Origin of the sequence: Agathobaculum butyriciproducens, from assembly GCA_003096535.1 — a bacterium.
GTDB classification, from domain to species: Bacteria; Bacillota; Clostridia; order Oscillospirales; family Butyricicoccaceae; genus Agathobaculum; species Agathobaculum butyriciproducens.
Genome location: QEKJ01000001.1, coordinates 288,357 through 403,699, shown reverse-complemented (window position 1 = coordinate 403,699; position 115,343 = coordinate 288,357). Strand labels below are relative to the sequence as shown.

At 56.3% G+C, this 115,343-nt stretch carries 94 protein-coding genes, 7 tRNA genes and 3 riboswitches (2 of these 104 cut by a window edge); of the genes, 55 read left to right on the top strand and 46 right to left on the bottom strand.

Annotated elements, in window-relative coordinates; translation table 11 throughout:
- The 9 genes from C7386_RS01850 to C7386_RS01810 form a co-directional block, all read right to left on the bottom strand.
- On the bottom strand, nt 1-788 hold the 5' portion of the coding sequence (locus C7386_RS01850) for a hypothetical protein (protein WP_116704726.1). It extends 259 nt beyond the left edge of the window; 788 of the gene's 1,047 nt are visible here — the first part of the coding sequence; its start codon is at nt 786-788; its stop codon lies off the left edge, out of view.
- A gap of 16 nt (nt 789-804) precedes the next feature.
- A complete protein-coding gene (locus tag C7386_RS01845; RefSeq protein WP_116704725.1) occupies nt 805-2,625 on the bottom strand; it encodes a hypothetical protein in 1,821 nt (606 codons plus the stop codon).
- Complete coding sequence (locus tag C7386_RS01840) at nt 2,625-2,993, bottom strand: hypothetical protein (RefSeq protein ID WP_110435363.1); 369 nt, start codon at nt 2,991-2,993, stop codon at nt 2,625-2,627. Before C7386_RS01840 ends, C7386_RS01845 begins: the two co-directional genes overlap by 1 nt.
- Nucleotides 2,994-3,105: 112 nt before the next feature.
- A complete protein-coding gene (locus C7386_RS01835; RefSeq protein WP_110435362.1) occupies nt 3,106-4,137 on the bottom strand; it encodes an FN3 associated domain-containing protein in 1,032 nt (343 codons plus the stop codon).
- 119 nt (nt 4,138-4,256) lie between these two features.
- Entirely contained in the window at nt 4,257-4,748 is a 492-nt protein-coding gene (locus C7386_RS01830) for a hypothetical protein (RefSeq protein ID WP_110435361.1), read from the bottom strand.
- Nucleotides 4,717-6,282, bottom strand: coding sequence for a portal protein (locus tag C7386_RS01825; RefSeq protein ID WP_110435360.1), 1,566 nt, complete (start codon nt 6,280-6,282; stop codon nt 4,717-4,719). The genes C7386_RS01830 and C7386_RS01825 overlap by 32 nt, the downstream gene beginning before the upstream one ends.
- A complete protein-coding gene (locus C7386_RS01820; RefSeq protein ID WP_110435359.1) occupies nt 6,272-6,463 on the bottom strand; it encodes a hypothetical protein in 192 nt (63 codons plus the stop codon). The genes C7386_RS01825 and C7386_RS01820 overlap by 11 nt, the downstream gene beginning before the upstream one ends.
- Nucleotides 6,464-6,478: 15 nt before the next feature.
- The gene (locus C7386_RS01815) at nt 6,479-7,753 is read right to left on the bottom strand and encodes a phage terminase large subunit (protein ID WP_116704724.1); all 1,275 of its coding nucleotides are present in this window, start codon (nt 7,751-7,753) and stop codon (nt 6,479-6,481) included.
- Nucleotides 7,754-7,773: 20 nt separating this feature from the next.
- Nucleotides 7,774-7,986 carry a hypothetical protein gene (locus tag C7386_RS01810; RefSeq protein WP_110435357.1) on the bottom strand — a complete coding sequence of 71 codons (213 nt, stop codon included), beginning with the start codon at nt 7,984-7,986 and terminating at the stop codon, nt 7,774-7,776.
- Nucleotides 7,987-8,150: 164 nt separating this feature from the next.
- Here C7386_RS01810 and C7386_RS01805 point away from each other — a divergent pair, with 164 nt between their 5' ends.
- The 5 genes from C7386_RS01805 to ppdK all read left to right on the top strand — a co-directional run bounded on the left by C7386_RS01805 (nt 8,151) and on the right by ppdK (nt 17,267).
- Nucleotides 8,151-8,972 carry a Cof-type HAD-IIB family hydrolase gene (locus C7386_RS01805; RefSeq protein ID WP_110435356.1) on the top strand — a complete coding sequence of 274 codons (822 nt, stop codon included), beginning with the start codon at nt 8,151-8,153 and terminating at the stop codon, nt 8,970-8,972.
- 150 nt (nt 8,973-9,122) lie between these two features.
- Nucleotides 9,123-11,687, top strand: coding sequence for a DNA translocase FtsK (locus C7386_RS01800; RefSeq protein ID WP_110435355.1), 2,565 nt, complete (start codon nt 9,123-9,125; stop codon nt 11,685-11,687).
- Nucleotides 11,688-11,825: 138 nt separating this feature from the next.
- Entirely contained in the window at nt 11,826-12,320 is a 495-nt protein-coding gene (locus tag C7386_RS01795) for a flavin reductase family protein (RefSeq protein ID WP_110435354.1), read from the top strand.
- 376 nt (nt 12,321-12,696) lie between these two features.
- Nucleotides 12,697-14,331 carry a trypsin-like peptidase domain-containing protein gene (locus C7386_RS01790; RefSeq protein WP_165815427.1) on the top strand — a complete coding sequence of 545 codons (1,635 nt, stop codon included), beginning with the start codon at nt 12,697-12,699 and terminating at the stop codon, nt 14,329-14,331.
- 302 nt (nt 14,332-14,633) lie between these two features.
- A complete protein-coding gene (gene ppdK / locus C7386_RS01785) occupies nt 14,634-17,267 on the top strand; it encodes a pyruvate, phosphate dikinase (protein WP_116704722.1) in 2,634 nt (877 codons plus the stop codon).
- A gap of 285 nt (nt 17,268-17,552) precedes the next feature.
- On the opposite strand, the gene C7386_RS01780 is transcribed toward ppdK, so the two are convergent.
- From C7386_RS01780 to sigK, 4 genes are all read right to left on the bottom strand, one after another.
- Nucleotides 17,553-19,307, bottom strand: a complete 1,755-nt coding sequence (locus C7386_RS01780; RefSeq protein ID WP_116704721.1) for a 1-deoxy-D-xylulose-5-phosphate synthase — start codon at nt 19,305-19,307, stop codon at nt 17,553-17,555.
- A gap of 285 nt (nt 19,308-19,592) precedes the next feature.
- Nucleotides 19,593-20,057: a zinc ribbon domain-containing protein gene (locus C7386_RS13595; protein ID WP_202188915.1), complete on the bottom strand. Its 465-nt coding sequence runs from the start codon at nt 20,055-20,057 to the stop codon at nt 19,593-19,595.
- A gap of 125 nt (nt 20,058-20,182) precedes the next feature.
- A tRNA-Gln gene (locus C7386_RS01770) sits at nt 20,183-20,256 on the bottom strand.
- Between the two features lie 133 nt (nt 20,257-20,389).
- Nucleotides 20,390-21,097, bottom strand: a complete 708-nt coding sequence (sigK, locus tag C7386_RS01765) for an RNA polymerase sporulation sigma factor SigK (RefSeq protein WP_110435350.1) — start codon at nt 21,095-21,097, stop codon at nt 20,390-20,392.
- 220 nt (nt 21,098-21,317) lie between these two features.
- Between sigK and yajC the strand changes: the two genes are divergently transcribed.
- The 11 genes from yajC (at nt 21,318) to C7386_RS01710 (ending at nt 30,549) form a co-directional block, all read left to right on the top strand.
- Nucleotides 21,318-21,671 (top strand): preprotein translocase subunit YajC, encoded by a 354-nt coding sequence (gene yajC, locus C7386_RS01760; protein WP_318261164.1) that lies wholly within the window; start codon nt 21,318-21,320, stop codon nt 21,669-21,671.
- Nucleotides 21,672-21,731: 60 nt separating this feature from the next.
- Nucleotides 21,732-22,148 carry a TIGR04086 family membrane protein gene (locus C7386_RS01755; RefSeq protein ID WP_110435349.1) on the top strand — a complete coding sequence of 139 codons (417 nt, stop codon included), beginning with the start codon at nt 21,732-21,734 and terminating at the stop codon, nt 22,146-22,148.
- 12 nt (nt 22,149-22,160) lie between these two features.
- Nucleotides 22,161-22,304 (top strand): six-cysteine ranthipeptide SCIFF, encoded by a 144-nt coding sequence (gene scfA, locus C7386_RS01750; RefSeq protein ID WP_110435348.1) that lies wholly within the window; start codon nt 22,161-22,163, stop codon nt 22,302-22,304.
- A 70-nt stretch (nt 22,305-22,374) separates the two neighbouring features.
- The gene (gene scfB, locus C7386_RS01745) at nt 22,375-23,754 is read left to right on the top strand and encodes a thioether cross-link-forming SCIFF peptide maturase (protein ID WP_110435347.1); all 1,380 of its coding nucleotides are present in this window, start codon (nt 22,375-22,377) and stop codon (nt 23,752-23,754) included.
- Nucleotides 23,755-23,852: 98 nt separating this feature from the next.
- Nucleotides 23,853-24,347, top strand: coding sequence for an NAD(P)-binding domain-containing protein (locus C7386_RS01740; protein WP_110435346.1), 495 nt, complete (start codon nt 23,853-23,855; stop codon nt 24,345-24,347).
- A gap of 71 nt (nt 24,348-24,418) precedes the next feature.
- The gene (locus tag C7386_RS01735) at nt 24,419-24,952 is read left to right on the top strand and encodes a hypothetical protein (protein ID WP_110435345.1); all 534 of its coding nucleotides are present in this window, start codon (nt 24,419-24,421) and stop codon (nt 24,950-24,952) included.
- A 453-nt stretch (nt 24,953-25,405) separates the two neighbouring features.
- Nucleotides 25,406-25,870, top strand: coding sequence for a MarR family winged helix-turn-helix transcriptional regulator (locus tag C7386_RS01730; protein WP_110435344.1), 465 nt, complete (start codon nt 25,406-25,408; stop codon nt 25,868-25,870).
- The gene (locus C7386_RS01725) at nt 25,863-26,813 is read left to right on the top strand and encodes an AEC family transporter (RefSeq protein WP_110435343.1); all 951 of its coding nucleotides are present in this window, start codon (nt 25,863-25,865) and stop codon (nt 26,811-26,813) included. The genes C7386_RS01730 and C7386_RS01725 overlap by 8 nt, the downstream gene beginning before the upstream one ends.
- Before the next feature lie 735 nt (nt 26,814-27,548).
- On the top strand, nt 27,549-28,955 hold the full coding sequence (pdxR, locus tag C7386_RS01720) for a MocR-like pyridoxine biosynthesis transcription factor PdxR (RefSeq protein ID WP_116704720.1): 1,407 nt from the start codon (nt 27,549-27,551) through the stop codon (nt 28,953-28,955).
- An 87-nt stretch (nt 28,956-29,042) separates the two neighbouring features.
- On the top strand, nt 29,043-29,543 hold the full coding sequence (locus C7386_RS01715) for an RNA polymerase sigma factor (protein WP_116704719.1): 501 nt from the start codon (nt 29,043-29,045) through the stop codon (nt 29,541-29,543).
- On the top strand, nt 29,509-30,549 hold the full coding sequence (locus tag C7386_RS01710; protein ID WP_116704718.1) for a hypothetical protein: 1,041 nt from the start codon (nt 29,509-29,511) through the stop codon (nt 30,547-30,549). Before C7386_RS01715 ends, C7386_RS01710 begins: the two co-directional genes overlap by 35 nt.
- A gap of 34 nt (nt 30,550-30,583) precedes the next feature.
- Here the strand turns inward: C7386_RS01710 and dinB are convergent, their stop codons facing one another.
- A complete protein-coding gene (gene dinB / locus C7386_RS01705) occupies nt 30,584-31,798 on the bottom strand; it encodes a DNA polymerase IV (protein ID WP_116704717.1) in 1,215 nt (404 codons plus the stop codon).
- A 98-nt stretch (nt 31,799-31,896) separates the two neighbouring features.
- A riboswitch (TPP riboswitch) is annotated at nt 31,897-31,999 on the top strand.
- Nucleotides 32,000-32,072: 73 nt separating this feature from the next.
- On the opposite strand from dinB, the gene thiS reads away from it, so the two are divergent.
- Both thiS and thiF read left to right on the top strand, forming a co-directional pair.
- The gene (gene thiS / locus C7386_RS01700; protein ID WP_192924392.1) at nt 32,073-32,267 is read left to right on the top strand and encodes a sulfur carrier protein ThiS; all 195 of its coding nucleotides are present in this window, start codon (nt 32,073-32,075) and stop codon (nt 32,265-32,267) included.
- 205 nt (nt 32,268-32,472) lie between these two features.
- Complete coding sequence (gene thiF, locus C7386_RS01695; protein WP_116704715.1) at nt 32,473-33,108, top strand: sulfur carrier protein ThiS adenylyltransferase ThiF; 636 nt, start codon at nt 32,473-32,475, stop codon at nt 33,106-33,108.
- A gap of 48 nt (nt 33,109-33,156) precedes the next feature.
- Here the strand turns inward: thiF and mscL are convergent, their stop codons facing one another.
- Nucleotides 33,157-33,570 carry a large conductance mechanosensitive channel protein MscL gene (mscL, locus tag C7386_RS01690; RefSeq protein ID WP_116704714.1) on the bottom strand — a complete coding sequence of 138 codons (414 nt, stop codon included), beginning with the start codon at nt 33,568-33,570 and terminating at the stop codon, nt 33,157-33,159.
- 78 nt (nt 33,571-33,648) lie between these two features.
- Here mscL and C7386_RS01685 point away from each other — a divergent pair, with 78 nt between their 5' ends.
- The 3 genes from C7386_RS01685 (at nt 33,649) to thiC (ending at nt 37,488) form a co-directional block, all read left to right on the top strand.
- Nucleotides 33,649-34,413, top strand: coding sequence for a thiazole synthase (locus C7386_RS01685; RefSeq protein WP_116704713.1), 765 nt, complete (start codon nt 33,649-33,651; stop codon nt 34,411-34,413).
- Between the two features lie 49 nt (nt 34,414-34,462).
- Nucleotides 34,463-35,653, top strand: a complete 1,191-nt coding sequence (thiH, locus tag C7386_RS01680) for a 2-iminoacetate synthase ThiH (RefSeq protein WP_437124088.1) — start codon at nt 34,463-34,465, stop codon at nt 35,651-35,653.
- Nucleotides 35,654-36,165: 512 nt separating this feature from the next.
- On the top strand, nt 36,166-37,488 hold the full coding sequence (thiC, locus tag C7386_RS01675) for a phosphomethylpyrimidine synthase ThiC (RefSeq protein WP_116704712.1): 1,323 nt from the start codon (nt 36,166-36,168) through the stop codon (nt 37,486-37,488).
- Nucleotides 37,489-37,729: 241 nt separating this feature from the next.
- Here the strand turns inward: thiC and C7386_RS01670 are convergent, their stop codons facing one another.
- Complete coding sequence (locus tag C7386_RS01670; RefSeq protein WP_110435333.1) at nt 37,730-38,047, bottom strand: RNA polymerase sigma factor; 318 nt, start codon at nt 38,045-38,047, stop codon at nt 37,730-37,732.
- Complete coding sequence (locus tag C7386_RS01665) at nt 38,025-38,267, bottom strand: hypothetical protein (protein WP_116704711.1); 243 nt, start codon at nt 38,265-38,267, stop codon at nt 38,025-38,027. Before C7386_RS01665 ends, C7386_RS01670 begins: the two co-directional genes overlap by 23 nt.
- A 156-nt stretch (nt 38,268-38,423) precedes the next feature.
- On the opposite strand from C7386_RS01665, the gene spoIID reads away from it, so the two are divergent.
- Nucleotides 38,424-39,383 carry a stage II sporulation protein D gene (spoIID, locus tag C7386_RS01660; protein WP_116704710.1) on the top strand — a complete coding sequence of 320 codons (960 nt, stop codon included), beginning with the start codon at nt 38,424-38,426 and terminating at the stop codon, nt 39,381-39,383.
- Nucleotides 39,384-39,611: 228 nt separating this feature from the next.
- On the opposite strand, the gene C7386_RS01655 is transcribed toward spoIID, so the two are convergent.
- The 10 genes from C7386_RS01655 to C7386_RS01610 form a co-directional block, all read right to left on the bottom strand.
- On the bottom strand, nt 39,612-42,059 hold the full coding sequence (locus C7386_RS01655; protein WP_110435330.1) for a glycogen/starch/alpha-glucan phosphorylase: 2,448 nt from the start codon (nt 42,057-42,059) through the stop codon (nt 39,612-39,614).
- Nucleotides 42,060-42,353: 294 nt separating this feature from the next.
- The gene (gene glgA / locus C7386_RS01650; RefSeq protein ID WP_110435329.1) at nt 42,354-43,790 is read right to left on the bottom strand and encodes a glycogen synthase GlgA; all 1,437 of its coding nucleotides are present in this window, start codon (nt 43,788-43,790) and stop codon (nt 42,354-42,356) included.
- 192 nt (nt 43,791-43,982) lie between these two features.
- Complete coding sequence (glgD, locus tag C7386_RS01645) at nt 43,983-45,110, bottom strand: glucose-1-phosphate adenylyltransferase subunit GlgD (protein WP_116704709.1); 1,128 nt, start codon at nt 45,108-45,110, stop codon at nt 43,983-43,985.
- A gap of 15 nt (nt 45,111-45,125) precedes the next feature.
- Entirely contained in the window at nt 45,126-46,334 is a 1,209-nt protein-coding gene (locus C7386_RS01640; RefSeq protein WP_110435327.1) for a glucose-1-phosphate adenylyltransferase, read from the bottom strand.
- Nucleotides 46,335-46,427: 93 nt separating this feature from the next.
- Nucleotides 46,428-48,671: a 1,4-alpha-glucan branching protein GlgB gene (glgB, locus tag C7386_RS01635; protein WP_110435326.1), complete on the bottom strand. Its 2,244-nt coding sequence runs from the start codon at nt 48,669-48,671 to the stop codon at nt 46,428-46,430.
- Nucleotides 48,672-48,914: 243 nt separating this feature from the next.
- Nucleotides 48,915-50,144 (bottom strand): competence/damage-inducible protein A, encoded by a 1,230-nt coding sequence (locus C7386_RS01630; protein ID WP_110435325.1) that lies wholly within the window; start codon nt 50,142-50,144, stop codon nt 48,915-48,917.
- A gap of 63 nt (nt 50,145-50,207) precedes the next feature.
- Nucleotides 50,208-51,377 (bottom strand): tRNA uracil 4-sulfurtransferase ThiI, encoded by a 1,170-nt coding sequence (gene thiI, locus C7386_RS01625; protein ID WP_110435324.1) that lies wholly within the window; start codon nt 51,375-51,377, stop codon nt 50,208-50,210.
- Nucleotides 51,378-51,400: 23 nt separating this feature from the next.
- On the bottom strand, nt 51,401-51,787 hold the full coding sequence (locus tag C7386_RS01620; protein WP_110435323.1) for a hypothetical protein: 387 nt from the start codon (nt 51,785-51,787) through the stop codon (nt 51,401-51,403).
- A 5-nt stretch (nt 51,788-51,792) separates the two neighbouring features.
- On the bottom strand, nt 51,793-52,479 hold the full coding sequence (locus C7386_RS01615) for a hypothetical protein (RefSeq protein ID WP_110435322.1): 687 nt from the start codon (nt 52,477-52,479) through the stop codon (nt 51,793-51,795).
- A gap of 30 nt (nt 52,480-52,509) precedes the next feature.
- Nucleotides 52,510-53,637 carry a cysteine desulfurase family protein gene (locus C7386_RS01610; RefSeq protein WP_110435321.1) on the bottom strand — a complete coding sequence of 376 codons (1,128 nt, stop codon included), beginning with the start codon at nt 53,635-53,637 and terminating at the stop codon, nt 52,510-52,512.
- Between the two features lie 222 nt (nt 53,638-53,859).
- On the opposite strand from C7386_RS01610, the gene C7386_RS01605 reads away from it, so the two are divergent.
- Nucleotides 53,860-55,143 (top strand): adenylosuccinate synthase, encoded by a 1,284-nt coding sequence (locus tag C7386_RS01605; RefSeq protein ID WP_110435320.1) that lies wholly within the window; start codon nt 53,860-53,862, stop codon nt 55,141-55,143.
- Between the two features lie 421 nt (nt 55,144-55,564).
- Here C7386_RS01605 and C7386_RS01600 read toward each other — a convergent pair whose 3' ends face one another.
- Nucleotides 55,565-56,644: a 6-phosphofructokinase gene (locus C7386_RS01600; RefSeq protein WP_116704708.1), complete on the bottom strand. Its 1,080-nt coding sequence runs from the start codon at nt 56,642-56,644 to the stop codon at nt 55,565-55,567.
- Nucleotides 56,645-56,836: 192 nt separating this feature from the next.
- Nucleotides 56,837-56,951, top strand: a riboswitch (ZMP/ZTP riboswitch).
- A 76-nt stretch (nt 56,952-57,027) separates the two neighbouring features.
- Here C7386_RS01600 and pflB point away from each other — a divergent pair.
- The 9 genes from pflB (at nt 57,028) to C7386_RS01555 (ending at nt 66,737) form a co-directional block, all read left to right on the top strand.
- Nucleotides 57,028-59,256, top strand: a complete 2,229-nt coding sequence (pflB, locus tag C7386_RS01595) for a formate C-acetyltransferase (protein WP_116704774.1) — start codon at nt 57,028-57,030, stop codon at nt 59,254-59,256.
- 469 nt (nt 59,257-59,725) lie between these two features.
- Complete coding sequence (gene pflA / locus C7386_RS01590) at nt 59,726-60,424, top strand: pyruvate formate-lyase-activating protein (RefSeq protein WP_116704707.1); 699 nt, start codon at nt 59,726-59,728, stop codon at nt 60,422-60,424.
- A 1,089-nt stretch (nt 60,425-61,513) separates the two neighbouring features.
- The gene (locus C7386_RS01585; protein ID WP_110435317.1) at nt 61,514-62,332 is read left to right on the top strand and encodes a P-loop NTPase; all 819 of its coding nucleotides are present in this window, start codon (nt 61,514-61,516) and stop codon (nt 62,330-62,332) included.
- Complete coding sequence (locus C7386_RS01580; RefSeq protein ID WP_110435316.1) at nt 62,329-62,769, top strand: NifB/NifX family molybdenum-iron cluster-binding protein; 441 nt, start codon at nt 62,329-62,331, stop codon at nt 62,767-62,769. The genes C7386_RS01585 and C7386_RS01580 overlap by 4 nt, the downstream gene beginning before the upstream one ends.
- A 183-nt stretch (nt 62,770-62,952) precedes the next feature.
- A complete protein-coding gene (locus C7386_RS01575) occupies nt 62,953-64,257 on the top strand; it encodes a bifunctional folylpolyglutamate synthase/dihydrofolate synthase (protein WP_165815426.1) in 1,305 nt (434 codons plus the stop codon).
- A gap of 157 nt (nt 64,258-64,414) precedes the next feature.
- Nucleotides 64,415-64,735, top strand: a complete 321-nt coding sequence (locus C7386_RS01570) for an anti-sigma factor antagonist (protein WP_110435314.1) — start codon at nt 64,415-64,417, stop codon at nt 64,733-64,735.
- Entirely contained in the window at nt 64,735-65,172 is a 438-nt protein-coding gene (gene spoIIAB, locus C7386_RS01565; protein ID WP_110435313.1) for an anti-sigma F factor, read from the top strand. Before C7386_RS01570 ends, spoIIAB begins: the two co-directional genes overlap by 1 nt.
- On the top strand, nt 65,169-65,876 hold the full coding sequence (locus tag C7386_RS01560; RefSeq protein ID WP_318261163.1) for a sigma-70 family RNA polymerase sigma factor: 708 nt from the start codon (nt 65,169-65,171) through the stop codon (nt 65,874-65,876). Before spoIIAB ends, C7386_RS01560 begins: the two co-directional genes overlap by 4 nt.
- Nucleotides 65,877-66,152: 276 nt before the next feature.
- A complete protein-coding gene (locus C7386_RS01555) occupies nt 66,153-66,737 on the top strand; it encodes a PBECR4 domain-containing protein (protein WP_133241560.1) in 585 nt (194 codons plus the stop codon).
- 42 nt (nt 66,738-66,779) lie between these two features.
- Here C7386_RS01555 and C7386_RS01550 read toward each other — a convergent pair whose 3' ends face one another.
- Nucleotides 66,780-69,194, bottom strand: coding sequence for an ATP-dependent helicase (locus C7386_RS01550; protein ID WP_110435311.1), 2,415 nt, complete (start codon nt 69,192-69,194; stop codon nt 66,780-66,782).
- 138 nt (nt 69,195-69,332) lie between these two features.
- Here C7386_RS01550 and C7386_RS01545 point away from each other — a divergent pair, with 138 nt between their 5' ends.
- From C7386_RS01545 to panD, 17 genes are all read left to right on the top strand, one after another.
- Nucleotides 69,333-69,707 (top strand): DUF4186 domain-containing protein, encoded by a 375-nt coding sequence (locus C7386_RS01545; RefSeq protein ID WP_110435310.1) that lies wholly within the window; start codon nt 69,333-69,335, stop codon nt 69,705-69,707.
- 850 nt (nt 69,708-70,557) lie between these two features.
- Complete coding sequence (locus tag C7386_RS01540; RefSeq protein ID WP_110435309.1) at nt 70,558-71,082, top strand: adenine phosphoribosyltransferase; 525 nt, start codon at nt 70,558-70,560, stop codon at nt 71,080-71,082.
- 118 nt (nt 71,083-71,200) lie between these two features.
- On the top strand, nt 71,201-72,562 hold the full coding sequence (locus tag C7386_RS01535) for an NCS2 family permease (RefSeq protein WP_110435308.1): 1,362 nt from the start codon (nt 71,201-71,203) through the stop codon (nt 72,560-72,562).
- A 227-nt stretch (nt 72,563-72,789) separates the two neighbouring features.
- Nucleotides 72,790-82,098 carry a type II secretion system protein gene (locus tag C7386_RS01530; RefSeq protein WP_116704705.1) on the top strand — a complete coding sequence of 3,103 codons (9,309 nt, stop codon included), beginning with the start codon at nt 72,790-72,792 and terminating at the stop codon, nt 82,096-82,098.
- 21 nt (nt 82,099-82,119) lie between these two features.
- Nucleotides 82,120-82,974 carry a hypothetical protein gene (locus tag C7386_RS01525; protein WP_110435304.1) on the top strand — a complete coding sequence of 285 codons (855 nt, stop codon included), beginning with the start codon at nt 82,120-82,122 and terminating at the stop codon, nt 82,972-82,974.
- Nucleotides 82,967-83,329, top strand: coding sequence for a type IV pilus modification PilV family protein (locus C7386_RS01520; RefSeq protein WP_110435303.1), 363 nt, complete (start codon nt 82,967-82,969; stop codon nt 83,327-83,329). Before C7386_RS01525 ends, C7386_RS01520 begins: the two co-directional genes overlap by 8 nt.
- 4 nt (nt 83,330-83,333) lie before the next feature.
- The gene (locus tag C7386_RS13590; RefSeq protein ID WP_207655831.1) at nt 83,334-84,029 is read left to right on the top strand and encodes a type II secretion system protein; all 696 of its coding nucleotides are present in this window, start codon (nt 83,334-83,336) and stop codon (nt 84,027-84,029) included.
- A gap of 86 nt (nt 84,030-84,115) precedes the next feature.
- Nucleotides 84,116-84,571 (top strand): prepilin-type N-terminal cleavage/methylation domain-containing protein, encoded by a 456-nt coding sequence (locus C7386_RS01510; protein ID WP_110435302.1) that lies wholly within the window; start codon nt 84,116-84,118, stop codon nt 84,569-84,571.
- Nucleotides 84,572-84,836: 265 nt separating this feature from the next.
- The gene (locus C7386_RS01505; RefSeq protein WP_110435301.1) at nt 84,837-85,604 is read left to right on the top strand and encodes a prepilin peptidase; all 768 of its coding nucleotides are present in this window, start codon (nt 84,837-84,839) and stop codon (nt 85,602-85,604) included.
- 21 nt (nt 85,605-85,625) lie between these two features.
- Nucleotides 85,626-86,882 carry a type II secretion system F family protein gene (locus tag C7386_RS01500; protein ID WP_110435300.1) on the top strand — a complete coding sequence of 419 codons (1,257 nt, stop codon included), beginning with the start codon at nt 85,626-85,628 and terminating at the stop codon, nt 86,880-86,882.
- Between the two features lie 41 nt (nt 86,883-86,923).
- On the top strand, nt 86,924-88,363 hold the full coding sequence (pilM, locus tag C7386_RS01495) for a type IV pilus biogenesis protein PilM (RefSeq protein ID WP_116704704.1): 1,440 nt from the start codon (nt 86,924-86,926) through the stop codon (nt 88,361-88,363).
- The gene (locus C7386_RS01490) at nt 88,360-89,064 is read left to right on the top strand and encodes a type II secretion system protein M (RefSeq protein ID WP_116704703.1); all 705 of its coding nucleotides are present in this window, start codon (nt 88,360-88,362) and stop codon (nt 89,062-89,064) included. The genes pilM and C7386_RS01490 overlap by 4 nt, the downstream gene beginning before the upstream one ends.
- Nucleotides 89,061-90,743, top strand: a complete 1,683-nt coding sequence (locus tag C7386_RS01485; protein ID WP_116704702.1) for a GspE/PulE family protein — start codon at nt 89,061-89,063, stop codon at nt 90,741-90,743. Before C7386_RS01490 ends, C7386_RS01485 begins: the two co-directional genes overlap by 4 nt.
- Nucleotides 90,744-91,016: 273 nt before the next feature.
- Complete coding sequence (locus C7386_RS01480) at nt 91,017-91,883, top strand: Rossmann-like and DUF2520 domain-containing protein (RefSeq protein WP_165815425.1); 867 nt, start codon at nt 91,017-91,019, stop codon at nt 91,881-91,883.
- Complete coding sequence (panB, locus tag C7386_RS01475; RefSeq protein ID WP_110435295.1) at nt 91,880-92,725, top strand: 3-methyl-2-oxobutanoate hydroxymethyltransferase; 846 nt, start codon at nt 91,880-91,882, stop codon at nt 92,723-92,725. The genes C7386_RS01480 and panB overlap by 4 nt, the downstream gene beginning before the upstream one ends.
- A 20-nt stretch (nt 92,726-92,745) precedes the next feature.
- Complete coding sequence (panC, locus tag C7386_RS01470; protein ID WP_110435294.1) at nt 92,746-93,594, top strand: pantoate--beta-alanine ligase; 849 nt, start codon at nt 92,746-92,748, stop codon at nt 93,592-93,594.
- A gap of 3 nt (nt 93,595-93,597) precedes the next feature.
- Nucleotides 93,598-93,993 carry an aspartate 1-decarboxylase gene (panD, locus tag C7386_RS01465; protein ID WP_110435293.1) on the top strand — a complete coding sequence of 132 codons (396 nt, stop codon included), beginning with the start codon at nt 93,598-93,600 and terminating at the stop codon, nt 93,991-93,993.
- A 453-nt stretch (nt 93,994-94,446) separates the two neighbouring features.
- On the opposite strand, the gene C7386_RS01460 is transcribed toward panD, so the two are convergent.
- Nucleotides 94,447-94,953: a DUF2798 domain-containing protein gene (locus C7386_RS01460; protein WP_116704700.1), complete on the bottom strand. Its 507-nt coding sequence runs from the start codon at nt 94,951-94,953 to the stop codon at nt 94,447-94,449.
- A 266-nt stretch (nt 94,954-95,219) separates the two neighbouring features.
- On the opposite strand from C7386_RS01460, the gene C7386_RS01455 reads away from it, so the two are divergent.
- The 3 genes from C7386_RS01455 to C7386_RS01445 all read left to right on the top strand — a co-directional run bounded on the left by C7386_RS01455 (nt 95,220) and on the right by C7386_RS01445 (nt 101,189).
- Nucleotides 95,220-97,763, top strand: coding sequence for a heavy metal translocating P-type ATPase (locus C7386_RS01455; protein WP_116704699.1), 2,544 nt, complete (start codon nt 95,220-95,222; stop codon nt 97,761-97,763).
- A complete protein-coding gene (locus C7386_RS01450; protein ID WP_116704698.1) occupies nt 97,760-98,026 on the top strand; it encodes a metal-sensing transcriptional repressor in 267 nt (88 codons plus the stop codon). The genes C7386_RS01455 and C7386_RS01450 overlap by 4 nt, the downstream gene beginning before the upstream one ends.
- A gap of 271 nt (nt 98,027-98,297) precedes the next feature.
- Nucleotides 98,298-98,387, top strand: a riboswitch (cyclic di-GMP riboswitch).
- Nucleotides 98,388-98,441: 54 nt separating this feature from the next.
- The gene (locus C7386_RS01445) at nt 98,442-101,189 is read left to right on the top strand and encodes an S-layer homology domain-containing protein (RefSeq protein WP_165815424.1); all 2,748 of its coding nucleotides are present in this window, start codon (nt 98,442-98,444) and stop codon (nt 101,187-101,189) included.
- Between the two features lie 547 nt (nt 101,190-101,736).
- Here C7386_RS01445 and C7386_RS01435 read toward each other — a convergent pair.
- The 6 genes from C7386_RS01435 to C7386_RS01410 all read right to left on the bottom strand — a co-directional run bounded on the left by C7386_RS01435 (nt 101,737) and on the right by C7386_RS01410 (nt 102,487).
- Nucleotides 101,737-101,812 (bottom strand) — tRNA-Val (locus tag C7386_RS01435).
- A gap of 4 nt (nt 101,813-101,816) precedes the next feature.
- Nucleotides 101,817-101,892 (bottom strand) — tRNA-Lys (locus C7386_RS01430).
- Between the two features lie 163 nt (nt 101,893-102,055).
- Nucleotides 102,056-102,130: transfer RNA gene (locus C7386_RS01425), tRNA-Gln, on the bottom strand.
- A 71-nt stretch (nt 102,131-102,201) separates the two neighbouring features.
- Nucleotides 102,202-102,278 (bottom strand) — tRNA-His (locus tag C7386_RS01420).
- Nucleotides 102,279-102,304: 26 nt separating this feature from the next.
- Nucleotides 102,305-102,381: transfer RNA gene (locus C7386_RS01415), tRNA-Arg, on the bottom strand.
- Nucleotides 102,382-102,413: 32 nt separating this feature from the next.
- Nucleotides 102,414-102,487, bottom strand: a tRNA-Gly gene (locus tag C7386_RS01410).
- Nucleotides 102,488-102,643: 156 nt separating this feature from the next.
- Between C7386_RS01410 and C7386_RS01405 the strand changes: the two genes are divergently transcribed.
- On the top strand, nt 102,644-103,342 hold the full coding sequence (locus C7386_RS01405; RefSeq protein ID WP_110435289.1) for a response regulator transcription factor: 699 nt from the start codon (nt 102,644-102,646) through the stop codon (nt 103,340-103,342).
- Nucleotides 103,326-104,978 (top strand): sensor histidine kinase, encoded by a 1,653-nt coding sequence (locus C7386_RS01400; protein ID WP_116704697.1) that lies wholly within the window; start codon nt 103,326-103,328, stop codon nt 104,976-104,978. The genes C7386_RS01405 and C7386_RS01400 overlap by 17 nt, the downstream gene beginning before the upstream one ends.
- 33 nt (nt 104,979-105,011) lie before the next feature.
- On the opposite strand, the gene C7386_RS01395 is transcribed toward C7386_RS01400, so the two are convergent.
- The 10 genes from C7386_RS01395 to C7386_RS01350 all read right to left on the bottom strand — a co-directional run bounded on the left by C7386_RS01395 (nt 105,012) and on the right by C7386_RS01350 (nt 114,836).
- On the bottom strand, nt 105,012-105,266 hold the full coding sequence (locus tag C7386_RS01395; RefSeq protein ID WP_181967608.1) for a DUF4177 domain-containing protein: 255 nt from the start codon (nt 105,264-105,266) through the stop codon (nt 105,012-105,014).
- Between the two features lie 211 nt (nt 105,267-105,477).
- Entirely contained in the window at nt 105,478-107,760 is a 2,283-nt protein-coding gene (locus tag C7386_RS01390) for an ATP-dependent Clp protease ATP-binding subunit (RefSeq protein ID WP_116704696.1), read from the bottom strand.
- Between the two features lie 64 nt (nt 107,761-107,824).
- Entirely contained in the window at nt 107,825-108,451 is a 627-nt protein-coding gene (locus C7386_RS01385) for a CvpA family protein (protein ID WP_165815423.1), read from the bottom strand.
- Entirely contained in the window at nt 108,438-109,691 is a 1,254-nt protein-coding gene (locus C7386_RS01380) for a DUF5711 family protein (RefSeq protein ID WP_110435284.1), read from the bottom strand. The genes C7386_RS01385 and C7386_RS01380 overlap by 14 nt, the downstream gene beginning before the upstream one ends.
- A 260-nt stretch (nt 109,692-109,951) precedes the next feature.
- Nucleotides 109,952-110,728, bottom strand: coding sequence for a tRNA pseudouridine(38-40) synthase TruA (gene truA / locus C7386_RS01375; protein WP_243252330.1), 777 nt, complete (start codon nt 110,726-110,728; stop codon nt 109,952-109,954).
- A 144-nt stretch (nt 110,729-110,872) separates the two neighbouring features.
- The gene (locus tag C7386_RS01370; RefSeq protein WP_110435283.1) at nt 110,873-111,676 is read right to left on the bottom strand and encodes an energy-coupling factor transporter transmembrane component T family protein; all 804 of its coding nucleotides are present in this window, start codon (nt 111,674-111,676) and stop codon (nt 110,873-110,875) included.
- Entirely contained in the window at nt 111,670-112,545 is an 876-nt protein-coding gene (locus tag C7386_RS01365; protein ID WP_110435282.1) for an energy-coupling factor transporter ATPase, read from the bottom strand. Before C7386_RS01365 ends, C7386_RS01370 begins: the two co-directional genes overlap by 7 nt.
- 131 nt (nt 112,546-112,676) lie before the next feature.
- Nucleotides 112,677-113,528 carry an energy-coupling factor transporter ATPase gene (locus tag C7386_RS01360; RefSeq protein WP_110435281.1) on the bottom strand — a complete coding sequence of 284 codons (852 nt, stop codon included), beginning with the start codon at nt 113,526-113,528 and terminating at the stop codon, nt 112,677-112,679.
- A gap of 30 nt (nt 113,529-113,558) precedes the next feature.
- Nucleotides 113,559-114,425, bottom strand: a complete 867-nt coding sequence (locus C7386_RS01355; protein ID WP_110435280.1) for a class I SAM-dependent methyltransferase — start codon at nt 114,423-114,425, stop codon at nt 113,559-113,561.
- A gap of 186 nt (nt 114,426-114,611) precedes the next feature.
- Nucleotides 114,612-114,836, bottom strand: coding sequence for a hypothetical protein (locus C7386_RS01350; protein WP_110435279.1), 225 nt, complete (start codon nt 114,834-114,836; stop codon nt 114,612-114,614).
- A 183-nt stretch (nt 114,837-115,019) separates the two neighbouring features.
- Here C7386_RS01350 and rlmD point away from each other — a divergent pair, with 183 nt between their 5' ends.
- A protein-coding gene (gene rlmD, locus C7386_RS01345; protein ID WP_116704695.1) for a 23S rRNA (uracil(1939)-C(5))-methyltransferase RlmD crosses the window boundary here: on the top strand, nt 115,020-115,343 show its start. Its footprint extends 1,311 nt past the window's final position; 324 of the gene's 1,635 nt are visible here — the first part of the coding sequence; the start codon lies at nt 115,020-115,022; its stop codon lies off the right edge, out of view.

The window sequence follows — 115,343 nt, the reverse complement described above, 5'->3', positions numbered from 1 at the left end:
GACAAGCCGTAATCGCGGTCGGCGTTAAACTGGCTCAGTGCCGCCTGCGCCTGCTGGAGCGCCGCATTTTCCGATGCGGTATAGTAGCTGCTCTCGGCGGCTGCGGTCTGTTCATCGGCGGCATTCTGCGCTGCCGCACGCGCGGACAGACGCGCCTGCCCAAGCGAATTCAGGTCGCTGCGGTACCGATTGTCCACCGCAATGCGGCTGGTCTCCGCCATGCCGCTGGTGGCTGCCTGCCCGCGTGCGCCCATGTTAAGTCCGAGCGCCGCCAGCTTTTCCTCGTTGTTCACCGCGGACTGTCGGGCATTGATGTCGGTCTGACGCATACCGGCGGCGTAGTCGTTCTCAATGGATGCGAGGTTGCTCTCCAGCTGCCTTGCAATGCGGCTGCGGGCGGTCTCAAATCGCTTGAAACGGGCATTTTCCGCCGCATCATACAGGCTGCTGACGCGGTTTGCACCGGTTGTTGTGCTTGAAACCGAGTACGGACGGTAGGTGCCGTTCCACGTCGAAACCGCGTCGTTGGATGCAACCTTGCCGCCGAGACCGAGCGAGTCAATCTTGTTCTGGCGTTCGCTCAGCAGCTGCTGGCGTTTCGCTGAATCAGTCGTGCCGGCGATCGCCGCCGAGTAGTCAAAATTGTCGCGGTAGCCATTGGAATTGAGCGTGCCGGAGGACTTGCTCGACGTCGATTTGCTTGCCGCCGTCTTAGACGAAGCGGACTTGGACGCGGCTGACTTTACGGTTGATGTTCGGCGCGCGGAAGTTGATTTGATGATTGCCAAAGGGGAATCCTCCTTTCTAAATTACGGTCTGACCCTGTGTCCAGCGGATGGTGAGCGAGAGCAGACCAAACGGCTCATCCGGCCGGTCGTTGCCGATGCGCACGGCAAACAGAGGACTGCGGTGCTGTTTCCATCGGGTACGGTACGTCACTGCACCCGGAATGCACCGGAAGGAGAACCGCGAAAAGTCCAGTGTGCGGAAGGAAAACAGGTCCATATTGCGGGAAAGCGCAAGTTGGGCACCGTTTTCGTTCTCGTACTGCACGGTCGCGCCCGAGCGGGAATGCGGCATGAGCGTCGGAATCACGTCCCGCACGGTCTTGAAGCGGCTCCAGTCGGAGAGCGGCAGGGTAGGTGTGCGCCAGTACGCGGCAATCGCCGCCGTGTCATCAAGATAGGCGTGCTCCTCCTCGCTTTTGGCAAAGCGGCACAGCCGGCCGTCTGCCGTGCCGAACCACAGCTGACCGTTCAGCACCGCCAGACATTGTGCAGGCACATTGACCCAGAAAAACCACGCCGGATCGCCGTTTTCCTCAGTCAGAGAGCCGTCCGCGACATAAATGTGTCCGTTTACTGCCAGATAATATTTGCCCTCAAATACCACCGCACAGGCGTTTTGGAGGTCGGTCTCCTGCGATAATTTCGGCACAATGGCATCGGATACCGAGCGGATCGTCCGCTGCTCGGCAACGGCGGTGCCGTACACGCCCTGCACACCTCTTGCCGAGAGATACAGCGGCAGGTCGTTCAGCACGGCGAAGCAGCGGCTCGAAATCGCGCCTTCACCTTGCGCACCTTGCTTGAGCGGATACAGCGCAGAACCGTCATCCGCCATCATGTAGGTGCGCAGATAACTGGTCGCCTCCTGTGCGCCGCCGGACTTGACCACGACCTGACTTTCGTACTGCTTGAGATAGCCGACGATCGCAGACGCGTCCGTACCCATGCGGGTGTAGCCGGTGTCCGGAAAGTAGGTCGGGTCGTACAGGCCGCTCTGCCAGTCACAGTCCGGCTCATCCGGGTTGCCGGAAAGGAACACGCGCGTGTCGTTTTTGCCGCCGTACAGCCCGGCAAAGCGGCATTTATTGATCTTGTCCGCGTGTCCGCTGACGGTTTTGGCAAACGCGATGGACACATTTGCCAGACCGTTTCCGTTTGCCGGAGCAGCGGCCAGTGTTACCAGACCGGTCGAGCGGTTGACCGCCGAAACGGTAACCGCCGAGCCGTTCACCTCAGCCGTGACAGCGGTCTCGTCGAGGTCGGTCGCGTCCACCTTGAACTGGGTCGCCGTGCCGTCACCGATAAAGGTGTTGATGCGCTTAGGCGTCAAGAGATTTACCGCCTCGTAGCTGGTGCCGCCGCCGGTCGGCGCCGCAGAGATGGTCGTGGTCGGCACATAGGCTGTGCCGGATACGGAAACGGCTTCCCAGGCCGTGTTTTTGCTGCTTTTGCGCACCGCACGATAGGTTTTGCCGTCCATCAGGTAGAGTACACCCTTCATCGTAAACGACTGGGAAAACGCCTCGTTCATGTCTGCGCACAGCTCGGTCTGCGTGCCGTCCGGCGTCCGAAAATACAGCTTCGCACCCGCATGAACGGCACAGCCCACACCATCCGGCATGGCGAATAACCCATAAATCGGTGCGTCAAACTGCGATTGTGTGCGCCATCCGGTGCGCTTTACCAGAAAATCGTTCTGGTCGCAGATCATGTTCTGCATATCCGGCGAGCGGGAGAGAGACACCTTGGTCGGATGCGTGCGGCAGTCGATGCCGCCGAACCGGCTGACCACGGTCTGCTGCTCGGCCTCCGGATAGGGAAATTCATAGCTTCGCATTAAATCATCTCCTGCACGGCGGTAAACTGCGCGGGACAGTGACTCAGCAGGCGTTCGCTGTATTCGGTTGCCGCCCAGTTGAACTTGGCCTTGTCGTCATCCGCGACAAGCAGCGCCGCCAGTCCGTACGGAAAACATTCGCGCGCCAGCCAGTCACCGGCGGGCAGTTCCTCGGTCAGCGCCGTCATGCGCGGCGGCACAAGCAGCACGTCTTTGCCGTCAGACGCACGTTCCGCGTTCATCTCGCGCAGGCTGTTCGCTAACAGCTGGTTGAGCGCACCGAGCGCAAACTGCTCGTAATACACACCGCTGTCCGGCGTTTCGGATAAAATATTCAGCGCTGCACGAAAGCATTCGGTTCCGGTCATAGGGTTACCTCCTTTGTGATGGGTTCATTGGATACAGTGAGAAGTTAGGAGAAGGAGTGAGGAGTAAACGAAGAAAAACTCCTATCTCCTCACTCCTAACGCTTATCTGAATTTAGCCTTCCGCTACCTCGGACGGATACGCGCCGGACTGCACGCAGTATGCGCGGATCTTGCAGCCGGTCTCCGGCGTCAGCACAGTGCCGGCAACGTAATCCTTCGCGGAATCCGAGTAGCGCGGATCCGAGCCGTCCAGGGTGTAGCGCACCTTGCCGAACGCGGTAATCTTGCCCTGGCTGATGGTCGGTGCGCTCGAGCGGCAGTCCTCATCGACCAGTGCATACACGCCGCCGCACTTTGCGCCGAGCACATATGCGTCGTAGTAGTGACGGCCCTCGATCAGTGCACCGGACACGCCGACCGGGTCCTCATGCACCTTGGCATCCGCAATCTTGTACGGCATGAGCACGGCATCCTTGTGTGCAACGAGGAAGTACACGTCCTCCGGCAGATAGCTCTTGGGAACACGGACGACATTCATGCCGAATACCTCGCCGCACACGCCCTTGGCGATGGACTGACGCGCCAGCACGTCCACACCGGCAAACTCGTCCGAGGTGCACACCAGCTTGTACATTTCGCTGGTCAGGTACAGATAGCGGTTGTCGTCCGGCACAAGCGCATCGTCAAGTGCCTGCGATGCATCCGCAATCTTGCTGATGATATTCGCCTTGGTCGGCTTTGCACTTTCCACAATGCTGCCCGCCATGGTGACGAAGCGCTTGAATGCATACTTGTCTGCCGCCGGTGTGGACTTTTCGTTCAGCTGCAGGCGCAGCATGTCGGCGGCATTCTTGACCAGATTCTGATCGAGGTTGTTGCCCTTGTCAATGGTCAGGGTAAACGCCTTGTCCTGCGTCATGGTCAGTTCCTGTACCACATCCTGCATCTCGGTCACATCGCCGTAGCGCTTCAGACCGCCGTCACGGTCGTAATCGACCTCTTCGACGGTGATCGGGGTGTAAACCTTGAGCGTTTTCACGCCGGTCAGGTCATACGTCTCGGCAGTCTTGCCCTTGATGAAGGACGCACGGGTGAATACCTCCACAATCTGGTCGGAATACTTGCTTGCGAGATTGATAGCCATAAAAATTTACCTCCTATATAAATGTTCAATCGTGCAGTAATGGAAAATTGATAATTGATAATGGAGAATGAACGCGGTAATTTTCCATTTTCCATTCTCCATTTTCAATTCAGCAAAAGTTACTTGCCGAGCAAAGCGAGCGTAACCGGGTCTACCCCCGCGGGTTCCCCGTCCGACTGCGCCGGACCGACCGCCGCACGGCGGTTCTTCTGGTTCATCTCGAGCGCTGCCAGTTCGTCTCTCAGTTCGGCAATCTCCCACTTGCGGTACGCGGACACGAGCGAGCCTTCCTGCTGCGCCCACTCCCATACCTGCTGCGGAATGTCCTCGGGACGGACATCGGGATATTCCTCGACGAATGCGGCGTAGATCTGGCCGTTTGGCATGGCGTTTGCCGCGCGGTTGCGGCGGATGTAGGCGTTGCGCTTGGAAAGTCCCTGTGCGGCTGCGTCGATCAGCTCCTCGAGCGTCAGTTCGACGATATCGCCGTCTACCTCGACCGGATAGGTCTGCGCATTTTCCTGCGGCTGGATTTCCGCCGCCTGCTCCTGTGCGAACGGATTGACCGTCATTTCCTGCTCAGGATTGGGATTCACTGTGGTTTTCTGCATTACTGTTTGCCTCCTTTTGCTGCTGTCGCTGTACGCGAAGTGCGTGCAGCAGGTCGTGTTTGCCGCGTACCTGATAATCCGGTACGTTTTCCAGATATACGAGCGGGTCGGAAATAACGCCGCTCTCCAGCAGATGATCGTTTGTCATCGTCTGCATGGTTTCGGACCAGTAGCTTGCCGCGCCGACATCCACCTGTAGGCGCATGTCCTGCCCGGCGAGTGCGGAGAAGTCGAACGTGCATGTTTCGGGTTCACCGCCGTCCTCGTTCGGCAGAACGAGCGTGCGCACGCCGTAGTGCGCGCCCATCAGGTCGAGAAACACGCGCGCCCAGTCTTCGGTAAAGCGGTAGAACTCCATTTTGGTCAGCTCGAGCGGCGCTGCCGTTGCGTTCTGCACCGCGATAATCGCCGAGGTGTTGTCCGGATTGACCGTGCCGAGTGCGGCCTCGCTTGCGCCCATGAGCTCCGCGGTATCGGTCATCATTTGCTTGAGCAGCTGCAGCACCTGTGCCGAGATATCCGGTGCGCGGAATGCGGCAGCGATCGCTTCATTCGGGTTGCCGCGCATGCCGATCGCCTTGCCGACGTCGTTCGACCAGCCGTTCGGGAACCGCGTCATGTCGTACACGATCTTAGGGAACGCCACCTGCTTGATGCACTGGACGTACATCGAGTACAGCTTGTTGATGGCGATCTGGTTCGGAATCGCCTCGGTCAGCGGACTTTCGCCGTGGCACGAGCCGCGCACGCGGTTCCAGCAAAGGTGCGTCACCGGATACAGCCGATAGGGAAGCACCTTTTCGCGCATTACGACCGCGTTTCGCGTGGTCTTGCAGAAGGCAATGCCGTTCTCGGTCCTGCGCATGTGCAGGAGTACAGTCACGCGGTCGCTGTCGTTCGAGGTGCGGTAACGATGATATTCGCCGCTGTCATCCGGCCGAATGGCTTCCGCGTCGCTCGCAGAGATGCCGTTGGCGCGCGCTTCCTGCCGCACCTCCTCTGCGTCGCGCCGCATGGCAATGATAATGTACGGCTGGCGCTGTACCTCATCGCAGGCGGCGTTGCCGAAGCAGATGTTCGTGGAATCAATCAGTTCCACCGCAATATCGCCCTTAACCGCCTGACCGGTCTCAAGCGCCGGATCAAAGTGCATGTAGAAGCACGCATCGCCGTCCACACAGGCGTTTTTCAGCAGCGGGCGGCCGAGTGCCTTGACACCCGAACGCTCGATCGCGGATGCAAACGCACGCTCGAGCACATGCGCGGTCTGCCGACCGTCCTTGTCCATGTCGAACGGCTGGGCGCGTACCGCCACATCGTCGGAGACCAGCATGGACACAAACAGGTTGACACAGCGGCGCAGCACGTTAAAGATCAGCGGGTCGAGGGACTGCACGCGCAGTCCCTCCCACTGCCTGCCGAGGTAAAACGCCTCGTTGCGCCGAACACGGTCGTATAAACCGATTGAGCGCTTGTAGTCGCGGTCGCGCTCATATTTCTTCCAGATAGCCGTCGGTGACGGATCAAATTTCATCGTTGTCCTCCTCTCGTCCGTAGTTCATCAGCGCCGCCAGATCGCGGCTGAGCGTATCCTCCGGCGTAGATTCTGCCGTGTGCTCCTTCGGCAAACGCCGCGGCAGAACCACACCGCCGGAGATGACTGCACCGGTCAAAACCAGCACCGCCGCAGACAGCGCGTAACATAAAATTTCCATAATGCCTCCTTTCAGTCAAAACCTGAGAAATTCTCCTACTTCGCAGTCATACGCCGATTGCGGCACAGCCTTCACCGGCTCATAAACGGTCGCGGCGTACCCGCGGAGCGCATCCGGCGCATGGGTCAGCTCGTGCGGCGTGTTCGCTGTGTCGGACGGATTGCGCTTGTCGTGCTGCAGCGCAGGCAGCGTGCGGATCAGATTGTGGCAGGTGTCGAAAATCGTCAGCCTGGGACGAACGGCGCCGTCCGTATCCTTGCGCGGCTGCAGCAGCTCATGCAGCGCCAGCCATCCGGCGACGCGTTCATTGCTGCTTTTGATAAAATCCAGTCCGCTGTCCGCGAACAGTTCTACCGCGCTTCTGCCGGTTTCCTGCCGTCGGTTCCACAGATCGGGCGGCGCGAGACGGCAGTCGATGTGTTCTCCCGCCGTCTCACAGGCAAGCATCTGCGCCGCTGCATCCGAAATGATGAGTCCCGGACGGTAGAGTTCGCGGTAGACCACGCTGTGTCCGTCCGGATTTTGCGCGATCCAAAGCGCTGCCAGCATATCCAGACCGTAGTCGATGGTCAGGCAGCGCCGCCAGTCGTGCGGGATGGCATACGGCTTTACAACATGCAGGTCGCGTGAGAATTCGCTGAAATACTGTCCCTCGTTCAGCTCCCACACGCCGTCGAGCAGTGCTTTCCGGTCGGTGGGAGAGAGCAGCTTCAACCGCTTCTCGTAGCCTGCATCTGCCTTGCGGAGAAACGGGTTGTCGCCCAGTCTTGCGGGCAGGAACAGCCGCGTGCCGCCGTCGAACTCGCGCACGGTGTCCGGCGGCATGGAGTCGATAAACCGGCTCTTCACCCACTGGTGACCGACACCGCCGGGATTGGTCGTTGCCTTGACCTGCTTGGGGAATCCGTTCGTGCCGCGGATACGCGACAGCAGATAGGTGAACTGGCTTTCGGTGAAATGTGTCAGCTCATCGAACCGGATGACATCGTATTCCGCGCTCTGGTACCTGGTCACGTCGCTTTCCGCATCGCAGTACCCGAATTCCAGCGCCGAACCGTTTGCAAAATCCCACCGGTGCTCACTCACCTTGTACTTTGCAATGCACTGCGGATACAGCCGCAAAGCCGCCGGTACAAGCGAGCGCTCCAGCTCCGGCATGGTCCGTCGCAGCATGAGCTGCCGCGAACCCGGATAGCACACCGCAAACCGCAAAGCATCGAGCAGCTGGCCGTGGCTTTTGCCGCCGCCTGCCGCGCCGCCGAACAGGGTTTCGAGCGTATCCGACTGCATGAACGCTGCCTGCCGCCGTGTTACGGGGAATTCGTATCGTCTACGATCCGAAACACGATCTCCACCGGCTGGACTTCGGTCTGCTCGCCGCCCAGCATTACGCCTTTGCCGACCGTCCGGTCGAGAATTTCCTTGATCGCGCTGAGCCGGCTGTTCGCGGGCGCTTCCGCATCGTCTGCGATGTCGTACAGCATGCGGATCAGCCGATCCGGCCTTTCGTTTTCGCTGCACATGGCCTCACCTCCTTTCGATGAGCCATAGAATAGGAGCAAAATCCGAATTTGTCAAGAACAAATGTTCGATTTTTTTATTTGCTTGCAATTTTTGCCCAGCTGCGGTATGCTGAATAAGATGGAAAATATGCGGCGCAGCAGCGCCAGTATCAGGAGGAAAGAAGATGAAAAAAATCGACCTTATCGCGCTCGATTTAGACGGAACCGCGCTCAATCCGCAGAATCAGGTCTCTCCGGCGACCGCCGATGCCGTGCGCCGTGCCCGCGAGAGCGGCATTCATGTTGTGGTCTCCACCGGACGCATCTGCGGCGAGGCACGCGACTTCGCGCTCATGCTCGGTACGGATGACCAGATGGTCACCTCGGGCGGCGCTACGCTGTCGAGCGTGTCGCAGGAGCGCTGCACCATGCGTATGTCCATGCCGTGGGAAGCTGCCGTGCGTGCGTCTGCTGTGGTGGAGCGCATCGGCATGATCACGATGGTGTATGTAGGGGAGACGTTACTCATTACTCCGTATGATGATATCGAATTTGGCAAGTATAAGTCGAATGAAGGCTATTTAAGCGCGAAAAAAGTTGTGCCGTCTGTTGCGGAATATATTGCCACAAACCACATTTCGGTCGATAAAATGTTCATCCGCAGCCAGGACCCGGTCATGCTCGTGCGCGCCCGTGCGCAGCTGGAACAGATTCCGGGTATCCGCGTGATGAGCAGCGCGACCGATAACCTCGAGGTCATCACGCCGGCCGCGGACAAGGGCGTTGCTCTCGGCATGCTGTGCCGCGAGCTGGGCACCGACCTCGACCACGCCGCGGCCATCGGCGACAGCGAAAACGACCTTGAAATGCTGAACGCCGTAGCCCTCCCGATTGCGATGGGAAACGCAAGCGCAGCCGTCAAAAATCTGTGCCTGCGCGAGACGCTCACCAACGCCCAGGACGGAGTAGCAGCCGCCATCGACCGCATCATCGCAGAGAACGGCTAAACGAGCAGACCGGCCGCTGTTTTCCGGAAAAACAGTGGTAAAAACCGGATTTCTATGCTATAATATGCTTGCAGAGTATCCGCAGAAAGCGGAAAAACGGCGCAGAACGCCGTCAGATTGAATCACAAAGAAAGTTGAAGGATAGAAGTTTTGGCTGCAAGGAAAACCACAACTAAAAAATCGACGAAAAGCGCGCCCAAGGGCAAGCGTGCGGCACAGCCGCAGCCGGAGGAACTCGGTCCGATCCTGTCCCGTCCGGTCTGGGGCGCAATCTGGGGCATTGTCGGTCTGCTGTGCCTGCTGTCGATCCTGCCGATCGACGGCGTGCTGCTCAAGTGGCTGCACCGCGGCATCGGTGCGCTCATTGGCAAGGGCGCGTATGTCATGCCGTTTGCGCTGATCGGCATCGCCGTGCTGCTGTTTGCGCGTCCCAAGGGTCCCGTGCGCCTGCGCGGAACGTGTATCGCGCTCATGCCATTGCTGATCGGCAGTATCATTCACGCCTTTTCGTGTGCAAATGAGTACGACCTGTCCATGAGCACGCTCAGCGGTCTGCTCTCTACCGGCATGGAAGGCTCGTCCGGCGGTCTGCTGGGCGGCGGTCTGTACATCCTGCTCGAGTGGGCGCTCTCGTCCATCGGCGCACTGCTCATCCTGCTGGTGCTGTTCATCGTGTCGCTGTTGGTGGCTTGCCGGATTACGCCGCAGGCGCTGTACGACATGGTTCGTCCGCCCGAGTACGAATACGAGGACGAGGAGGAGCGCGAGCGCTACGAAGCACCTCTCCAGCTGCCGAACATCCACGAAGCGGCAGCTGCGCATGCACAGCGCCGAGAGGAACGCCGCGCACACCGTAAATCTGACTTTGACATCCCGATTGACACTGACCCGCCCGGAGAGGATAAGCCGGGCGAGGAACTGATCGACCCGCGAAAGCGCAAGGGCAAGGCCATCGCACCGGACGAATATCTGCGCTCACTGCGTGATAACGTGAAGAAAAAAGCCGGAAGCATTATGAATCTGGTCGAAAACAAGCAGCCGGAGGAAGAATCGGCGCATGTTTCCGAGCCGGAGCCCGAGCATGAGGCGGCTCCTGCACCGGCATCCAAGTCGAAAAAGACCGAGAACATCTCGGAGACCGAGCAGGAAGCCATGAATATCGCCATCGACGAGAGCCAGAAAGCGCCCATGCCGGTCTACGACTACCCGCCGATCGACCTGCTGACACAGGGCAAGCACGCCTCTGTCGCGGGCGCAGAAGCCGAGCTGCGCGAAAGCTCGGCGTGCCTGCTCGATACGCTCGACTCGTTCAACATCGAGGCGCAGATCATCGGCATCGTGCGCGGCCCGTCCGTCACCCGGTTCGAGCTGACCATCCCGCGCGGCATCAAAATCTCGCGCATCACCGCCCTGTCGGACGACATTGCGCTGTCGCTCGGCGCGGCGAACGTGCGTATCGCGCCTATCCCGGATAAGGTCGCGGTCGGCATCGAGGTGCCGAACAAGACGGTCAATACCGTCTTTATCCGCGAGTGTATCGGTTCTCCGGCGTTCGCGAATGCGAAAAGCCGCCTGTCCTTTGCCGTTGGCAAGGACATTACCGGCAAGCCGGTCATCGGCGACATTGCCAAGATGCCACACATGCTGATTGCCGGCACCACCGGCTCCGGTAAGTCGGTGTGCATCAACTCCATGCTGATTTCGCTGCTGTACAAGTCTACGCCGGAGGAGGTCCGCCTCATCATGGTGGACCCGAAGATGGTTGAACTGGGCAACTACAACGGCATTCCGCACCTGCTGATTCCGGTCGTTACCGACCCGAAAAAGGCCGCTGGTGCGCTCAATTGGGCGGTCGGTGAGATGGAACGCCGCTACAAGCTGTTCGCGGACCATCAGGTGCGCAATCTGGTCGGCTATAACGACCTCATGCGTTCCGAAAAGGCCAAAGCAGAGCAGACCGAGGACGGCCATCCCGAGCAGTATCAGGTGCTGCCGCAGATCGTCATTGTCATCGACGAGTTGGCCGACCTGATGATGGTCGCTGCCAAGGAAGTCGAGAACTCCATCTGCCGTATCGCGCAGAAGGCGCGAGCCGCAGGCATGCACCTTGTTGTAGCAACACAGCGTCCGTCGGCTGACGTTATCACCGGTATCATGAAGGCAAATATCCCGTCGCGTATCGCGTTTGCGGTAGCCAGCCAGATCGAATCCCGTATCATTCTGGATACGACCGGCGCGGAAAAGCTGATCGGCAAGGGCGATATGCTGTATGCGCCGCTCGGTGAGGGCAAGCCGACCCGTGTACAGGGCTGCTTTATCTCCAACGAGGAGATTGAAGCTGTTATTGCCCGCATCAAGGAGACCAGCACCGCCGAGTACAGCGAGGAAATCCTCGAGCACATCGAGCAGCAGGCCGAACAGGTAGGCAATAACAAGGGCGGCAGCAGCGGCACGAACGACCCGGGCGACGATGAGGATGAACTCATCGAGGAAGCCATCGAGGTCATCATGGACTGCCGTCAGGCGTCCACATCCATGCTGCAGCGTCGTCTGAAGCTGGGCTATTCGCGTGCCGCGCGTATCATCGACCAGATTGAGGATCGCGGTATCATCGGCCCGTCCGAAGGCTCGAAGCCGCGCCAGATCCTCATCTCGCGTGAGGACTGGCAGGAGATGAAGCTGCGCCGCACAATGCCGTTGGATAAGCAGCAGTAATGGATAATGGAGAATTGAGAATGTCGCTATTCTTGCGCGATACCAGCGCAGCGCGGACGGGACTCGCACAAGGATAGCGCTAATTTTCCATTCTCCATTCTCAATTTGCTAAACAATTCTCTCAGGAGGTAACATATCATGAAGAAGATCAACATTGCCGAAAAGTCTTTCAATCCGTTCGATCTGATCGGTCAGAAGTGGATGCTGATTTCCGCAGGCACTGAGGACAAGTGGAACACCATGACCGCAAGCTGGGGTGCTGTAGGCGTTATGTGGGGCAAGCCGAGTGCGACCTGCTATATCCGCAAGAGCCGCTTCACCAAGGAGTTTGTAGACGCAGGCGAGTATTTCACCCTGACTGTGCTCAAGGACGGCAACCGTGATGCGCTGAACAAGATGGGCTCCAAGTCTGGCCGTGACATGGATAAGATGCACGAGAGCGGCCTTACCCCGGTATTCGTAGAGGGTCAGCCGACCTTCGAGGAGGCCGAGCTGGTACTTATCTGCCGCAAGCGCGGTGTGACCGACATCGCACCGGACGATATGGCGCAGGAAGTGCAGGACAAGTGGTACGGCGATCACGACTACCACACTATGTATATCGGCGAGATCGTAGCCGCTTACGAGAACTGAGTTTTGCAAACCGTTCTGTAAACCGATTTTTACAAATATTTCACCAATTCCTCACAGAATCGGTGTATATTTAAGTAAATGTGAACCGGTTTGCTGGAGATGCTATTTAACTGGTATTTCTAAGTGTTTCGCGCGGAAGCGCGCATGAAATAGCATTTGCTGCGCAAATGCCAAAAAAGCGGGAGCATGTATCACGCTTTTTTGACTTCTAGAGGGAGAAAGTTTCTGAATAGGAACTTTCGGACGACTTTGGAACGGCCCACGGTCCGTTCCTCTTGTCGGCGAAACTGTAGTTTCGCGACAGCTCAGCAGGGTCGCTCTGCGGCCCTGTATCCCAATCCACAAACCTACGCCTCAAAAGGGAGGAATGCAATTCGTGAAAAAACGATTGCTCAGTCTGATCACAGCGGCTGCGCTGATGGTCGGCATGCTGCCTGCGGCTTTTGCGGGCTATGAAAACTTTACTTCGAAAACAACGTATCCTGCCGGACAGTTCACCGACGTGCCCTCAACCGAGTGGTACGCGCAGAATGTTCAGGCGGCGTATGAATACAAGCTGGTGGACGGCGTAAACGCCACCCAGTTCAAGCCGAACAGCAACCTGACGATCGCACAGGCGATCAAGCTGGCGGCGTGTCTGCACAGCACCTATGTCAGCGGCAGTGCGGATTTTGACAAAGTTCGTCCGTGGTATCAGCCGTATGTGACGTATGCGCTGGAAAATGGTATTATTAACACGACTTATGCGGATTACGATCAGCCGGCGACCCGAGCACAGTTTGCGTCCATCTTTGCAAACGCGCTGCCGGAGGACGCCCTGACCGCGATCAACGACATTGCGGACGGTGCGATTGCGGATGTGGACATGTCGGCAGGCTATGCCGCTGATGTGTACCGTCTGTACCGGGCAGGCGTACTTACGGGCAGCAACAACGCGCATGATTTCAAGCCGAACACCAACATTCGCCGCAGCGAGGTTGCGGCCATCGTCACCCGTATGGCAAAGCCGGATCTGCGGCAGAGCTTCACTGTGGAAGCACATGTCGGCATGACGGCGGACGAGGTGTTCAGTGCCTGTGTACCGGCGATTTTCAAGCTGTACGCCTACGATTACAAGAATAATATCCTCGGCATCGGCAGCGGCGTTGTGCTCAGCGCACGCGGCGATGCTGTAACCTGCGGACACCTTGTCAACGGCGTTTACCGCCTTGTGGCTGAGATGTACGACGGCACCAAGCGGGAAGTCACGATCTACAGCTTTGACGCGGACGCGGACATCGCGCATATCCGTGTAGTCGGCAGCACGCTGCCGTACCTCGGTGTTACCACCGAGGTCGAGAAAGGCGACACGGTCTACGCGCTCGGCTACCCGGGCGGCGGCGCCGCAACGGTTACGACCGGCAAGGTGACCGACCCGGAAAACGACGATTACCTTGCACCGATGATCGAAAGCACGGCGCAGGTCATCAGCGGCAACTCCGGCGGTGCGCTCATCAACGATGAGGGCAAGGTTGTCGGCATTACGGTCAGCAGCCATTCCGGCGGCGTACCGTCTTACTCGGTGCCGATCCGCTACCTGAACAGCCTGATCGGAGACGGTACGGCGTACTCTCCCGGCGAGTATAATCGCAACCACAAGCCGGATGCGTCACGCTGCTACAGCAAGCACTATCCGGTGCCGGATTTCGGTACGGTGACCGGTGTCACGCTGCTCGGCACCATCCGGGAGGGCACCACGACCACCTACTACTACGACAGGGAAGAGGTAGAAGCCGGCGACAAGATTCTGCTCCACTACTATGCCGCACTGGGCGAAAACACCTTCTACCAGTTTACCGGCGGCTCGTTCACCTCGTCCTCGACGTATCCGTATTCGGTCAAGCTCTACGAGACCAGCTACGACGGCATCCCTGCGATCAGCGTCGTGGTTTCCAGCAATTCATTCGCTTCTATCGGCGGTCTGCCTCAGACCGTCGATTTTCTTTTGCAGGAATTTGTGCATTACGCCTAATAGAATGAAAGCTGACAGGCATGAAACGTATTTACGCCCAAAACACCATAAAAATCGAGAAAAATAGGAAAAGATAAAATAAAAATCGGATAAAATTTCTGATAAATTAAAAAGATAGATTTTACGCAAACGTTTGAGTTTTGGTTAAAAATACATAATTGGTCAAAGTGCACAATATATTCGTGGGAAATCGGTATAATACTACAATGGAATATTTCACCGCTAACGTGCTATAATGTGCTTGCGTGATAAAGAGAATGAGTATTAGAGAGAGCATCAATCGAAACGGAGGAAATACCCAAATGAAAAAGTATGTTTACATGTTCCCGGAGGGCAACGGAAAAATGCGTGAGCTGCTTGGCGGCAAGGGTGCCAATCTGGCTGAAATGACCGGACTGGGCATGCCTGTGCCGCAGGGTTTCACCATCACCACCGAGGCCTGCACCCGTTATTATGAGGACGGCAAGACTATTTATCCGGATATTCAGGATCAGATTCTGGAGTACCTCGATCAGCTTGAAAAGGTTACCGGCAAGACTCTCGGCGATCCCGAGAAGCCGCTGCTCGTATCCGTTCGTTCGGGTGCGCGCGCATCCATGCCCGGCATGATGGATACCATCCTTAACCTCGGCATGAACGACGAGATCTGCGAAGCAGTTGCCAAGCTGACCAATAACCCGCGTTTCGCACGCGATTCCTACCGCCGTTTCATTCAGATGTTCTCTGACGTTGTTATGGAGCTGCCTAAGTCCACCTTCGAGCAGTTTATCGACCAGGTAAAGGACAAAAAGGGCGTTAAGATGGATAATGAACTGGACGCGGACGATATGTCCGAGCTGATCGTTCTGTTCAAGGATCACTACAAGAAGTCCCTCGGCGAAGATTTCCCGCAGGACCCGAAGAAGCAGCTGATGGAGGCTGTCCGCGCGGTATTCCGCTCGTGGGATAATCCGCGTGCGAACACCTACCGCCGCATGAACGACATCCCGCACAGCTGGGGCACTGCCGTAAACGTACAGTCCATGGTATTCGGCAATATGGGCGAGACCTCGGGCACCGGCGTAGCCTTCACCCGCAACCCGGCCACCGGCGAAAAGAAGCTGTACGGCGAGTTCCTGATGAATGCACAGGGCGAGGACGTTGTAGCCGGCATCCGCACCCCGCAGCCGATCTCCGCGCTGGCAGATACCATGCCGGAGGTTTATCAGCAGTTTGTTGACATTTCCAGCCGCCTTGAGAAGCATTACGGCGATATGCAGGATATGGAGTTCACCATCGAAAACGGCAAGCTCTACATGCTGCAGACCCGTAACGGCAAGCGCACCGCACAGGCAGCGCTCAAGGTAGCGGTTGATCTGGTAGACGAAGGCGTCTGCACCAAGGAGCAGGCGGTTATGAAGGTCGAGGCAAAGCAGCTTGACGCACTTCTGCACCCGACGTTCGATCCGGCAGCTCTCAAGGCAGCTACGCCGATCACCACCGGCCTGCCGGCATCTCCCGGTGCAGCCTGCGGCGCAGTTTACTTCACCGCAGATGATGCAGCTAAGGCCCACAAGACCGGAATCAAGGCTGTCCTCGTCCGTCAGGAGACCTCTCCGGAGGATATCGACGGCATGGCCGTATCCGAAGGCATCATGACCGCCCGCGGCGGCATGACCTCGCACGCAGCCGTAGTAGCCCGCGGCATGGGCACCTGCTGTGTAGCAGGCGTAAACGGCATCAAGGTTTCCGAAGAGGATAAGACCCTGACCTTTGCCGACGGCACGGTAGTACACGAGGGCGATGTTATTTCGCTCGACGGCTCCACCGGCAACGTATACCTCGGCGAGATCGCAACGCAGGAGGCTGAGCTGACCGGCGACTTCGGCCGCTTCATGGGCTGGGCTGACGAGATTCGCACCCTGCACGTTCGCACCAACGGCGATACCCCGCGTGATGCAACGCAGGCCCGCAAGTTCGGCGCAGAAGGCATCGGCCTCTGCCGTACCGAGCATATGTTCTTCGAGCCGGCCCGCATCAAGGCGGTTCGTGAGATGATTATTTCCGATACGCTCGAGCAGCGCAAGGCGGCTCTGGCCAAGATCCTGCCGATGCAGCGCGGCGACTTTGAGGCAATTTACCGCGCGATGGGCGGCCTGCCGGTTACCATCCGTCTGCTTGACCCGCCGCTCCATGAGTTCCTCCCGCACGAGGATGACGAGATCAAGGAGCTGGCCGATGAGATGGGCGTATCCTTCGACAAGCTCAAGGGCAAGGTAGAAAGCCTGCACGAGTTCAACCCGATGCTGGGTACCCGCGGCTGCCGTCTGGACGTTCTTTATCCGGAGATCGCCGAGATGCAGACCGAGGCTATCGTATCCGCAGCTATCAATGTCTGGAAGGAAGACGGCCTGCATATCACGCCGGAGATCATGGTTCCGCTGGTATCCGAGGTCAACGAGCTGCGCTTTGTAAAGAAGGTTATCAAGGCTAAGGCTGACGAGCTGATCGAGCAGTCCGGCCTGAAGATGAAGTATATGGTCGGCACGATGATCGAGACGCCGCGTGCCGCAGTCACCGCAGGCGATGTGGCCAAGGAAGCAGAGTTCTTCTCCTTCGGCACCAACGACCTCACCCAGATGACCTACGGCTTCTCCCGTGATGACGTGGGCCGCATTCTGGAGACCTACTTCGACAAGAAGATCCTCGAGTCCGATCCGTTCGCTCGCCTGGACCAGAACGGCGTAGGCCGCCTGATCCGCTTCGCTGTTGCAGAAGGCAAGCGCACCCGCCCGGACATCAAGCTCGGCATCTGCGGCGAGCACGGCGGCGACCTGTCCTCCGTCGAGTTCTGCCACAATGTTGGCCTGAATTACGTTTCCTGCTCGCCGTTCCGCGTGCCGATCGCACGTCTGGCAGCGGCACAGGCTCGTGTAAAGGAACTTGGACTGGCATAAACCTCCCCAAACTTGACATACAGCGCGAAAGGCTTCGGAGCATTGCTCCGAAGCCTTTCGTGTTTGGGCTGTCGCGGAACTACGGTTCCGCCGACAAGCAGGAACGGACCGTGGGCCGTTCCAAAGTCGTCCGAAAGTTCCTATTCAGAAACTTTCTCCCTCCAGATGTAAAAAACCGAACGCTATCCTTGCGCGGCTTTTTTTGGCCGCGCTGCGTGGCGCATGTCCCCGGTTTCCTTGCATTTGCAAGGCAAATGCTATTTTATGCGCGCATACGCGCGATTTTTAGAGAACCTTCTCCACATCCTCTGCAATCTGCTCTGCGGTGAGGTGATTGTCCTTCAATACCTCGTCTACGTCATAGCGGTCGAGGAACTCCTTCTTGAGACCAAAGTTCAGCACCTTAACGTCGGAGTCACCGTAGAAACGCGCGATCTTCTCTCCGAAGCCGCCGTCGAGTACGCCGTCCTCGAGGGTGATGACCACATCGTGCTCCGCCTTGAGGCTCTCGAGCAGGTCAGTATCCACGCCGGTGATATAGTACGGGTTGATAAGAGTCGGCTGTACGCCGGTCTTTTCCTTGATGAGCGCCGCCGCCTGCTCGCCGAGCGGGTAGAACGAACCCAGACCGATCACGGCAACCCGGGCACCCTTCTCCTTAACCTCGTAGGTGTTCAGCCTGCCGAAGTCTTTGGTAACAGCCTTTCCGTCCGAAACCAGTGCGCCGCCCGGCATGCGGATAACGACCGGATGCTCGTTCTGCTCAATGCTCCAGTCGAGTATTGCCAGATATTCTTCCTTGGTAGTCGGCGCCAGATAAACCAGATTGGGGATGTTCGCCAGCATCGGAATGTCGTACAGACCGAGATGCGTTACATCGTTCATGCCGTAAACCGAGCCCCACGCAACGATAATGGTAGCTGCGTTGCTGTTGATGCACAGGTCCTGCGAAATCTGGTCATAAGCGCGCTGAATGAACGTGCTGTACACGCCGTAGACCGGCTTGCCGCCGTTTGCTGCGATACCGGACGCCAGTGCAACCGCGTTCTCCTCGGCAATGCCTACGTCGATGAACTGGCTGCCGGCCTTCTTACGCATCTCCTCGGTGAAGCCAAGTACGGTCGGCGTACCCGAGGTGATCATGCACACAGACGGGTCAGCCTGCATCTTCTTCATCATAAAGTCGAGCGTAATGCTCTCATAGCACTCGCCGCTCATGTCCATCAGCGGCTCGCCGGTCTCCGGATGGAACGGCGCACAGTAGTGCCATGCCTCCTTGTGCTGCTCGGCAGGCGCGTAGCCCTTGCCCTTCTGGGTGACGATGTGCACAACAACCGGCTGCGTGCTGTCCTTTACGGTCTTAAATGCCTCGATCAGCGAAGCAATATCGTTGCCGTCGGCTACAAAGCGGTAATCCAGACCCATCGCACGGAACAGGTTGCACTCGGCCTTGCCGCCCGTCTCGCGCAGCAGGCGCAGGTTCTGATACAGACCGCCATGATTCTCCGCGATGGACATATCGTTGTCGTTGACAAGGATGATCAGGTTTCCGTCCAGCTCTGCCGCATAGTTGAGTGCTTCGAGCGCTTCGCCGCCGCTGAGCGAACCGTCGCCGATGATAGCAACCACGTTGCCGTCCTCACCCTTGAGGTCGCGGCCCTTGGCCAGACCGCAGGCCAGACTGACCGAGGTGGAGGTGTGACCGATGGTGAAATGGTCGTGCTCGCTCTCGTGCGGGTTACTGTAGCCGGAAACGTCGTCGTAGTGCTCCTCGTAGAGAAAAGCGTCTTTGCGACCGGTCAGCATCTTGTGCGGATAGGACTGGTGGGAAACATCGAATACAAACTTATCCTTCGGGGACTCGAATACATAGTGCAGTGCGATGGTTGCCTCTATCATGCCAAAATTCGGACCGAAATGGCCGCCGTGACGGCTCAGCTTGGTCAGCAGTGCATCACGTATTTCGGACGCAAGCACGGTCATCTGCTTAATGTTCAGCTTCTTCACGTCAGCGGGACCGTTGATGTTCTCGATATACATAGTTTTCCTCCTGAATATTTTTTCTAAACTCACTCTATCACTTGGAGTGTGCTCCAAGTCAAGCGGTTTTACGAAAAATTATGCAAAAATAAAAGCACCTGATACCAGGTGCCTTAAGGCAACACCGCACAATTAAAGCGGCGGTGCTTTGCGGAAATTTTGTGTCCTGACTTTGTTGCAGTTTCACGGTAATACATCAAGTATTACCGCAAAACTGTGCCTCGTCAGTACGCAAAATTTACTCGCAAATCACTCTTGTTCAATTATGCGGTATTGCCTTAATGCTCAAATAGATGCGGAAAACGTTTCTCCATTCACCGTCCAGTGCGCTTTTCCGTCCTGCACATACAGCTCGGTGCCGCCGCGTTTGCAGCCGGCGTTCAGAAAAACAGCTGTGCCGTCCGGATTCAGGCGATAGAGATTGTAGCCGAAGTCCTCGGCAGCGCGGTAACGCGCGGTGTGCCCGAACACAAAGCCAACCAACGTGCCGTCGTCCAGAGAAACATAGTTGGTAAAATCAAAGCCCGCATACGGTGTCGCGCCAAGCTCGGACTGCTTCATCAGACCGCGCTCGCGCTGATAGGCAGGGGACTCGAGATAAGCCATGCTGTTCGGATACAGCATCGCGTACGAGGGATATTTTTTGCCGGAGGGGACAGCACCTGCGCCGACCTCACCGACCTTTGTACCGCAGTTCATGCAGAATTTTGCGCCGTCCGGCAGCTGCGTGCCGCAGTTCATGCAAAACATGGTAATCGCTCCTTTACATATACTTTAGTATATCGGGAGAGAGACCGTCTGTCAAATAGCCGTCACAGGAAAACCACGAAAAGGCAAAAGAAAAACCGTCTTTTCAAAGAAAAGACGGTTTTTGGTGGCAGCCGAAGAAGGATTCGAACCCTCACAAACAGAGTCAGAGTCTGTCGTGCTACCTTTACACAATTCGGCTATTTGTTAAGTTTTGCTGTCGTTTTGATGACTCATCGCTGACGACTTGTTTAGTATATATCAGAATCCGGGATTCGTCAACCCTTTTTTCAAAAAAAATAAAAATTTTTTTCGGAAGGGGACAACCGTCGCTTTTACGGCGGCCGTCCCTCGCGTTCGAGAGCCTCCCGCAGCTTTTCGAGCGCACGCTTTTCAATGCGCGAAACATAGCTGCGCGAAATACCCAGCCGCGCGGCAATCTCACGCTGCGGCAGGGGAGATGCCAGACCGATGCCGTACCGCAGGCGGATGATCTCGCGTTCACGCGGAGAGAGACAGCCTGCCAGCGCGCGGTGCATGGCATGGTACCGGTCCTGCTCCTCAACGGCGGAAAGACCGCTGTCTTCGCAGCAGATAATATCCTGCAGGGCAAGCGCATTGCCGTCACCGTCCGACTCGAGCGTGTCCGAGAGCGAAAGCTCGCCTGCACTCTTGCGCTTCTGCCGAAAATACATCAGCAGCTCGTTCTGGATGCATTTGGAGGCGTATGTCGCCAGCCGGATATTCTTATCCGCCTTAAAGGTGTTCACGGCTTTAATTAGCCCGATCGTGCCGATGGACAGCAGATCGTCCTGCTCCGTACTTACGGCGTAATACTTTTTTACAATATGTGCTACCAGTCTGAGATTGTGCTCGATCAGCTTTTCCCGTGCCTCGGCGTCCCCGTCCTGCTGCATGCGGCGCAGCAGAACCGCCTCCTCATCGGGCGTGAGCGGCTTGGGAAACGACCCGTCCGCGCCCTGTACACGCAGCACAAAGAAGAAAAATGCGCCGCCGAGCGCAAATAAAGCAGGGAAAAGCATGGTCAGCACCTCGTTTCGATAAGATACTGCTATCTTATGCTGCGAATAGCTTAGGTAGCACAAATAAAGAGGCAGTACCGCATAATATAGCAAGAGCGATTTACGTAAAGTGCCGCAGCTGAATTATGTGGTATTGCCTCCAAAAAAGGCTTGTAATTTGACAGAATATCCAGTATAATATAGTGAGTATTTACAGCAAATTGCATAGGGAGGTGTAACCATGGTTATGGCATTGAATAAAATGCCGGCTCTGTCGGATTACGGCACGATCATCGCAAACTTTCTGCCGTTTGTAGTTCTGATCGTTGTATTCTACTTTTTCCTGATCCGTCCGCAGCGCAAGCGCGACAAACAGGAGCGTGATATGCGTAACTCCATCGAGATCGGTGATGAGATTTCCACCATCGGTGGTTTTATCGGCCGCGTAGTCAGCATCAAGGACGACGTTCTGGTCATCGAGTCTTCGAGCGACCGCACGAAGCTCAAGATTTACCGCTGGGCAATCCGCGGTAAGGAGGCTCCGGCGACCGAGACGGTCGAGGCGCCCAAGGAAGCAAAGAAGGACGCAAAGTAATAACCCCATTTCTTGCCGAATAGCATGACATATAAATAAAATTCGGCGGGAGGCTATGAAATGATGAGAAAAACCAATGAGGGTCAGTCGCCGGTCGGTATCCTTTTACCATCGGTGCTTGCCGGATTGCTCGGTACTCTGCTGCTGATGCTGCTCGGTGCGGTGCTCGTTCACCGCGGCACATTGGCAGAAGGGGCAATAGCGCCTTGTGCACTGGTGTTCCTTGCACTCGGCAGTGCGCTTGCCGCACTGGTCGCTGCAAAGCGCGCAGGCGAAAACCAGTTTTACTGGTCGCTCGGCGCAGGTTTTGCGGTTTTTCTGATCCTGCTGATCGTTGCGGTGCTGCCGCTCGGTCAATCCATTCATTTTGTACGCACGGTGATCAGCCTGCTCTGCTCGTTGATCGCCTCGGCACTGGGCGGTTACGCCGGTGCCAATATGCGGAAAAAGAAGCGTTACAGCCACATCAAAAAATAGGAGGGAAATCAAATGAAGCATATTTCTACCCTGACTTCTGCAACCCTGAAGCAGACTGCAGCACACGGCGGCTGCGGCGAGTGCCAGACTTCCTGCCAGTCCGCATGCAAGACCTCTTGCACCGTGGCAAACCAGAAGTGCGAGCACGCAAAGTAATCACGCTTAAAAGGAATATGCAAGGCGCGCCTGCGGGTGCGCCTTGTTCCTGTATATCGGAGGAAAATAAATGATTCATCGTTATCAGAAAAAAGGGCTGAATTTCGTGCTCGATGTCAACTCGGGCGCGGTACATCTGCTCGATGATATCAGCTATGCAGTGTCCGGACTGCTGGATGAAAACATGGGTGATACCTGTCCGCAGGGCATCATTGACGCCCTGCCGGACTACACCGCGGACGAGATCCGCGAGGCATATGACGAGCTGTACGAGCTGAAAAAGGCCGGTCAGCTGTTCGCGCAGGATGACTACATCGACGTAAGCCGCTACATTCCGGTGAATGCACCGGTCAAGGCTCTGTGCCTGCATGTAGCGCACGACTGCAACCTGCGCTGCAAGTACTGCTTCGCATCCACCGGCGACTTTGGCCAGGGCCGCAAGATCATGCCGCCCGAGATCGCCAAGAAGGCCATCGACTTTGTTATCGCGCGTTCCGGCGTGCGTCACAACATCGAGGTCGATTTCTTCGGCGGCGAGCCGCTCATGGCGTGGGATACCGTTACCCAGACGGTCGATTATGCCCGCAGCCTGGAGGAGAAGTATAACAAGAAGTTCCGCTTCACCATCACTACTAACGGTCTGCTGCTCGATGAGGACAAGCGCAAGTACATCAACGAGAACATGGACAACTGCGTGCTGTCGCTCGACGGCCGCCGTGAGGTCAACGACGAGTTCCGCAAGACGGTAGCCGGTACGGGCAGCTATGACACCATCGTGCCCAAGTTCAAGGCGCTGGTGGACGAGCGCGACCCGAACCTCGATTACTACGCACGCGGTACGTTCACCTCGCACAACCTCGACTTTGCCGAGGACGTTCTGAGCATCGCGGATGCAGGCTTTGACCGCCTTTCCGTCGAGCCGGTAACGGCTGACCCGGGCTGCGGATACGACTTGACCGAGGACGATCTGCCCAAAATCGAGGCTGAGTACGACCGTCTGACCGATATCATGCTCGAGCGTAAGAAGGAAGGCAAGCCGTTTACCTTCTTCCACTTCATGGTCGATCTGGATCAGGGTCCGTGCGTTGTCAAGCGTCTGCGCGGCTGCGGCGCGGGCTACGAGTATGTGGCCGTAACGCCGGACGGCGACATCTATCCCTGCCACCAGTTTGTCGGCAAGGATGAGTTCAAGCAGGGCAGCGTGCTCGACCAGTCCTTCAACATGGACATCGCGCAGAAGTTTGCCGGCATGAACATCTATTCGCGTCCGAAGTGCCAGAAGTGCTGGGCGAAGTTCTACTGCTCGGGTGGCTGCTCGGCAGCAAACTACAACATGAACCACGACATGAACGACTCCTACGACCTCGGCTGCGAGATGGAGCGTAAGCGTCTGGAATGTGCAATTTATCTAAAGGCAATGGATAAAATTTGTGCAAATCAGTCGAAGTGATGAATTGTAAAAAGAATACGTAAAATTCGTTGCGAAACGGACTGTTTGTGCGTATAATTGCTCTTGTATTTGTACTGCCCTGTGAAGGAGATGATATTATGCCGCAGAATGTACTGGTTTCCGTGCTTGGTGAAGGTGAATATCTTCAGAAGCTGATCCGCGCCATCCTGGAGAAGGAGGTCGTACCGCAGCGCAATCTGTTCCTGTCCGCGAAGAATGCGGCGGCCTGCAAGGCTGCAGAGGGCTACGACGAGGTTCGTATCTGCGAGGACGAACTTGCTGCCATGATCAAGAGCGAGATTGTGCTGCTCACCGCTTCCAAGCGTGAAATGCCGACCGAGCTTGCCAAGATTTCCAGCAGTTCGCAAAAGCGCGTGGTAGTTTCCGTGTGCGACAGCGAAAAGGTGGATCTTGCGTACCTGACTGACCGCATCGCCGCTGCAACCGAGCTGATCGCAGCCGTGCTGCACCGTGACGAGGAAGGCAAGCTGTATGCAACCTACGAGATCAACAAAAAGGCACGCCCGTTCCTGCGCCAGCCCTGCAAGGACATGGTGGACGCGATGTGCGAGATGATCAACGAGGAAGGCTAAGTCCGTCTGTTGTTCTAAAAAGATAAAACCGGGAATATGCTGTTCTATGACTTTTCCAAGGGGGAAGACGTATGAACAAACAGCATATTCTCGGTTTTTTTGACGATTTGGTGCGGACACCGGTGTTCCTGTTCCTGTGTGCGATGTTCCTGTGCGGTGCAGCGGCGGGCGGTCTGACCGGTCTGCGGGCCGGCGAAGGGGACGGCGCGGCAGTGCTTTCCGGTCTGCTGGCTGAATTGCCCGCGCATGTGGTGCAGAGCACGCTGGGCGCGCTCATCTGGGTGCTGCTGCCGCTCGTGTGCGCCTTTCTGCGCCCGAGAGAGCTGCTGCTGAGTGCGGTTGCCGCAGCACGCGGCTTCGTGCTTGCCATGACCGTCGCGGTCAGCGTGGGAGAAGGAAACGCCCTCATCATCGGAGCAGCCGGCGTACCCGCCGTGCTGAGCGTCTCCGCGCTGCTTGCCGCATGCTCTATGGTCTGGCAGGGCGGTGAAGCCACCGGACGGTATTCGCTTCGAACGTGCAGGATGCCGTATTTCCTGTGTATTACGCTCGCCGTGCTGAGCGCCCTCCTGAGGGCCGCGATAGCGGCACTGTGCGATGTGTAAGTTTATACAAAATGCACAAATGCACAGCGGAGGCGATGCGGAATTGAGAATTGAAAATGGAGAATGGAAAATGACGCTATCCTTGCGCGAGTTCCATCCGCGCTGCGCATGAGACGGTTACATTTGCCATTTATTCATTATCAATGGTGCCAATCGGATAGACGGCGGGGTGAGGGCACCCCGCCCTACGGTATAGGTTAAATCTGTTTCGTAGGGCGGGCTGCCCTCAGCCCGCCGTTTTCCAAACCATTTGCACATACCTTACTGTAGGGTGGCTGATAGTTCACAATTACGTCAATTTTCCATTCTCCATTATCCATTCTCAATTATTTAACCCGAAAAATCCCATATCCATTGACGCAATCTTACGATTGCGCCTTTTTTGTTGCAAGCTCGACAATTTTATGCTAATATTTAGTTAGATTAACGAACTAACGGAGGGACAGCGCGAACATGGAAGACGCAGAGCAGCTCAATTCCTTTCTGGTCGATGTGTTCGGCCGGATCAACAAAATCGAAGAACGCGCCATGGCGGGCGGACTGGGCAGCGCGGTTTCCATCACCGAAATCCATATCATCGAGAAGATCGGTGACAGGGAACCTGTGCGTATGAGCGAGGTTGCCAGGTCAATCGGCGTAACACTGGCTACGCTGACGGTTGCGTGCGACAAGCTGGTCGCCAAGGGACTGGTGCGCCGTGTGCGCAGCCAGGAGGACCGCCGCGTTGTTAATATCATGCTCACCGACAAGGGCAGGGCCGCCTACGAGTACCACAAGGACTTTCACGAGCGTATGATCGCGTCTTTGGTGGACACGCTCTCGCCCGAGCAGACTGCGCTTCTGGCGCAGAGCTTAGAGAAACTGCAGGACTTCTTCCGCCACGAGGAAGCAGCCGTGGAGGGAGAAACCAATGGATAACCTGATATTCTGTCTGAATGCCACCGTGCCGATTTTTGCGATCATCGTGCTTGGCCGCTGGTTGCGCAGCAAAAACTTTTTCACCAAGCAGACGCTGACCGACATTGACCGTCTGTCGTTCAAGGTGCTGCTGCCGATCCTGCTGTTCCGCGATATCGCACAGGGGCGCATCACCGAGCAGTTCGACCCCGTGTTTTTCTTTTTCTGTGCGGGTGCGACAACGGTGTATTTTTTTGCCGTCTGGATCGGCGCGTCCCTCTTTCTTAAAGATAAGAGTATGGTGGGCGCGTTTACACAGGGCGCTTTCCGCGGCTCGCAGGCGATACTGGGTGTGGCCTTTGTGCAGAATCTGTACGGCAATGCCGGTCTTGTGCCGCTGATGATCGTGGCAAGCGTGCCGCTTTACAACATCTTTTCGGTGCTGGTGCTGACTGTCACCGCGCCGGACGCACAGCAGGCGGACCACCGCGGCTTGGTCGGCAAAACGCTGCGCGGCATCATCACCAACCCGATCATACTGGGTATTTTCGCGGGTCTGCCGTTCTCGCTCCTGGCAATCGACTTTCCGCCGATGCTGGACAAGGGTCTGTCCATGCTGGGCAACTGCGCAACGCCTATGGCGCTGCTGAGCATCGGCGCGGGCTTTGAGGGTGCAAAGGCCATCAAAAAGCTCGGCCCGACCTGTGCAGCCGTGTTTATCAAGCTGGTGCTGCTGAGTGCTATCTTTCTGCCGATGGGCGTGGCGCTCGGCTTCCGCGAGCAGACACTGGTGGCTATCGTCATCCTGTGCGGTGCGCCGAGCACAGCCTCCGGTTATGTTATGGCGAAAAATATGGGCGGCGATCATGTTTTGTCATCGTCGATCATTGTGCTCAGCACGGCGCTGAGTGCGGTTACGCTGACATTGACGCTGTTCATTCTGCGTTCGATGGCGCTTATTTAACGTAAGTTTTTCGCCTTCGAGGCGAGGGGAACGCCTACCCGGCGGGGGCACAAGAGGGATGGACACCAAGGTTTCCACCCCTCTTGTGAATCTCCCCGTTTCCGCTTAGCACGGCGGCTATCAGAGAACTGAGACTATGGGGGAACGGCCGTACTGTTCATCTTCCGTAGGGGCGGCCAATGGCCGCCCATTTCTCAACCGCAGATGCTCAAGCTGTTTTCTGACTGCTACACAGATCGGCGACTCTACGCTGGGTGCGGCACAAGGTGAATTGCCCGAAGGGCAAGAGAGAGTCCCCTGGGGGATAACAGTGCCGCACGAATCGTTAGTCTGGAGATTGTAGACAGCACCTGCGAATATAGACACTTGGTAACATTTATCTTCGTAGGTGCCGTCTGTGATAACACGCTAACGAATTGCGCGACACGGGTATGTCGCGCCTGTTGGAAGTAGCCGGTCTGTGTAGCAGTAGACTATCCGGGAACTGCAAATATTTTACGAAACAAACGCAAGAGTAACCCGACTGTCGTACCCCTATTTTCGCAGCGGTCGCCGGTCTCTGGTCTGCGCTAGACTATGACAGGAAACGGGTGATTCACAAGAGGGTAGAAACCTTGGTGTCTACCCTCTTGTGCGCCCGCGCGGCGTCAGCGCAGATTTCGTTCGCTTCGCAAGCGATAACTCATAAAATCAGCACAGATTTTGCAAAAGACGCAAGGAAAGGAGCCTCCGGCCATGCTGACTTACCATCTCAAACCGCACGACCAACAGCCGCTCTACGAGCAGCTCTACCACGCTGTCCGCGCGGACATCATGTCCGGCGCCTTGCCCGGCGGCACGCGCCTGCCGAGCAAACGCCAGCTGGCGGCCAATCTGCGCGTCAGCCAGATCACCGTGGAAACCGCTTACGGTCAGCTTGCCGCCGAAGGCTACATCGCCTCTGCGCCAAGGCGCGGCTACTTTGTGCAGGAGCAGCTTGCCGTGCCGGTCTCCGAGCCGCAGGAGCCATTTGCACCGCCTTTGCCGCCAATTTCCGCCTCCGAGGAGACCTATCCTTACGATTTTCGCACGGATTTTGTCGATAACGGCTGCTTTCCGTTCTCCACATGGGCGCGGCTGTCGCGCAGTGTGCTGAGCGAATACTCGAGTGCGCTGCTCCGTGCGACCGACCCATGCGGCGCGGCGGAACTTCGAGAGGAGATCGTGCGCTACCTGCACGACTTCCGCGGCATCAATGTCTCGCCGGACAACATCCTCATCGGCGCAGGTTCGGAGTATCTGATGCACCTTGTCATTCAGCTGCTCGGCCGCGACCGCGTGTACGCGCTCGAGAACCCCGGCTACCGCAAGCTGTATCAGATTTTCGCAGTGAACGGTGTGACCGTGCGTCCGACACCGCTGGACAAGCACGGTCTGCGTGCTGACGCGCTGGCCGCGAGTGACGCATCGGTGGTATACCTTACGCCGTCGCACCATTTCCCGCTGGGCACGGTTATGACGGCTGCCCGCCGACTGGAAATCCTTCGCTGGGCGTCGGAAGCGCCCGACCGCTACATCATCGAGGATGATTACGACAGCGAATTCCGCTACGCCTCCCGCCCGATTCCGGCGTTAGGCGAGCTGGATCGGACAGGCCGTGTCGTGTACGTCAACACCTTTGCGAAAAGCCTTGCCCCCGGATTGCGCATCGGCTATCTGGTGCTGCCGAATGCGTTGATGGCGCGCTATCGTGAACGGTTTTCGCGGTACTCATCTACCGTGCCGAGCTTTGACCAGTACACGCTGGCGGCCTTCATGCACACCGGCGGCTTCGAGCGGCACATCAGTCGCAGCCGCAAGGTCTATCAGGCACGCCGCGACGCGCTCATGGCCGCACTTGACCGCGAGTTGGCCGACCTGCCGCATGAGGTCTCGCGCTCGGAAGCCGGTCTGCACCTGCTGCTGCACATGCGCAACGGCATGCTCGAGCACGAACTTATTGAGCGCGCAAAGGCGTCCGGTGTGCGCGTTTACCCGCTTTCGGCGTACTATACGCCGCCGGTCAAGCCGCCGCGAGCAACGCTTGTGCTCGGCTATGCCGGTCTGACCGAACAGCAGATCGGCGAGGCGGCAAAGCTGCTCAAGCAAGCCTGGACAAAATAAATGCAACCCGAAGTGCAATAAATTTCTGCGCAAATTTGTAGCACTTCGGGTTTTTATTTCGTATTATCGGTGAAAGGAGGATGGAGCATGACCACAAAAACACCCGAACAACTCGTCAGCGTCTACGGCGACATGGTATACCGATTGGCGTATGCGCAGACGCGCAGCCGTCACGATGCGGACGATATTTTTCAGGAGGTCTTTCTCCAGACCGTGCGTAAACGACCGGTTTTCGACAGTGTGGAGCACGAAAAGGCATGGCTGCTGCGGGTGACGCTCAACTGCCTGAAAAGCCACTGGCGCATGGCATGGCGGCGGCACGACACACCGCTCGATGACCGCATTCCGTTTCCCGAGCCGGAGGACAGCGCACTGGATGAAGCCCTGCGACGGCTGACACCTAAGTACCGCGCGGCAGTGCATTTATTCTACTACGAGGGTTACACCGCAGAGGAGATTGCGCGCATGAGCGGGGAAAAACCGTCCGCGATACGTACACGGCTGACACGCGCACGGACACAGCTGCGCGAATTGATGAAAGGAGAGCTGGACGATGGATTTTCACAAGCAGTACCGCGGCATGAATGAGAATATCACGCCGAGCGACGCACTGGTGCAGCAGACGATCGCCAAAATGGAGAGCGGCAGGCCGCACAGAGCGCGAAAACCGCTCAAGATTATCCTTACGGTTGCGGCGGCTTTGGCCTGCGTGAGCACCGCCGTAGCCGCCAATCAGGAGGCGGTTCTGCGGGTGCTGTACCAAATCGCGCCCGGCATGGCAGAGTACCTGCAGCCGGTCGGGCAGGTCTGCGAGGACCGGGGCGTTAAGCTGGAGGTCGTTTCGGCGGACGTGGAAGGCAGCACGGCAAAGGTGTATTTGTCGCTGACCGACACCACAGGCAGCCTGTTCGGCGATGCCGCACCGGATTTGTATGACAGTTGGTCGCTTGATTACGCCGGTTTTGGTCGTGGAGCACGTTCCTATGGCTGCTCAACGCTCGATTACGACCCGAATACGCATACCGCAACCTATTTTCTGCAGATTGATGATTTGAATGGCAAACATATTCCGGCAGGTGCATTCCGGTTTTCGTTCAATCAGCTTCTCGTCGGCAGAGAAAAGCAGGAAGGTATTCCGGTAACGGCGGATTTGTCTGCTGTGCCGAAAAATGCACCGACCGAGAACCATGCAATCAACGGTTACGGTACAATGAATCCGGATGCGTTGGGTGACATGGATTCGTATGATTTTCTTGTTCCGCAGGGCACTTTGTGGCAAAGCGAAAACGGTATATGCGCACTGATTGCCGCAGGCTGGCGGAATGGAGAACTACATTTGCACTATCGCACAGATGGTTCGCTGTCATTGGGTAATCACGCAGATTTTTCTACGTTGCACCTTGCGGACGGCACGGAATTGATGTGCGATTACACGGTAACCTACAAGGATTTTGACAACGACACCGACTACACCGAGTACGTTTTCCCGATGGCATACGAGGATGTTGCCGGCTGTACACTTACCGGTGATCTCTACACCGCAAGCAACCGGATGGACGGCAGATGGGCAGTTTCCTTCCGGCTGACGCAGTAACGCAAAAATGAGGACATATCCGGCAGATATGTCCTCATTTTTTATCCGTTTTATCCTTTTTCTTCACCGAATGCGCGAACACGACCGACTGATCACCGAATTTCTGCCGCAGTGCGTCAACCGTCTGGTCGAGCTTATGCTGGCGGTCGCGCTTCTGGATATCCCCGGCGGCGTCAAACAGCGAAAGCTGCTCGCACGACTGATTTTCCGGCAGCAGATTGGCAGCCGTGACCGAGAGCAGGCGCACCGGCTTGTCCATCGGCCAGTGCCCGAGCAGCAGCTGCATGGACAGGTCGATGAGCGCACGCGTAGAATTGGTGGGCCGCTCGAGTGTCACCTGCCGCGAGCGGTTGTGAAATTCCGGGTCGCGGATGCCGAGCTGCACGGTCTGGCACACCATGCCGCGCTTTCGCAAACGTCTGCCGACATTGTCGCACAGCGCCGTGATGCCCATGCGGCATTCGTCCGCGCCGAGCAGATTGTGCGCGAACGTCATGCTGTTGCCGACCGATTTGACCTCTCGTTCCGCGTAAAACGAGCGCACAGGCTCATCGTCCTCGCCTCTGGCGTAACGCAGCAGAAGATCGCCGTTTTTGCCCAGAATGCTGTGGATAAACGCCGGATCGCAGGCGGCAAGCTCGCCGATCGTGCGTACGCCCAGTCGGTTCAGCCGGTCGCTGGCGCGTTTGCCGACATACAGGAGCGTGTTCGCGGGCAAGGACCACACGCGCTGCTTGAAATTTTCGCGCGAAAAGACCGTCGTGCCATCCGGCTTTTTGTAATCGCTGCCGAGCTTGGCGAACGCGCGGTTGAACGATACGCCGACCGAAATGGTCAGCCCGACCTCCTCGCGCATGCGGCGGCGCAGCTCGTCCGCGATATGCTCGCCGGAGCCGAACAGGTGCATCGAGCCGGTGACATCGAGGAAGGATTCGTCAATGCCGAACGGATCGACAAGATCGGTGTACTGCAGGTACAGTTCGTTGCACTTGCGCGAAAACTTCACATATTCGCTCCGATGCGGTGCTACCAGCCGTAAATCCGGGCATTTTCGTTTCGCCTGCCAGATGGTCTCGGCGGTTTGTACGCCGAAGGCTTTGGCCTTCTCGTTCTTGGCGAGAATGATGCCGTGGCGGCTCTCCGGATCACCGCAGACGGCGGTCGGTCCGTCGGCGAGCGACGGGTCGAGCAGCGTTTCCACACTCGCGAAAAACGAGTTGCAGTCGCAGTGCAGAATGGTTCGGTCCATCGGTCATCATCTCCTTTCGAACGAATGTTTGCATTGTATAACTGCATTATATCCGAAAAAAATGTGCTTGACAAGTGGGAGAATGAGGTGCATACTGTATTTGCAAGCAAGGGTGCCGTGATGAGCGGCTGAGAGGGCGAGAGCCTAACCTTTTGAACCTGTTGGTTAGCACCATCGTAGGGAAGCTGTCGCATACACTTGAAATTTTAATGCTCCGGTTTTACCGAATGGTGAGACCGGAGCATTTTTTTCTTGCGGAAAAGAGGATATTTGCATGAAAGTAAACGGTAACGAACGCGCTGTTCCCGCAGAAGGAACCGTACTGTCACTGCTGAAGGAGCTGGGGCACGACCCGCAGCGTGTGGCTGTCGAGAAGAACGGCACCATCATTCCGCGCGCGCAGTTCGCGGAAGAGAAGCTGACCGATGCAGACCATCTGGAAGTCGTATGCTTTGTGGGCGGCGGCTGATATTCTTCGATTGAAACTACAGTTTCAATCGAGAGGGGACATACTGCATAAAACGCGGATATGTCCCAAAGAAATTTGCGCATCGCAAGCGGCACACAAATTTCTTACTGGTATGAAAACCGAGATACATGCTCCCGGTTTTCATAGAAATTGCAATGCAATTTCCGATTAAATGCACGCTGTGCGTGATTACAGGAGAATTCCCATGATTTTAACCAAAGAACAACTGCATGACGCACTGGTGGAACGCCACGGCACGGATATTCAGGCTAAGCTGGACAAGGCGTGTGTTGGCATTGCGGGTCTGGGCGGGCTTGGCTCCAACCTTGCGATTTTTCTGGCGCGGCTGGGTGTCGGTCATCTCATCCTCGTGGATTTCGATGTGGTGGACATCACCAACCTCAACCGACAGCATTACACGATGAAGGACCTCGGCATCCCGAAAACGCTCGCGCTGGTCGAGCAGCTTGAGGCCATCAATCCCTATCTCACCTACGAGACCTACACCGAGCGGGTCGTTCCGTCCAACGTGGAGCGGCTGTTCTCCGGCTGTGATGTGGTCGTAGAGGCGTTCGACAAGCCGGATCAGAAGGCTATGCTGCTCGAGAATCTGCTTACCAGACTGCCGGAAAAGCCGGTCGTATCGGGCAGCGGCATGGCAGGCTACGGCTCGGCGAACCTGATCAAGACCGAAAAACGCTTCGGCCATGTGTACCTCTGCGGCGACGGTACAAGCGATGTAGCCGACGGTCTCGGCCTGATGGCGCCGCGCGTAGCGGTCTGCTCGGCACATGAAGGCACGATGGTGCTGCGCCTGCTCATTGGCGAAACGGAGCCGTAAATAGAAAACGGAGAACAGAAGCCGCAGCTTTCATTCTCCACTCTCTATTTATTCTTTCGGCTGATCGGAACCGCAGTGTGCACACTTGACAGCCTTGATCGGAATCTCGCTGCAGCAGAACGGGCAGACCTTGGTGGTCGGCTCTGTGGGTGCTTCCGGCTTTTTGCCGAGCGCAGTCAGCTTATTGACCGTTTTGAGCAGGCAGAACAGCACGAACGCCATGATCAAAAAGTTGATGATCGAGGTGATGAATGCACCGTAGCGCAGCTCCACACCGCCGATATTCAGCACGAAACCGCTTAAATCGGTGCCGCCGAACAGGCCGAGAATCGGGTTAATGAGGTTATCGGTCAGTGAAGTCACAATGCTGGTGAACGCACCGCCGATGATAACACCGATCGCCATGTCCATCACGTTGCCGCGCAGCGCGAAGGCTTTGAATTCTTCGATAAACTTTTTCACTTTTACGTTCCCCTTTCTTATTTATACTATCAGTTTATACGTTTCCCTTAAATGGGTCAAGAAAAAGGAGTTTTTCACATGAAAGATACGCTTGTAATCGGCGGACACGAGTTCCAGTCCCGCTTTATCCTTGGTTCCGGCAAGTATTCGCTCGACCTGATCAACGCTGCTGTGCAGAATGCAGGCGCACAGATTATCACGCTGGCGCTGCGCCGAGCAAATGAGGGCGGCACGGCTAACATCCTCGACTATATTCCGGAGGGCGTAACGCTGCTGCCGAACACCTCGGGTGCCCGCAATGCCGACGAGGCAGTTCGCATTGCGCGTCTGTCGCGTGCGTGCGGCTGCGGCGATTTCGTCAAGATCGAAATCATGCGCGACAGCAAGTACCTGCTGCCGGACAATCAGGAGACCATCCGCGCGACCGAGATTCTCGCAAACGAAGGCTTTGTTGTCATGCCGTATATGTATCCCGATCTGAACGTTGCGCGTGATCTGGTCAACGCGGGCGCGGCCTCCATCATGCCGCTGGCGGCTCCCATCGGTACGAACAAGGGTCTTGCTACCCGCGAGTTCATCAAGATTTTGATTGATGAAATTGATCTGCCGATCATCGTGGACGCAGGCATCGGCCGTCCGTCGCAGGCTTGCGAGGCGATGGAGATGGGCGCGGCAGCTATCATGGCCAACACCGCGATTGCCACCGCAGGCGATATTCCGGCGATGGCTGAGGCGTTCAAGCAGGCGATTGAGGCAGGCCGTACGGCGTACCTTGCCGGTCTGGGCCGCGTCCGTGAGACGGCGTCGGCATCCTCTCCGCTGACCGGTTTCCTGCAGGATTAAAGTTCTCGATTAAATGTGCGCTTTGCGCGAAAACAGAAAGGTATTTGTCATGGAAAACGAAAAAACGGAGATCATCTCCGCAAAATATATCACTGAACAAACCAATCACATGGAGTACCAGCCGGGTATGGACAACATCGGCTCCGAGGTGCAGGACGAGGTCATTTCCCGCATGAACGCCTATGATGCGGATGCCTATATGGCGGCTGACGTACTGCGTGCGCTTCGCAAGGACGTTCTCTCGCCGGAGGACTTCGGCGCACTGCTGTCTCCCGCGGCGCTGCCGTTCCTTGAGCAGATGGCGCAGCGCGCACAGGCCGAAACGCGCAAGCATTTCGGCAACTCGGTGCAGATGTTCACGCCGCTGTATATCGCCAATTACTGCGAAAATTACTGCATTTACTGCGGTTTCAACTGTCATAACAAGATTCGCCGTGCCAAGCTGGATATGGACGAGGTCGAGCAGGAGCTGAAGGCCATCGCGGAGACCGGTCTGCAGGAAATCCTCATTCTGACCGGTGAGAGCCGTGCCATGTCGCCGGTATCCTACATCGGCGAGGCCGTTAAGCTGGCGCGCAAGTATTTCCGTGTCATCGGCATCGAGATTTATCCGCTCAACGTGGATGAGTACGCTTATCTGCATGAGTGCGGTGTGGACTACGTTACCGTATTTCAGGAGACCTATGACGACCAGAAGTACAAAACCCTGCACCTCGGCGGTCACAAGCGCATTTTCCCGTACCGCCTGAACGCACAGGAGCGTGCACTGATGGGCGGCATGCGCGGTGTCGGCTTTGCGGCGCTGCTCGGTCTGTCCGACTTCCGAAAGGACGCGTTTGCGACCGGTCTGCACGCGTACCTGCTGCAGCGCAAGTATCCGCATGCAGAGATCGCTTTCTCGTGTCCACGCCTGCGCCCGATCATCAATAACGATAAAATCAATCCGAAGGACGTGCACGAGCCGCAGCTGCTGCAGGTGGTCTGTGCCTACCGCATCTTCATGCCGTTCGCGTCCATCACTATCTCGACCCGCGAGCGAGCGGGCTTCCGCGATAATATCATCGGCATCGCCGCCACCAAGATTTCCGCAGGCGTAGACGTCGGTATCGGCGGTCACTCCGGCGAGGATAAGGGCGATGAGCAGTTCGAGATCTCGGACGGCCGCTCGGTCGATGAGGTATATCAGGCGATCTGCGATCACGGTTTACAGCCGGTTATGGCAGATTACTTATACGTTTAATACATTTCTGCTGTATTTTGCCGAAGGCAAAACAAGCAGAACAGGCGCACTGCAGTGTGCCGCATAAAATTCCCTAAGAAAGTCAGGGCGTGTACCTGACTTTCTTACCACTGCCCGCGCCGCCGCGGCGCGGCCTCGTTTGTTGTGCAAACGAGAGGGGGATATCCGGACAAGTTTCCATGGAAACTTGTTCGGTATCTAAGGGGGACGGAGTCCCCCTTAGAACAAGGCTTGTCAGCCGCCGAAGTGCGGCAATCTGCTGAGGACAGAGCGCACCGCATGCCACTGCAGATTTATATGAAAACCGCACTCCGGAAGCAATATAAAAGGCAATCCCGCACAATTAAAGCTGCGGCGCTTTACGGAAATTTTGCGTCCTGATGTTGTTGTGATTTTTTGCAATACACTCGTATTGCTGCAAAACCACGCCTAATCAGTACGCAAAATTTACTCGTAAATCGCTCTTGTTTAATTATGCGGATTGCCTAATTCAGAAGGAGTATCAGTAAGCCATGAGAAATTATGCAACGCAGATGGATGCCGCAAAGCGCGGTATCGTCACGCCGGAGATCGAAACGGTCGCCAAAAAGGAAAACCGTCCGGTCGAGTTCATCATGGAACGAGTCGCAAAGGGTACGATTGCGATTCCGGCGAACATCAATCACAAAAGCCTGTCCGCAGAGGCGGTCGGCGACGGCACCCGCGTAAAGATCAATGTCAATCTCGGCATTTCGGGTGACTGCAAGGACTACGAGATGGAGCTGCGCAAGGTGCGCATGGCCGTTGACATGGGCGCGGAGTCCATCATGGATCTATCCAACTACGGCAAGACCAACACCTTCCGCAAGCAGCTGATCGACATGTCGCCGGCGATGATCGGCACCGTGCCGATGTACGACGCGATCGGGTATCTGGAAAAGGACCTGCTCGAGATCACAGCGCAGGATTTCCTCAAGGTCGTTGAGGCGCACGCCAGGGAGGGCGTGGACTTCATGACCATTCATGCGGGTATCAACCGCCGTGCGGTTGAAGCCTTTATGCGAGAGGGACGCAAAATGAATATCGTCTCCCGCGGCGGCTCGCTGCTGTTCGCATGGATGAAGATGACCGGCAATGAGAATCCGTTCTTTGAGTATTACGACGAGGTGCTGGACATTCTGCGCCGCTACGACGTTACCATTTCGCTGGGTGACGCACTGCGCCCGGGCTGCATTGATGATGCGTCCGACGCGGGTCAGATCAGCGAGCTGATCGAACTGGGCAATCTTGCACAGCGTGCGTGGGCGAAGGATGTGCAGGTTATGATCGAAGGCCCCGGCCATATGGCGATGAACGAGATTGCGGCCAATATGCAGATGGAAAAGCGCCTTTGCCATGGAGCGCCTTTCTATGTCCTCGGGCCGCTCGTTACCGACATTGCACCGGGTTACGACCATATCACCTCGGCCATCGGCGGCGCCATCGCCGCACAGGCCGGCGCGAACTTCCTGTGCTACGTTACACCGGCGGAGCACCTGCGTCTGCCGGATGAAAATGATGTCCGCGAGGGCATCGTCGCCAGCAAAATTGCAGCCCACGCCGCCGATATCGCACTCGGTCTGCCCGGTGCGCGTGACCGCGATAACGCAATGGCAGACGCGCGTCATAAGCTGGACTGGTCCGCGCAGTTCGCGCTGGCACTCGACCCGGAAAAGGCAGAGCGGTTCTATAATCAGGTTCCGCCGACCGAGCGTCATACCTGCTCGATGTGCGGTAAAATGTGCGCCGTGCGCACCACAAATATGATCCTTGAGGGCAAAGAAGTCAAATTCTGCTCGGAAAAGGGCGCATGCTGATGCTTCGGAATACAAAAGAGCGGTCGGGAGACCGCTCTTTTTTGAAGCTGTCGAAAAACTAACGTTTTTCGAGCCGCCTCTCGATAAAAACCACGCTTTCGGTCGAATTCTGAAGAAAAATCGCGCCTTGCAGGCAGGATTCTGTTTGCTTCGCAAGTGTTCGATCTCGATTTGGCAATCAAACAAACAAAACCGGCACATAAGGAGAAAAAACTCTGTATGTGCCGGTTTTCGCTTGCAGCTAAGAAAAATACTGATGTCTCAGCTCCAGATTGTACGCAAGCAGCGTCCGTAGCCGCTTTTTGCCGCGGGAGCAGTGCCGCGATACCGCCGATGGACTGATCCCGAGCCGTTCGGCGCACTGCTTGCAGGATAATCCCTCCACCTCGATCATCCACAGCACCTCGTACTGCCGCGGTGTCAGCTGCTCGCGCATGGCCCGGAAGAAGGCCGTGCGGAATGCCTGCCGGAAGCCGCGGTCGTCCTCCGCGAGCAGACCGAGATACTGCCGGTAGGCCAGCCGTGTCGCTGTGTGCTCAGACAGCGCGACAGTCCGCATGCGCGTCACCTTCTTCACTGTGGTCGTGGTAGTGCTCCATCAGGAATACGGTCTGGCGGCTTTCGTTGATCAGCGTCTGCAGGAATTTTGCGCGCTGCTTGAGCCGGTAGCGCACCTCCGGCTGACGCGCACGCTTCTGCGCCGCCTGAAGCTGCTTGATACGCAGCTCCAGCAGAGCGACATTTACACGGTATTCCTGCGCCATCTCACATAATTTCATGGCGGCCCCTCCTTACGATATACGAACAAATGTTCGATTCTTTATGTCCTTTATAATACAACATAAAGTATGAGTTGTCAATGAAAAACTATATTTTGTGTTATATTCCTCGAATCTGCATCATACACTGTGGTAGAGAGGGAAGGAGGAGATACCATGCACAGACTGCTGCTGACCGGTGTCGGACTGGTGCTGGTGCTGTATTTGCTGCCGGTATTTTACCCATCGGAAACGGACAAGACGGAGCCGCAGGCACCCGCAGAAAGCGTCACAGCGGCAGCAACAGATGGCTTAACCATCACGGTTCTGGTGAACGGCAAGGCGCAGGAAATGCCGCTGGAGACCTATGTGGAAGGCGTGACGGCGGCAGAGATTGCGGACGATTTTCCGGTTGAAGCCATCCGCGCACAGGCGGTCGCAGCGCGGACGTACGCGGTGTATAAGCAGTCGAGAGGACGGCCGGCAGAGCATCCGGATGCGGATGTCTGCGACGATTACAGCCATTGTGCGGCATATCAGCCGGACGCGGTCAAGACGTTCAGCACCGGCTATTCGCGGATACGCAAGGCCGTCAAGGACACGGCAGGGCAGATCCTGACCTGCGACGGTGCACCGATTGCGGCTGTGTTCCACTGCGTCAGCGGTCCGAAGACCGAGTCTGCCGCCGATGTCTGGGGCGAGGATATTCCGTATCTGCAAAGCGTGGCCAGTCCGGGCGGCACGCAGTACGCCGGATACGAGAGCGAGGTGACGCTAACGGCGGATGCGTTCCGCGAAAAGGTCGCGCAGACTCTGCCAAAAGCGGATGTGAGCGGTACGCCCGACCGCTGGTTTGCGTCCTCGGTGCGCTCGGCGGCTGGCGGTGTGAAAACCGTCAAGCTCGGCGGCGTGACCGTCGAGGGGACCGCAGTACGGGCGCTGTTCGGCCTGCAGTCCACGAATTTCACCATCACAACCACCGAGGACAGTATTACGTTTCACACCATCGGATACGGACACGGTGTTGGTCTGTCGCAGTACGGTGCGAAATATATGGCGGAGCAGGGATATGATTATACCGAGATACTTGCGCATTACTACCCGAATACAGAGTTGAGATTGGAGAGTGGAGAGTGAAGAGAATGGAAAATGGGAAGATTGCGAACTATGTTCGCATATAAAATGGAGCGCGTAGCGCGACAAAAAAGTCAGGACATGTGCCTGACTTTTTTAACAAACAGAGAAATCCCCCGAAAACCGGGAAGTTTTCGGGGGATTTCTCTGCAATAGCCCTTACAGGCTTGCCTGGCAAGGGCGTTTCTCGATAGAAAGGACGGTTGCGTCCTTTCTATCGAAGGCGAAGCCTTAGAATGCGAAATTCGTTTTTACGCGCCAGATATTCTGTGCATACTCAGCAATCGAGCGGTCCGCTGCGAAGCGGCCGGAGTTTGCAATGTTGATCAGCGCCATGCGGTTCCACTGATCCTGATTGCGGTAAACTTCGCTTACGCGCTCCTGAGCGGCTGCGTAGGATGCGAAGTCCTTGAGGCTCATATAGCGGTCAGCCGGGCCGCCGTTGCCGCCGTGCAGCAGCAGGTTGGCAATATCGGTGTAGTCCACGCCGTCACCGAAGCCGTGGATCATCTGATCGAGCACGCGGCGGATCACCGGATCGTTCTGGTAGATGACCATCGGCTCATAGCTGCCGGAAGCGGCCAGTGCCTCAGCCTCGGGCGTCTCCATACCGAAGATGAAGATGTTCTCCTTGCCGACTGCCTCGCAGATCTCGACGTTTGCGCCGTCCATCGTGCCGATGGTCAGAGCACCGTTCATCATGAACTTCATGTTGCCGGTACCGGATGCTTCCTTGCCGGCGATGGAGATCTGCTCGGAAACCTCGGCGGCCGGCATGATAATCTCAGCCAGAGATACCTTGTAGTCCTCGAGGAATACGACCTTCAGCTTGTCGCGTACTGCCGGATCGTTGTCGATCATCTTGGAGATGGAGTTGATCAGCTGGATGGTCTTTTTCGCTACTGCGTAGCCCGGTGCGGCCTTGGAGCCGAAGATAAAGGTGCGCGGAACGAAATCCATATCCGGATTGTCCTTCAGCTTGTGGTACAGGCTGATGATGTGCAGAATGTTCAGCATCTGGCGCTTGTACTCGTGCAGACGCTTAACCTGTACGTCAAAGATGGAGTCCATGTTGACTTCGATGCCGTTGTGCGCCTTGATATAATCTGCCAGACGCTGCTTGTTGTGGCGCTTGATCTCGCCCAGCTTGTCGAGCAGCTCCTTGTCGTCCGCATAGTTGTTCAGAACCTGCAGCTCGGACGGATGGGTGCGGTAGCCGGTGCCGATCTTGCTCTCGATCAGCTCAGCCAGCTCCGGGTTGGCCTCACACAGCCAGCGGCGGTGTGCAATGCCGTTGGTGACGTTGCAGAACTTGGAGGAGTAGATCTTGTAGAAATCGGTGAATACGCGCTCCTTGAGGATCTCGGAGTGCAGCGCGGATACGCCGTTGATGGAGAACGAGCCTGCGATAGCCAGATGCGCCATGCGGACGGTATCGTCGGCAACGATAGCCAGCTTGGAGATCTTCTGGAAGTCGTTCGGGAAGTAGTTCCACAGCTCCTTGCAGAAGCGCTCGTTGATTTCGTAGATGATCTGCATAACACGCGGCATCAGCTCCTGAACGAGCGATACCGGCCAGCACTCGAGGGCCTCAGGCATAACGGTGTGGTTGGTGTAAGCAACAGACTGGCTGGTGATGTTCCAGGCCTGCTCCCAGCTCATGTCATTCTCGTCCATCAGGATGCGCATCAGCTCCGGAATAACCAGGGTCGGGTGCGTATCGTTGATATGCAAGACGTGCTTGTGCGCGAAGTTTTCGAGTGTGCCGTACTTGGCCTTGTGCTTTGCACAGATGTCCTGCAGGGTTGCGGAAACCAGGAAATACTGCTGCTTGAGACGCAGGGACTGACCCTCGCGGTGGTTATCCTCCGGATAGAGGACCATGGAGATGGTCTCTGCCAGTGCGTGCTTCTCCAGTGCCTTCAGATACTCACCGGAGGAGAACAGCTTCATGTCCAGTGCGATCGGGCTCTGTGCCTTCCACAGGCGCAGACGCGCGATGTTGTTGGTGCCGTAGCCGGAGATCGGCATATCATACGGAACTGCCAGAACCGGCGTGTAATCGTGGTAGTTGACGACCAGCTTGCCGTTATCGTCGAAGTAGGTGTCAACCGTGCCGCCGATCTTGACCTCGCGGGTCTCATCCATTGCCGGAATCTGCCAAACCTCGCCGGTAGACAGCCAGGAATCCGGCAGCTCGACCTGCTGGCCTTCTACGATCTTCTGCTTGAAAATGCCGTGCTCGTAGCGGATGGAGTAGCCGGTGCCGCGTACGCCGTCGGTCGCCATGCCGTCCATGTAGCAGGCAGCCAGACGACCAAGACCGCCGTTGCCCAGACCGGGATCAGCTTCCTCCTCGAAGATGTCCGCCATCTCGAAGCCCATGTCCTTCAGGGCTGCGGTCAGAGCGTCCAGCATACCGAGGTTGTAGGCGTTGTTGCGCAGGCTGCGGCCGACAAGAAATTCCATGCACAGGTAATGCACCTGACGCTCTCCGTCGCGCTCTACCTCATTCTGGGTTTCGATCATGTGCTCGGTCAGTGCATCGCGCACTACGAGGGCACAAGCCTCGTATACCTGATCCTTGGTAGCGTCCTCTACCTCGCAGGCAAAATGTCGCTGCAGTTTACCTGCAATGGCTTCTTTCAAAGCGGTCTTTGTGTACTGGGTCTTTGGCATGGTCTTTCTTATCTCCTCACATAGTTGTTTGGAGGCACTGCCGAGCGATACGTCTGCGGTGCTTTGCGGAAATTTTGCGCTTTGGCGTCGTTGCGATCCCTTGCAATACACAAAGTATTGCTGCGGAACCGCGCCTAGCCAAATCGCAAACTTTACTCGCAAATCACTCTTGCCGTATCACTCGTCAGCACCTCTAAGGATGCCGTAGATTTCAATGGGATGAAAATTACGGAATCACCGGTTACCGTCACCGTATTCCCTCAAATCGGGTGACGGGTCGGGCTGACAGGTCGGTTACTGACCCATCGCGGTCTTGTAAACCTCGATATATTTATCGGCAGAGCTGCCCCAGCTGAAGTCGCTCTGCATACCCTGCATAATCAGCTTGCTCCACGCAGGCTTGTTAAAGCGGAATACGCCGCAGGCCTCGCGGATAACGTGCAGCATGTCGTGCGCGTTGTAGCTTGCAAAGGTGAAGCCGTTGCCCGTGCCGGCATAATCGACAAAGGCGTGAACGGTGTCCTTGAGGCCGCCGGTCTCGCGGACGATCGGAATGGTGCCGTAGCGCAGTGCGATCATCTGTGCCAGGCCGCACGGCTCAAACTTGGACGGCATCAGGAACATATCGGCGCCTGCGTAAATGCGGTTTGCCAGATCGCCGGAGAACATGATGGACGCGGAAACCTTATCCGGCCAGCGGCGCTTTGCCTCGATGAACATCTGCTCATAGCGGTAGTCACCGGTGCCGAGCACGATCAGGCGAACATCATCCGCCAGAATATCCGGCAGGACTGCTTCCACAAGGTCGAGTCCCTTCTGGTCAACAAAGCGGGTAACGATGCCGATAACAGGCGTGTTTGCATCGCCCTCAAGGCCGCAGAGCTTCAAAAGCTCGGTCTTGTTGACCAGCTTATCCTGCGGGTTGTTTGGGCCGTAGTTCTTGAAGATCTTGCTGTCAGTTTCCGGATTGAACGCATCCATATTGATGCCGTTCAGGATGCCGTGCAGCTTGTAGCTGTTCATGCGTAGCACGGAATCCAGACGGTAGCCGTAGTATTCGGTCTGAATTTCGTTGGCATAGGTCGGTGAAACCGTGGTGACAGCCGTGGAAGCTACGATAGCAGCCTTCATCAGGTTGACGTCGCCGTCCATTGCCATAAAGCCGGAGCGGAAGTGTGCATCGTCAATGCCGAGCACATACTCCAGAATCTCACGACCGTAGCGGCCCTGGTACTGGATGTTGTGGATAGTGAACACGGTCTTGATGTTCTCGTAGAACGGACGGGAAGCGAACATCAGGTTGTAGTAAACCGGAACGAGGGCGGTCTGCCAGTCGTTGCAGTTGATCACATCCGGCTTCCACTCCAGATCGGGCAGTACCTCGAGTACCGCCTTGGAGTAGTACGCGAAGCGCTCTGCGTCGTCGTACTCGCCGTAGATCTGGCCGCGTGCGAAGTAATACTCATTATCGATGAAATAATAGGTAACGCCGTCTGCCTCATAGCGGAAGATACCGCAGTACTGGTTGCGCCAGCCCAGACGGACGTAAGCGTTTTTGATGTAATAGAACTTTTCGCGCATACTCTGGTCGATCGCAGAATACAGCGGGCAGAATACACGCACGTCATGTCCCTTGGCAGCGAGTGCCTGCGGGAGCGAACCTGCTACATCGCCCAATCCGCCGGTTTTGATGAACGGAGCGCATTCGCTGGTAACATACATGATTTTCATAAAGCCGAGCCTCCCCAACAGAGAGTGCGGAAACAGCGCTGACCGTTTCCGCACCCGTTGTAATTTTATTATACTCGTTTCTGTCTGAATGTAATATAGCAATATTTCACGAACATTTGCGCTGCGGAAAATGCGTTTTTGCTGTGATAGCAACTTCTAAACAGAAGTTTATGCGGATTTAACAGAAAAGGATCAAACGGTTGCGTTTTTTGCGATGGTGATCGGATAATTTTCGTGTCCCATCATCGTGCGGCCATCACGGATAATAACATTGCGGTCGGTGATGACATGACGGAGCGAAGCCTCGGTCATAATGCGCCCGCCTTCCATGATGATGCAGTTATTGACCTCGGCGCCCTTTTCAATCACAACGTCGCGGAACAGGACGGAGTTCTTTACCTTGCCCTCGATGCGGCAGCCGTCGGCGATGAGGCAGTCCTCTACGTCGGCTTCATCGCCGTAATAGGTCGGAGCCTCGTCCTTGATGCGGGTCAGGATCGGACGGGTGCGCTTGAATACCTCGTTGCGGACATCCTTGTCGAGCATGTCCATGTTGGAGCGGTAGTAGTCGAAGGTGTCCTCGATCTTGACGGCGTACTCGTTGAACAGGTAGCCGGCTACCGTGCCGTCCATCAGGGCACGGGTGAGGAACTCGCGCTCAAAGTGGATGCAGTTATGGGTTACGCAGTCGGACAGCATGTGGATAAGGTACTGGCGGCTCATGACGTAAATGCCGAGTGCCGCATGCTTGCACTTGCCTTCGTTGCAGTCTCCAACGCGGATGTCAACGGCTTCCTTCTTGCGGTTCAGCTCCACATAGGTGGTGAACGGGGAATTCTTCTGCTTCTTGGTGCATACCATGGTCAGGTCTGCGCCGGACTTAATATGGCGGTCGATCACGTCGTCGAGCGGTACATTGGCAACAATGTCGCCGTCCGCTACGACTACATAGTCTGCACGGTTCTTCTGCAGGAAGTCAACTGCACCGGCCAGTGCGTCAATCTTGCCGCGGTACTCGCCGGTTACCAGCGGAGACGCCTTCTTGGAGTAGGAGTACGGCGGCAGCAAGGTTACGCCGCTGTTCTTGCGGGAAAGATCCCAGTCCTTGGCATTGCCGATGTGGTCGATCAGGGACTGGTACTTGTCCTTCATCAGTACACCCACGCGGTAAATGCCGCTGTTTACCATATTGGAAAGCATAAAATCGATAATGCGATACCGGCCGCCCCACTGTACCGCACCGACCGTGCGGTGCTCGGTGATCTCGCGGAGATCGTTGTCGGTATCAAATGCAATGATCATGCCTAAAACGCTGTTCATGTTTGTGCCGCCCCCTTACTTTACGTCCGGCAGATCCTCGTCTGCCATTTCCTTAGCGGCCAGCTTTGCGCCGCTGCCGATGCGAACGCCTTCGGCTACTACCGCAACGCCCCAGTTGTCTGCGTCGCTGTCGGACGGGCTGCCGCCGACTTCCGCGCCCTTGGCGATAACGGCCTTTTCGGCTACGATGGAGTAGCGCACGGTCGCGCCTTCCTCAACCACAGCACCCGGCATCAGGATGGAATATTCCACCTTGGCACCCTTGCCGATCTTAACATCCGAGAACAGGACGGACTCGGAAACGTCGCCGTAGATCTCACAGCCCTCGGAGAGCAGGGTATGGGTAACCTTAGCCTGCTTGGAGGTGAAATGCGGAGGCGAACCGGTGGTGCGGCCGTAGATCTTCCAGCTGTCATCGGAAAGCTGCAGGCCGGAGTTCGGAGAGAGCAGATCCATGTTTGCTTCCCACAGGCTCTCGATGGTGCCTACGTCCTTCCAGTAGCCCTTGAAGCGGTAGGAAACCAGCTTTTCACCGTTATTCAGCATCGCCGGAATGATGTCCTTGCCGAAGTCGTTGGAGGACTGCTCGTTGGCCTCGTCATTGATGAGGTATTCCTTCAGCTTTTTCCAGGTGAAAATGTAGATGCCCATGGAAGCCAGCGTGGATTTCGGCTCCTTCGGCTTCTCCTCGAATTCGTAGATGGTGCCGTCCGGCTTGCAGTTCATGATGCCGAAACGGGAAGCCTCGGAAAGCGGAACGTCCAGCACCGCGATGGTCGCGTCAGCGCCGGTCTCCTTGTGCTGCTGGAGCATCTTGTTGTAGTCCATCTTGTAGATGTGGTCGCCCGAGAGAATGAGGACGTACTCGGGATCGTAATCCTCCAGGAACTGAATGTTCTGGTAGATGGCGTTTGCGGTGCCCTTGTACCACTCGGTCTTTTTGCTCTCGTACGGCGGCAGAACATAGACGCCGCCGCGCAGGCGGTCGAGGTCCCACGTCTGGCCGGAACCGATGTAAGCGTTGAGCACATGCGGCTCGTACTGGGTCAGCACGCCGACAGTATCAATGCCGGAGTTGACGCAGTTGGAAAGCGGAAAGTCGATAATACGGTACTTACCGCCGAACGGTACGGCAGGCTTAGCGACCTTTTTGGTCAGCACATACAAACGGCTGCCGCGGCCGCCTGCGAGCAGCATGGCTACGCATTCTTTTTTCCGATACATGTAAATTCTCCTTTTTCACAGTTTGCATCGCTGCGATCTATACGCCGTCTGGCGTATCCCCTCTGTGTATCTCTTTCTGCAGGTTTTCACCTGTTATTTAGAACCGCCGGTTGCGGTTACTGCCTTGTCTGTCGGTACGGAAACCGCTTTTTCGGTGGCTTTCGCAACTGCCTTGGTTCCGGTGCGTGCCACCGCCTTTTCAGTGGTCTTTGCAACGGATTTGGAGCCGGTCTTGGCTACGGCCTTCTCGGTTGTGCGGGCAACGGCCTTGGAGCCGGTCTTGGCTACGGCCTTCTCGGTTGTGCGGGCAACGGCCTTGGAGCCGGTCTTGGCTACGGCCTTCTCGGTTGTGCGGGCAACTGCCTTGGTCGAGCGGGTGCGCTTTACCGGTTTCTTGGCAGCCGCGGCTTTTGCGGCCTCGATCTCTGCCTTGGTGCGGCGCTTGGCTCTTGCCTTGCCCTTGAAGAACAACACGCCGAAGCGCGGAATCTTCAGAACAATGGACTGTTCCTGACCGTGCATGGGCTTGTTTTCGGTCTTGAGCTTGCCGTTTGCCATGCCGCTGCCGCCGAACTCGGTCTTGTCCGAGGTGAATATCTCTTCATAAGTGCCGGTGATCGGAACGCCGATGCGGTATTCCTGCTGCTCCTCCGGAGAGAAGTTGACAACGACCACGATATCCGAGCCGTCCTTCGCCACACGGCGGAAGGCGATGATGTTGTTGCGGTTGTCCTCATGGCTGATCCACTCAAAGCCGCGCCAGTCGGTATCCTGCTCCCACAGCTGCGGAGTAGCAAGGTAGAAGTGATTGAGCGCCTTGACGTACGCCTGCATCTGGCGGTGCGCCGGATAATCCAGCAGCATCCAGTCCAGTCCGCGCTGGTACGCCCATTCGGAGAATTGTGCAAACTCGCCACCCATGAACAGCATCTTCTTGCCCGGGTGTGCGGCCATGTAGCCGTACAGCGCGCGCAGACCGCCGAACTGATTCTCGTACGGAGGCGGCATCTTGCTGATGAGCGAGCACTTGCCGTGCACGACCTCATCGTGCGAGAGCGGCAGGATGTAGTTTTCGGAAAAGGCGTACATGAACGAGAAGGTGATCTTGTCGTGCATGTCCTTGCGGAAGAACGGGTCCGCCGAACAGTAGCACAGCATGTCGTTCATCCAGCCCATGTTCCACTTGAAGTTGAAGCCCAGACCGCCGTCGTAACCCGGCTTGGTCACCATCGGCCATGCGGTGGACTCCTCGGCGATCATCATAACGTCCGGATGATCGGTCAGGATGTACTCGTTGAGCAGCCGCAGGAAGTCAACGGCCTCCAGATTTTCGCGTCCGCCGTGAACGTTCGGCCGCCATTCGCCCTGACGGTTGTAATCCAGATACAGCATGGAAGCGACCGCGTCCACGCGCAGGCCGTCCATGTGGAATTTCTCGATCCAGAACATCGCGGAGGAGAACAGCAGGTTTCTCGTGGAGACCTTGCCGTAGTCGAATACGCGCGTGCCCCATTCCTTGTGCTCCATCTTGAGTGGATCGGCGTATTCGTACAGGTGCGAGCCGTCAAACTCGACCAGTCCGCAGCCGTCCTTCGGGAAGTGCGCCGGAACCCAGTCCATGATAACGCCCAGACCGGCCTGATGCGCCTTGTCGATCAGGTACATCAGATCCTTCGGCGTGCCGTAGCGGCTGGTGGCGGCAAAATAGCCGATTACCTGATAGCCCCATGAGCCGTCGAACGGATACTCGGTCAGCGGCATGAACTCGATGTGGGTGTAGCCCATTTCCTTGACATACGGCACAAGCTCGTCCGCCAGCTGGCGGTAGGAGTAGAAGTTGCCGTCCTCGTGCATCTTCCACGAGCCGAGGTGGCATTCGTAGATGTTGACCGGATTGGAATACGGCAGGTGCTTTTTGCGCCAGTCCAGCCACGAGGCGTCGCCCCATTCGTAGCCGTCGATGTCATACGCCTTGGTGGCGTTGCCCGGACGGGTCTCGAAATGGAAGCCGTACGGGTCGGACTTGTCAAACACATCGCCGGACTTGGCCCATACACTATACTTGTATGCGGCATATTCCGGAATATTCGGAATAAATTTCTCCCAGATACCCTGTTCATCGCGCGTCATATAATCGGCGTCGCGATTCCAGTCGTTGAACTCACCCATGACGGAAACTTTTTCAGCCTCCGGTGCATAAACACGGAACAGATAACCCTGTTCACCATCCTGCACGAAAGGGTGGGCTCCCATGTAATCGAACGCGCGACAATCCCGGCCGGAATAGAAAAGCTCGCTTCGCTTTTCCGCGGCGGGTGCTGCGGATTTTTTCTTCATACAGCATCTCTCCCTTTACAGCCGCCAAATGAAGGAAAATACGAATATTTTCCAACAGTTTGTGTACTTCGACAGAATTTTGGCGGAATACCCTCACTTTAGTTAGATATAGTATACATCACATAAATAGAAAAGTCCAGCAATTTAGCACAATTACTGGACTTTCTTTACAGAAATTTTGTTTGCTTTCCACATCATTTGAGTGGGAATGACAAAATAACGTACAATTCGATATAAATTTGTTTAGAAAATGTGGCGGCGGATGAGATCAAGCGCCGTAGAAGCGGCCTGCATGCGCACACGGTCGCGGCCGAGCGAGGACTGCATTTTGCGGGTAAAGAACTTGCCGTCGTACCAAACGCTGATATAGACCAGACCGGTCGGCTTGTCCTCGGTGCCGCCGCCCGGGCCGGCAATGCCGGTGATGCCGACGCCGATGTCCGAGCCAAGCGCATTTGCAACGCCGACAGCCATCTGCTCTGCGGTTTCGGGAGATACCGCGCCGACCGTATCGAGGGTCTCCTTCTTCACGCCGAGCACCTTCTCCTTGACGCTGTTGCTGTACGAGCATACACCGCCGAGGTAGTAATCGGATGCGCCCGGGATGTCGGTCAGGCGCTTGGACAGCAGACCGCCGGTGCAGCTTTCGGCTACTGCGAGGGTCAGCTTGCGCTCGCGCAGGCCGTCGCCGACTACCTGCTCGAGAGAGTCAACATCTACGCCGTAAACGTCGTCGCCGAGCAGCTTCAGGATTTCGTCAACGACCGGATCGAGCATCTTCTCGCATTCTGCTGGGGTGTCCGCCTTGGCGGTAACGCGCGCGAAGCACTCCGAGGTGCGGGCATACGGCGCAATAGTCGGATTTGCGCTTTTTTCCATCATGTCGTGCAGGATATTCTCCATGTTGCTTTCGCCGAGGCCGAATACGCGGATGTTGCGGGATACGATGCAGCCGCCTGCCAGCTTGTACAGATACGGCATTGCACATTCCTTCCACATCGGGTTGCACTCGCGCGGAGGGCCGGGCAGCATGAGAACGTGCTTGCCGTCGGCCTCAAATGCACAGCCGGGTGCCGTGCCCCACAGGTTGGTGAATACGGTGCAGCCCTCCGGCAGCCATGCCTGCTTTTCGTTGTTCTTGGTCATTTCGCGGCCGATGGTCTTGAAAAAGTCGGTCAGACGGTCCATGGACGGCTGATGCAGTACCATCTTTTTGCCGAAAACGGTCGCCAGCGTCTCCTTGGTCAGATCGTCAAGGGTTGGGCCAAGGCCGCCGGTGGTGATGATGATGTCAGCACGGTCCTTTGCCTCGCGGACTACGCGCTCGAGACGCGCCGGATTGTCACCGACAACGGTCTGGTAGAATACATTGATGCCCAGCTCGGACAGACCCTGCGAGATCAGCTGTGCATCGGTGTTTACGATGTCGCCCAGCAGGATCTCTGTGCCGACTGCGATAAGTTCTGCGTTCAATGAAAGTTCCTCCTTAAATCAAGGGAATTGCTATTTTAATTAGTAATTACTCATTCCTAATTATTACGGAAGGTGGATAATCTCCACACCCTTAACCGCCTCGTCCACGAGTGCTTCAACGTCGAGGTGGCTCTCTGCCTCGAGGATCTTCGGCATCTTCGGCTTGGTATTCGGGTGCTTCGGGGTGAATACGGTGCAGCAGTCCTCGTAGGGAAGGATAGAGGTCTCGAAGGTGTCGATCTTACGGGCGATCGTGACAATTTCCTCCTTATCCATGCCGATGCAGGGACGGAACACCGGCAGGTCGCACACCGCGCCGGTAACGGCCATGGCGGGCATGGTCTGGCTGGCAACCTGACCGAGCGACTCACCGGTGATGAGCGCACCGCAGCCGTACTCAACAGCTACGCGCTCGGCAATGCGCATCATAAAGCGGCGCATGATGAGTGTGAACAGCTCCTCGTGGCACTTGTCGCGGATTTCCTCCTGAATGTGGGTGAACGGCACGACCATAACGCTCATGCGGCCGCACCATGCGGTCAGCTTGCGACCCAGTTCAAGCACCTTCTCCTTGGCGCGCTCGGAGGTGTACGGATAGCTGAAAAAGTGGATGCCGCACAGCTCCAGACCGCGCTTGGCCATCATCCAGCCGGCAACAGGGGAGTCGATGCCGCCGGAGAGCAGCAGCGCTGCACGGCCGTTCGAGCCGATGGGCATACCGCCCGCACCCGGAACCGGACCAGCGTGAACGAAGGCGTACTTCTCGCGCATCTCAACGTGTACGGTCAGGTCGGGATGGTGCATGTCCGGACGAACATCAGGAAACAGATCAGCAAGCTCGCCGCCGACGTGCTGGCTGATTTCGGTGGAGGTCATCGGGAATTTCTTGTCGCCGCGCTTGGACTCGACCTTAAAGGTCTTAGCTGCCGCAAAATTGGGTGCCAGATAGTCCTTTGCGGTCGCAATGACACTCTCGAGCGTCTTTTCCGGGCAGACCGCTGCACGGGAGATGGTCGCAAAGCCGAACACACGGCTTGCGCACTCCATAACCGCATCTGCGTCTGCATCGTCCGGAATCTCCACATAAACGACCGACTGGCGCATGGTGATCTCGCAGTCTGCAACGTGCGCCATGCGGCGCTTGAGGTTTTTCAGCAGACGATCCTCAAAGGTTTTGCGGTTGAGTCCCTTGAGGACGATCTCACCGCACTTGAGCAGTAATACTTCTTTCATTTATTGTCTCCTTGATGGTAAATTTATTTGTTTGCGCTGATGATTTCCTTTTCTTCGGCGGTCATCAGGCTGTCGCGGTCGGCGCTGTCCGAGCCGAACTCCAAGCGGGTCTTGACGTAATCATCATCCGGCAGGTTGAACACCTGTGCCAGATAGTTTAAGTAAACGTCCGCCATGATTTCCAGCTTGCCGTAATCGGTTTCCCACGGTACGAGCGACTGCGTGCCGACGCTGACCGTGCCGTCCTCCCGGCGGTCAATCTTGACCGGCAGACTGCATTCCTCTGCACGCTTTTCGGCAGTGTCCGGCAGGCTGTCGTAAAGGCCCTCCATCCAGAAGCGGCATTTGCCGTCATATACGGCGAGCTTCTGCTCCGAGCCGTCCGGTTTGGTGATGGTTTTGTATTCCATATAGATTAAACTCCTTGTTTTTCCTGTACTTCAATCTGTCCGCGTGCCGCCGAAACGACCACGCAGTATCTTTCTCCGTCTTTGAAGGCGCGGAAACCGTACCAGCCGAGCGGCTCCTTTTCCTCCGGCATGGTGCAGCCGATAATCTCCGTATCATTGTTTATCACCTGCGCGAACCGGGCCGCGTCCCAGTCAACGGACTGAAAACGGTACAGGTCAGTGTAACCGGCCTGCTCGACCAGATTGCGTGCCTGCGACACCGTGATCGGATGCACGATCAGTAGAAACGCGCCGAGTGTGAGCAGCATCCAGAGCATCATGAACGTCGCAGTCCACGGTTCCGCGCCGTTATCTCCTTTGCGCAGGAAGAAAATGATGTAAACCACGCCGTATACCACGCAGAACCAGCACAGAACGTTATACGGGTCCTCGATGGTGGCGAACAGAACGCTGCCGAAAAGGATGCAGTACAGCAACTGCAACACTCGAACGCGCACTGCGGTATGCGGACGCTCCTCCGGCTCCAGCGTGCCGGAATAGCCGGCAGCATGCGCGATCCAGACGGCGCAGAACAGCCCGGCATAGCCCGGACTTTTCAGCAGCACACCGCCATACACAACAAAATGCAGCAGGAAAATCAGTGCGGTGCAGCCGCAGCAGATGAGGGTGTTGAAAACATACGATTTCTTCATACTCGCACCTCCGTCCGTTGTTTCTAACGGTTAACGTCTGAACATTTTTGCGCCTTTTTTAACGGCATTGATGAATGCGTCTACATCTTCCTTTGTGTTGAACGGTGCAAACGAAACGCGCAGCGCGCTGTCCGTGCGCGCCTTCGGCAGACCGAGTGCCTTGAGCACACCGCTCTGCTTGCCCTTGGAGCAGGCTGAGCCGCTGGAAATGTAAACCTCGTCCCCCTCGAGTACATGCAGCATGACCTCGCTCTTGCAGCCGGGCATGGAAAGATTGACAACATGCGGGATATCGCCTTCGCCGTTAATTACAGCATCCGGCAGCTCGGCGGCCACCTGCTGCTTGAGGTAGTCGGCCAGCTCCTGCACATGGGCGTAATCCTCGTCAAAGTGCGCCATACGGATCTCGCACGCCTTGGCGAACGCGGCGATATTCGGCACGGCCTCGGTGCCCGGGCGCATCCCGCGCTCCTGACCGCCGCCGAACGTCAGCGGAGGCAGGCGCAGGCCCTTTTTCACATACAGCGCACCGATGCCCTTGGGTGCGCCGATTTTGTGGCCGGAAACGCTCATCAGGTCACAGTTCCATTTTTTCGGCGTCAGGCGTACACGGCAAAGACCCTGTACGGCATCAATATGGAACAGCGCCTTGGGTGCCTTGGCCTTGAGCAGCTTTCCGAGCTGTTCGACCGGCTGTACCGTGCCGATCTCGTTGTTGACCAGCTGGCAGGAGAGAAGAATGGTGTCCTCGGTCAGTGCTTCGCTCAGCACCTCGGGCGTGATGTGACCGGTTGCGTCCGGTGCAAGGAAAACTACGTCGAAGCCGTCCGCAGCAAGCTGCTTTGCGGTGTTGACGGTTGCCGCGTGCTCAATCTCGGTCGTGATGATGCGGCCCTTTTTATGTCGGTTGAGGTGAGCGGCACCGCGCAGGCTGATGTTGGTGCTCTCCGTGCCGCAGGCGGTGAAATATACTTCCTCGGGCAGACAGCCGAGCGCAGACGCGACCGTCCTGCGGCTGTCCTCGAGCAGATGCGAGGCCTCCAGACCCATGCGGTGCAGGCTGGACGGATTGCCGAACTCCTCGCACATCGCGTGAACGGCCGCTTCGGCTGCTTCGGGCAGCACGCGGGTCGTCGCCGCGTTATCAAGATAATGCATAGAAAAACGAACTCCTTCATCGGGACAGACCGCCGTGCGGCCATACTTCCCACTATTATAAAATATTTTACAACGGCGGGCCGTCTTTTACAAGACAAAAACGTGCAAAACGGCATTGAAAAGTAGAGAAGGGTATGCTATAATTTCAAGGGTATGATCCATACATATATAAAGTATATCGCGTGACAAGAGCACGTTGCAGATAGAAAGGGAGGAAATCCTATGCCAGGTAAGGTAATTCTCGGCGCTCAGTGGGGCGACGAAGGCAAGGGTAAGTTTATTGATATTTTCGCAGGCAAGGCGGATCTGGTTGTCCGCAGCCAGGGCGGCAACAATGCCGGTCACACCGTTGTAGCCGGCGGTGAGAAGTACAAGCTGCAGCTGATTCCGTCCGGCATCCTGTATCCGGAGTGCGTCAACGTCATCGGCCCGGGTGTTGTTGTCAATCCGAAGGCTGTCCTCGGCGAGATCGACGGTCTGCACGAGAAGGGCGTTTCCACCGACAAGCTGTTCATCGACGCACGCTGCCACTGCATCATGCCGTGGCACCTTGAGCTGGATGCGCTCAGCGAGGCGGAGAAGGCCAAGGAAGGCACCGCAATCGGCACCACCAAGAAGGGCATTGGCCCGACCTATATGGACAAGTCCGAGCGCAGCGGCATCCGCATGCACGATTTTGTAGACGCAGAGCGTTTCGAGGAGGTTATCCGCGAGACCTGTGCCCGTAAGAACCGCGTGATTACCGGCGTTTACGGCGGCGAGCCGATCGACGCGGACGCTGTTATCGCAGAGTACAAGGTTTACGCAGACCGTCTGCGTCCGATGGTGCGCGACACCACCGTTATGACCTATGACGCCATCAAGTCCGGCAAGGAAGTGCTGTTCGAGGGTGCGCAGGGCACACTGCTCGACCTCGACATGGGCACCTATCCGTATGTTACCTCGTCTCATCCGGTAGCAGGCGGCTGCTGCATCGGTTCCGGTGTCGGCCCGACTGCCATCAACGAGATCATGGGTATCTTTAAGTCCTACACTACCCGTGTAGGCGAGGGTCCGTTCCCGACCGAGCTGTTCGACGAGACCGGCGACTACATCCGCAATGCAGGCGGCGAGTTCGGTACCGTTACCGGCCGTCCGCGCCGTACCGGCTGGTTCGACGCAGTCGTTGCACGCTATGCGGTTCGTGTAAACGGTCTGACCGACGTTGTTATCAACAAGATCGACCCGCTGCGCGGTCTGCCGAAGCTCAAGGTCTGCGTTGCATACAAGCTGAAGAACGGCGAGACCGTTACCGAGTTCCCGGCAAACTTCATGGATCTGGTAGACTGTGAGCCGGTTTACGAGGAGTTCGACGGCTTTGATGAGGATATCACCAACTGCCGTTCCTTTGAGGAACTGCCGGCAACCGTGCAGTCCTACATCAAGGAGCTGGAGCGCATCATCGAGTGCCCGATTACCATGCTTGGCGTAGGTCCTGCTCGTGATCAGGTTATGACCATCAAATAATTCGTCCGAAACCACGCTTTCGGACGAGAGGGACGTACCGAGCCAATGGCTCGGATACGTCCTATACGGGATTTTGCGCGTCCGCCTTGGCGGGCACACAAAATCCCTTTTTTCTTGTAAAAAAACGCAGGCGCTATCCTTGCGCGGCTATGTCCGCGCTGCGCGCGCATGTCCTGCGTTTTTTTGCATTTGCACGGCAAACGCGATTGAATGCCGCCGTGAAACGGCGGTCGTGCACGGCACGGGACAATGACTCAGATTTCTGAACGAAATCCTGTCGTGTAGTTGCGGTTTGCAAGCAAACCGGAATTTTATATGTGCTTTCGCACGAAAAAAGGACGCATATTATGCGTCCTTTTTGGAACGGATTAAATAGCTGCGTTCCTTCTCCATTCTCCATTTTCAATTCTCAATTCGGCAATCAGTCGCCCATCGACAGTCCGAGCGCTCTTGCCTGCTTCACCAGTTCGCCATCGGGCGGAACGGTTTTCAGCTTGCCTGCGACCTCGGTCAGCGGAACCGGCACGATATGGTTATCCTGCAGCGCAACCATATAGCCGAACTTTTTCTGCAGGATAAGCTGGGCTGCCGCTACGCCAAACCGGCTTGTCAGCACGCGGTCGGCCGGGCAGGGAGCGCCGCCGCGCTGGTAATGGCCCGGAATGGTAACGCGGATCTCCTGACCGGTCAGCTCCTTCAGCTCGTCCGCAATGCGGTAGGAGATGGACGGATAGGTCATCGCCTCGCGGGCAGCCTTGAATTCCTTTTTGCTCAGCTTGGCCTCGTCTTGACTTATCGCGCCCTCAGCCACTGCAATGATCGAGAATCGTTTGCCCGCCTTGGCACGCTTTTCAATCGCTGCGGCAATCTTTTTTGCGGAGTAGGGGATTTCCGGAATAACGATGACATCCGCGCCGGAGGCAATGCCTGCGTACAGCGTCAGCCAGCCGGCTTTATGTCCCATAACCTCCACGATGAACACGCGCGAGTGCGAAAATGCGGTGGAATGGATGGAATCAATAACCGTGGACGCGATATCAATCGCGGACTGAAAACCAAATGTCAGCTCGGTGCCCCACAGATCGTTGTCGATCGTCTTGGGCAGCGTTACCACGTTTACACCCTTCATGCTCAGCAGGTTTGCGGTCTTGTGCGTGCCGTTGCCGCCCAGAATGACCAGACAGTCAAAGCCTGCCTTTTTCACCGTGTGCAGCATTTTATCCAGCTTGGTCTCCTCGCTGTCCTCGATGGTCTTGCGCATTTCCTTGAACGGCTGGCGCGACGTACCGAGAATGGTGCCGCCGACGGTCAGAATATCCGAAAAATCCTCGGGCAGCATTTCGTGGTAATCGCCCTCGATCAAACCGCGGTAGCCGTCCCGAATACCATAGATGGTTACTTTATCTCCCAGTTCGTTATACAGTGTTTTCGCTACACCGCGCAGTGCCGCGTTCAGACCCTGACAGTCGCCGCCGCTGGTCAGCATACCAATCTTTAACATACTCGTCTGCCTCCTGACTCTGTTTTCCGCATTCTGTATATTGTACAATGCGCAGTATCGTATTTTTACTATACCCTATTTTGTGTAAATTGAAAAGATACTTTACACAGATTCCACCGTTTTTTCACATGGATTTTTTGTGACTTTCGGCAGTTGCATATTGAGCGGCAGATGTGTTATGCTAATGCCAGACAGATTCCCTGCAACTGACGGACACAGGTGGAGCGCAAACCACCGGGGAGCAGGGAGTTCCGTAATCAGATGCACCGTGAAGTGTATCTCAATGCCGACCGTCTGGGCAGTGTCGCAAGTAATACGCGATGCTGTCCTTTTTTGTTACCATAAAAAAGGACAGCAGACAGCACAAACAGGAGGAAAAGAATATGAACGCATGGAACAACTTTAATGGCGGCAACTGGGAAAACGAGATCAATGTCCGCGACTTTATCCAGAAGAATTACACCCCGTATGATGGTGACGGCGCTTTTCTGGCTCCGGCTACCGCACGCACGACTGCGCTGCGTGAGAAGTTCGATGCACTGCTCGCGGAGGAGCGCGAAAAGGGCGGTGTCCGTAATATCGACACCGAGACCGTTATCACTATCACGGCCTTCGGCCCGGGCTATCTCGACAAGGACAACGAGGTTATCGTCGGTCTGCAGACCGATGAGCCGCTCAAGCGTGCATGCAATCCGTTCGGCGGCATGCGTATGGTCCGTGATGCGTGCAAGCAGTACGGCTATGAGGTTTCTCCCAAGATTGAGGAGGAGTTCAAGTACCACAAGACCCACAACGACGGCGTATTCTCCGCATACACCAAGGACGTTCGTGAAGCGCGTCACGTTGGTCTGCTGACCGGCCTGCCGGATGCTTACGGCCGCGGCCGCATCATCGGTGACTACCGCCGCGTGGCGCTGTACGGCGTGAACCGCCTCATCGAGGAGAAGCAGAAGGACAAGGATGCGCTCGGCAGCGTGCCGACCACCGAGAAAGAAATCCGCTGCGCTGAGGAGCTGAGCGACCAGATCAAGGCGCTCAAGGACATGATCGCAATGGCGGCTTCCTACGGCTTTGATATCACCCGTCCGGCGGAGAACGCAAAGGAGGCCGTTCAGTGGCTGTACTTTGGCTATCTGGCCGGCATCAAGGAACAGAACGGCGCCGCAATGAGCCTTGGCCGTACCTCCACCTTCCTCGACATCTACTTTGAGCGCGATATTGCGGCAGGCCTGCTCACCGAGAGCGAGGCACAGGAGATCATGGACGATTTCGTTCTGCACCTGCGTATGGCGCGCCACCTGCGCACGCCGGAGTACAACGAGCTGTTCGGCGGCGACCCGATGTGGATCACCGAGGCAGTCGGCGGCATCGGCGAGGACGGCCGTCACATGGTTACGAAGAACAGCTACCGCATGCTCAACACCCTGTACAACCTGAACGCTGCCGCAGAGCCGAATCTGACCGTTCTGTGGAGCGAAAACCTGCCGGAGAACTGGAAGAAGTTCATCGCAAAGGTATCTATCGACACGGATGCCCTGCAGTACGAGAACGACGACGTTATGCGTCCGTACTACGGCGATGATTACGCAATCGCGTGCTGCGTATCCGCGATGCGCGTCGGTAAGGACATGCAGTTCTTCGGTGCGCGTGCCAACATCGCAAAGCTGATGATGATGGCAATCAACGGCGGCCGTGACGAGAACAAGTTCGAGCAGGTCGGTCCGGAGATGCCGGTCATGGACGGCGATGTGCTGGATTATGAGGAGGTTCTCCGCCGCATGGACTTCTACCGTCCGTGGCTGGCTAAGACCTACGTTTCCGCGATGAACACCATCCATTACATGCACGACAAGTACGCCTACGAGAAGAGCCAGATGGCGCTGCATGATACCGAGGTGCGCCGCCTGATGGCATTCGGCATTGCGGGCATGAGCTGCATGGCGGATTCGCTCTCCGCGATCAAGTATGCCAAGGTAAAGCCCATCCGCAATCCGGAGAACGGCATTATCGTTGATTTCGAGATCGAGGGCGATTTCCCGAAGTTCGGCAATGACGACGACCGCGTAGATCAGATCGCGTGTGAGCAGGTCGAGAAGTTCTATCAGGCGCTGACGCAGTTCCCGCTGTACCGCGGTGCGATCCACACGATGTCCATCCTGACCATCACCTCTAACGTTATGTACGGCAAAAAGACCGGCAACACGCCGGACGGCCGCCGTCACGGCGAACCGCTGGCACCGGGCGCAAACCCGATGAGCGGCCGCGACGTTTCCGGCGCGCTGGCTTCCCTCAACTCGGTTGCAAAGCTGAGCTACACCTACTGCCGCGATGGTATCTCCAACACGTTCTCCATCACGCCGGGTGCGCTCGGCAAGACCGATGAGGAGCAGGTGAACAATCTTGTTGCCATCATGGGCGGCTACTTCGCGCAGAATGCGCATCACCTGAACGTAAATGTGCTCAACCGCGAAACCCTGATGGCGGCTTACGAGCATCCGGAGCAGTACCCGAACCTGACCATCCGTGTTTCCGGCTATGCGGTGAACTTCTACAAGCTGAGCCGCGAGCAGCAGCGTGAGGTTATTTCGCGTACCTTCCACGAGGCGATCTGAGTTTTCGCTTGTGAAGCGAACGGAACTGGGCTGACGCCGCGCGGGCGCACAAGAGGGATGGACACCAAGGTTTCCACCCCTCTGATTTTCTCTCCGTTTCCTTTGGGATAGTCTGGCGCAGATTGCCGACATGTGACCGCTCTGAAAAGGGGAAACGGCAGAGGATTTTTCTTCCGTGTTTTTCTCAACCTATTCGCAGTGTCAGATACCGATCTGTGTAGCAGTAAACTGTCTGTGAACTGCGAAAAGGCAGAGCAAGACACGCAACAGTAACCCGGCTGCCGTACCCCAATTTCGAAGCGGTCCCGCCTCTCTGGTTTGCGTCAGGCTATCTAAGGGAAAGGCAGGAGTTCAAAGAGGAAGGAAAAACGTAGGTTGTCCTTCCTCTTTGCCCCCAGCGGTGGGTACCGCACGTTCCCCGTTTACCCAAACGGATTGATAAATTCAGCAATGAAAGGAAAGTGGCAATATGACCGGAAACATTCATTCCATCCAATCTCTCGGCGCGGTGGACGGCCCCGGCGTGCGATACGTCGTATTTATGCAGGGCTGCCCGCTGCGGTGCATCTATTGCCATAATCCCGATACCTGGCTGACCGAAGGCGGCACACCGACCGACGTGGACGAGCTGGTCCGCAAGGCTCTCCGGTTTCGTCCGTACTGGAAAAACGGCGGCGGCGTAACCGTCACCGGCGGCGAACCGCTTCTGCAGGCTGAATTCGTTGAGGAATTCTTTGCCAGGCTGCATGAGCACGGCGTACACACCGCGCTCGATACCTCCGGCGTGGGCAATCTCTCCAAAGCGGAAAAGGTGCTCGCGCACACGGATTTGGTTCTGTGCGACCTGAAATTCCTCACCAAAGCGAATTATCTCAAGAACTGCCGCGCGGATTTCGACCAGATTGAGCGTTTCCTGCAGCTGACCGCGATGAAAAACGTGCCGCTGTGGATTCGGCATGTGGTTGTGCCTGGTCTGACCGATGGTATGGACCATTTGCGCCGCGTCAAAGCCAAGGCGGAAAGCTATCCCAACTTTGAAAAGCTGGAGTTTCTGCCGTTCCACAAGCTGTGCATGGAAAAATATGAACGGCTCGGTCTGGAATTTCCGCTGAAGGATACGCCTGCCATGAACCCGGATGCCCTGAAAACCATGGTCGCACAGCTGTAACACGGAAAATTTACTCGCAAATTACTCTTGTTCAATTATGCGGTGTTGCCTTAGAAACAAACCTTTCAAATTCTGTTCAAAATTCGTTCACACATTTTGCGGCAAAGTGGGGTATACTAACATTGTCGATGAGGGAAGCCGCAATCCCGAACGACACAGCCTACTGATTTTTTTATTTCTCTTTTACCCCCTTTATTTTGTGAAATGACCGAAAACACCCTGTTCCCGTTCCCCCTCGGAGGCAGGGTGTTTTCCTGTACGAAACCGGGTTTTCGGCAGTACACAAACCTTTCAAATTATGTTCAAAATTCGTTCACACATTTTGAAGCAAAGTGCGGTATACTAACATTGTCGATAAGGGAAGCCGCAATCCCGAATCGATAGTCATCTACAATCTTTTATTTCTCTTTTACCCCCTTTATTTTGTGAAATGATCGAAAACACCTCGGTTCCGTTTCCCCCACGGAGCCGGGGTGTTTTCCTGTCTCGGAGTATCTTTGAAATGGTTAAGCAGGGTACTTGTTTACATTGTAAAAAATATTTCAAGGTCTGTTCATGATTTGTTCACAATTAAAGGGCGCCTGCGCGATATACTATAGGTGTCAGTAAGAGTTACCCCTTTTCTCAAGCTGACAACCTCTTTTCTTTGATTTTATCACCTTTTCTTAAACTCTTTTCATTTGCATCAACGAGAACGCCCTGTTTCCTTCCCCCGGGAAACAGGGCGTTTCTCTTGATTTATTGCCAGACTGCAGTTTGGACGATAAGCCGTTTTCTTTGCAGATCCTTCACAGCATATTCAAATTTTGTTCACACATTCGGCATAAAAAGACAGTATACTGTACTTGTCAGTGAGGGAGAGCCGCAAATCCCGCATTGACGTCATCCGATTTTTTTCATTTCTCTTTTTTCCCTTTTTTCAATTTGTGTTATTAACCGAAAGCACCGTTGTTTCGTTCCCCCGCGAAACAGCGGTGCTTTCCCGTTTTTGGCATTTGTCAATAAATAAGCCGGTGCGATGCTTGCGGAAAGTTTCTTTTTAGGGTATACTGTTTCTATGCAAGATATATAGGTAAGGAGTTGTTTTTTATGGGTTGCTCGCATAATTGCGATAGCTGCTCGTCTCACTGCGGCGGCGAAAAGAGCCTCAAGGTTGCAGCCAATCCGGCGGCCTCTGTTAAAAAAGTCATCGGCGTTGTTTCCGGTAAGGGCGGCGTAGGCAAGAGCCTGCTCACCTCGATGATGGCGGTCGGCATGACGCGCAAGGGTTATTCCTGCGGTGTGCTGGATGCCGACATCACCGGTCCGTCTATCCCCAAGACCTTCGGCGTACACGGTCAGCTCGAGGGCTGCGAGGAAGGCATTCTTCCGGCACGCAGCGAAGGCGGTGTACAGATGATCTCGATCAATCTGGTACTGCCGCATGAGGACGATCCGGTTATTTACCGCGGTCCGATCATCGCGGAGACCGTCAAGCAGTTCTGGTCTGACGTTGTATGGGACGACGTGGACTTCCTGTTTGTCGATATGCCTCCCGGAACGGGCGACGTACCGCTGACCGTGTTCCAGTCCCTGCCGGTGGACGGCATCATCGTTGTTACCTCGCCGCAGGATCTGGTCTCCATGATCGTCGGCAAGGCGGTTAAGATGGCGAAGATGATGAACATTCCGGTGCTCGGCATCGTGGAGAACTACAGCTATCTGGCATGCCCGGACTGCGGCAAGCACATTTCGGTATTCGGCGAGAGCCACATTGACGAGGTAGCTGCGCACTACGAGCTGCCGGTTCTGGCCAAGCTGCCGATCGACCCGAAGCTGGCTGCGGCGGTTGACGCAGGCAAGATCGAGGATGCAAAGCTGCCGGACGAGCTTTCCGGTGCGCTTAAGACCGTGGAGGGTCTGTTATGAACATTGGCGTAGCATATGAAAACGGCCGGATCGCCAAGAATCTGGGCGACTGCCGTGAGGTGCTCATTATCACCACTGAGGGTCGGGAACCGGTCGGCAAGCGCATTGCCGGGATTGCCGGCACGTCCGCGACCGACCTGATCAAGTTCGCCGGTCTGGAGCAGATCGACGTGCTCATCTGCGGTTCACTCGGTCTGGCAACGCGCAACGCACTCGAGATGCTCGGCGTACTGCTCGTGCCCGGCTGTGAAGGCTCGGCGGAGGAATCCGTAGCGAAGTTCCTCGTCGGTGAAAAGCAGGGTGACCCGACCATCCTCGAGATCGGCCGTGAGGAAGATCCGGATGATCCGATGGCATGCATGCACGACTGTGCAAAGTGCTCCGGCTGCGGCCCGAGCGAGCTGCTCAAGCAGATTCCGGTCGAGGAGATCAAGTAAAAAATATAAAAACCACCGATTTTCGGTGGTTTTTATGTTTCCAATGGAGAATTGAAGATGGAGAATGAATGTTCAGATGAAGTAAGTGCCGCTCCTTTTGCGGAAAGGTAATTCTCCATTCTCAATTTGATGAAACTGTGTTATAATCAAATGTATCATTATAATACAAGGAAAGAAGCTATTATGGATACCGAAAATCCGAAAACGGCAATCGAATACATACACTCTCTCGGCAGATTTACCGGCAAGCCGGGTCTGCACCGCATCAAGGCGCTGTGCGAGGCGCTGGGAAACCCGCAGGACAGGCTGAAGTTTGTTCATCTTGCGGGCACGAACGGCAAAGGCTCGACCGCGTGCATGATCGCCTCGGCACTGCAGGCGGCCGGACTGCGCACCGGACTGTATACCTCGCCGTATCTGGTGCAGTTTTACGAGCGCATCCGCGTGGACGGTGTGATGATCTCGGACGACGATCTGACGCGCCTGTGCGAACGGGTAACGGTGGCGTGTGAATCGCTCACGCTGCCCGAGGGTGAGACCATCGGCGAGTTTGAGTTTACGACCGCACTGGCGTTCCTCTGCTTTGTTGAGCAGGAATGCGATATTGTGGTTCTCGAAACCGGTCTGGGCGGCCGCTGTGACGCGACAAATGTCATCAAAAATGCGGAGGTCTGCGTTATTACGCCGATTTCGCTCGACCATATGGCGGTGCTTGGCAACACAACGGCGGTCATTGCGGCCGAGAAGGCAGGTATTTTCAAGCCGGGTGCGGCGGTTGTCTGCGCGGACGGTCAGCCGAACGATGTACAGCGGGTGCTGCGCCGTGCCTGCGACGCGGCGGGCGCTGTCTGGTTCGGCGGAGCGGAGGACTGCCGCGTACTGCGGTGTGACATCGGCGGTTCGGCGTTCGTGTACGAGGCGCAGGGCTACACCATTGCCATGCCCGGACGGCATCAGCTGCAGAATGCGCGGACGGCTCTGCGGGCGCTGAACGCACTGCGCGAGCGCGGCTGGAACATTCCGACTGAAGCCGCCGTGCGTGGTCTGGCGCGGGCGCGTATCGCAGGCCGGCTGGAACGCGTGGTCGATCAGCCACTCATCCTGCTCGACGGCGCACACAATGCCGCAGGCGCGGATGCCCTGTGTCACGCGGTGGATGAGTTGCTCAAGATGAAGCGGCTGCACGTTGTGATGGGCATGGTGCGTGACAAGGACTACGAAACCTGTGTTCACGAGGTCGCCAGCCGCGCGGATGACTTTTACGCCTGTGTGCCGGATGCGGGTGAGCGTTCGCTGGATGTACACACGATTGCAGAGCTGGCGCGGCAGTCGTGCAAGCGCGTGTACGAATGCGAATCCGCCGAGCACGCCATCGAGCTTGCACTGGAGCATGCGAAGATGAACGACTGCATTCTTATCTGCGGTTCGCTGTACCTCATCGGTGAGTGCGAGAAGATTTTGCGCGGCCGACCGAAAGCGACAGATTAAAATGGAATAAACAGGTAAAATAAGGCTTGTACTTTGAAAGTACAAGCCTTTTATTTTTGTGTCAGTTGTTTTCAATAGGTATATTGTTTGGTATATCGCAGGGCGGGGTGCCCTGCGAAATAAGAGGTAATATTTTGCTGATTTCGAGGTGATATATATGCTGCAAATCACGCAGAGAAGGCAGGAGGGCACGCTGATCGCGGTGTACACCGGTGAGTTGGACCATCATGCAGCACGGGCGGCGATTGAGCAGACCGAGGATCTGCTGGTGCTGTTTCCGTGTGAAAAGCTGGTGCTCGACCTGTCCGAGCTGACGTTTATGGACAGCTCCGGTCTGGCGGTCGTCCTGCACCTGTACCGCACCTGTGCCCGCAGCGGACGCGAATTTGCGGTGCGCGGCACGCCGCCGCAGCCGATGCGGGTGTTTGAGGCGGCCGGTCTGCCGCAGGTGATGGTTTTTGAAAGGGGGAAGGAATAATGCGGGCGGTCATCAACAAAATGAGCCTGAAATTCGAGAGTCATTCGGTCAACGAGGCGTTTGCGCGGCAGGCGGTCGGCGCGTTTGTTGCGCAGCTGGACCCAACGATGGAGGAGCTTGGCGACATCAAAACCGTGGTCTCCGAGGCGGTGACAAACGCCATTGTGCACGGCTACGCGGACAAATGCGGGTTTATCACAGTCACGGTGCGGCTGTTCGAGGGACGCGCTCTGGAGCTCAAGGTAAAAGACGCCGGATGCGGCATTGAGAATGTCGAGCAGGCGCGCCAGCCCATGTTCACCACAGGCGACGACACGCGCAGCGGCATGGGATTCACCATCATGGAGACATTCACGGACAAAATGCGCGTGCGCTCCACGCCGGGAAAGGGAACGCTGGTTGCGATGGTCAAGGTGCTGAAGGAGCGGCAGGCGTGACCGGAGAAATGCGCACGCTGCTCGAGCAGGCGGCTTCGGGCGACAGGGACGCGGAAGCGCGGCTGATCGAGGACAACAGCGGTTTAATCTGGTCGATCGTGCGGCGGTATTACGGGCGCGGCGCCGAGCCGGACGATTTGTATCAGCTGGCGTGTGTCGGCTTCATCAAGGCCGTGCGCGGTTTCGATGTGTCGCTCGGCAACGAGTTTTCTACCTATGCGGTGCCCAAAATCGCGGGTGAGATTCGGCGGTTTCTGCGGGACGACGGTGCGGTCAAGGTCAGCCGGGCGGTCAAGGAACGCGCGGTTCGTGTGCGCCGCCTGCAAAGCGACTGGGAGAGCCGGAACGGACGGTCACCGACCGTATCAGAACTGGCACAGGCCGCCGGATTGACGGTCGAGGAAATAGCGGCCTGCGAGCAGGCGGACGTGTCGGTGGACTCGTTCGAGCGGGAGCTGTCCGGCGGCGGACGCGTAGGTGATCTGGTCGGTGACGAGGGAATGGAGGAGAGAACCTGCCTGCATCTGTCGCTGCACGAGGCACTGCAGGACTTGCCCGACCGCGACAGGCAGGTGCTCAGTCTGCGCTATTCGCGTGATTTGACGCAGCAGCAGGTCAGCCGCATCGTCGGTGTGTCGCAGGTGCAGGTCTCGCGCATCGAAAAACGCGCCATAGAGAAGCTGAGGGAAATGTTGAGAGAGTAACAGAAAGTCGAAAAAAGAAGAGGAATTGTTCCGGTCGGATTGACATATTTCTCGGTTTGCGGTATTATAATAATACCAGACGGCACCATAGAGTGTCCGTCGCAACTATGAAGCAGGCAATGGGACCGATTTCCGTGTGTCTGTGGAGTTATGTATGTGGGTTCGGGTGAGTACCGCAGATCGGTGTAGGCGTAAGCTGAAAGAAAACACCCTTGAAAGGGATCTGCTTGCAGATCCCTTTCATTTTTACATAGAAATGATGGTGTTGGTATGTGTTTGCTGCGGAAAGCAGCGGAAGCGTGGGAAAAATTATTAAATTTTCGGTATGATATGGTGTTCGGACGCAAAAAGAAAAGCTATGTGGTTTCACTTTCGTTTGAACGCTATGATTTTCCGCATTTAGTCGGTATGCAGTACGCAAATGATGTTGATTTTAAGATCAACTCAGCAGAGTATTACGGCGAAAAGCTGATAACAGCAATTTTATCCGGAAGATTAGATCCGAAGCGGATTGAAAAATCGAAGAACTGGGATCGTATACAAAAACGATTGCAGGTGCTTGTAAATTTACAGGATACGCTGGAAAATGGTTTTTCATTCTTTCTGTTTTCCAAAGCAAAAGTGCCGAGATACAGTAAAATAGATGCAGAGTACCTGATTCGCAACAATCATTCAGGCGAAATGTTCTTTGTTTTTCTGGATAAGGAATCCGGAAGATATTTCTGTAAATCTGCATTTGGTTCGGAAATGGATTATTCTCGAAACCAGACACCGTTGACGCTGCTGTATAAATGCAGGGTAGAAGGAGAAAATAAGGAAGTTTTATTTCAGCACCCAAAGTATGTTGCAGACACTATATAAAAAGGAGATTCTCGTAGAGAATCTCCTTTTTTATAATCAATCTCAAATTTTGTGCATAAACTGTCCGGCCGACTTGGCCATCAGCCGCTTGGTGCCCTTCTGATCAAATGCAATTTCGAGCAGGGCATCGCCGCCCATCGGCTTTACCGACACGATCAGTCCATCGCCGAAGGCTTTATGGAACACGCGGTCGCCTGCGGCAAAATTCGGCAGCGGCTTGCTTTTAGCTGCCGAGGCCAGCGACGCGCTCGGCGCAGTATTTGCAGCGGAAACGTACCGTGCGCGAGCCACCTGCGGACGCGAAAGCGTCGGATCAGGTGCAGTTGCGTTCGAGAACCGGCGGCTCTCAGTGATATTGCTCTCAAGCAGCTCTTCCGGCATCTCATCAATAAAGCGCGACGGATGCGAATACTGCGTGCGGCCGTACAGCAGGCGGCGCTCCGCGCAGGTGAGATACAGCTGCTCCTTCGCGCGGGTGACGGCAACGTAGCACAGGCGGCGTTCCTCCTCCATGTCCTCGTCCTTCTCCATTGCACGGAAACCGGGGAACAGCCCGTCTTCCATGCCCGCGAGGAATACGACAGGGAATTCCAGACCCTTGGCGGCATGCATGGTCATCATGATAACCGCGTCATCGTCCTCGCCGGACTGGTCGGCATCCGTGTACAGCGCCATGTTCTCGAGAAAATCGCCGAGCGACGGCGTTTCGGTCTTGTCCTCGTAATCAACGATGTAGGACTTGAGCTCCTCAATGTGCTCAATGCGGCTTTCCTCTTCTGCACCGCCCTTTAGCTGCAGCGCACGGATGTAGCCGCTTTTGTCCATGAGTTCATCGTACAGCTCGGAAAGCGACACAAATTCGCGCAGTTTACGCAGATTTTCGATCATTTCGCCGAACTTCTCCATTGCCGCGGCACCGCGGGACAGGGCAGGGTACTGAGAGGCATGGCATACCACATCATACAGCGTCGTGCCGTACTCGACGGCAAGCTGCATGGCGGTTTCGACCGATTTATCGCCAATCTTGCGGGCAGGCGTGTTGATAATACGGCGCAGACGCAGCTCGTCCGCCGGGTTCTCGATCACCCACAGGTAGGCGAACATGTCCTTGACCTCGGCGCGCGAGAAGAAGTCGCGGCCCTTGTACACGCGGTACGGAATGCCCGCGCGGATGAATGCGGCGGCGATGTTGTCCGACAGGACGTTATTGCGGTACAGAACGGCGAAATCTCCCCATTTTCGGCCCTGCTCCACGCCCTCGCGGATGGTGTCCGCGATGTAGGCAGCCTCGCCCTCCTGGCTGTCCGAGCGATGCAGACGGATTTTCGCACCGTCACCGTGGTCGGTCCACAGTTCCTTGCCCTTGCGGCCGACGTTGTTGCGGATAACCTCGTTTGCGGCATTCAGAATATTGCCGGTCGAGCGGTAATTCTGTTCCAGACGGATGGTTTTCGCGTCCTTGAACTGCTTTTCAAACTCCAGAATATTCGTGATCGTTGCACCGCGGAACTTGTAGATACTCTGGTCGTCATCGCCGACCACGCAGATGTTCTCATAATAACCTGCCAGCAGGCTGGTGAGCACATACTGTGCGTAGTTGGTATCCTGATACTCGTCCACGAGAACATAGCGGAACTGGCGCTGATAGTATTCCAGCACCTCGGGGTTGTTCTGTAGCAGCAGCACGGTTTTCATGATAATGTCGTCGAAATCCAGTGCACAGGCCTTTTTCATGGCCTTTTCGTAATCGCGGTAGACATCTGCGACCTTTTCACGGAAGTAGTCACCGGCGGCATCCGCGCTGAACTGACGCGGGGTCATCAGCTTGTCCTTCGCGCGGGAGATCATGCCCATCACGGTTCGCGGATCAAAATTCTTGGGATCGAGATCGAGCTTTTTCATTACGTTGAGAATGACGCGCTTCTTGTCGTCCTCATCGTAGATGGTGAACGCGCTCTCAAAGCCGAGCAGGTCAACGTGCTTGCGCAGAATGCGCAGGCAGGCTGTGTGGAAGGTGTACGCCCAGACAGCGGACGCAGCTTCCTCGTCACCGAGGGCAAATTCCAGACGCTCGCGCAGCTCACGCGCGGCTTTATTCGTGAACGTGATCGCAATCACTTGCCATGGGCGAGCGGGATTCATCGCGCACAGGTGCTCCGCGCGGGCGCGGTTCTCCGGCTTAGGATCGGTCAGGTATTCGGTCAGGAACAGAAGATCGTCCTCGGTCGCCCAGTCGGGCGCATAGGGATTGTCCAGTCCATCGCCGAACTTGAGAATGTTGATGATACGGTTGATGAGCACGGTCGTCTTGCCGCTGCCTGCACCCGCCAGGATGAGCAGCGGACCCTCGGTCTGATAGACAGCCTCGCGCTGCTTGTCGTTTAACTTGGAAAAGCGCTGTTCGATGATCGCACGCCGGACAGCGGCATATTTCATATCAAATTTGGTCGGTTCCATAGGTTTCCTCGTTTCGTTTGAAGATACAGAAAATCAAATGCAGAGATAGTATATCATATTCGGGAAAAGAAAACAAATGTTCTATCCGGATTGCGTAAAAAAGTCGATCAGAGTATACTATAAAAAGAGGTGAGCATAATGACAGACAAACAGCGGCAGGAAACCTATGCGCAGATGCTCGTGCGGCTTTCGCGCTCGAATTTCCGCAGCCGCTTTCATTTGAAGGCGCAGGACAAGCAGTACATCCGCGAGAAAGGCTGGAATACAATCGCTGACCATGCGGCAGATTTCGTCTCCAAGCGGCTTGCACCGGCCGAACCGAAAAACGACGGCAAGCAGACACCCATGCGCGGGCATCCGGTGTTCATCGCGCAGCATGCTACCGCCTGCTGCTGCCGCGGCTGTCTGGCGAAATGGCATGGCATCCCGCAGGGCGTGCCGCTTTCGGCGGAGCAGCAGGTCTATATCGTTGGAATGCTAATGAGCTGGATGAGGAGAGAAATGGAAAATTGAGAATGGAGAATGGAAAATTAGCGTGAAGAGAACGTAATGTTTTACCCTTCTTCATGTCATTATATTTCATCATAAATGTAAACCGTAGGGTGCGACGACTCGGCGCACCATTTGTAAACCATCTGCACATGCTTAATCGTAGGGGCGCACAGTGTGCGCCCGCAGCGCGACTGGAGTCTGCGCAAGAAACGTTCAAGAACCGTTTGATTTGACGTTGCGCGGGAGCACAATGTGCTCCCCTACGGGGTAACGTGTATCAATCGTTAGATACGGTGCGCCGAGGTCGTCGCACCCTACGGTAAAGTTTATTGATAATTGTAGCCTGCAGGTGCCGTCCGCAGCCACCTACCAACGAGTTGCGCGACACTGTTATGTCGCGCCTGCGTAGATGAACCCGCCTGTGTAGCAGAACGAAATCTGACACTGCGTAGAGATAGAGAAATGGGCGCACATTGTGCGCTCCTACGGTAGAAAGAATCCTCTGCCGTTCTCCTTTTCGAAGCGGTCGCCGGTCTCTGGTCTGCGCCGGATTCGGAAACAAAGGGAAACGGGAGTTAAGAGGGTAGAAACCGCAGGTGTCTGCCCTCTTGCCCGCCGCCGCGGGTGCGGTGAACCGCTCAGTCGTCCGGACAGCGCCCGTTCCATATCCGATAGTGAACAATTTGATGAGGATTTGTATAGCGGCAATAATCTTCATGATAAAAATCTACATTTCGTACAATCAATCTCTTGTCACAAACGACACGATTTGATAATATATAAAGTGTATTGCTGTTTTGCTTGCCAAATGACAAAACAGCATAATTGATTCTCTGCCGGGCGGCAGGGATAAGGAGGAAATTGAGGTTTCATGAGTAAGGTTGAGCAGTATATCACCAGCATTCCGGATTTTCCGAAGGAAGGCATCATCTTCCGCGATATTACCACCGTGCTCGGTGACGCGGACGGCTTCCATCTGGCGGTGGACGAGATGACTGCGCTGCTGGACGGCGTAGAGTTTGACGCGATCGCCGGTCTGGAATCCCGCGGATTCCTGTTCGGTGCACCGATGGCGTATAATCTGCATAAGGCATTCATTCCAATCCGCAAGCAGGGCAAGCTGCCGCGTGCAACGTCCCGCATGTCCTACGAGCTGGAGTACGGCATGGAGACCATCGAGGTACACCGCGATGACATCAAGCCGGGGATGAAGATCGTCGTTGTCGATGACCTGATCGCTACCGGCGGTACGCTTGAGGCGGCTGTCCACCTGTTGGAGCAGCTCGGCGCAAAGGTCGTCAAGGTTGTCTGCCTGCTGGAGCTCAAGGGTCTGCACGGACGCGACCGCATCAAAACCTGTCCGGCGGAGACGGTTGTCGCTTACGAGGGGAAGTAAGCAAGGGCAATACCGCATAATTGAACAAGAGTGATTTGCAAGTAAATTTTGCAGTGTTACCCAAGACATTTCACAGTAATCAAGGCGAAAGCCTGAAAATTAAAAAGGGGGTTATTCGATGTTTGAACGTGTTTTCAAGCTATCGGAACACAAAACCACAGTCAAGACCGAAGTCATGGCCGGTATCACTACCTTTATGACCATGGCGTACATCCTTGCCGTAAACCCGAGCGTACTCGGCTCCACCGGTATGGATACCACCGCGGTATTGCTGGCAACCGCCCTGGCATCCTGCCTGGGCACGCTGTGCATGGCGTTTATGGCAAACCTGCCGTTCGCGCTCTCTGCCGGCATGGGTCTGAACGCCTTCATGGCGTACACCGTTGTTGCAGGCTATGGCTACAGCTGGCAGGTTGCGCTGCTGGCCGTATTCATTGAGGGCCTGATCTTCATCGTCCTGTCGCTCACCAACATCCGTGAGGCCATCTTCAATGCCATTCCGCTGACGCTCAAAAAGGGTGTTTCGGTTGGTATCGGTCTGTTCATTGCCTTCATCGGTCTGCAGAACTCCGGTCTGTGCGTAGACTCCGCTACGCTGGTCGGCATCATCAGCTTCCCGGAGAATTTCCACACCGCGGGCATCTGCGCACTGCTGACGCTGATCGGTCTGTTCTTCACCGCAGTATTTTACACCCGCAAGATGAAGGGCGCCATCCTGTACGGCATTCTGCTGACCTGGATCCTCGGCATGCTCTGCCAGGTGACCGGCCTTTACGTTCCGACGCCGGACGCAGGCTTCTATTCCCTGTTCCCGAGCTGGGGCATGACCGACTTCTCCAAGCTGGGTCTGACCTTCGGGCAGTGCTTCAACGTGGATTTCAGCGCAGTCGGCATCGTAAACTTCATCGTTGTCATCTTCTCGTTCCTGTTCGTTGATATTTTCGATACTCTGGGCACGCTGATCGGTGTTGCCACCAAGGCGAAGATGCTCGATAAGGACGGCAAGCTGCCGGGCATCAAGCCCGCTCTGCTGGCAGACTCGATTGCAACCTCCGCAGGTGCAATTCTGGGTACTTCCACCACCACCACCTTCGTTGAGTCCGCATCCGGCGTTGCAGTCGGCGGCCGTACCGGCCTGACCGCTCTGGTTACCGGCATCCTGTTCCTTGTATCCACGCTGTTTGCACCGATCTTCACCGCCATCCCGTCCTTCGCAACCGCTCCGGCGCTGATCATGGTCGGCTTCCTGATGGTAGGCACCGTAACCGAGATCAACTTCGATCTGGACAACCTGACCGAGTCCATCCCGGCTTATCTCGCCATCATCGCTATGCCGCTGTTCTACAGCATCTCCGAGGGTATCTCTCTGGGCGTTATCTCCTACGTTCTGCTGAATGTTGCAGCCGGCAAGGGCAAGAAGGTTGCTCCGCTGATGTACGTTCTGGCAGTACTGTTCGTACTCAAGTATATCTTCCTCTAATTCAGAAATCGTAAAGATTGCAGAAGGCTGCCGAAGCTCGCTTCGGCAGCTTTTTTGTGGCATGAAAATCATGGTAAATATCAGAGAAAATAAGCGAAAACAGCGGAGATTGCAGTTGAACGGTGTCGATACTTGACAGAAAACGTAGGAGTTGGTAAAATATAAAACGACTAAATTTGGGCAGTATACCCGTTTATCTTGTATCCAAAGGAAAGGAGGCAGCGAATATGACACAGCAGCGCAAAAGGTGCGGAAAAGGCGGCTTTACTCTTGTAGAGCTGGTGGTTACGCTGGTCATTCTGAGCATTCTGTTTGCCATCGCTGTACCGAGCCTTCTGGGGTATATCCATCTGTCGCAGTTCCGAAAGAATGAATCGTACGCTAAGACCATGTATCTGTCGGCAGAATCCGAGCTGACCTACCTTCGTACCGGCGGTGAATGGGAGTCATTCTGCAGCAAGGTGAAGAAGGAAGGCGTGCTGAATCAGTCGTTTGATGAGTCGGATGAGGACCGGAAAAAGCTGGTCGGCCGTATTTACGGCATTCGTCTGGATGCAGGCGAATACGCAGAAGGCGAGCTGTCGGGTGACGGTGCGCTCGTCGGTGCGCTTCTTTCGCAGGATACCTACGATAAAAGTGTGCTGAATGCTGCAATCTGCATCGAAATCGACGTGGAAAGCGGTCAGGTTTATTCGGTTTTCTACGGCACAAACTGCAAGGGACTGTACTACGGATCGAATGAGGACAGCAAACCGGCGGATATGTCCGGCAGCTGGCTGGATATTGATTACAGCAAGCGCGACCGCGATACGCGCCAGAAAGAACGGCTGGGCTATTACTCGGTTCAGGATGCAGTCAATGCTGTCAGTCTGGATGCGACCAAGCTGAAGATCACCTCGATCAATCTGGTAAACGGTGAAACCCTGTCGCTGAACTGGTCGAGCAATGTGAAGGATCAGGATCTGGATAAGGTTTATTACGAGGTCAAGCTGTACAGCAGTGAGGATAAAGCACAGCTCCTGTCGATCAATATTCCGGGCAGGAATTTGAAAACGGGTTCGCAGTCGGTTGCGGTTACGACCGAGGACAATGCGACGAAGGATTATACCTTCCCCGTGGAATACGACCGTACCAACAAGCGGGCAACACTTGTGCTGGACGGTATGATGAATGCGAAGCTGTACGACCAGCTGGATAAGCTGTCCGCTGATAACGCAGCAGCCTTCCGGCAGAGCAGCGATACCAGCATCACGCGCTTCGGCGGCAAACTGGAAAACCCGCTGAATGTTTACGCAGCTGTGCAGGTATTTCCGGACCCGAATGCAGAAAACACCGGCGGTGAGGAGTATCAAAAGAGTGACGCTATCGAATCCAATAAGGCGAACACGCTTTTCGGTGACGGCACCCGGTCGAATAACAGCCGGTGCGAGATCGAAACCTTCCGTCATCTGTCCAATATCCGTTATATGGATACGGCGGCGGCATTTGCCGTTACCGCGCGTTCGCTGGACTGGACGAGCGACAGTGTAAAGGTTTACGGTACGGCAGCCCGCGGCGCGCTTTCGGTCTCCGCCGGCAAGGATATCGGCTTCCCGAGTATCCCTGCGCTGCGCAGCAATCAGACACTGGACGGCACAGGCGGTCTGCTGAACCGCATCGTCAGTGTTATCACCGGCGGCAACACCATCAGTAACCTGAAGCTGGATGAGGATTCGGTTGCCAGCGGCAGCGAATACCTCGGCCTGTTCCAGCAAAACGAGGGCAGTATCATCAACCTCAAGCTCGCAAATCCGTCGGTCAAGGTCACTTCGGATTCCCTCAAGGGCGTGGGCGCAGTCTGCGGCTTCAGCAGCGGCAGCCTGAAAGACAGCGAAGTCACAGGTGCGGCTGTCGATGTTAATCTGGCGGGCAGCACGAACGCGCAGGGCATCGGCGGTGTGGCCGGTGTGATTGAGGTCAGCGATTCTAAGTCAGTAATCAAGCTGTCTGCATCGGGTACCGTGACCGGTACGCTGCCGACTGGCGATACTGCGCGCGGTATCGGCGGTATTGCGGGCAGCCTGACAACAAACGGTGCCGCAGTCAAGACCCTGACCAACAGCGCCGCTGTAACGGGCAATCGCTCGGTTGGCGGCATTGCAGGCTATTTTTCCGGCAAGGATCAGGCCACGGGAAAAGATATGGCTGACTGCCAAAATGAGGGTCTGATTCTCAGCAGCATAGCCGCAGATGATCATTCGCTGGCAGGACATTATATCGGCGGCATTGTCGGCTACGCGCATAATGCGTCTCTTTCGGAATGCAGGAGCCGTGCTGGATATGCGGACGGCTACACCTATAAGCAGGAGGATCGAGACAAGCTGCGCGGCAGATATGTCGGCGGCATTGTCGGCTATGGCGAACAAAGTGTGCTGTATGACTGCGAGACCGAGGCAAACGGCTACGTTCTCGGCAGCGAGTATGTTGGCGGCATCATCGGTGCGCTGAATCAGTCTGATACGCAGACGGCACTGCTCAGTGAAAACGGCACCAGAACAACCGTTAACGCAAGCTATGTCATCGGCAATTCGTATGTCGGCGGCATCATCGGTGAGAATAAAGGCGGTTCGACGATCAAAAACTGCGTCAACACAGGTGTCGCTGCGGGATACAATGCGTATATCGGCGGTATTTGCGGTGCAAATGAGAACAAGGCGGCTATCATAAACTGTGCAAGCTATGTTTCGGACACCAATAATGCGATCTACAGGCGTGTCACGGACTGGGGAGCTGTCGGCAGCTATGCGGGCGGTCTGACCGGCTACAACAACGGCACGATCACCTTCAGCGACAAGGATAACGCAGTCTCCAACCGGAGTGTGGCGGGTATCGTTGTCGGCAGGCACTATGTCGGCGGTCTGGTCGGCTATAACGACACGGACGGCACGATTGACATCAATTACACGCTTATCGGCGGCCGTGTTGCCGCAACCGGAGATTGTGTCGGCGGTCTGGTCGGTCTGAATGCTTCGACGGAGCTGCTCGAGAAGAAGCTGACCATCAAGCCGAGCAGCGTACAGGGCCGGTATTATGTCGGCGGCGCGATCGGTGCGAATGTCGTTAACCCGGGAGAGAATGTCACGGTCAGCGGTCTCAAGGTCGATAACAGCCTTGGCACGGTCACTGCAGAGGCATTCTGCGGCGGTCTGATCGGTTATCAGCGCACCTACACGGAGCAAGACCGGGCAGGCGGAACGCTGTATGCGCTTCTGCCGGGCATCGCGGCAAACAACAGCAATGCGCCGGGAACGGTCAAGGCTTCTACCAATAGGCATACCATCACCATCACAGCGGACGGCAACAGTGCAGGCAGGCTGTCTGCGGTTTCCAACAACATGACCATCCGCGCGTATGCGTATGCAGGCGGCATTATCGGCAGCTGTGAGCCGCAGACCCGAATGAAGGTGGAGCACTGCCTGAACGCAGGCGGCTTTGACCGTCCGGCAGAGGACACCTTCCCGGACAGCAAGCTGAAAACCGGTGTGGATCTGGTGTCCTATCTGCAGGCGCAGAAGTACACGGATGCCGCGAAGGCACTCTCCGATGAGCTGGGCGGCGGCGAGCTGCGTGTTTCCGTCATCGGCGGTGTGATCGGCGTCAACGGTGAGAATCATGTGATAGAGCACTGTGCCAGCAAGGGTACGATGAACGGTCTGAATGCCATGGGTGGCGTGGTCGGTCTGAACGAGGGCATCATCCGCGGCTGCACGCTCTCCGGCAGCATGGGCAGCGCAACGCAGGATTATATCGGCGGTATCGCGGGTCTGAATGTCGGCGGCAGGACGGAGGGCACGATTGAAAACTGCACGACCGAGAAAAACTGCACCGTCACCGGACGGAACACGGTCGGCGGTATCGTCGGCTATAATCTCAGCGGCGGCAGGATACAGAACAATACCAGCAGCGCCAATGTCAGCGGTGCAGGCCGTGTCGGCGGTATTGCGGGCGAAAACGGCGGTGCGATCACGCTTTCGAGCACACCGGCAGGAAAGCGCCGTGTCAACGGCAGCGGCAGCGGTGTCGGCGGCGTGATCGGCGTGAATACCGCAACCGGCACGCTCAGTCCGGCAAGCGGCAGCGCACAGGGCGATGTCATTGCCGCGGATAACAGGCTGACCGTGCGCGGCAGCAGTATGGTCGGCGGTATTGCCGGCATCAACCGCGGCACACTCGGCGGCACGAGCATCAACTGCCTGACCAATCGGGCGGCAGAGGTCCACGCAGCGGCGGGCAGTGCAGGCGGCGTTGTCGGCGCGCAGGAGGGCGCAAAGGCTGTTCTGCGGTACGCGAAGAATCTCGGTCAGGTGACCGCAAATGTCGGTGCGGCAGGCGGCATTGTCGGCATGAACAGCGCGAGCAGCACGGTCGAGAACTGTATCGGCAACGGCAGCATCACCAGCAACGACGGCTATGCAGGCGGCGTTGCCAGCGAAAACTACGGTACGATCAGGAGCTGCAGCGTCGGCACGGCGGATAACAGGGTAACGCTCATCACCCGCAACAAGACTGCGGCAGGTGCGATCTGTGCGGTAAACTACAAGGGCGGTACGGTTCAGGGAGCGGTACTCGGCGATCATATCACGATTTCCGGCAGTGCATTCATTCTGGGTGCTGTTGTCGGAGACAATAGCGGTACGGTCACGGAAACCGAGGTTTCGCAGCAGCCGACATACAGCGTTTCCGCAAGCACGCTGCAGGTCGGCGGTGCAGTCGGCATCAATCGAGCGGGCGGTACGATCAGCAAGGTGAAGGTCACCTCGGATTTCGAGAAATTCACGAAGTATACCTATCTCGGCGGTGTAGTCGGTCAGAATAATGCAAGCGGCAAGGTAACCGAATGCACTTACTCCGGCACGATCGACGAAGGAAAGAGCGCGGTCGGCAACTGCTACGGCGGCATTGCCGGACTGAACGGCGGTCTGCTGCAGGGCAGCACCGTTTCCGGACTGACGCTGATGGCGGACGGTGTGTACACCGCAACCTCCACCAGCTCGGCGGCAGAGAAGGAACGCCTGTCCTCGCATATCGGCGGCATTGCAGGCAAGAATGATGCGACCGGCATCATCGAGCAGTGCTACATAGACAATACCGGAACCGGCACGATTACGGTCAAAAACGGCATGGTCGGCGGTGTGACCGGCTATAACAAGGGCACGATCACCATGTCCGGCGATAAGAGCACCGAAGCCTTGATGGAAAATGTCAGCAAGGTGAGCGAGCTGCTGGCGAATGCCAAGGCGCAGAAGCTGTCTGCGGATTCCACCTGGGTAAAGTGGGCAGACCGGACGGATGTGGAAAAGCTGTCCTACAACGGCGGCAGCAAGAGCGTAGCGGCAGAACGCACCATGCAGATCATCGTATCGAGCAACGGCAACCTCGGCGGCGTGGCGGGCTACAACGCGCCGACCGGTGAGCTGAATCGCTGCGTCAGCGGCAGCTGGCTGCTGGTCAACAAGTCGGACGGCATCGGTGTCGGCACCGGCGGTATTGTCGGCATGAACGAGAGCGAAAAGGATCTGTCGTTCCTGCTCAACTGCGCGTTTGTCGGCCGCCAGCTGAAAAAGCAGAATACCAGCCGCTTTGCGGGCGGTATCATCGGCACGCAGTCCAACAAGACCACAAGCGACTGGACGATTGAGAACTGCATCAATTATGGCACGGTTTACGGCTATCTGTCGCACTATTCGGGCGGCATTGTCGGCCAGTGGACGAATAACGGCGGTACGGTTGAGGATTGCTACAATTACGGCAATTTGCAGACCACTTATGCAGCCAACTGGGTCGGTGCATCCGGCGGTATCGTGGCACAGCTGTATCATGCGGCCTCCGGTCAGGATTTCAATATTCTGAGCTGCCAGAACCATGGCAGTATATATGGCCGCTTGGGTACCAACACGAGCCAAAGTGCAAATGACAGTGCCGGCATTCTGGGTAATATTACGGCGTATACGGCAAGTTCGGCCGCCATGGGACAGCAGTTCAATATCAATGTAGTGGACTGCCTCAATGCACCGGGTGTTAAAATTTATTCGGGCTCGATGGCTTCCGGTATCGTGGGCTTCTTCTCGGTCGATAACGCAACATCGAACAACGGTGCTTCCATCACGGCATCGACGGCGAATATCGTGCTGAATATCGACCGCTGCCGCAACTATGCGTACACGGACGATCTGGTGGGTACTAACTTCCGCGCCGGTATCTTCGGTGACCGCTACGGTTCGGCTGCGACACAGAATACTTATATCCAGAATTGCTATTCTGTGCCGATCAGGTCGGATAACGGCATTATTTCGTTCCAGACTGGCCGTTCTACGCGGCTGGATGTAAACCGGGTGGGCAATAACTATTATTTCTTTGATACATGGGGGCTGACAGAGAGAGGGAATACAGCTGGCATTACTTATAAAACGGACGAAGCGCGCAACAACGGTGCAGGTGAATCGCGGCGTGGTTATGCGCGCATGGCTGCATATGGTGAGTTTGACGGAAAATTCTATGCGGCGATTGTTGGTCCGCGTCTGGATCCGACTTTGAACTGGACACAAAATGAGGATGCCCGGACAAAATGCGGCATTTATTACAACATGACAGATTCTAATACAAGGGTTGAAAATGGCATCCTGATCAGCAAATTCAATGATGGTACGGAAAAAATTACCGGACGAATTCTGTTTGAAATGCCGCCGGATTATTCTTATGATCAGGTACGCACATGGAATGCAAACAGCCTAATGCCTGCCATTAGCCAGAAAACCGGCAAACTGAACAACCTGTCAGGCGGAAAGATCATGGACGATTATGTTCGTGAGGCATACCGCACCATGGAGCACGGCCAAAACAGCAAAAAGCTGGATGCCTCGTTCACGGTTGACTTGAAACAGCAGACAGACGGCAGTTTCGATGTATCCATCGAGGATACGGACCGTCCCCTGTACTACGAGGGTACAGTGCTCGTTGATGGCAAGGAAGTGCTGTCCAATCTGCGCTTTATCCCGAACCAAAAGGGACAGGGACAGTGGGACCCGAAGCTGAACGGCACACAGGTGTACGGCTCCGGCATCACCACCGGTACGTTCCAGCTGCCGGCAAGCCTTGCGACAGACACAGCAGGCAAGACCGTTACATTGTCGGTTCGTGCTGTCAGTCTGTTTGAGGATACCGCGCCTTCTGCATGGAAAACTGCGGCGACGCAGAATGTGTCGGTGCTGCCGACACCGGATGTCAATATCCGACTGGTGAGCCATTGGAACAATGGCGCTAAATACCAGATCTCGCTGAAAAACCTTGCGGATTATGCGGCCTTCAGCAACTGGAAGGTCACCTTCAGGCTTGGCTCGCAGACCGTGACCATTGATCAGAACAACCAGACCGCCGAGATCAGCGGCGACGATTTGAAGGAGCTGATCGTCACGGCAGCGGCAGGCATTACGAACGGCATTCAGCCGGCCTCCGTGACGGATACCATCCCGACCGACACGCCGAAGTACAAGCCGGACGGCAGTATTAACAAGCTGTCGGTATCGTACTCGGGCAGTACGGTGGATGATTGCACCGTCACGGCTGCACTGACGGTCAACGAGCCGCAGATGGAAACACCGCCGATTTACCGTATCGAGGTGCTCGGCACGGTTGGCACAAATGAGTATGTGTTTGCGTATGAGGATGTGCTGACCTCGGCGGGCAACACGGTTATGGCAAACTTCCGCGACCTGCCGAAGGAGTATTTCGCGGAGAATGTCACAAATCGTCGGGTGCGTGCATGGTACGCCGCCTCCGGTCTGGGACCGGTTTACACCTATGGCGATACCCGGCAGACCGGCGATGCACCCGTTACGCTGCGGACTTACAGCGCGGAGGGCGTTCAGCAGCAGGACAAGACCATTTACAGTCATGTTCTTGGCCATGCGAATGACTTTGCAAACTACATTAAAGCCGCGGCGCTGAACATCAAGCCGCTGACGGCACCGGAGCTGAACGACCCGGTACTGATACCGGAAGATAACGGCAGTATCAGCTACCGGTTCTCGTGGACGCAGTCCGGGCAGGGGACTGCAGCGCCGCACTACAGCGTCAAGCTGACCGGCATCACTGCGGCAGGCGCAAGAATCGGCATTCCGGTCAACGAGGTTTACGGTACGCAGGAGAATCCGAATACTTCCCAATCGTTCACCATCAGCGCGGACGACTGGCAGTACGCCGAGGTTGAGCTGACCGTTACCCGTCTGGGACAGGAATACGGCGAGGTTGGCCTGAGTACGACGAAGAAGTACGCTGTCAAGCAGCGCCTCGAGCGTCCGGGACAGCCATTGGTAATCAACCCGGATACCAACGAGCTGGAATACACCATTGGCTGGAGTGCCATCGGCAGCGAAAACGGCTGTGCAGGCTATCAGATTTATGTGCAGCCGGAGGGCGAAACGGCCGCTGCCCTGGGTGCGCTTGTGCCCGTCAGGGGCGGCACCTGCTCGGTAAGCCGCAGTCTTGAGGATTACGCCGGCAAGACCATCGACCTCTATCTGGTGGCGGTGGCTACTGATGATTCCGGCTACGCGGACAGCCCGAACGGTATCGTGTACACGATGACCGTGCCGATGCGTCTGAATACGCCGAGCGTCAAGTGGTCGTACAACTGGAATGCGACAGCAAACAACCCGATTCCGGCGGCCGGCTTCCGAAGCGGAGGCCTGCAGGTCACCGTTACGCCGGAGAATGAGGCCAGCGTACCGCCCGGCGGCAGCACCTATCTGCTGCGGGCAAAAATCACCGGGACGGACGGCACAACGGTGACTCACCCCGTTTCCGCAATGAGCGAAAGCGGCGGCAGCTACGTCTGCAGCCTGACCGATCTGGATACGAAATACGCAGGCTGTTCTGTACGGTTTGAGGCTCGTATTTCGCAGTCGGCGGGACAGGTAAGCTCGGTCTGGGTATCGAGCGGCGATGTGGTATTCCCGCGTGTGAAGCTGGAAGCACCGAGCGCGTCGCTGGCAAACGTGAATGAGACGCTTGCGGTCAGCTATGGCCCGATGAATCGTCTTATCAACACGGCAGAGTGGGATGCACAGCTTACCGCGCTCTCGTGGGACGAGGTGGCAGAGGCTGACCTGTATCGGATTGAATTGACCGATAAGGACGATAAATCCACGACTGTTACCGTCGATATGAGCGGGAATCTGCCGGAGATTATCATAAATGGTCAAAATACGTTTGCAGTTGCAGGGGATGACTGGTATACTGTAAAACAGGGCAGTGCGGTCAACGGCAGATACAGCCTTACCAATGGCAGCATTCGTTATTACAGCTATCAGCCGGATACCATGCTGCAGGTGAAGGACGGCACATTTACCTTGAAGCTGCCTAACATTTTCTCCGTGGTAACGCACGAGAATCAGACCCTGCAGCTGACGAATGGTATACAGATCAGCAGGGTAACTGTCATTGCGGACAGCAAGAGCGACCGTTATACGGAATCCGATCCTGCTGAGCGCAGATTTTAGTTACGAAGGGAGGCGGCAGACATGAAGCGGATACGTCAGGGATGGAACACCCTGCGGCGCAGCAGGCGAAGCGGTGTTTCGCTGATCGTAGCACTTTGTGCTGTCGCCGTCCTGATCGGACTTTCGCTCAGTATCGTGTATTCCTCATCCATGCTGCTCTCGCGGGCCAACCGCAAGATCGGCAGGGAACGCTGTTATCAGCTGGCGCAGTCCTTTGCACAGGTGCTGGACAGCGAACTGCAGGAATACAAAACAATAAAGCCGGAATTGGATACCAATTTTGCGCCGGAAGGCTGTTTCTACCGTGAAGTGAACAACATTTTAGCGGAAGATACGGGATTGGGTATTTACGATCCGGACCGTTCGGATGAAACCACTGCCTGCTATAATGCGGGTTCGACCGAGGATAACTACGGCAGGATTACGATTCTGCTCCGTGATGTTACCGATGTGCAGGACCCGATCACAGGCGATACCTTTGCATACGATGCTCGGAACGAAGGCACCGAAAAGGCAGAGCAGACAACCTTTAACAGACATCAGGTTTGGGTAGGCGTCAAGGCGGAAAAGGGAGCGGACAGCTACATGTACACCACAGAATACCGCCGAAAGGACAGTTTTCAGCCAATCTACACATGGAAAGGGGAAGACGGCGTCAGCGGACAGTTCCCGGTCTACTGGGTAAACGGCCGCTTTTGCCGAAGTGCCAACGGCGAGGAGCCGGTAGAACCCAAGGTCATTGGCGAGGGCAAGGATGCCCGCACGGAGCATGTGGAGATCAGCTATACCTATGATATCAATAATCCGACGTACAGCCGATACGAACCCATTCACAAGCCGGCAGCCCGGACAACCGGAGGTGCAGCCGATGAATAGACTGATTCGCGTGCTGCGCGACCGCCGGGGCGAATCCATGGTGGAAATTCTGGTTTCCACGGTGGTGTTCATGCTGCTGCTGGGCGCGCTGAACGGCGCAGTCGGCTTTGCCTCAAATGCGCAGCGCAAGTCGGAGCAGCTCCGCAGGGACGCGACCGAACTGCAGGAAAGCGTGCGCGGGAATGCAGAAGTCGCGGACGGCGAAGCTGCCACGTACGATTTTAAGGTGACGACGTCGAACGGCGAAGATACCGATATTGAAGCCTTCCACGTAAAGGTAAAAAAGCAGACCGTAAACGCCAAAACCGAGGACGGCAAAACCGTACCCTTCTACCGGTTTGCGAAGGGAGAGTGACGGCATGAAACGCATTCGCTCAATCCTGCGCGGCCGGGAAGGCATGACACTGGTGGAACTGGTGGTCGGCGCCGGACTGCTGTGTCTGGTCATCGGCATATTCAGTGCATCGCTGCGGCCGGCGGCCGAGGTATCGCGCCGCACGCAGGAGCTGAACAGCGCCGAGCTGATCGCGGACGACCTGCTCGAAACCGTGCGCAGCAAGGTGGAGACCGCCACGGATTACATCAAATGCTATGACAGCGGCACGGACGTGACGAATAAAACCGGCTCGTCCGAAGGCTCGGCGATCGAGTTTGGCTATGAGACCGAACAGGGATATAACGCGGCGGAGCTGCTGACGGCAGACGGCTGCGGACCAACCAAAATCGTGATTGCCGATAAGGACTCCGGTGAGCAGCCTCGAGTGGAAAAGGGTTATCTTGTCGAGCGCTATTATAAAGATGGCTACAGTCAGGATGCGGACGGCAATCCCATTGCCCGAGCCATGACGAAAACCTACGCAGAGGGCTTTTATATGGGCCTCCGCGCCGGACTGCATTTCAAAATCGACGAAGCAAAGCACACCGTTACCGCCACCGTGACAATTTACCGTGATAAGGATTTGACCGATAAAATCTATTCGGATTCGCTCATCATCGACCTGCGGTACGATATTCCGGTGAAAACCGAGGTAACGGCAACGAAAAAGCCGGCATAACGGCAATGTAATATGTGTAACTCTGCGGAGCACCGCCGCAGCTTACAGAGATAGAAAAACAAAAATAAAATTGGAGGAATAAGATCATGATGGAAAAAATGATCGCGTTGCAGCAGAAGCGCCGCAGCAAGAAGGGCGGCTTTACGCTGGTAGAGCTGATCGTGGTTCTGGTTATTCTGGCAATTCTGGCAGCGCTGCTGATTCCGGCGCTGACTGGTTATATTGACCGTGCTAAGGAGAAGAGTGCTGTTGCTGAGACTCGTCAGATTGTAATGGCTGCTCAGACAATTACAGATGAGGTATATGGTGCCCATACAGATGTCGCGGCTGCTAATCTGAAGATGAGTGAGGTGCAGAAGCTGTCTGAGGTAACGATTACTAAGAGCAGTGATACGATTAACGTAAAGGACGGCAAGGTTGTATATGTTAAACACGTAAGCAAAAATGGCAAGACGGGTTATTATACGGCTGAAGGCGGCTGCACTGCTTCTTCTCAGACTGAGGTAGCAGGTGATGTTGCATTTACGGACGATTTGAAGTAATTGCGACCTAATCTAACTACCTACCCACCCCGCCCGTACCGCACCGTCTAACCACGGTGCGGTACGGTGCCCGTCGGTGGTGATCTGATTCATACCGCTGTAACGAGGCGGAACGCAGTAACGGTGCCTGCGTTCGGCTTGCGGACGGTATGGCGGGTCACAGTCCCTTAATATTTAAGTGGCTGTGACCTGTCATGCGGTTTTTGTATGGCAGATTCTATTTGTAAAAAATCATTCCAAACCAACCCAAACGAGGAGGAAACCAATGCTTTACATCGCCTATGCTGTATTATGGCTGTTACGGTTCGCATTGGGCGCATGCGTATTCAGCTTTCTCGGTGTGGTGGTATGGCGCCTGCCGCGCAGAGAGAGCGTGGTGAAGGGACGCAGTCACTGTCCGGTGTGCGGGCGCACGCTGTCGGCGGCGGAGCTGATCCCGTGCCTGAGTTATCTCCTGCAGGGCGGCAAATGCCGCGGCTGCGGTGCAAAAATTCCCGCAAGGGATTTCTGGATCGAGGTGCTCGGCGGCTTATGCTCTTGTGCCTGCGCATACGCCTTCGGCGGCGAGACCGCACAGGCGGCGCTGGCGTTCGCCGTGCTCGGTATTCTGACGGTCGTGGCGCTCATGGACATGGACACGCTTGAAATCTACGACCGGTTTCCGGTGCTGCTGTTTGTCTGCGGCATCGCTGCGCACATACTTATCCCCAGCCTGGGGATAAAATCGCGGCTGATCGGCTGCGTGATCGTCAGCGTGCCGATGCTGCTTCTGGCGCTCATCGTGCCCGGCGGCTTCGGCGGCGGTGATATCAAGCTGATGTTCGGCGCGGGCTTTTTCCTCGGCGCAAAGTTGACGGTCGTTGCCGCGTTTATCGGCATTCTGCTCGGCGGCGGCTTCGGCGCGCTGCTGCTCGCCCAAAAGAAGGCAAACCGGAAAAGCCAGTTCGCATTCGGTCCGTTTTTGTGCATCGGCATTGCGATCGCCATGTTTTTCGGAGAAACGATCGCGGACTGGTATATGGGATTATTGTAATGAATGGAGAGGAGGGTCAGCATGGCTGCATCCAACAACCACAGGCTGACCGTCACGGTCAAACCGAACAGCGGTCACACGCTGTTCCGCTACACGGCAAAGGACATAGACGGAAAGGTAGTCCGCGGCGCAATGGAGGCTGCGGACTATGACACGTTGTATACCCAATTACTCGCTCAGGGGCTGTATCTGCAGAGTGCGACCTGCCGCGGTGCGGGCCGCAAGCCGCGCACGCTGCGTCCGCAGGAGCTGAGCGACCTGTGCCGTCAGCTGTCCACGCTGCTGGCTTCGGGCGTCAGTCTGGTGCGCGCGCTGACGATCATCTCGCAGGATGAGGGCATCAGCGCGGGTCTGCGCCGCATTTACGAGAGTGTGCTGGGTGAAGTCCGGAAAGGCTCGAGCCTTTCTGCCGCACTCGAGGCGCAGCAGGTGTTCCCAACGCTCATGCTCGGCATGATCCGCGCAGGCGAGGGCAGCGGCAAGCTGGATCAGGTCGCGGAGCGGCTCGCCATCCATTACGAGAAGGCGCACCAGATGAACCAGCAGGTCAAGTCGGCGCTCATGTACCCGATGATCCTTGCGATTCTGGCGGTCGCGGTCGTTATCGTTATCGTAACCTTCGTGCTGCCGCAGTTCAGCGATCTGTTCTCCACAATGGATTCGCTGCCGGGCGTTACGCTGGCGCTGATGGCGTTTTCCAATTTTATGGTTACCAAATGGTATCTGATGATACTGGGTGTCGCGGCAGCGGTCATGGTTATCCGCATGCTGCTGCGCATTCCGGCCGTCCGGCTGGAAATGGACCGACGCAAGCTCAAAATGCCGGTTTTCGGTCCGCTCAATCAGGTTATCTGCACGGCGCGGTTCGCGCGAACCATCAGCAGCCTGTACTCGAGCGGTCTGCCGATCGTCACTGCGCTGCAGACCGCCCGTGATACCATCGGCAACGCCTACATCGTTTCGCAGTTCGATGATGTGCTCGTGCAGGTGCGTTCGGGCGTCAGCCTGTCCGCCGCCCTCGAGACCGTAGACGGCTTTCAGCGCAAGCTGTGCAGCAGCATTGCAGTTGGCGAGGAGACCGGACGACTGGACTCCATGCTGGATTCCATCGCGGATTCGATGGAGTACGATGCACAGCAGGCGAGCAAGCGCATGACGACCATTCTGGAGCCGATGCTGATCGTGCTGATGGCGTTCGTGGTCGGCTTTATCATTATCGCAGTCATGTCGCCGATCATCGGCTCGTACAGTGCGATTGAGAGTTCGGGGAACGTATAACCTCGGAAACGTGTAAACCTCACAAAAGGGGAGAAATGAGAATGAACACAACCGTTTTGGCGCTGCAGGAGGAGCAGGTGCTTGTCGCGGTCGGCAAGTCCGGCGCGCAGCCTTCCGTGCAGGCGCTTTACAGTGCCCCCGTACACGGCGGCGGCATGGAAAACTGGGAGAAGGCGATAGGCGCACTCTGGCAGCAGCACAGGCTGCCGACCCGCGGCATCACGCTCGTCCTGCCGGATGAGGCGGTTGCCACCAAGACTATCACCGCACCGAGCATGCCGGAAAACAAGCTGGAGGAGCTTGTGCGGCACGAAATGCGTCCGCGGGAGGATCAGCTTGCGGCGGCGGACTATGTGCCGCTCGGCACAGATGCCGAGGGCCGTCAGCAGCTGTTCTGCGCTGCCTGCCGCAAGGAAACGATGGAAGAATACCTTGCAATGACCGACCGGCTCGGCCTGCGCCTGCAGAGCGTTACCGTTACTATGGCAGGACGGCTCAAGCTCCTGCATGCCATGCAGTCCATGCAGGGCAAGACCTGTATCTGGCTGTGCTTTGAGGGCAGCAGCGTGCTTTCGCTGCTGGTCGAGAACGGCGAGTACCGTTATTCCAGCCGCAGCCGTATTTTCAGTGAGCCGGGCACGGTGGATTTCGGCACCGAGATGACGAGAAACGTTTCCGGCACCATGCAGTTCCACACGGCAAGCCGCTCGGGCGGCACGCTGACCGATGTGTATTACGCCGGCTGCTCGGATGATGATTTCGAGGTGTGTCTGGCGGGTATCCGCGGTCTGGGGCTGAAAGTGAGCCGTCTGCCCGAATGCCGTGCGTTCCGCGCCATGCCGACCGGCGAGCGGCTGGACGACTGGCTCGGCTGTGCCGAAACTTTGATTCGAACCGTGCTTCGTGCAAACAAGGAGCTGGATCTGCTCCGCAGCTATCGGCGTTTGTCCCGCGGCAGCAAAGGGCAGACCGGCCTGCTGCACAGCTTCTACACACCGATTGCGGTGTGTCTGGTGGTGTGCGCTGCGGTCTGGTGTGTGTTCCTGCAGATGAACAGCAGCCTGAGCCACAGGACCGGCGACATCAACGACTGGCTGAACGATCCGACCGTGATCGAGCAGTACAACGAAGCTGCCGAAAAGCAGCAGCGCAATGACAATCTGGTGCAGGGACTGCAGCAGGTGCGCAATCTGACGGACGCGCTTGCCACCTATCCGCAGGTGGACAGCGCCCTGATGAGCAAGATCGGCGCGGCAGGTGGCGCTCAGGTCAGCATGGTGCTGACCGGCTATGATGCGGCTACCGGCGCGCTGCAGTTCGATGCACAGAGCGGCAGCGTTATCGACATTCCGAGCTATGTGCTCAAGCTGCAGAAAACCGGCCTGTTCCGCAAGGTGGACTACACCGGCTATACCTATGAGGACGGCGTGTACGTCCTCAGCCTGAACTGTATCCTGCTGGGAGAGGAGGCAGCCGAATGAACATCGTTGTAACCGAACGTGATAAAAAGCTGCTCCGGCTGGTGGCCTGTCTGGCGATAATCGTCATTTTCGGCATGTATCTCATCCGTCCTGCGATGGAAAATCACGAAACGCTGCAGAACGAGTATGACGCCGCCGAACAGAAGCAGCAGGAATATCAGACGCAGATTGCCGCACTTGCGACGATTGACGACATTATCGCGCAGAATGAAGCCGCGCTGAACACGGCAAGCGAAAAATACTACAAGAGCGATCTGGAAACCCGTCAGATGGACGATATCATCACGGGTATCGCGCTCGAGAACGGGCTGTTTCCGCAGTCACTGACGCTGACGGAAGCCGCTCCGGGTGCGGTCAGCGCGTATCTCGCCGAGCAGGAAGCTGCACAGACGGACGGCAGTGCGGACACCTCGTCCGATGCGGAATCCGCCGATTCGACCGACGATACATCGGCAGCGCTGATACAGCCGGTCAACTACGTTTATATCGGCACTGCGACTATCTCGGCGCAGGGCGCTGTAACCCAATGGCTGAACTTCCTCGATGAGGTGGAGCACAGGTACAAGGGTCTGCGTGTGACCAATTTCAGTATTGCAGACTATGATTATGTGGCAAACAACACGCAGGCGGTCAGCACCAATCTGATCACCGGCACGCTGGAGATCTACATGTGTGTCAGCGACAAGGAGGCAGACGCATGAAAACCAATTTGCGTATCGGCGAAGTGCTGATGGAGCGCAATTACATCACGCAGGAGCAGATGGAGCAGGCGCTCGCCTACCAGAAGGAGCACCGTGAAAAGCGAGTCGGTCAAATCCTGATCGAGCTGGGCTTTGTCACCGAGACGCAGGTGATCGAGGCGCTGGCTGCCCGTCTGGGACTGGAGATCGTGAGCATCGGACAGATGCAGGTCGATCTGACCGCTGTCCGCATGATTCCGCGCGAGCTGGCGGAAAAGCAGAACCTGCTTGCGGTCGGCTTTGCGGACAAGAGCCTCGAGGTCGTGACGAACGATCCGCTCAACTACTTTGCCTTTGAGGAAGTGCGCCAGCTGACCGGCTGTCAGGTGGTCATCCGCCTGAGTGAAATGGGTCCGCTGCAGAGCGCAATCCGCTACTATTACGCCGAGGTCGGCGCGCAGCAGGCGGCACAGACCGCCAACGAGGACTTTGCAGAGCGTAATGTGGAGATGCTGCAGGTCGAAGAAAGCGAAAGCGGCGATCCGGAAGCGCCGATCGTCAAGCTGCTAAACAGCCTGCTCGACCGTGCAATCAGCACCGGCGCGAGCGACGTGCATATCGAGCCGTTTGAGGGCAGCACGCGCGTGCGCATGCGTATCGACGGCACGATCGTTGATTATGTAACGCTGCAGCGTAGTGTGCATCAGCCGCTGATCGCGCGAATCAAGATCATGGCGAACCTCGATATTGCCGAGCGCCGTCTGCCGCAGGACGGTCATTTCCGTATCCGTGTGAGACAGAGCGAGTACGTCAACATCCGTGTATCGCTGCTGCCGACCGTGTTCGGAGAAAAGGCGGTGCTGCGAATTTTGGCAACGGCGGGTCAGGTCGATCACGCCAGCCACTTCGGCATGGACGACGAAAGCTATGCAAGGTTCCTGCCTATGCTCAACTCACCGAACGGCATTATTTATATCACCGGTCCTACCGGCTCGGGTAAGTCCACCACACTGTACATGGTGCTCGAGTACCTGTCGCACCGGCAGGTGAATATCTCCACGGTTGAGGATCCGGTGGAGAAGAACGTGCCGAGCATCAACCAGACGCAGGTCAATCCGGTTGCCGGACTGACGTTTGAGTCCGGTCTGCGCGCGCTGCTGCGTCAGGATCCGGATATCATCATGGTCGGTGAGACCCGTGACGGCGAAACCGCCGGTATTTCGGTTCGTGCGGCCATCACCGGTCATCTGGTGCTGAGTACGCTGCATACCAACGATGCGGTCTCGAGCATCGTCCGTCTGGCCGATATGGGCATCGACCATTATCTGATCGCAAATTCGCTGGTCGGTCTGGTCGCGCAGCGACTGATGCGCAAGGTGTGTCCGCACTGCGGCAGAGAGGTTGCAGTTACGCCGCAGGAGCAGGCGCTGCTCGGCAAGGATATCACGACCATCAAGCGCGGCACAGGCTGTGCGCATTGCAACGGCACCGGCTACCGTGGCCGTATTGCCGTGCATGAGATCGTCACGATCGACCGCAATATCCGCCGCATGATCAGCCGCGGCGCCGAAATCGAGGAGATCGAGGCCTACGCGCGGGAACAGCAGGGCATGCGCAGCCTGAAGGAAAAGGGTCTGGAGCTGGTAAAACAGGGTGTTACTACACCGGAGGAGCTGCTCAGGATCGCGTATTACGCATAACCGGAAACCGCTCTGTATCTTTTGATACAGAGCGGCTTTAACGATTATAAGCAGAATTACAGAACGAAATCCGCATAAATGAACGTGCGTTCGCTGTTGATTGACTCCCCGGAGCCGAAAACTTTTCCTTTACATTCTTATCTCAAGCGGGTATAATACCCATTGATGGATGGCATTCCGCAGAGCGGAAGCTATACCTTGTCACAACATGTTTTTCAAATTTTTCCGACAGTGATTTTACGTTGCGTCACACCACAGAAAGCGGGTGACAGCATGAACATTGGCATTGTTGGAGCAGGAAAAGTCGGCTTTTCCTTCGGCAGACTGCTTGCCGAAAAAGGCGTGCGGATATCCGGCTATTACAGCCGCAATTCCGACAGCGCAAGAGAAGCCGCAGAATTTACAAATTCCGGACACTATACCGACCTGGGCAAACTCATCGAAGATAGTGACGCGATTTTCATCACCGTTCCGGATAATGCGATCACCGAGGTGTATCGGCAGGTCGCAGAATTTGAAATTCAGGACAAGTATATATGTCATTGCAGCGGCGCCTGCACAGCCGAGGAAGCCTTTCCCGGTATTCACGCGCAGGGAGCCTATGCAATATCCATTCATCTGCTATTTCCGATCAGCAGCAAGTATAACTGCTGGCGGGAGCTGGCAGGTGCTTTTTTTTGCGTCGAGGGTGACGCGCAGGCGGTCGAGGTCTTTGTACCGCTGCTGCGCGGACTGGGGCTGCAGGTGCAGACCATTTCGCCGGAGAGCAAGGCGCAGTACCACCTCAGCTGTGCACTGGCAAGCAACTTTGTCTGCGCACTCGTGCAGCGCAGCGCCGAATTGCTGGGCGGCTGCGGATTCTCCCAAACGGACGCACTGCACGCGCTTGCGCCGCTCATGCAGAGCAATCTGGCGCATGTAATCGAGCACGGTGCCGTCTCAGCGCTGACCGGACCCATTGAGCGCGGCGACACGCAGACCGTGCAAAAGCATCTGTCGTGCCTGACGGAACGAGACGACCGGCAGCTTTACGCGCTGCTAGGACTCGAACAGGTCAAAATGGCACAGGAAAAACATCCTGAGCAGGATTACGGCACGCTTGCCGCCCTGCTGAATAGGGAAAAGGAGCAGAACGAATGAAGAACACAGTGAGCACATTTCTCTCGATGAAGCAGAACGGCGAGCGCCTCACCGAGATTACCAGCTACGATTACACGACCGCCAAGCTGGTGGAAAAGGCGGGCATCAACGCGATTCTGGTGGGCGATTCGCTCGGCATGACCATGATGGGTTATGACACGACCCTGCCGGTTACGATGGAGGACATGATCCACCACAGCGCCTGCGTCGTGCGCGCGTGCGAGAACACCATGGTCATCATGGATATGCCGTTTATGAGCTATCAGGCGTCGGTTTCCGAAGCCGTGCGCAACGCAGGCCGACTGATGAAGGAGGCGCGCGGACACGCGGTCAAGCTGGAGGGCGGCGCAGCCGTTGCCGAGCAGATTCGCGCCATTACGGATTCTGGCATTCCGGTGCAGGCACATATCGGCATGACGCCGCAGAGCGTCAACGTGTTCGGCGGCTTTAAAGTACAGGGCAAGGGCGAGGATGCGGCAAAGCGGCTGCTCGAGGATGCCTTTACCGTACAGGAGGCCGGTGCATTTTCGGTCGTGCTCGAGTGCGTACCGCCCAAGCTGGCGGCGCTCATCTCGAAAAAGCTGACCATCCCGACCATCGGCATCGGCGCGGGCGCAGGCTGTGACGGACAGGTGCTGGTCTATCAGGACATGCTCGGCATGAACATGGACTTCACGCCCAAGTTCGCCAAGCAGTTTGACAATATCGGTGAGCGTATGGTGGATGCGTTCCGCACTTACATGAACGAGGTGCAGAACGGCACGTTCCCGACCGAAAAGCAGAGCTTTGTCAAGTCTGACTGCAGCGATGAATATCTCGCCAAACTCGACGCTGAATTTTAAGAGAAACAGGAGCATATACAATGAAAATCGCAACAACCATCGCAGAAGTACGCGCACAGGTGCGCGAGTGGAAACAGCAGGGTCTGACCGTCGGTCTGGTGCCGACCATGGGCTATCTGCATGAAGGACACGCCAGTCTGGTCAAAACGTCTGTGCAGCAGTGCGACCGCACGGTAGCGTCCGTGTTCCTCAATCCGACCCAGTTCGGCCCGGGTGAGGATCTGGAGACCTATCCGCGTGATTTCGAGCACGACTGTGCGCTGCTGACCGAGTGCGGCTGTGACATGGTGTTCCATCCCGAGGTGTCCGAGATGTATCCGGACGGCTTTGCCACCTTTGTTGAGGTGCAGTCCGAAATGCCGCGTCAGCTGTGCGGCAAGACCCGTCCGATTCATTTCCGCGGCGTATGCACGGTCGTTTCCAAGCTGTTCAACATCGTAACGCCGGATAAGGCGTTCTTCGGTCAGAAGGACGCACAGCAGCTGGCGATCATTCGCCGCATGGTGCTCGACCTGTCCATGGGCATTGAGATCGTCGGCTGCCCGATCATCCGTGAGGCAGACGGTCTGGCGAAGTCCTCGCGCAATACCTATCTGAGCGCAGAGGAGCGCAAGGCGGCACTCGTGCTGTCGCGCGCTGTAAAGCTCGGCCAGGAGCTGGTCCGGAACGGCGAGAAAAACGCGGATGCAATCGTCAATGCCATGCGTGCGCTTATCGAGCAGGAGCCGCTCGCGCGTATTGATTACGTTTCCGCAGTGGACGGCCTGACCATGCTGCCGGTGCATGAGATCAATGGCGGCGAACTGATCGCTATGGCGGTCTATATCGGCAAAACGCGCCTGATCGACAACTTTTCGGTGGAGGGATAAGTCATGACAGTACAGATGCTCAAGGGTAAAATCCACCGTGCAACGGTCAAGCAGGCCGAGCTGAACTACGTCGGCTCGATCACGGTTGATGCCGATCTGCTGGATGCGGCCGGCATTTATGAATACGAGAAGGTTGCCATCGTGGATATTGAGAACGGCAACCGCTTTGAGACCTATACCATCGCCGGTGAGCGTGGCAGCGGCATGATCTGCCTGAACGGCGCCGCAGCGCGCTGTGTCAGCGTGGGCGATAAGGTTATTCTGATGGCGTACGCGCAGCTGACGCCGGAGGAGGTCAGAAACGGCTATGCTCCGCAGGTCGTGTTTGTGGATGAGGAAAATAAGATCGTCCGCACCACCACCTATGAGAAGCATGGTCTGCTCAAGGATATGGCGTAATGAAAAAGGAGAACCCGGGTGGGTTCTCCTTTTTCATTGGTGCAGAGCTGAGGATTAGAGTGAAGAGAGGTAAGGTGAAACGCAGGCACAAGAAAATATTCGCAGGTGCCGTCTATCACAGCGACACTGTTGCGTCGCGCCTGCGGAGAGTAAACCGTATTGTAGCAGCAGGGTAGGCGAGAACTGCGTAGAGGTAGAGAAAATGGGCGCACACTGCGCGCCCCTACGGAAGAAAAAATCCTTTGCCGTTTCTCTTTTCGAAGCGGTCGCCGGTCTCTGGTCTGCGCCAGACTATCAAATAAAAGGAAACTAGAGTCCCAAGAGGATAGTACTCATCTAATCCACGCACGGCGTGGGAACAAGGTTTAGTGGCCTACGGGCAAACCTTGGTGTCTATCCTTTTGGAACCCCAGCTAAGGGTTAGCACCCATTCCTTATGCGTAAGTAAGCAGATTAACCCTGAACCGACTCCATCTCCGCCGCAGAGGACTTGTCTGCGTTCTCCCGGAACAGCAGACCGAAAATGCGGCGCACCAGCGGACCGGCTGCAAAGAACTGCCACAGCAGCGCCATCGGGAAGTTCATAACGGTGGTCTGTACCCAGATTGCAAAGAACTGTGCGTTATGGCTGTCCTTGAACAGCAGGGTGGCAAAGAAGCTCATGCACGGGCACATCAGCCATACGGATGCAGCCGAGATGGCAAGCATAATGCTGGTCTGGCTGGCTTCGCGCGGATTGACAAGGCGGAATGCAACCTTCATCGCCAGCTTGCCGACAAACACCAGCTCGAGCAGAATTGCGATAACAGTCATGATCGGCCACTCGTGGAACACTGCGAGAAATACCCAGTTCTGCATGGAACCGGTGTTCAGCACGATGTTGTACGCTACCATGCCGTATACCATGACAGAAGCCATGATAATGGTGTAAATAACGTCCTGAAATTTGTTTTTTGGCATTTTGTTTTCTCCTTTTTGTGTATGTGAAATATTTTTTGATAACGAATAGAAATGCAGCTGAACGCAAAAAAATAGGACGAAGTAAACTTTCGTCTACTTCGTCCTATGGACTACTTCAACTACCATTAATTATAAATATCATACCATATTTTATGGGCGTTCGTCAAGACTAACTTTGTTATTGACAAGACTGTTCCTTGGGTGTATACTGTGTCTGTAAATGAAACCCCCTCCCTCGGGGGAGGGGTACAGATAGGAGATGCGATATGAAACAACGGTTTCGGGTGGGCGGCATGAGCTGCGCGGCCTGCTCCGCCCATGTGGAGAAAAGCGTTTCGGCGGTGCCGGGTGTCAGCGGCGTGCAGGTAAATCTGCTCGCCGGCAGCATGGCGGTCGAGTACGACGAAAACGCGTGCGACGCACAGACGATTATAAAGGCGGTCGAGTCCGGCGGCTACACGGCTGCGGTGGACGACGGCAGGCAGACATCGGCTCCGGCGCAAAGCCCGCAGGCGGACGAGGCGCTGAAGGAAATGAAGACCCGTATTATCGTTTCGGCGATTTTCATGCTTGTCCTGATGTACTTCTCGATGGGCGAGATGGTCGGGCTGCCGCTGCCGTCCTATGCGGCAGGTATGGACGGCATGTTCAATCTGGCGCTCACGGAGCTGCTCCTCACGCTGCCGATTGTCATTATCAACCGCAAATATTATATCAACGGCTTCAAAACGCTGCTGCATCGTGCCCCGACGATGGACGCGCTCATCGCCGTTGGCTCGGGTGCGGCGCTCGTGTACGGCATTTACGCGCTGATTCAAATCGCGCTCGCGCCCACGCCTGAGGCAGCCCACAGCTTTATGCACGACCTGTATTTTGAATCCGCAGGCATGATTTTGACGCTGGTAACGCTCGGCAAGTTCTTTGAAGCGCGTGCCAAGCGCAAGACCGGCGAAGCAATCGCGGCACTGATGGACCTGCGTCCGCAGACCGCCGAGGTCATTCGTGGCGGTCAGACCGTGCAGCTGCCGATTGAGCAGGTGCAGGTTGGCGACCTCGTTATCGTGCGCGGCGGTCAGTCCGTGCCGGTTGACGGCGAGATTACCGAGGGCAGCGCCTATCTGGACGAAAGCGCCATCACCGGCGAGAGTATGCCGGTCGAAAAGCATGTCGGCGATACCGTAATCGGCGCAACCGTATCCAAGAGCGGCTATGTTGTCATGAAGGCATTGCGTGTCGGCGACGATACGACCCTGAGCCAGATTATCCGTCTGGTAGAGGAGGCAGGCGCGTCCAAGGCGCCAATCGCCAAGCTGGCAGATAAGGTGGCAGGCGTGTTTGTGCCGGTCGTTATGGGTATTGCGCTCGTGACGGCAATCATCTGGCTGCTGGTCGGCGAAACGCCGAGCTTTGCGCTCACACGCGCGATTTCGGTGCTGGTTATCTCGTGCCCGTGCGCACTGGGACTGGCTACGCCGGTCGCTATCATGGTCGGCACAGGTGTCGGTGCGAAAAACGGCGTGCTGTTCCAGTCGGCGGAGGCGCTCGAGAATCTGCACAACGTAAACGCGGTCATCATGGACAAGACCGGTACCGTAACCGAAGGACGTCCGGTCGTAACCGACGTAAAATCCTTCGGCGTGGAGTCCGGTGACCTGCTCTCGCTGGCACTGTCACTCGAGAGCCGCAGTGACCATCCGCTGGCGGACGCCATCGTGCGCTATGCCCGCGAGAAGAATGCGCAGGAGCGTTCGGTCACCGACTTTGAGATGATAGAGGGACAGGGTATTCGCGCAACTGTGGACGGCGTGCCGTGCTTTGCGGGCAACCGCCGCATGCTGCTCGCCAACGGACTGGCGCTGTCCGGCTCGATGCAGAAGCTGGGTGACGAGTTCGCCGCAGCAGGCAAAACGCCGCTGTTCTTTGCGGCAAACCGTCAGATCGTCGGCATTTTTGCGGTCGCTGATGTGCTCAAGCCGACCAGTAAGGCGGCAGTCGAAGCACTGCGCAGTATGCACATTGACGTAACACTGCTCACCGGCGACAACCAGAAAACCGCGCAGTCCATCGCGTCCGAGCTGGGCGTGACCGATGTGATCGCTGAGGTGCTCCCGCAGGACAAGGAGCGTATCGTGCGCGAGAAGCAGGCCGCGGGCCGCAAGGTTGCCATGATTGGCGACGGCATCAACGATGCACCGGCGCTTGCGCGTGCCGATGTCGGCATTGCGATTGGTGCGGGCACGGACGTGGCTATCTCGTCTGCGGACGTTGTGCTGATGAAGAGCGACCTGATGGACGCGGTGGACGCCATCCGGCTGTCGCGCCGGACCATGCGCAACATTCGCCAGAACCTGTTCTGGGCGTTCTTCTACAACTGCATCGGCATTCCGATTGCGGCAGGTCTGCTGTGGGTGCCGTTCGGCATCAAGCTCAGTCCGATGATTGGCGCGGCGGCAATGAGCCTGTCGTCCGTCTGCGTGGTCTCAAACGCGCTGCGCCTGCGCTTTTTCAGCGCAACACCGAGAAAAACGGCGGGGACGCCTGCTGTTTTGCCCGTCAGCGGCGAAAAGCCGCTTACGGCACATAAAAAGGAGGAAAATGTTATGGAAAAGACAATCAAGGTTGAGGGCATGATGTGTCAGCACTGCGTGGCACACGTCAAAAAGGCGCTCGAGGGTGCAGCAGCCGGCTGTAATGTTGCGGTCGATCTGGATGCAGGCAAGGCAGTCGTTTCGGGCAAAACGCTGCCGGAGGATGCTGTTCTGACCGCAGCCGTCACCGAGGCGGGCTATAAGGTGGTTGACATCAAATGATGGCAGATCGTAAAAAGGTCGAGCCGCTGCTCAGGACCGCGCGCGGGCAGATCGACGGCGTGCTCAAAATGATCGAGGACAACCGCTACTGCATAGATATTATGATGCAGCTGCAGGCGGTTGAATCGCTGGTGCATAAGGCGCAGAGAGAGGTTCTTCGCGGACACCTTTCCGGCTGCGTGCAGGATGCGTTTGAGACCGGAGATCAGAACGAACGCGAGCAGAAGATTGCAGAAATCATCAAGCTGCTGGATAAAGCGTAAGCGGAAGGACGTGCCCAAAGGCACGTCCTTCTTTTGTCTGAAAATTGAAAATTTGTGTAGATTTATACAGTTCGCACAAAAATCACAAATGAATTTTGTGCGAAAATCTGGAAAATAAAAGGAAACATTTCTGCTGAACTATGCTATAATTTATGTGTAGCAGAAATTACCTGCTGCGCGGATGAACCAATCAGATTCCATGTGCCCGGAACAACCGGTTCATTCAGCTTAGACAACTTGATCTGTGCATCATGCGCCAAGGGCGTGTCTGTACAGAAAAAGGCACAGCCGGTGAAAGCCGGTGTCGCAAAGCCATGGGTCTACCCGGAGTAATGACTCCGTAGGACAGCCGGTTGCCGAACAGCAGAATTCACGCCTCCTTTGCGTCTGTATGCACGCAGAGGAGGTTTTTTGCATGAAAAAGAGAAATAACCGTTTTCTTGCCGGTACCCTCGCCGGATTGATGATGCTGACCATGCTGCCTGTTACCGCGCTTGCGGCGCAGGAAGGCGCGGACGGCGATGCTGCATCCGACACCTCGAATAATATTGTAAACGTGGTAAGCGACGGTAAAAACGGTCAGCCGGCTGAGAATAACGATGTAAATATTACAGAAAACGGCGGCACCGAGAATGCACAGAAATCCGCTGACGCCAGCAGCGGTGACACCGAGAATGTACAGGAATCCGCTGACGACAGCAACGGCGGCAGTGACGATACAGCCGCAGCTAATCAGCAGGAGGGCGAAGTAGGCGGCTCGGGCAACGATAATGCGCCGGTTACACCTCCGGCGGCAGAGTTCACGGCTAAGATTGACGGTAAGAAGGAGTATGGCAGCCTCGAGGAAGCGATTGCTGAGGCTGACGACGGCGATACGATTGAAGTCGGTAAGGATATTACCGTTGGTGCTGACGGTCTGACTATCAACGGAAAAGGTAATTTGACGATTAAGAGTGCGGAAGGCACTGAACCGACGATTACCCTGAATGGTCTGGGCATGTACTTTAACGAGACCAATGTGACATTCCAGAATATTAAGGTTGTTGAAGAAGGCGTTTCGGACAATCCGATTCATAGTGGCAATACGACTAATCTTTTTGATGATGGTATTCTGACGTTTGATAATTCTACGCTTGTTTTGAATGGAGTAGGTGAGGGTAGCAAACGTCACGGCATGTTCTTGTATCAGTCGAGTGACATGTATGTAACCAATAACTCGCAAATTATTATCTCCGGTTTTAATCAAGCGGATGTGAGTGGTATTTATATAGATGCGTCCGAGCATGATGAAAAAGAGGAGCCAATTCACAACACGATTGAGGTCAGCAATTCTTCTGCTATTAAGATTACCGACTGCAAATGGAATGGCATGACAGTTAATCCCACGGATATAAAAATTGATGGTCATTCTACGATTGATATTTCTGACTGCGGTAAAAACGGCGGCAGAGGCGGCTTTGGATGTTATTACGGCTCAGTTGAAATTTCTGACTATTCTTCGCTGATTACTGACAACAATGTTGGACGTAGTTGGGGTGCATTTATTAGAGGTGTATCTGTTGATTCTACTTCTTCGCTCAGTGCTTGTGGTAATACCGCTTATGGCATAGAGATTGGTGACAAACTTGGTGACCAGAGCAAGTTTGCTACTGGTTCAACCGTTATGCTGAATAACAATGGTAAGGCGGGTCTGCTTGTCTATACCAGTGGAGGTTACTGGTATGGCAATGTAAAGATTGAGGAAGGTGCAAAGTTCACTGCTTCCGGTAATGCAAATGGCATTGAAATCCTTCCAGAAGGTATTCTGGATATGCAGGATGGCACGGTGACACTCAACCATAGCAATAGCTACGGCGGTGGCCTGTACAATCGCGGCGGCACTGCTAAGATTAGCGGCAAGGCTGAAATCTACAATAACCATGCAGATATTGCAGGTGACGATATTTATAGTAACAGCTTTGATAAAAATAAGGTTACCTACAATCCTTCGCTCACCTTTGCACCTGTCGGTGACGGCTGGATTCTGGATGACTGCAAAGAAGAGCACCCGATCGTAGGCTGGTATCACGACGGCAAGGAAAAGCGCTGGAAGGGCGATGGTGAAGGCGATGCCTATTACGCTGACGAATATACGGTTGGTAAAGAGGCTGTTTCCGATGCGCTGGCGCTCAAGGCTGCACACGGTCAGCTCTGCAGCGTAACCTACGAAGTAACCGGCGACATTCCGTCTGATGCAGGCGCAGTTCCGGCAGCAGCCAAGGTTAAGAAGGGCGGCAGCTACACCGTAGCACCGGTACAGACCACCTCGCAGAGCCGCTACACGTTCAGCGGCTGGCGGATCAACGGCGTTGGCGATGTTGTAACCGAGATCAAGGACATTCAGCGGGATGTCAAGCTGATCGGCGTATGGACCCGCAGATCGTCCGGCGGTGGCGGCGGCAGCAGCAAACCGACCGTTGACATTCCGGATGATGTACCGACCGGTCTGAACGGTGACGATCACTTTGCGTACATTGTCGGCTACCCGAACGGCAACGTCGAGCCGAATGGCAACATCACCCGCGCAGAAGTGGCAACCATCTTCTTCCGTCTGCTGACCGAGGAAGTCCGCACCGCAAATTCTACCCAGTCCAACAGTCTGTCCGATGTGACGCGCGGTCAGTGGTTTAACCATGCTGTCTCCACGCTGTCCTCGATGGGCATTGTAAAGGGTCATAACGATGGCACGTTCGCGCCGAATGCGCCAATCACCCGTGCGGAATTTGCCGCAATCGCCGCTCGCTTCGACGATAAGAACACGGATATGTCCTCGAAGTTCACGGATATCGCATCTCACTGGGCAAAGAATGAGATCGGTATCGCCGCAAACAAGGGCTGGATCAACGGCTATCCGGATGGTACGTTCCGTCCGAACCAGTATATCACCCGCGCAGAGGCTATGACGCTTGTTAACCGCGTACTCAACCGTCTGCCCGAGAACAGCAGCGATCTGCTCGACAGCATGATCAAGTGGCCGGATAATTCCGATGCTTCCGCATGGTACTATCTCGCTGTGCAGGAGGCTACCAACAGCCACGCATACTCGGATAAGAGCAAGGACGATAAGTACGAGAAGTGGACCACCATCCGCGACGCTCGTGACTGGACCGAGCTTGAAAAGTAAATTATTCGTTTCGGTAAACCGCGAACCACAGATGATATAGCAAGTATCGTTTTACCGGGCACAGCAGAGGCAGGAAAAATTGCTTTTCCTGCCTCTGCATTTTTTGTTTGGGATGGGATAGGGGCGTGGGCGGTCAATGGCACGCTCCTGCGGTAGTAAAAATCCTCTGCCGTTCCTTTGTAGTCTCAGTTCTCTGATAGGCAGACGCTAAGAGGAAACGGGGAGATTCATAAGAGGGGTGGACACCAAGGTTTCCACCTCTCTTATGCGCCCGCGCGGCATCAGCGCACGTTTCCTGCGCTCCGCAGAGCGCAACTCCTCGATGAGGTTCGGCGAAAAACTCTCTGCCCGGAAAGGGCGTAGCGCATACGCACCTCGTGCGCCCGGCAAAGCCTCTGCAGAAGGCAAAAGAAAAGCCACTCACTTTCGTGAGTGGCTACTGGTGGAAGTTACAGGGCTCGAACCTGTGACCCGCTGCCGGTTGGCAGATGACGAACCTGGCTGCAATAGAGAAAAAGAAAAAGCACTTACTTTCGTAAGTGCTTGATGGTGGAAGTTACAGGGCTCGAACCTGTGACCCTCTGCTTGTAAGGCAGATGCTCTCCCAGCTGAGCTAAACTTCCATTTTGGTGACCCAGCGGGGATTCGAACCCCGGACACCCTGCTTAAAAGGCAGGTGCTCTGCCGACTGAGCTACTGGGTCAGGTCAAAAAAGTTTTGCGCTGAGTATGAAATTAAGTCGTATGCCGTAATGGCAGGGACGGCTGGATTCGCTTTCCAACGGGAAAGCCACGGCGGTTCGAATAATCCACCGGATTATTCTCAAGAGCCGCCTTTCGAATCCAAGGATTCAAAATCTGCCGTAATGGCAGGGACGGCTGGATTCGAACCAGCGAATGTCGGCGTCAAAGGCCGATGCCTTACCGCTTGGCGACGCCCCCGTATTCGTTTGCTCGAAACAGCGTTACCCTAAAGATAACGCGCTGCGTTCGCAGCGCGTCACAGGGTTATATGGGGTGGGTAAAGGGACTCGAACCCTCGACCCTCGGAACCACAATCCGATGCTCTAACCAACTGAGCTATACCCACCATATAAAGTTTGCAGCCGACGGAAATGGCACGCCAGGAGGGATTCGAACCCCCGGCCTACTGCTTAGAAGGCAGTTGCTCTATCCGGCTGAGCTACTGGCGCATATCAATTCCGACAAACCCATTCGAAGAAAATGGAGCGGGTGATGGGAATCGAACCCACGTGTTCAGCTTGGAAGGCTGACATTCTACCATTGAACTACACCCGCGGGTCTTTCTGACGCTCATTTAGTATATCAATAAAACCCCATAATGTCAACATCTTTTTTCAAATTTTTTTGAAAAACTTTTTTTCGACCAAATTTGCAAAGAACATCAAAAGGGCAGACGGTCATGCTATACTGTAATCAAAGGAGGGAGAGAGCATGAAAGCAACGATCTTACTGGCCGAGGATGAGCAGGCCATGCGTGAGGTGCTGACCGACTACTTCACCGCGAAGAGCGGCGGCGATTTTACGGTCGTGGCTGCGCCGGACGGCGACACGGCGCTGCACCTGATCGAAACCCGGCGATTCGACCTGCTGCTGCTCGATATCATGCTGCCGGGCACGGACGGCTTCGCGCTGTGCCGCGCGGCACGCGAGCAGGGAGACGCGCCCATTCTGTTCGTCACGGCGCGCGAGGACGAGCAGGACAAGCTGCACGGCTACGGCCTCGGCGCGGACGATTATGTGGTCAAGCCGTTCTCGCTGGCGGTGTTGTACGCCAAGGCACTGGCGCTCCTGCGGCGAGCGCGGGGCCTCAATGCCGGGAATACGCTGACAGCGGGTACCCTGTCACTCGACCCGGAACGGGGGATTGTCATAGCGGACGGCAGGCGCATCGACCTGCCGCCCAAGGAATTTGCTTTGCTGCGGGCGCTGATGGAGCGCAAAAACCGCGTGCTGACCCGGGACGAGCTGCTTAATCTTGCGTGGGGCTGGGATTTTGACGGCACGGACCGGGTGATTGACGGGCACATCAAAAAGCTGCGCCGGGCACTCGGTCCGCATGCGGACTGTATCAAAACCGTGGTAAAGCGCGGCTACAAGCTGGAGGTGGACGGAGATGAAAACCAAACGTAGAACCTTTTGGAGCTTTTTCACACGAATCGGCGCGGGCTTCCTTGCATTCTGGCTGGCAGTGATGGCGGTGTTCACCGTCCTGCTGTCGCAGCAGCGTGCAAAGCTCATGCTGGCGGAAATGGAAAGCAAATCGGACAAGCTGATGGGAGAGGATACCGATTTGTTGCTTGATCCCTCGAGCTATGACACGACGGACGAGACGGAACTGCGCAGACGATTGAGCAAGCCGGTATTCATGGCGGACAGCGCAGACCCGCCCAATCTGCAGATCATCGAGACCGCTATCACCGACCTGAAATCCGGCAAAGTTCTGCAAAGCAACCGCTGGTGGCTTGAGTTGATCGAGGGAGACAACCTGTACCGCGTGGATATGAGCGGTCAGCCGCGCGAGGTGTGCGAGGCGGTTCTTGCGGGTGCGGGCACAGGCGAGTCGAAAATAGAATCGCTGCCGAAGATGACCTTTGAGGCGTGGGCGGACAGCGTGCCCGGATACCGCGATGACGCCTATCTGAAATCCATCACGATCGAGCCGACCAAGAGCGGCACTTGGGAGCCGACCGGAGAGGTGCGCACGATTGAATGCGCATATGACGCGGAGCAGGTGAAAGGTCTGACGCTGAAAACCATGAGTTATAGTCGCTTGGTGTGCCCCGGACCGAACGGCGCCACGACCGAACAGATTGCGGAATCCCTGTCCTCGCCCGCGCGGCAGGCGCTGCGGGAATGGGCAGAATACCCGAGCCGCACAAACAGCAGCCAAACGGTCGAGAAGCTGTGGCTCGTGCGAACGTACCGGCGGACGATCAGATATTGTCCGTTTGCGGAAAGCGGCGCTGTGCTGGTGTCCTATGCGGCGGAAGGATATCCGCTCAAAGCCTTGCTGCCGGTACTGATTCCCGTATGGGCGTTCAGTCTGGTACTGGCGCTATTCTGCGCGGCAGTGCTGTCCGGTGCGCAGCTGCGCGTCTGGCGCAAACAGGAGCGCATAGAGCGGGTACGCCGCGAAACGACCGCCGCGCTCGCACACGAGCTGAAAACGCCGCTCTCCGTGCTCAGCGCCACCGCCGAGCTGCTCGGCGATAACCTTGCACCGGAAAAGCAGGCACACTATCTGGGTGTCATTCAGCAGCAGGCGCAGCGGATGGACGGCAGTGTGCGGCAGATGCTCGAACTGTCGAGACTGGAGACCGGCGCAAAGGCTCTGCGGCGAACCGCGTTCTCTCTGGCAGAATTGGCGCAGGAGCGCCTGCAGGCGGCTCTGCCGACCGATTCCACCATCCGCACCGAATTTGCAGCACAGGGCGAATACGAGGTCAATGCGGACAGGGCACTGCTCACGCGGGCACTGGACGCCCTGCTCGAGAACGCCGTGCAGCACACACCCGAGGGCGGCTGCATCACGGTGCACCTCGCGGACGGCGTGCTCTCGGTGACGAACACCGGCGACGCCATTCCGGCGGACGCGCTGCCGCGGCTGTGGGAGGCGTATTATCAGGCCGATCCGTCGCGCAGCGCCAAAGGCGACGGACTGGGACTGTCCATCGCGAAAACCGTGTTCGATCTGCATGGCTTCACCTGCGGAGCGGAGAATACCGAAATCGGACCGAAGTTCTGGTTCCAATTCGCAGATAAATAGCAAAAACCGCTCGAAAGAGCGGTTTTTGCTTTATTAAATAACTTTTTCGAATACCATGGTTGCCTGAATGCGGTCGCCGCCCATCAGACCCTTGCTGCCGCCGTTCGATGTAGTAATCGTGTGCAGGCGATAACCCTTTTGCGCTTGATGGTTAATCGCTTCTTCCAGTTCGGTCAGGTTGCCGGAACCGGTGCCGAGAAATTTTTCTTTCAAAGTAACCTGCAGGACAACGTAATGATAGTCCTTGCCGGATGCGGTGGAGAAAGTCGAGGAATCGCTGAAATCCATAAATAACACCTCCAGTAATTTACACGATTATATCGTATTCGACAGAGATTGTCAATCAATGCAACCGAAGAACGGTAACCGAGAGGCAAAGAAAATGGAGAATGGAAAAATGTGGTGCATTTTCCATTCTCCATTCCGACTCGCTAAGAGCCGCCCTGCGGGCGGTTGCTCGATGGACGCCCACTGCGGTGGGTGTCTCAATTTTCAATTATTAGATGGTATCCAGCTTAACCTTGCCGTCCTCAGCGGACAGGTGTGCGCCCATCAGCGGCTTATCACCGGTGACGATGGCGGTGGCCAGCGGATTTTCAATCTCCTTTTCGATCAGGCGGCGCAGATTGCGGGCGCCGTACTTGACCGAGTAGGACTTCTCGGTGAGCAGGCCGAGCAGGCTGTCGTCCCACGTCAGGCGGATCTCCTTATCCGCGAGCGTGGTGCGCAGCTCACCGAGCATGATCTCAGCGATATGGCGGAAGTTATCCTCGGACAGCTGGTTGAACGCGATAATCTCGTCAATGCGGTTGAGAAACTCCGGACGCATAATTTCTTCAAGAGCCTTCATCACGCGGTCCTTGCTCATCTGAGACACGGTGCGGCCGAAGCCTGCAGGCGTGTTATTGGACTGCGAACCGGCGTTCGAGGTCATAACGATGACCGTGTTCTCGAAGCTGACAACGCGGCCCTGCGCGTCGGTCAGACGGCCGTCATCCAGAATCTGCAGCAGAGAATTGAGCACATCCGGATGCGCCTTCTCGATCTCGTCGAACAGAACGACAGAGTACGGACGGCGGCGGATCTTCTCGGTCAGCTGACCGGCTTCATCGTAGCCGACGTATCCCGGAGGGGAACCGATCAGGCGGGAAACTGTGTGCTTTTCCATATATTCGGACATGTCGAGACGCACGAGTGCATCCGGCGAGTCGAACAGGTCGAGAGCAAGCTGCTTGACCAACTCGGTCTTGCCGACGCCGGTCGGGCCGACGAACAGGAAGGATGCCGGCTTGCGCTTGGGGCTGATGCCCGCGCGGTTGCGGCGGATGGACGCGCAGACCGCGTCTACGGCTTCGTCCTGACCGATAACGTGCGATTTCAGGCGGGATTCCATATCGCGCAGGCGTGCAGACTCCTGCGCTGCTACCTTGGATGCCGGAATGCCGGTCCAGATTTCGATAACCTCAGCCAGAAGCTGTTCGTCAACCTGCGGTGCAGGCTTGGTCAGCAGCTCGTGCAGCTGTGCCTCCACCTGCAGAATGCGGCTGCGGCAGGTGGCGATCTTGGCGTAGGTCTCCTCCTCCTCAGCGCGGGCAGAGGACTGGGTCAGCTCGTCAAGCTGTGCCTGCAGGCGCTCAAGCTCGTTCTGCAGCTCGGGAATCTCGGACAGCTGCGGAGAATCCAGATTGAGCCGCGAGCAGGCTTCGTCGATCAGGTCGATGGCCTTATCCGGCAGAAAACGGTCGGTGATATAGCGTTCGCTCATCTCAGCGGCACGGCGGCACATCTCATCGGAAACAGTAACACCGTGGAAGGTTTCGTAGTACGAGCGGATACCCTTCAAAATCTCGGTGGTCTCGGCAACCGACGGCTCACCGATATAGACCGGCTGGAAACGGCGCTCGAGCGCGGCGTCCTTCTCGATATACTTGCGGTACTCCTTGAGCGTGGTCGCGCCGATCACCTGAATGTCACCGCGGGCGAGGGCAGGCTTGAGGATGTTTGCGGCGTTCATCGAGCCTTCGGAATCGCCGGTGCCGACAATGTTGTGCACCTCGTCGATGACGAGGATGATGTTGCCGATACGCTTTACTTCGTCGATCAGGCCCTTCATGCGGCTCTCAAACTGGCCGCGGAACTGCGTGCCCGCCACGAGAGCGGTCAGGTCGAGCAGATGGACCTCCTTGTTGCGCATCTTGAACGGAATGCGGCCCTCGTTGATGCGGACTGCCAGACCCTCGGCAACGGCGGTCTTGCCGACACCGGGTTCGCCGATCAGGCACGGGTTGTTCTTCTGGCGGCGGTTCAAAATCTGAATGACGCGGTCGGTCTCGCGGTCGCGGCCCACGATGTGGTCAATACGGCCTTCTGCGGCCTTTTGGGTCAGGTTCTCGCAGTAATTGTTCAGATATTTGCGCTTTTTGTCCTCCTTGCGGGAAGAACGGGTGCGGGTCTCCTCCTGAGAGCCGCCTGCGGGCTGCCCCGGCAGAGTGCCGGCAGCGACCGGGTCGGTCTCGTGGGGTGCGTCGTCGTCCGTGCCGTCCGAACCGGCGGGAACCAGGTCGTTCAGGTCGGACAGGGAGCCGATCTCACCGGAGAGCGCTTCGAGGTCGTCCTCGGTGATACCCATTTGCTCCATGATGTTGTCGAGCGGCTTGACACCCAGTTCGCGTGCGCACTTGAGGCACAGACCCTCCTGGGTGGTCTTATCCGGTCCCTCGATTTTGGTGATGAACACCACCGCGATGTTTTTCTTGCACCGCGAGCACATTGGCATATTCATAGGTTAAACTCCTTCAGGGAATGGAAAATTGAAAATAGAAAATGGAGAATTAAGGTGTTCTCCATTAAATGGCGATAGGTAAAACGTCCACAAGCTGTTTGAGCAGCAGCGTATGCTTGACGCGCTCCGGCGAGAGATAGCCGAGCGACGTATAGGTGATCGGGAACAGCCACTGCAGCACGATCAGCAGGATGCAGACGAATGCGACGCCGGTTACAAAGCCGATGAGTGCGCCGCCTGCGGAATCGAGTGCGCTGAGCGGAGTACGCCGAACAATGAGCTTGAGACTGCGGCCGAAAATCCAGATGAGCCGTCCGAACAGCACGCTGAACAGCACTACCAGCATGGAGAACGCGATGCTCTCCGACATGCCGACAGCCGCTTCGGTAACGGTCTGCCGCAGACCGTCCAGCACGCCTTCGGCGGTCTTGAGCGCGGCCTGTTTTTCAAACAGCTGACCGACTGCCGGCACGACCACCCACTGCGCGATATACGGCGCGGTGTACTTGGCGGCGGCAACAGACGCGGCGATCATGCCGATGCGGCCAATCACGCCGTACAGCGCACCGACCAGTCCCCGACGGGCACCGAGCCAGACGTTGGCCAGCAGCACGGCAATGAGGATAAGGTCAGGCGCGTTGAGCAGCTGCGCCGCTGTGGAAATAAAATCGTTGATATCAGTTATCTGCATGTATTTCCTCGGATCGTTCGGAATGCGCGGTAAAGATACGCGCGTTGCGGTTGTAGAGCAGGAAAACCGTACCGTCATCGGTCATGAGCACACGGCGTGCGCCGACAGCGTCATCATTGTGCCACTGCGGCTCGGCAGAGGTGTTGTAGACCGTAACACCGGACGCGGACAGCACCGCCGTACCGGCGTTGGAGACAGCAAGCGCCGTTGGCTCCTCGGTCAGTGCGAACGGGCCGTGCAGGCTGCCGTTGCGGACGGTATAGAGATCGCTGCGTGCATCGTTCAGGTAGGAGCGCACAGCGACAGCCATCGTACTGCCCTGAGACGCAGTGGCGATCAGATCCTGCGAGCTGAGTTCGAGCAGCACATCGACCGTGCCTCTGCGGGTGACATGATACAGGCCGGTGTCGCACAGCGCGATCGCGGCGTTGTTCTCGGAATAAGTGAGCGTTACACCGAGCGCGTCAGTCAGCGCGGTGTCCGAAATCTGCTTGCCGGAGGACACATCAAAGAACAGCACATGGGACTCGAGCGTTACGCCGTTCTGCCGGAAGGCGAGAATGCCGAGCGTATTGCAGTCCGGCGAGAGCACAGCGGATACAATATAGTATTCCGAAGCGCGGTATTTGAAAACCTCTTTTCCTGCGGTGTCGTAAACGGCAGCGGCGGTACGGTAGCCGTGCTCGTTGGTGGTGAGCACGAAACGGCCACTGCGGCCGATTGAACCGTTCAGGATGGTGGATTCCAGCTTCAGCTCCGCGACAGCGCCTGCCGAGCCGACCAGTGCGGCTTTGACGCCGCCGCGGTCGTACACAAGCACATAATTCGTGCTGCTTTCCACCGCGGGATCGGAGTAGCCGAGCGAATAGCGCAGCGTGGTCATGCTGCCCGCGCGGGACAGGAACAGCGCGTCACTGTCCGCGTACGCCAGACCGGATTCAAACAGCGCACCGTCGCTGAAGGTCTCGTTTTCGTAGTTGATGGTGGTGATATCGCCGTCATGCGAGCGAATACCGGCCGCAATATAGCTGCCGAGCGTGCGCAGCGAGGTCGGCGTAAAAATACGGTAGTTGGCGATCAGGAACAGGGCTGTTCCCAGCACCAGAGCCCAGCCGCAGAGCATGCGGAGCAGGGCGGTCGTGCGGATACGCGCGTCCTTGCTGTCGAGCAGGCGCTGACGGCGCTCCCGCCTGGAGAGCGGAAAGCGGATGATATTCTGCTTTGGGTTCTGTTCGCTCATGAAATCCCGCCTCCTTATTGTAGCGTGTTTAATGGGTGAAAATGTGAATAGCTTGGGCAATTCCGCACAATTAAAGCGGCGGCTCCTTGTGCAGGCTCCGGTCGCACTGCCGCGGTGCTTTGCGGAAATTCTGTGCCCTGACTTCGTTGTGATTTCACGGTAATACACAAAGTATTACCGCAAAACCACGCCTCGTCAGAACGCAAAATTTACACGCAAATCACTCTTGTTCAATTATGCGGTATTACCATTGAAATCTGTCAGTCCGACAGGCGGAATCTGTCCAGTTCGGGGGTATCGTCGTACCACAGGCGGTTCATAAACAGACCGCAGGCAGGCAGGGTGGGTCCGGCCTGCTCTCGGTCGCAGGCGAGCAGTACGTCGCGCACCTGCTCGGGCGCCAGCTTGCCGCCGCCGACATACGTCAGCGTGCCCGCAATCGCGCGGACCATATTGTACAGGAAGCCGTCGCCGCAGACGCGGATGCGGATGAGGTCATCCACCGGCTCCACCTCGCACCAGAAAATGGTACGAACCGTGCTCTTGACCGGTGTGCCCTGACTTCTCACGGATGCAAAGTCCTGCTTGCCGACAAAATACTGTGCGCCTTCCTGCATTTTTGTAATATCCAGCGGATAATTGTACCGATACGCGTACCGTGCGTGGAACGGGTCCCGCAGGGTGGAAGGGAACAGATAATAGGCGTATTCCTTTTTGGTGCAGTTGAAGCGCGCATCGAAGTCCTCGGGAACCTCGACTGCGCCGGAAACCGCAATGTCCTCGGGCAGAAAGCTGTTGAGCGCATACGGCAGACGGTCCATCGGGATCGTGCAGTCTGCGTGGAAGTTTGCCACATACCGGCGGGCATGAACGCCGGAATCCGTGCGTCCGACACCGGAAACATGAACTTTTTGCTTCAGCAGATGGAAAATCGCGTCCTCCATGCTCTCTTGGATGGAAGGACCGTTTTTCTGAATCTGCCAGCCGTTAAAATTTGTGCCGTCGTAAGACAACACTACTGCAATATTTTTCATCATTTCAGTTACTTTTAGTGGGTCGTGAATGGAGAATTGAGAATGGAAAAATGGAAAATGAAGGTTCGGCGCAAAAGCGCCGATTATAATAAATCGCACTTTGTGCGATACCGCAATTCTCCATTCTCCATTATCAATTTTCAATTATCAAAGGCCAAAATGCTTGAGTATAATAACAACTGCGAACAAAACAGCAACCCACAGCAGCGCGCAAACATCTACGCGGGCAATCTTGAGCTGGCGCATGCGGGTGCGGCCGACATCGCCGCGGTACAGTCGGCACTCCATGGCGGTAGCGAGTTCGTCCGCGCGGCGGAACGCCGAGATGAACAGCGGCACGAGAATCGGGATCATGGCCTTGGCACGCTGAATCAGGTTGCCGGAGTCGAAATCCGCGCCGCGCGCCTTCTGTGCCGAGATGATCTTCTCGGTTTCTTCGATGAGGGTCGGGATAAAGCGCAGTGCGATCGACATCATCATGGACAGCTCATGCACCGGCGCGTGCAGCTTTTTGAGCGGAGAAAGCAGACGCTCAAGTCCGTCGGTCAGCTGAATCGGTGAGGTGGTGTAGGTGAGCATGGACGTTGCGATGATGAGCAGCATCAGGCGCAGAACCATGAAAATGGCCAGCTTAATGCCTTCCACACTGATGTGCAGGAAGTGCCACTGGAAAATGTAGGTACCCGGTGTATAGAACAGATTGAGCACCGCCGTGAAAATGACGATGAATAGGATCGGCTTGAGGCCGCGCAGCACCATTTTTGGCGAAATACGCGAAATACCGATGACAACGGCAAGAAATGCGATGATCAGCGCATAGGAAACCGGGCCTTGCGCGAGGAACAAAAGCACGATGAATGCCACCGTCAGCACGATCTTTACGCGCGGGTCAAGACGGTGCACCGCACTGTTGCCCGGAAAAAACTGACCGAGGGTAATATCCTTCAGCATTCGTGAGCAGCCTCCTTCCGCTTGCAGGCACGCAGGGCATCCATTGCCTGCGCTACGGTGTAGACCGAGGTATCAACATCGTGACCGCGCTTTTTCAGCTCAAGCATGACCTTGGTGATCATCGGGATGTCCAGTCCGGCGGCAATGATCTCGTCCGCGTGCGAGAAAACCTCGCGCGGCGTGTCGCAGAACAGCACCTTGGCGTGGTTCATCACAAGCAGACGGTCGGCAACCTGTGCGATATCCTCCATCGAGTGGGACACGATGAGGATGGTCGCGCCGGACTGCTTGTGGTAGCTGCGGACCAGCTCAAAAATCTCGTCACGGCCCGCCGGATCGAGGCCCGCGGTCGGCTCATCGAGCACGAGTACGTCCGGCCGCATGGCGATAACGCCTGCGATGGCTACGCGGCGCTTCTGACCGCCGGACAGCGCAAACGGGGACTGGTCGGCAAGCTCAGGCGCAAGACCGACTGCCGCCATGGACTCGCGCACGCGCTCGTCAATCTCATCCTGCGGCAGCTTCATGTTGGTCGGACCATAGGCGATGTCCTTCGCGATGGTCTCCTCGAACAGCTGGTATTCCGGATACTGGAATACCAGGCCGACGCGGAAGCGCGTTTCGCGGCTGCACTTGCCCTTGGCATCCCAGATGGACTTGCCGTCGAGCAGGACCTCGCCTTCGGACGGCTGCAGCAGACCGTTCAGGTGCTGAATGAGCGTAGACTTGCCCGAACCGGTGTGACCGATCACACCGAGAATTTCGCCTTTTTCGATTTTCAGGTCAACATGGTCAAGCGCAACACGCTCAAAGGGGGTGCCTGCGCCGTAAACGTGCGTCAAGCCCCGCGTTTCAAGTATGGTTGACATAAGATTCTCCTTCGGATAATCAATGGAGAATGGAAAATTGCTAATGGAAAGTTAAGGTGTCCGTGCGAGGCACGGTTATAAATGCGCCGTGCAGCGGCGGAACCATCATTCGCCATTCTCCATTTCAATTTTCAATTCAAATATTCTTGTTCGAGAATATCTGCACATTCCTCAATCGAGAGTGCGTCGATCGGCAGCTTTTCACCGTCCTGCTGATCGAGGTCGTACAGGACTTCGATGGTCTGCGGTACGGTCAGGGAAGCCGCGCGCAGCTTGTCCACCTGCGTGAAGATCTCGCGCGGAGCGCCGTCCATCAGCACGTTGCCCTTGTGCATGACAACCACACGCTGCGCCTGTACGGCCTCGTCCATGTGGTGGGTGATAAGGATAACGGTGATGCCGAATTTGCGGTTCAGCTCACGGACAACATTCATGACCTCACGGCGGCCCTGCGGGTCGAGCATGGCGGTCGGCTCATCGAGTACAACGCAGCGCGGCATCATGGCGATAACGCCTGCGATTGCGATTCGCTGCTTCTGTCCGCCGGACAGACGGTGCGGCGCCTGTGCACGGTATTCGTACATGCCGACGGCACGCAGTGCATCGTCAACGCGCTTGCGGATCTCTGCGGGCGGCACGCCCATGTTCTCCAGCGCAAATGCAACATCTTCTTCAACAACGGTAGCGACAAGCTGGTTGTCCGGGTTCTGGAATACCATCGAGACGGTCTTGCGCACCTCATAGGTGTTGTTTTCGTCGCGGGTGTCCATCATGTCAACGTAGCATACGCCGCCGGTCGGCAGACGGATCGCGTTGAAGCAGCCGGCAAGCGTACTCTTGCCCGAGCCGTTGTGACCGAGCACCGCGACGAACTCGCCGCGCCGGATGGAAAGATTTACGCCCTTTAGCACAGGAACGGAAAGCTGTCCGTCCTCGGTGGGATAGGCGTACTGCAGGTTTTCGGTTTTGATGATTTCACTCATTTATTTTCGTCCTTCGGTAAAAAAAGGTTATTATTCTTCCGCGATAAACCGTGCCGACGAGCCGCACGGCAGCACCAGACCGGTCGATTCGACCGGCAGGCCAAGCTCCTGCGCCTCAATCTTGCCGGCGGCGCGTTTGCCTGCGGTGATGCCGAGCAGATAGCTCATCACAGACGGCGCAAGGCCGGTGGAATAGCTGGAAATGAGCACGAACAGCGGCTTGTCGCTCAGCACGCCCATGGTCAGATCAATGAAGTCGGCAACGTCCTCCTCGATCTTCCACGTCTCGCCGGACGGACCGCGGCCGTAGCTCGGCGGGTCCATAATAATCGCGTCGTACTTGCGTCCGCGGCGGATCTCGCGCTGCACGAACTTTTTGCAGTCGTCCACGATCCAGCGGATCGGGCGGTCACTCAGGCCGGAGGACGCGGCGTTCTCCTTGGCCCACTGCACCATGCCCTTGGACGCGTCAACATGGCAGACGGACGCGCCGGCGTTTGCCGCCGCGAGCGTTGCACCGCCGGTGTAGGCGAACAGATTGAGCACGTTGATCGGGCGGCCTGCGTGACGGATCATCTTGTCGATAAAATCCCAGTTGGCAGCCTGCTCGGGGAACAGACCGGTATGCTTGAAGCTCATCGGCTTGAGCTGGAACGTCAAATCGCCGTAGTGGATGGCCCACTGCTCGGGCAGCTTGCGGATTTCCCACTTGCCGCCGCCTGCGTTCGAGCGATGATAGATGGCGTTTGGCTTGTTCCAAACCTTACAGTCCTTGTCGCGCGGCCAGATAGCCTGCGGGTCGGGGCGCTGCAGAATCTGATTGCCCCATCGTTCAATTTTTTCACCGCCGCCGCAGTCGAGCACGGCGTAGTCCTTCCAATGATCTGCGATCCACATAAATATTCTCCATTACATTATATATAAGTAGTTGTTTACACAATAATTCAGTATCTATTCTACCACCAAATATGCACTAACGCAATGAAAAGCGATTAGAAATAAAAGATGTCAAGACAGCGTATTTTGGCGAATACAGCAAAACGGCTGCACCGCAAAGTACAGCCGTTCGAGCGGGAAAAGCGGTCAGAACCGTTCGCAGTAGCCTTCACCGCCGTTTGCAAGCGACTTGAGGGCAGTTTCGCGGCGTTCCTCAGGCTCGTCCGAGATACATACCGCATCGGTCAGCACCTGCCGCGCCTGATACGGCAGATCGAAGAATTGCTCCATTGCCCGCGGACTGTGTCCCATTTCCTGCATAAAATGAAAGGGAATCTCACCGGAGACCTGTTTTTTCCTGTCCTGTGCCATAATTGCACGCTCCTTTCGATTGCAGTATCTCCGGGGATCGTGCTATAATACCATTATAAAATTAGTAATGAGTAATTAGAAATTAGTAGTTATAGAGTGGAGAGTGAAGAGTTGAGAGTGGAGAGCACCTTATCTCTTCACTCTGCAATCTCCACTCTTCACTCTCATATCAAGGGGTAAGAAATGGATTTACAGAAGAACAAGGTTTATCGTTGTCAGATTACGGATTACACAGCGGACGGTACGGGGTTTGCGAAGATCGAAGGCCGGGCGGTATTTGTGCCGCGTACGGCAGTTGGCGATCAGTGTGATGTCCGCATTGTCAAGGTGACGAAAAATGTGGCGTTCGGCAGGGTAGAGAAGATTATCGTGCCGTCGGGACAGCGCATTGAGCCTGCATGTCCGGTGGCGGATAAGTGCGGCGGCTGCTGTTATCAGCACATTACCTACGGGGAAGAACTGCGTGCGAAGGAGAAAAAGGTGCGTGATGCGCTGACGCGCATTGGC

Excerpts from the sequence above, each read along its gene's own strand:
- C7386_RS01845 (WP_116704725.1), bottom strand. The coding sequence starts at position 2,625 with ATGCGAAGCTATGAATTTCCCTATCCGGAGGCCGAGCAGCAGACCGTG.
- C7386_RS01840 (WP_110435363.1), bottom strand. The coding sequence starts at position 2,993 with ATGACCGGAACCGAATGCTTTCGTGCAGCGCTGAATATTTTATCCGAA.
- C7386_RS01835 (WP_110435362.1), bottom strand. The coding sequence starts at position 4,137 with ATGGCTATCAATCTCGCAAGCAAGTATTCCGACCAGATTGTGGAGGTA.
- C7386_RS01830 (WP_110435361.1), bottom strand. The coding sequence starts at position 4,748 with ATGCAGAAAACCACAGTGAATCCCAATCCTGAGCAGGAAATGACGGTC.
- C7386_RS01825 (WP_110435360.1), bottom strand. The coding sequence starts at position 6,282 with ATGAAATTTGATCCGTCACCGACGGCTATCTGGAAGAAATATGAGCGC.
- C7386_RS01820 (WP_110435359.1), bottom strand. The coding sequence starts at position 6,463 with ATGGAAATTTTATGTTACGCGCTGTCTGCGGCGGTGCTGGTTTTGACC.
- C7386_RS01815 (WP_116704724.1), bottom strand. The coding sequence starts at position 7,753 with ATGCAGTCGGATACGCTCGAAACCCTGTTCGGCGGCGCGGCAGGCGGC.
- C7386_RS01810 (WP_110435357.1), bottom strand. The coding sequence starts at position 7,986 with ATGTGCAGCGAAAACGAAAGGCCGGATCGGCTGATCCGCATGCTGTAC.
- C7386_RS01805 (WP_110435356.1), top strand. The coding sequence starts at position 8,151 with ATGAAAAAAATCGACCTTATCGCGCTCGATTTAGACGGAACCGCGCTC.
- C7386_RS01795 (WP_110435354.1), top strand. The coding sequence starts at position 11,826 with ATGAAGAAGATCAACATTGCCGAAAAGTCTTTCAATCCGTTCGATCTG.
- ppdK (WP_116704722.1), top strand. The coding sequence starts at position 14,634 with ATGAAAAAGTATGTTTACATGTTCCCGGAGGGCAACGGAAAAATGCGT.
- C7386_RS01780 (WP_116704721.1), bottom strand. The coding sequence starts at position 19,307 with ATGTATATCGAGAACATCAACGGTCCCGCTGACGTGAAGAAGCTGAAC.
- C7386_RS13595 (WP_202188915.1), bottom strand. The coding sequence starts at position 20,057 with ATGTTTTGCATGAACTGCGGCACGCAGCTGCCGGACGGCGCAAAATTC.
- sigK (WP_110435350.1), bottom strand. The coding sequence starts at position 21,097 with ATGCTTTTCCCTGCTTTATTTGCGCTCGGCGGCGCATTTTTCTTCTTT.
- yajC (WP_318261164.1), top strand. The coding sequence starts at position 21,318 with ATGGTTATGGCATTGAATAAAATGCCGGCTCTGTCGGATTACGGCACG.
- C7386_RS01755 (WP_110435349.1), top strand. The coding sequence starts at position 21,732 with ATGATGAGAAAAACCAATGAGGGTCAGTCGCCGGTCGGTATCCTTTTA.
- scfA (WP_110435348.1), top strand. The coding sequence starts at position 22,161 with ATGAAGCATATTTCTACCCTGACTTCTGCAACCCTGAAGCAGACTGCA.
- scfB (WP_110435347.1), top strand. The coding sequence starts at position 22,375 with ATGATTCATCGTTATCAGAAAAAAGGGCTGAATTTCGTGCTCGATGTC.
- C7386_RS01740 (WP_110435346.1), top strand. The coding sequence starts at position 23,853 with ATGCCGCAGAATGTACTGGTTTCCGTGCTTGGTGAAGGTGAATATCTT.
- C7386_RS01735 (WP_110435345.1), top strand. The coding sequence starts at position 24,419 with ATGAACAAACAGCATATTCTCGGTTTTTTTGACGATTTGGTGCGGACA.
- C7386_RS01730 (WP_110435344.1), top strand. The coding sequence starts at position 25,406 with ATGGAAGACGCAGAGCAGCTCAATTCCTTTCTGGTCGATGTGTTCGGC.
- C7386_RS01725 (WP_110435343.1), top strand. The coding sequence starts at position 25,863 with ATGGATAACCTGATATTCTGTCTGAATGCCACCGTGCCGATTTTTGCG.
- pdxR (WP_116704720.1), top strand. The coding sequence starts at position 27,549 with ATGCTGACTTACCATCTCAAACCGCACGACCAACAGCCGCTCTACGAG.
- C7386_RS01715 (WP_116704719.1), top strand. The coding sequence starts at position 29,043 with ATGACCACAAAAACACCCGAACAACTCGTCAGCGTCTACGGCGACATG.
- C7386_RS01710 (WP_116704718.1), top strand. The coding sequence starts at position 29,509 with ATGGATTTTCACAAGCAGTACCGCGGCATGAATGAGAATATCACGCCG.
- dinB (WP_116704717.1), bottom strand. The coding sequence starts at position 31,798 with ATGGACCGAACCATTCTGCACTGCGACTGCAACTCGTTTTTCGCGAGT.
- thiS (WP_192924392.1), top strand. The coding sequence starts at position 32,073 with ATGAAAGTAAACGGTAACGAACGCGCTGTTCCCGCAGAAGGAACCGTA.
- thiF (WP_116704715.1), top strand. The coding sequence starts at position 32,473 with ATGATTTTAACCAAAGAACAACTGCATGACGCACTGGTGGAACGCCAC.
- C7386_RS01685 (WP_116704713.1), top strand. The coding sequence starts at position 33,649 with ATGAAAGATACGCTTGTAATCGGCGGACACGAGTTCCAGTCCCGCTTT.
- thiH (WP_437124088.1), top strand. The coding sequence starts at position 34,463 with ATGGAAAACGAAAAAACGGAGATCATCTCCGCAAAATATATCACTGAA.
- thiC (WP_116704712.1), top strand. The coding sequence starts at position 36,166 with ATGAGAAATTATGCAACGCAGATGGATGCCGCAAAGCGCGGTATCGTC.
- C7386_RS01670 (WP_110435333.1), bottom strand. The coding sequence starts at position 38,047 with ATGCGGACTGTCGCGCTGTCTGAGCACACAGCGACACGGCTGGCCTAC.
- C7386_RS01665 (WP_116704711.1), bottom strand. The coding sequence starts at position 38,267 with ATGAAATTATGTGAGATGGCGCAGGAATACCGTGTAAATGTCGCTCTG.
- spoIID (WP_116704710.1), top strand. The coding sequence starts at position 38,424 with ATGCACAGACTGCTGCTGACCGGTGTCGGACTGGTGCTGGTGCTGTAT.
- C7386_RS01655 (WP_110435330.1), bottom strand. The coding sequence starts at position 42,059 with ATGCCAAAGACCCAGTACACAAAGACCGCTTTGAAAGAAGCCATTGCA.
- glgA (WP_110435329.1), bottom strand. The coding sequence starts at position 43,790 with ATGAAAATCATGTATGTTACCAGCGAATGCGCTCCGTTCATCAAAACC.
- glgD (WP_116704709.1), bottom strand. The coding sequence starts at position 45,110 with ATGAACAGCGTTTTAGGCATGATCATTGCATTTGATACCGACAACGAT.
- C7386_RS01640 (WP_110435327.1), bottom strand. The coding sequence starts at position 46,334 with ATGTATCGGAAAAAAGAATGCGTAGCCATGCTGCTCGCAGGCGGCCGC.
- glgB (WP_110435326.1), bottom strand. The coding sequence starts at position 48,671 with ATGAAGAAAAAATCCGCAGCACCCGCCGCGGAAAAGCGAAGCGAGCTT.
- thiI (WP_110435324.1), bottom strand. The coding sequence starts at position 51,377 with ATGAAAGAAGTATTACTGCTCAAGTGCGGTGAGATCGTCCTCAAGGGA.
- C7386_RS01620 (WP_110435323.1), bottom strand. The coding sequence starts at position 51,787 with ATGGAATACAAAACCATCACCAAACCGGACGGCTCGGAGCAGAAGCTC.
- C7386_RS01615 (WP_110435322.1), bottom strand. The coding sequence starts at position 52,479 with ATGAAGAAATCGTATGTTTTCAACACCCTCATCTGCTGCGGCTGCACC.
- C7386_RS01610 (WP_110435321.1), bottom strand. The coding sequence starts at position 53,637 with ATGCATTATCTTGATAACGCGGCGACGACCCGCGTGCTGCCCGAAGCA.
- C7386_RS01605 (WP_110435320.1), top strand. The coding sequence starts at position 53,860 with ATGCCAGGTAAGGTAATTCTCGGCGCTCAGTGGGGCGACGAAGGCAAG.
- C7386_RS01600 (WP_116704708.1), bottom strand. The coding sequence starts at position 56,644 with ATGTTAAAGATTGGTATGCTGACCAGCGGCGGCGACTGTCAGGGTCTG.
- pflB (WP_116704774.1), top strand. The coding sequence starts at position 57,028 with ATGAACGCATGGAACAACTTTAATGGCGGCAACTGGGAAAACGAGATC.
- pflA (WP_116704707.1), top strand. The coding sequence starts at position 59,726 with ATGACCGGAAACATTCATTCCATCCAATCTCTCGGCGCGGTGGACGGC.
- C7386_RS01585 (WP_110435317.1), top strand. The coding sequence starts at position 61,514 with ATGGGTTGCTCGCATAATTGCGATAGCTGCTCGTCTCACTGCGGCGGC.
- C7386_RS01580 (WP_110435316.1), top strand. The coding sequence starts at position 62,329 with ATGAACATTGGCGTAGCATATGAAAACGGCCGGATCGCCAAGAATCTG.
- C7386_RS01575 (WP_165815426.1), top strand. The coding sequence starts at position 62,953 with ATGGATACCGAAAATCCGAAAACGGCAATCGAATACATACACTCTCTC.
- C7386_RS01570 (WP_110435314.1), top strand. The coding sequence starts at position 64,415 with ATGCTGCAAATCACGCAGAGAAGGCAGGAGGGCACGCTGATCGCGGTG.
- spoIIAB (WP_110435313.1), top strand. The coding sequence starts at position 64,735 with ATGCGGGCGGTCATCAACAAAATGAGCCTGAAATTCGAGAGTCATTCG.
- C7386_RS01550 (WP_110435311.1), bottom strand. The coding sequence starts at position 69,194 with ATGGAACCGACCAAATTTGATATGAAATATGCCGCTGTCCGGCGTGCG.
- C7386_RS01545 (WP_110435310.1), top strand. The coding sequence starts at position 69,333 with ATGACAGACAAACAGCGGCAGGAAACCTATGCGCAGATGCTCGTGCGG.
- C7386_RS01540 (WP_110435309.1), top strand. The coding sequence starts at position 70,558 with ATGAGTAAGGTTGAGCAGTATATCACCAGCATTCCGGATTTTCCGAAG.
- C7386_RS01535 (WP_110435308.1), top strand. The coding sequence starts at position 71,201 with ATGTTTGAACGTGTTTTCAAGCTATCGGAACACAAAACCACAGTCAAG.
- C7386_RS01530 (WP_116704705.1), top strand. The coding sequence starts at position 72,790 with ATGACACAGCAGCGCAAAAGGTGCGGAAAAGGCGGCTTTACTCTTGTA.
- C7386_RS01525 (WP_110435304.1), top strand. The coding sequence starts at position 82,120 with ATGAAGCGGATACGTCAGGGATGGAACACCCTGCGGCGCAGCAGGCGA.
- C7386_RS01520 (WP_110435303.1), top strand. The coding sequence starts at position 82,967 with ATGAATAGACTGATTCGCGTGCTGCGCGACCGCCGGGGCGAATCCATG.
- C7386_RS13590 (WP_207655831.1), top strand. The coding sequence starts at position 83,334 with ATGAAACGCATTCGCTCAATCCTGCGCGGCCGGGAAGGCATGACACTG.
- C7386_RS01510 (WP_110435302.1), top strand. The coding sequence starts at position 84,116 with ATGATGGAAAAAATGATCGCGTTGCAGCAGAAGCGCCGCAGCAAGAAG.
- C7386_RS01505 (WP_110435301.1), top strand. The coding sequence starts at position 84,837 with ATGCTTTACATCGCCTATGCTGTATTATGGCTGTTACGGTTCGCATTG.
- C7386_RS01500 (WP_110435300.1), top strand. The coding sequence starts at position 85,626 with ATGGCTGCATCCAACAACCACAGGCTGACCGTCACGGTCAAACCGAAC.
- pilM (WP_116704704.1), top strand. The coding sequence starts at position 86,924 with ATGAACACAACCGTTTTGGCGCTGCAGGAGGAGCAGGTGCTTGTCGCG.
- C7386_RS01490 (WP_116704703.1), top strand. The coding sequence starts at position 88,360 with ATGAACATCGTTGTAACCGAACGTGATAAAAAGCTGCTCCGGCTGGTG.
- C7386_RS01485 (WP_116704702.1), top strand. The coding sequence starts at position 89,061 with ATGAAAACCAATTTGCGTATCGGCGAAGTGCTGATGGAGCGCAATTAC.
- C7386_RS01480 (WP_165815425.1), top strand. The coding sequence starts at position 91,017 with ATGAACATTGGCATTGTTGGAGCAGGAAAAGTCGGCTTTTCCTTCGGC.
- panB (WP_110435295.1), top strand. The coding sequence starts at position 91,880 with ATGAAGAACACAGTGAGCACATTTCTCTCGATGAAGCAGAACGGCGAG.
- panC (WP_110435294.1), top strand. The coding sequence starts at position 92,746 with ATGAAAATCGCAACAACCATCGCAGAAGTACGCGCACAGGTGCGCGAG.
- panD (WP_110435293.1), top strand. The coding sequence starts at position 93,598 with ATGACAGTACAGATGCTCAAGGGTAAAATCCACCGTGCAACGGTCAAG.
- C7386_RS01460 (WP_116704700.1), bottom strand. The coding sequence starts at position 94,953 with ATGCCAAAAAACAAATTTCAGGACGTTATTTACACCATTATCATGGCT.
- C7386_RS01455 (WP_116704699.1), top strand. The coding sequence starts at position 95,220 with ATGAAACAACGGTTTCGGGTGGGCGGCATGAGCTGCGCGGCCTGCTCC.
- C7386_RS01450 (WP_116704698.1), top strand. The coding sequence starts at position 97,760 with ATGATGGCAGATCGTAAAAAGGTCGAGCCGCTGCTCAGGACCGCGCGC.
- C7386_RS01445 (WP_165815424.1), top strand. The coding sequence starts at position 98,442 with ATGAAAAAGAGAAATAACCGTTTTCTTGCCGGTACCCTCGCCGGATTG.
- C7386_RS01405 (WP_110435289.1), top strand. The coding sequence starts at position 102,644 with ATGAAAGCAACGATCTTACTGGCCGAGGATGAGCAGGCCATGCGTGAG.
- C7386_RS01400 (WP_116704697.1), top strand. The coding sequence starts at position 103,326 with ATGAAAACCAAACGTAGAACCTTTTGGAGCTTTTTCACACGAATCGGC.
- C7386_RS01395 (WP_181967608.1), bottom strand. The coding sequence starts at position 105,266 with ATGGATTTCAGCGATTCCTCGACTTTCTCCACCGCATCCGGCAAGGAC.
- C7386_RS01390 (WP_116704696.1), bottom strand. The coding sequence starts at position 107,760 with ATGAATATGCCAATGTGCTCGCGGTGCAAGAAAAACATCGCGGTGGTG.
- C7386_RS01385 (WP_165815423.1), bottom strand. The coding sequence starts at position 108,451 with ATGCAGATAACTGATATCAACGATTTTATTTCCACAGCGGCGCAGCTG.
- C7386_RS01380 (WP_110435284.1), bottom strand. The coding sequence starts at position 109,691 with ATGAGCGAACAGAACCCAAAGCAGAATATCATCCGCTTTCCGCTCTCC.
- truA (WP_243252330.1), bottom strand. The coding sequence starts at position 110,728 with ATGATGAAAAATATTGCAGTAGTGTTGTCTTACGACGGCACAAATTTT.
- C7386_RS01370 (WP_110435283.1), bottom strand. The coding sequence starts at position 111,676 with ATGCTGAAGGATATTACCCTCGGTCAGTTTTTTCCGGGCAACAGTGCG.
- C7386_RS01365 (WP_110435282.1), bottom strand. The coding sequence starts at position 112,545 with ATGTCAACCATACTTGAAACGCGGGGCTTGACGCACGTTTACGGCGCA.
- C7386_RS01360 (WP_110435281.1), bottom strand. The coding sequence starts at position 113,528 with ATGAGTGAAATCATCAAAACCGAAAACCTGCAGTACGCCTATCCCACC.
- C7386_RS01355 (WP_110435280.1), bottom strand. The coding sequence starts at position 114,425 with ATGTGGATCGCAGATCATTGGAAGGACTACGCCGTGCTCGACTGCGGC.
- C7386_RS01350 (WP_110435279.1), bottom strand. The coding sequence starts at position 114,836 with ATGGCACAGGACAGGAAAAAACAGGTCTCCGGTGAGATTCCCTTTCAT.